This is a genomic window from Nocardiopsis synnemataformans (assembly GCF_965343085.1).
GTDB lineage: Bacteria > Actinomycetota > Actinomycetes > Streptosporangiales > Streptosporangiaceae > Nocardiopsis > Nocardiopsis alborubida.
In genome coordinates, this window is the sequence record NZ_CBDRFA010000027.1 from 1 (window position 1) to 85,917 (window position 85,917).

Consider the following 85,917-nt stretch of genomic DNA (forward strand, 5'->3'; position numbering starts at 1 on the left):
AGGCCGACCGCTACCCATCGCAGCGTGAGGGCACTCAGGCGAACGTTTCCGGCCACGGCACTAGGCGCAAGCACACGATGTGTGTAGCCGCCGACCAGTGATGAAGTTAGGAACCGGACACAAGACTACATAGGGCCTCTTGGCCGAAACCGGACACCAAGAAACACTCGGTGACCGCCCGAAACTAGGCTTCCTGAGTAAAAAAATCTGATACCTATAGAGGCATGAGTAGCGCCAGCCATCCCGAGCGGGTCAACCGTGGTGGGCGTCCGCGCATCTACACCGACGAGACTCGTCCGCGGCAGTTCACGCTGTACGTAGACCGCGATCTTGCGAACGGCCTGGAAGCGATCCTGAAGAAGCACGGGGACAAGCTTCCCAAGTTCGTCGGGGAAGTCGCCAACGGTGCCCTGCGCGAGGCCCTAGAACGCCTTGCCGGCCCTGACACTCGTCCTGCTAGCAAGACGACCCATCAAGGAGCTGCTTAGAGATACGTGTGAGGCCCGGTCGGAGACCGGGCCTCGTCGGAAGATTATTGGGGACCGCATCGCCTGCCAAAGCCAGCGATCCCTGACCTAACAACACAACTTCACATGTGTGAACGGTTTGGGACCGTTCACTAGCACAGTCCGGTTTTGCCGACCGGCACTGCACCTAGGTAGTCCGTTTGCCGCGGACCACCTCACCTGCCGAAAAGCCGTCCCTCACCGGGCGGGGCCTTCGGCATGTTCGAGCAAACCCATTACCCGATGGAGCCCATCATACATGACGGCCCCGGGTCTGGCCCAGTATGCCCAAAAACCGAGCAGAAACGCGCTGTACAGCGGCGTACGCGCGTCCCGCGGCCGACCCTGTCCCTTGATCCAGCTGTCCGCGCTCAACAGGTATGGGAGGAGTTCACCCGCTGGCACACACCGCGCGGCCGCGTACGGTGCGACGTGCTCAACGAGGATGGCACGTGGGCGCACCGTTACGACGACGAAGTACCTGTCACCGCGCACCCGCCTCAGGCCCCGTTTGCGGTCTACCTCGCCAACGAACACGGCCAGTTCCAGTTCATCGTGTTCGATCTGGACACCAAGAGAGCTGAGAACGGCGCAGAACAGGTACGTCAGGACGCGACGTACCTTGCCAAGCAGCTGGATACTGCTGGACTCGCATACTTAGTGATCGCCTCAGGCTCTCCAAATGGACTCCACCTGTGGGTACCGGTCAACGATGCGCGCGCAGCCGGGGCCCCCGCATCCCTCGTGGCACGGATCGCATACGCGGCCGCCCACAAGTGCCCAACTGTCGACAAGAGCCCGCTACTCAACCCAAGGACAGGGTGTGTACGCCCTCCCGGCGCGCCACACCGCGCCGGCGGGTATTCCCAACTACTCACGCCCCATGATCCAGTTGTGGCCTCAGCCTACGCCGACGCGACCGCCAACACCCTAAAGCGCCTGGAGAAGCTCGCAGAGTTGCTCGGCCATGGGCTTAACCACGAGCATCCGGATACCACGGTTGATACAGACCGCATCGTCGATACCACAGCGGCACGGTTGGTCGGTCGGCCCCGCCCCATGCCAACAGCCATCGCAGAGCTACTGGCTCAGCCTCCCCAATCAGACGCCTCAGCACACCTGGCCCGGATCCTCACAGGGCTGGCCTTGGCCCGGTGGTCACTGGCAGAGGTCCTTCAGGAGTTCTGCACCCGCCCACACGCACCTGGCTGGGAACACATACGCACCCAAGCCACAGACTTCGGGCGTCGGCGCCGAAGCCCCGCCACCCAACGCGCCATACTCGAGCGACAGTGGCACCGCCAAGTTGCCTACGCTGCACGTCTACCGCGAAGGAAACGACATACCCAGGACACCCCACAGGTCCGAGCACTAGTTGAAACAGTGTGGAGCATCGAGCAGGTGAGCGCCACCATCGCCCCATTCGGGCACTGGTGGCGAACCCAATCCGGTGCCAGCGATCGCAGGGCCATCCACTATGTAGCTCAGATGGCCCTGGAGGGGCTCACGGACACCGTTGAGGTCGACGGTCGACGCCTAGCCGACGCAACCGGTATGGCACACTCCACCGCAGCTCGTGCACTTGCCCGCTTGGTGCTGGATGGCCGTCTCATCCTCGTCGAGGAGGGTGAAGGCCGCCGCGCTCACACTTACCGTCTACTCCCGTCTTTCGAATGGCCAGTGCAGCAGGTACGCGAGATGCCCACCACACAGGGTGGGACACAAGCGACCCCGCGCCTTGCGGATAGGTCCCTGGTGCCGTCTAGGGAGCAGTTGCTTGCTCGCATGCGGGAACGCTCCGAGCACGCTGCACACGACGTCTGGGCGTCTCTTCGTTCCGGGGGGTCCAGCGGTCTAGGTCGGCATGTTGAAATCACTGCTTTTGCTTTGAAGCAGGGACAACAACAGAACCACCCTTACGGCGTAGATTTTTTAGTTCAGCGGACTGGTTACTCCAGGAGAACTATCGTCTGTCACCTGCACATCCTCACGTCCTTCGGCCTCGTGTCCAAAGTCCAGACCGCTCGGCCTCCACGCATACACCCCGAGCTTTACCACCGTGTTGCTCGGATCCTGGGCGTAGCTGGCACACGAGCACGCCGTATGGCTGGCTACGAGGTTGAACGGCGTGTATGGGCTTGGTGGGTGAGCGAGGTTCAGAGACTGCGAGCCCCTCGAAAGGTGGTAGGGCAGCCGCCCACCAGATGGTCCAAGAAACCCTATCCCCGGACCAGAAACGGCCGTCCTGATCATGCTGCTGCCCGTAGTCAGGCCTTAACCACAGTATGAAGCGCTGGAGCACTGCTGCCTCAGCGCTTTGGAGTCCGCTACTGGCACCTCTGAGGACGTTGCCTAGGGGGCTAGCGGATGTCCGGGCGGGGTTCCGGCGCGTGGGAGGGATCATCCCGGACGTCCTATCCGCGCCGGGTTCCCGCCCGGTACGGGGGGTCCCGGGGGCGCGAGCCCCCGGGTACCACCAGTCGCTCACCGGTCGTCAGCCAGGGGAGTGCTCAGTTTTGTGTCCGGTCTGATCCAAACTGCAGCGGCGTACCTGGTTGTGCACCATCTCCGAGTTGCCCTACATGCAGGGCTTCTCTGTGCACTGTGGTCTGTGCTGAGTGGGAGCTCGGAGGAGTGTTGTGGGAGAGCTGCTCCTTCTGTTCTAAGAGGAAACCTGGGCGATTGGGCCTCTGACCTGCGCTTATGCGAAGAGTAACGTAGTGCTGACGCTACATTACTCAGCAGTAATGTAGTGCTGACACTGCTTAGCTCCCCCTGAAGAGGTAGGTCGGCCGAACGTAGCGCCAGCACTACGTTCAACACGCCAATGTGGTGCTGATGCCACACTTGAGTGCACTACTGGTGCACTATTTGGTCTAGAGTGGTCCTCACGGCCACTTCCGCCACCTACCTGGAATGAGGTCCGTGTGGGCAGACACGCACGCCGGGCTCGTCCCCCCGAAATCCCTGACACGTCCACCACCGATCACACAGTGCAACCGCTCAAGCTCGGCAGAGGCGACAGGGTCGTTGTCGAACGCAGACAGCGTCCCGCGAACTACGACTTCGTCGGCGGAGCCTTCCAACAGGTCAGCCGGAGTCTGTTCACGATCGTTAAGCACTTCGATCTTGGGCGTCGGGAGATTTTGATCCTGTTGCTCTTGGGCTTGGAGCAGGAGCATGGCACGGGTCAGGTCCGCATGACTCAGGGCCAGATGGCCCAAAAGCTAGAGATCCACCGCACGGACGTGTCGGCCCTCCTGAGTAACTTGCGCGACATCGGGCTGGTGATGCAGGTCAAACGGGGGGTCTATCAGTTGCATCCGCGTGTTTTTTTCGCTGGGTCTAGCGACCAGCAGGCCGAGGTGTTGGCGGATCTGCCCCCGGACGTGGTCGCTTTTGAGGTACCGATGGGCAGGCAGAAGGAGGCGTGATGGATCCCACTGAGGTCCTACTCGACGACGTAGTCGTCAACACCAACGCACTGGTCTTGAGGCACATCGCCTCTCTGGACCTGTCCGGGGTGGAACTGCGCATTCTCTTGTGGCTTATGTCTTCCATGAACGCCGATGGCACCGTCCTCGCCACACGCGAAGACATCGCCAGCCTCTTCGATGTCGGTGACACCTACGTCAGCAAGGTCACCACTAAGCTCAAGAATCATGGGCTGGCCTGGCGTGAAGATCACCAGCACATCCGGGTTAACCCTCACTTTGCGGGCCGCGGCTCACACGAGGCTTGGCTGCGCACAGCCGATGCGCTGCCTGCAGATGCACCCCAGATCATGGTCAAAAGCGACCTTCTCTCTACCACTCAGCCACAGTCCAGGCCGTCCAAACCTGCTCGGCGTAAGCGCCATCTACGTGTTGTCCGGCCCACATGAGGCGGTTCCCGGACAGGCTCTGCGGCTTGTGATGAGTTCGCAGGGCCTATCCGGGGTGCTTGAGCGGCAGACCTGCCACTTCGGGGAGTTGTGTGCTCGGTAGCCCAAATCACGGTGCTCGGTTTAACGCGTTGTCCACTCCGATCGGAGCCGTCACCTGAGTCGATTCCATCGGTGGCACCCGCTCAACACCAGTTCGGCTTCGGCCAGGGCCTCCATGGCGGCGTCGCACTCGTCCAGGCCGAACACGTCCAGGGCGTTGGCGTAGTGCAGGGCCGTCCACAGCGCCTGGGCCGGGACCAGCCACGTGTGGGCGTCGGGGTCCTGGCCGTGCAGGGCGTCGGCCAGCTCTTGGAGGGCGGCCGGGAGGGACGGTGGGGTGGGGTCGGTGCGGGCGAGGGTGTCCAGCAGGGCGCTCAGGTGGCGGGGGTCGACGGCGACGGTCTCGGCGAACACGTCGATTCTCTTTCGTTCAGGGGGTGGGGTCTCAGATGCTGATCATGAGCCGGTGGCCGGTGGGGAGCACGCCTTCGGCGCGGTAGCCCGACCACCCGTGAGGAGCCGGGACGGTCATCACCGCGTGCTCGGCCAGCACCGCCTCCAGGTCCCTCTCGTGCACCCGCACCAGCGTCCACAGCCCGGCGCCGTCCTCGGTCTCCTCCATCACGTCCAGCTCCCGCACGCTGGTGTCGAGCGCGGCCGCCCAGTCGAGAAGGTCGCGCAGGAGCGCGGCGTGCGCTGCGGTGGACGCATCCGGGTGGCGCAGCACCTTCCCGTCGGCGCCGAGCCCGGGCGCGGACATCACCTCCACGCGGATCCCGTCCACGGTGCCCTTGGTGCTCCGTCCATCGGCGAGGCCGAGCCGCTGGGCCGACCACCGGTGAGCGCGGGCGATGGCGTGCACCAGGGCGTGCTGGTCCTCGGTGGGCAGGTTCGTGGTCGGGCTGAGGGTCACCGGCGGCATGAGGCCGGCGCCCGGCGTCATGGCCACGGTCAGCGGCGGGAGGTGCCCGGCGACCTCCAGAACATGGGCGGCGGCGAGCAGGCGGGGCAGCGGGTGGGGGGTCACGGGCTCTCCGTCAGTTCGGTGTGGCGGCCGCCGGACAGCTCGGGCACGTGCTTGTACAGGGTTGACCTGCTGACGCCGAGCAGGCGGGCGATGGAGGCCACGCTGTTGTCGGGGCGCTCCAGGAGGTCGCGGGCGTGGCGGATCTGTTCCGGGGTCATCGCGGGGGCCGTCCCAGGCGTTTGCCCGCGGCGCGGGCGGCGTCCAGGCCCTCGCGGGTGCCTTCCACGATGAGTTCGCGGATGAACTCGGCCAGGGCGGGGACGACGAGGGTGTCACCGGGACGCAGGTAGGCCAGGCACGCTTTCAGCTCGGGGCGCTGGGCGTTCTTGCCGGACTTCTTGTCGGCGAAGGCCTTGGCGCACCCAGCGGCCGCCAGAGCGCGGAACTGGCGGTCGAGCTTCTGCTCGCGGGTGGAGACGCGGGCGTAGCCGATGAGCGCCCCGCTACTGGAGGTCGGCGCGGGGGCGAGGGGGTCGTCGGGGGGTGCGAGGGCAGTGTCCGTCCCCCAGGTGTACGAAGAACGGTGCCTTCGGAGTAGATGAACACCGGAAGTTTCCAACGCGGCGTGCGCCCCCGGTGATGCTGGAGCGGACCCGTTCGCGTTCAGGAGGCCGATGATGTCCGAGTCCGACGATCCTGGTCCGGTCGTCCGCCAGCTCGTCCATGCCGCGCAGGATCTGGAGATGGCCGCGGGCTTCGCTCAAGCCGGAGGCGGCGAGAACAGTGCGGCCTTCGCCTTGCTGGCGACCGCCGGGCCTGGATCGCGGAGTTGGAGCGCAGCCGCGCTGAGCGAGTGCACATCAGTCAGGTCTACACCGGCCTGGGCACGCTCACCGAGCTGGTCGCCCTGGTGGCCTCGGCCCCAGCGGGTATCGACCTGGGGCCCCAGGCGTGGAATCCCACCCCCGCCGAACAGCAGGAGTGGGAAGCGATCGAGCAGACGGTGTTCGACTTCTACGAGGCATTGGAGACGCTCAAAGAGCGGGCCGAGGAGGCAGCCGAGGCGCTGCGCTCCCGCGAGCCCTGAAACGCCTGACCGGTCGGGATCACCTGCTGGTGTGACCGTCCCCGCGGAGGTAGAGGGCAAAGCACACCCGTGGCCCCTCGGGCGGCTTGCCCTGGAGGATGTGGCGGGCCGCCACGATCTCCCACTCCCGCATCCCGTTCTTCAGGTGCGGGCCGTACAGGGCCCGCAGCGGCACGTCGTCGCCCACCCCAGCGAGCAGGGCACGCATCTGCCCGGCGGTCATCGGTTCCTCGGAGGGCTCGGTGTAGTCGTCGTCGACCAGGTCGGGGAACGCCTGGGCGCTCATGGCGGCCTGGGCGTTGCCGCACGGGGTGCAGAACAGCATCCCGCTGACCACGGGGGTGGTGCGGCAACCGATGCACACCGCGCCGCCGCACCCGTGGCAGATGAAGGAGTGCGAGTCGACGTCGGAGCTGACGCCGCGGGCGTCCTTGATGGCGACGCACCCGGTGCGGCAGCGGCGCACGCCGGTTCGGGCGTCCTGCGCGGCGACCTGATCCGGGGGGTCCTCGGCGGTGGGTTCGGGCGGGGTGCCCCAGGTGCGGGTCACTGGTCGAAGTCCTCCCACTCGGCGATGCGGCGCTCCAACGGCAGCACCGGACCCTCGTGCGGGAGCCCGCCCGGGTGCCCGCACGCGTTGCGGGCGCACTCGCCCCGGCAGGCGGCGAGCTGGCCGCCGTTGTAGTGGCCGACCACCACCTGGGTCTGGGCATCGGTGGTGCGCAGGTCCGCCTCGCAGCTCACACACTCCAGGGTGAAGAGCACCTCGTCGCTGAAGCGCCGGCGCCTGGTCGGTTTGCCGGAGCTGAGCGCCTCGTCGGTGTAGTGCTGGGACATGGGTTCCTTCGCGTGTAGGGGTCCGGTCCGCCCGTCAGGCGGCCAGGTCCAGGACGGTGAAGTCGATCTCGGCCAGGGCGGCCTCGAAGGCCTCCGGTTCGATCCCGAGTTCGTCGGTGGCGTAGGCGCCGAACCGGCGGATGTGGGCGCGCAGGTAGGGGGAGAGCCCGGCCAGGTCCTCGGCGGTGATGGTCCACCCCTCGGCGACCAGGGTGCGCACCACGTCGGCGATGTCCAGGGCATTGTGGAAGATGACCAGGTTGGCCCACAGGGTGTTGAGCTTGATGAGCTTCTCCTGCTGGTCAGCACGCCCGACCGAAGGGCCCACCAGGCAGGAGATCCCGTGACGACCGCAGCTGGGGATCGTAAACCTATCGCGCACGAAGTTCTCGATAACCCCTTCTCAACAGGGCTTTCTCGTTACCGTTTCAACCGATGAAGGATTCCTTCGGTTGATGTAAGCGATGGAGAGTGAGAACGGATGAGCCGAGACGCACCCGCGCCGGAGGCGCGGGCCTACACCTGGTGGACGGGCTGTCCCTGTTGCGCCCCGAGAAGCAGGTCTTCGAGGCGATGGTGGAGGGCTGGTGCAACTAGCGGTTCGCCCGCAACCTCGCCTTCTCCACCATCGATGGCCGCCAGAAGGCGGCGAAGGCGTTCACCCGCCATGCCGATACCTTCCCCTGGACCTGGTCGGCTCAGAGGCTCGACGAATGGCTCGGCGACCTGCGGGCCCTGCGCAACCTGAACCGCTCCATCCTGCGCGGCTACTCCGAAGCCGTCCGCTCGTTCTGCGCCTACCTGACCGACCCCGCCTACGGCTGGCCCACCGAGTGCGAGATGCGGTTCGGCACCCACCCGATCCAGATCGCCCACGAGTGGAACACCGCCGTCCACCTGCAAGAAAACGAGTCCGACCCGGCCAAGCGCGCCTTCACCCACGCCGAGCTGGTGACGTTCTTCGACCACGCCGACGACCAGGTCGACCGCATCCCCGGCCACGGCCGCAAAGGGTGGCTGCCCGCCTTCCGCGACGCCACCCTGTTCAAGACCGCCTACGCCTTCGGCCTGCGCTGCAACGAGACCCGCATGCTCGACCTGGTCGACTTCTCCCGCAACCCCCACGCCCCGGCCTTCGGTGACTTCGGCGTCTGCCAGGTGCGCCACGGCAAGGCCAAGAAGGGCTCCCCGCCCAAACGCCGCAGCGTCCTGACCGTCAGCCCCCGCCATGGAACCGGCGGGATGGACCGGATCGCGGACGTCCTTCAGCAGGGGACCCATGAGGTCCGCCCGGCCTTACGCCGCCTCGCCCGCGCGCTACACCTGCGTCTCCTCCGACTTTCGCATCCGCACCCTGCTCAAGGCCCTGGACCAGACAGACCACCCGCGCCGCCCTCAACGGCATTGGGAAGATCTGCTGCGCCGGGCGGCCGAGGACGAGGAGTTGGACCTGCTGGACCAGGGTGGTCGTGGTGCTGGCGCTGCTTTTCGCCCAACCCTTCAGCCGGATCTGTCAGCTGACCCTGGACGACCTGGTCGAGGAGGATGGGCGGCTCAGCATCCGGTTCGGTGACCCGCCGACCCCGGTCCCCGAACCGTTCGCCGAGCTGCTTCGGGCCTTCGCAGCCCGACGACCGAACCTGACCACTGCGACCAACCCCGGGGCGCGCTGGCTCTTCCCCGGGCGCCGGGCCGGCCAGCCGATGGACACCAGCACGCTCGCTGGCCGGATGCGCAAGAACGGGCTGCCAACCTTCCACGGCCGCACCGCGGCCATCCGCCAACTCGTGCTCCAAGCCCCGGCACCGGTCATCGCCCGGATGCTCGGTTACTACCCCGAACACATCACCGCGCTGGCAGCCGAGGCGGGAAGCCCCTGGTCCCACTACGCCCCCGACGGCTACGCAGAGTGACTACATGGGGCGGGCAGAGACGGATACCGACTACTCGATCACCGGCCTCCACCAGAATCGGCCCCCTAGTAGTCCAGGTGGCAGGCGGGGCCCGGTCGTAGGTTGGCCTCTCAAATCACGGTGCGCAAGAACCGCAACAGCGTGCCCCGGGCGACCAGCTGCATGTGCACCACCGCGGAACGCTTCGAACGGCATAGGGCGGAGAGCGCATCCACACCGGCAAGCCGGTTGGCCGTGCCCAGGTAGGTTCCCTGCGGGGCTCCGGCCTTCTTTAGGTTCCGACACCAGTGCCTCGCCGCTGGGCCGGTGAATGGGTCACCGTCCGCGTCTCCGTCTCGAGCGTATGGGCGAGCCAGACCAAGAGGGCGACGGCGCTCGCCGAGGATGACCGTGGCGAAACGGTCTGCGAAGGGGACAAGCTCGCCGGCCAAGTCATCGGCAAGGCCAACCAGAGGATGCTGCGGTCTCCCAGCCCGTGTTTTTCCAGAGCTCGTTTCGGAGGAGCCTGCCGTGGGGCGGGGACGTAATTTTCAGAAGCCTGTGGCACGTCAGTTGTCTCCCTCGGACCGTCGCGGTGCGACCTCAGCCGCCGGGAGCTGAGAGGCGAAGGCTTCCCAGCCGGTGTAGCGGGCTAATCCCAGCGTCTGGCGACCGCGTTCGAGCAGGCTCCCGGAGGGCTCGGTGGCCTGGGTCTCAAATTCTAAGGGTCAGCCGGGGCATAGCGGGCTCCTAGCAGTTCCTGGTCAAGGGCAGCTTGCCTGGTCCACGACTTAGGCCACTATGTGATGCTGGCTGGGCCCGCTCATCTCCTCGGCGGAGGCGGTTGTCTCGCACGGGAGACACTCCGGTGTGGCTCTCCTGCGGGATACAGGGCTGTTCGTGCAGTGAGGGCCGTGTGCTGTTCAGGCGGGCATGTGCACCACCCGCTAGTTGAGATGTGGTCTTCTGGAAGGCGTGCCCGCCCCACTAGGGATGGGGCGGGCACGACGTGCGGGCTAGAGGTCGCTATCGACCTCTTCAGGGTAAATGCAGTAACCCTGTTCGTCCCAGCTGTCCTGGGGGCCGTAGTAGAGGTTGATCGTCTGCTGGTCATCAGAGGGGGGTTCGTCGGGCACACCCTCGTCCCCAACGATGTCGTCCCAGAGGTCGCCTACGTATCGGGCCAAGTACTCCTGGGCCTTTGCCTCCTTGGTCCACAGAGAGACAACATCGTCGTCGCGGTCCCAACGGCGCAGCACCCACACGGTGCACGGTGTCTCATCAATCTCTGTGGCCACAGCTTGGCCGCTCGTCGAGGTCATTCAACTCCTCCTATTTCTGATACTCCATAATATCAGAAGTACCTTAGCGCGCCTGAATCTGATACTTCGACTGCCCGGTACGATCAGGAAGCCGAACTTCTGATATCAGGGAGCCCTGGCCAGATGCCGCCACGCCAACACCTGCCCATCCGCTATGAGGCCGTCTTCAACGCCTACGTCGCCGCCCTGGACCAGGCACCACTGGACGAGCACACCCGCCGCGCCTACGCCTCCCGAGTGCGGGGTTTCCTAGCCTGGCTAGAGGACACCGCCTCGGATGGGGGTGACCCTTTCACCGAGACGCACGGGCGCGACTTCGCGGCCCGCAACTACCGAGCCCACCTCAAGACCGTGCTCAAACGTACCCCGGCCACTGCCAACGCCCACCTGGTCGCTCTGGACCACTTCTTCACCTACCTGGGGTTGGGTCCGGCCAGCGCCGACCGCGATGAGCCCGAACACACCACGCCGCGGGTGCTAGCTCCGCACGAGCAGAAACGGTTCCTGCGCGCGGTAGAAAAACGCCGCTTGGGCCGCGACCGGGCCATCGGGTGCCTGCTGTTCTACTCTGGATTGAGCGTGAGCGAGTTGGTCGCCTTGGACGTCGACGACGTGTTGCTTTCAGCATGCAAAGGCAAAGTGATTGTGCGCCCGGGCAAGAACGACGGTGCTCGCACTGTCCCGTTGATTAACGCCTCGGCGCGCGAGGCAGTGGCCGCCTGGAAACGCGAGCGGACCGACTGGCCCGGGGCCGAGTCCGGCGCGCTGTTTTTGAACCGACGGGGTGGCCGGTTGAGTGACCGGGCGGTGAACCTGCTCCTGGAAGAGATCGCCCTTGACGCTCAGGTGGTTGACGGTCACGGTCATTCGGCGATCTCAGCTCACGTGCTGCGGCACACCTTCGGCGCCAACCTGGCCCGCAGCGGCAAGGTCGACCTGGCCGTCATCAGCCAGCTGATGGGCCACAAACGGCTAGAAACCACCCGCCGCTACACCCTGCCCACGCAGACGGACCTCGAAGCCGCCGTCGCCCACTTGCCTGCCGATAAGTGAGGAGCTTTCACGTTCACTGCCGTCTTCGTGCTCGCGCTGACTGCCACGCTCGTCAGCAGCAACGGAGACAGTCAAGACGTCATCGACCCGAGGCTAAGGGCTGGACGCCGGAAGCGTCGATGTCCGCTACGCCTGCCACCCACTTGAAACCGCTTCATTGCCGTCTTCCACTCTGATGAACTGCTCGGGTGGAAAGAGCGCTCCATCCATGGCGTTTCTAGCTCCCATCGCCTTCCTTTCCGCGGTCGTCGGAATTTCGCCAGATATCTGAGACGCCTCGACCGTCTCCGTTACCGCTGACGAGCGTGGCAGTCAGCGCGAGCACGAAGACGTCAATGAACATGAATAAGGGCGGTTTCATGCGATCTTCGTACCGATCATGACCCATTGGGAGACGCCGGGTTGACGTCTAGATGGAGCACTCCGTGCAGTCTCTGTCTCTGGAGTTAGGACTCCCAAAAACCGGCAGTGCCTCGACTCCAATGCAGCGATCGCTTGGTTGAGTTTGCCCCATACCTCCGGTGCAGTCAAAAGCTACATCAACGCACCGAGTTCGATCCTTCCGAAGGTCGATGACCGGAAGGAAAAGCGCGTCGACTGAGAATTTAAGCTGCCGAGGTGCGTCGGGCCTGGAGGGGCGGGGTGTTGGCGAACCACTCCCAAAGCCGTTCGAGGAAGGCTTGCTCCTCCTCGGTGAGCGGGATCGTTGTCTGTATTTTCTGCAGGTTGCTGTTAGCTTTGACGAGTTTTGCGTCCTCCCGCTCTACGAGGGCCTCGATGGTGTCGATGCTTTGGGAGGAACATACCGCATCGTCATAGTCCACTCTCGTTTTAGCGCCACCAGAATCGTGCAGTCCATCGGTGCACAAGGAGTGCGACGTCGAGTTCTCCGCGAAACGCGGGAACAGGGCAATTCATGGGATTTTGCTCTTCTCAACCTGCGAGCTGTATCACCCGACTGACTAGCGCGCCGATGACCCGGCACTAATCAGGATCGGCGCCTCAGCAGCATCAAGTTTTTGAATGGGAACACTGGAACGGCGAACGCGGTTCCAAAACACACATGACGTAAATGAGACTCATGAACGAGAACAGTGACAGCTTTGACCTGCACAAACATCTGGTGTCTGGAGGGGAGGTAAGGATCACCTGGGTGTGGGGCGCTCCCGGCCACGTGATCAATGCAAGCTGGGACGCCGTCGTTGAAGGCGAGCCATCCGGCTACTACGCAATCGCCTACGACGCCTCCGGGGAGGAAGTTGCTTTCGGTGAATCCCTAGACCAAGAAGCGGAGGCCCCCACCCCCCGACGGGCGATGGAACGCCTTCGATGCCCCTATCGTAAGCTCGAGGAACCACTCGATCCCGACGGTCCCCCCTTCTGAATTAGACCCTTCCAGGGGGAACCCGCTGGGAGGGATACCTCACCGCCCTACCCTGGACGCCATCTCCGGAGGGTCCCGAGCCAACAGCTAGTGTGCTGATTTATTAGTTCGTTTCGGGATGCGTTGGCAGTACACCGCGATGCTCTGGAGGATCTCCTCGGCCGTTTTGGTCCACACATACGGCCGGGGAGCCTCGTTCCACGCAGCGGACCAGTCACGGATGTCCTTCTCCAAAGCCTGGATGTTGCGGCGGGTCCCCCGGCGGATCAGCTTGGTGGTGATCTCGGCGAACCACCGCTCGACCAGGTTCAACCACGAGGAACCGGTCGGGGCGAAGTGCAGGTGAAACCGGGGGTGGCGCACCAGCCACCGACGGATCTCGGCCGTCTGGTGGGTGGCGTAGTTGTCCAGGACCAAGTGCACGTCCAACTCGGCGGGCACCTGCTTGTCGATCTTGGCCAGGAACTTCTTGAACCGTGTCTGCGAAGAGGACCGGCTCCCCTGGTCCTTCCTGGCTCACACCGGGCTGGAAATCCACCCTCCGACCCCACACAACTGACGAAAAACTCAGTAAGCCCTGCCCATCGATGACACCGCGAAGGCGGAGCAGAACCCTCCACAACACAGGTACCTCAGCAGCCGCTCGTCACCGCCGCCGAGTGCATCGACGAGATCGAGCAGGCCCTGGTCGACACCCGAGTAGTCCGCGCCGACCACGGTGGACGCTGGACCCCGCGCGACTGGACTGACCATGAGCACGCTGGTTGTCCCCGACGCGGAGGTCGCCCTGCTCATCCGTCAGGGGTGACGACCCCAACACCGCACTCCCCGCGAACGACCCGGCTGCTCACCAGCGGCCGGGTCGTTCGCGTCTTCTACCCAGAACAGGACGCCCCCGTGACCAGGACGACAGCCGCAGTCCACCGCCGAGAGATCATCGGGCTACTACGTGCCAACGCCGGGCCCCGCCGCCTCCCTGTGGTCTTCGAGGACTTCGTCGAAATGGCCGCGCTGACTTTGCGCAACGCCGTCGAGATCCGCGGGCGCGGCGAGCGGGAGGCGCGGTACCTGGCCATCGCTGACTGCTACTCGAGCGAGGAGCTGGACCGCTTCGCCCACGCCCTGGCACTGACCACGCTGACGATGGAGGCCAAGCCCAGCGACGTCGTCCTCGGACGCCTCTACATGGAGCTCGAGCTCGGCAACGACCGCTTGGGCCAGGTCTACACACCGAGCGACGTCGCCCGGCTCGCGGCCGCGATGACCATCGGCGACGTCGTCGACCAGGTGGCCACCCACGGGTTCGCCGAGCTCTACGAGCCCGCCTGCGGGGCTGGAGCGTTCATCGTCGCCGTGACCGAAGAGATGGGCGCGCACGGGCTCAACCATCAGACCCAGTTGCACGTCACGGCCGAAGACCTCTCCCTGCAGGCCGTCCACATGATCTACATCCACCTGGCGTTGCTTGGCGTCCCGGCGATCATCCGCCACCAGGACACCCTCACACGCGAGGTCTTCAGTACCTGGCCGACCCCCGCCCACCTCCTCGGCGGATGGGGCCCGCGACTGCAACACCGGTCCGACCTCAATGCCAGCGCGGACACCGACCCGACATCGCCGACAGAGGAAGAGAAATGATGAAGAGCATCACTCTCACACGATCGCAGCTTGAGAAGTGGGCCGGCCGCCCGCTCAGCGGTGACGAACTCGACCGACTCGCTTCAGCGATCGTGAATTCGTCGATACCCGACGCCATCAACGAGATCGTTGCAGGGTTCGACGACAGTGAAGATTCTGATGAGCGTGGTTGAGATGTGACGGGCCCGCCTAACGGCGGGCACGGGCCAGAGTCGATGGGATCGAGGCGCAGGGCGTTCCGATCCCATCGACTCCCGTTCGAGCGCATCCCAGCGAAAAACCCGCGCCCCAGTCGCGGGATTGGCCGTTTCCTGTGGCCATCGCTGAAAGACCTGATGATCAGCCCAATGATTTTCTGAAGGGGCATCTGCCATGCCTGGACCCATCTGCCTGAACTGCCTCGACCACCCCGGGTGGGCCGCCGACGCCCCCAGAGCCCGCGAGGAGCCCACTGACCGCTGCCGGGCCTGCCTCGGCTCCGGCCGCGACCAGCGATGCCCGCCGGTGCCGGAGGGCTTCTGGGCCCAGGTCGACCATCAGCTCGCTCGCATCCGCGACCAGAGGGTATCCACCTTCGACCAGGTCCGCGCGGTGCTCCTTGACGAGTGCTACGGCGCCGTCATCGCCGAGGTCAACCGCAACTTCGTCCGCCGCTTCTCCATCGACCAGGCGTTCTTCGCCGGATCCGGGGGTGAGGAATCGTTGATAGAGGCCCTCAGTGAAGCTGGCTGGAAGATGACCGCGGTCGAGGCCTCCTACCACTACGTGATGGCCCACCCCGGCACCGGCGAAATGCTCACGTATATCGAAGGGGATCTCGAGCGCGGCGGCGCCATGCTCCGCGGTTGATCAACCCATAAAGCGCCAGGGATGCAATACATCGACACGGCGTTGTTCCACTGTCTCTTTGACCGCGCCCCGACCCTTTCGCTCACTCCACGAAGGAAGCAGCTGTGTCTCTCCACATCGAGACCGTCCAAAACCCCAACGTTTCGAAGACCACCGAAGACACGTTCGCCGAGGAGACCGGCGGCCAGTACGAAGGCGAAGGTGACGACGAGATCCTCGTCCTCCGCTACGACGAGGCCGTGACGATCGAGGGCGACCTTGAGCAGTTCGCCCGCAACGTCTGGGCCGCCGTCTTCGGCCAGCAGCCGAACCCGTCCAAGGGGCATCTGCCCCTCGATCCCGCCGAACCGCATCCCTGCCCGGTCGAGTACAGCGTGACCTGGGCCATCGAGCAGGAGGGCATGTCGCCGATCGAGGCCGCGATCGCTGTCTGGCGGGAGTTCTTTCGCGGCGGGCCGCTCCAGCCCAGCGCCAACGAGAGCTGCGTGTTCACCGTCGTCGACGGTGACCGCCGGGTCGACATCGACCTCAGCGATGAGCGCTTCGCACCCTACTTCGACTGAATCACCCCCATCGACCCCTGTTCACCCCGGCCGCTGTCCGGCTGGACGAGCACACCCAGGCCCCGTGGTGACCCCACCCGCACGCCGAAGGAAGGAGGGCCCCGTCATGGACCTGTACTTCGTGCACATCCCCGCCACCGATACCGGGCCCGACCAAGCCCATCAACTGCTCGCACTGGCCTGCGACGAACAAGGCCGCCCCGGGGCGGGGGTGGTGATGACGATGACCGCGGCGGTCGCCCGCCGGATCACCGAGAAGCAGATCGGTGCCATCCGCTGGCACCAGGTCGGGGAAGCCAGCGAGATCTACGTGACCCCACGGATGCGCCGCCAGGGGGTGGCGACCGCGCTATGGAACACAGCCCGCAACCTGCACATCATGACCACCGGGCGCCCTCTACGGATCTCGGGGCGCCGCACAGTCCTGGGGGACCTGCTGGCCCAGCGGGTGTGCGACCCGCCACCGCCCCTGGACGAACTCGTCCTACCCATGACCCCCCGCGCAGAGGCCGAGGGCGCCGAGCAGCACCAGCTGGTGCCCGACGACATCGACGCGGCCCTGGACCGGTACCGCTACCTGGGCGTACCCGTGCGCCTGCTGCGCGCCTACTGCGCACCCACCGCCGAACAGGCCTGGATCCAGCGCTCCCGCGCCCGACGCCGATAAATCGGCCGCCTCTTCCCTGCCGCCCCGCACCCCCAAGGAGGACCATGCTTTCCGAGCCTTTGCCCCACAGCCAGATGCGTATGCCCGAACCCGTGCCGTGGGTCAGGGAAGTCGTCCACCAGGCCCCCGGCGCCCCGGGGAAGGGCTTCACCGCCTTCGTCAACCGTGACAGCCAGGTGCTGTGCACCATCACCGACTACGGTGGCGGCCCGCTCCGCATCACCCACGCCCCAGCCGGGGCCGAGGTCGTGCGCGCCTACATCCGCGAGTGCCGCACCACGCATGGCCAGGCGCCCACCGAAGCCGAATGGTGCGAGGCGCTCGTGTACGAGTACGACTGCGAGGAGCACATCGAGTGCCTGGCTGGGAATGAGCACGCCGTACGCTGGTACGACGCCGACGGTGACCGCCACCTCGACAGCGTCATCGCGCCCGCGACGGCCAGCGACTACCGGATCATGCGGGCCGCCCGAACGGACCTGAGCGACGGGGTCCGCCGCGCCGAAGTGTGGCTGTGCCACAGCTGGGTGAGCGTCTACGACGCCGACCAACCCCCACCGAACGTGGACGGGGGAGTCGTCCTGCCGCACACCGGCCTCAACCTGCCCACCGACCAGGTGAGCCTGGCTGATGTGCAGCGCGTGGAACTGCGTCACACCACGGCGGCCAAGGCCGACGTGTACCTGGGCCAGACGCTGGTCGGCACCGCCGAACAGAACCCGTGCAACGAGTGCGAACACGGCGACGACGCCGGCACCGTCCTGTACCGGGCCCCCGGCTTCGCGCTGAAGGACGAATGGGACCAGGTGATCGCGCTCAGCCGGGACCGGTACGACATCCCCGTGAACGAGAACGCACTGGCGTGGCTGTTGCTGGAGGAGCACGCCTACGAGGCTGCGATCGCCCGCTGTGACGCCAACCCCGGCATGTGGTTGCACCGCCTCCACGACAGCGGCGGTCGGCGCCGCCGGTACGTGCACACCGACACCGGTCTGGCTGATGCCGAGGCGGCTCTGGAACGTGCCCCGCACCTGCGTCGCCCCGTCCAGGCGGTGCGTGCCGAACTGTGGACGGGCCCCAACCGCGGCTGGGTGACCTACTACGACGCCACCCGAGACTGACCCTTCCACCCCGCCGGGGCCGCCCGATCGGGCGGCGAACCTCTGGCCACAGACAGCACCCATCAACGAGTTGTTCGTTCTCTACCGCCGCATGGCCCATCCCACGGCCCGCACGCGCTTGGCCGCCGATTTCGACGAGACCGAGAAGCTTATCGACGAGCACGGCGACCAGGCCAACATCGACGACTCGGTCAAAACGAAGGCCGAGCAGCCCTGACCTGACCTCCTTCATAGACAAGGCTTCTTACCATGACCGCACCCTCCGACACCGTCGTCCGCGCGACGATGCTCCGACTCGCACACCTCGACAGGCACGGGATCATCAGCCAGGCGCTGGCCCGCACTGGCAGTTTCGACGCGCTGGCGAGGCTGCTGACCGTCGACGATCCGTCGACGGCCCTGGCGCACCTTTCAGATGTGGAGGGCAAGCAGGCCGTCGAGAAGCTGCGACACACGTTCGTTTCGATGGGGCGCTGGGAAGTCGGCGCTGCCGACCTCGAGACCATGACTAGGCACGACGCCCGCCTCATCGCCTCCGACTCGCCCGAGTACCCAGCACGGCTGAAGGACCTCGGCGCAGATGCGCCGATCGCGCTGTGGATGACCGGCTTTGGTCGTCTTGCCGAGGCCGTCGAGAAATCCGTTGCGGTCACCGGCTCTCGCGCCTCGACCGCATACGGTGATCACGTGGCCGAAGAGTTGGCGCACGGTCTCGTCCGCTCGGATACCGCCGTGGTCTCCTCGACCAGCTTCGGCATCGATACCGCTGCGATGCGCGGAGCGCTGATGGCCACTGACTCCGGCGGTGAGCTGCCGCGCGCCCTCGCCGTCCTGCCCCAGGGCCTCGACATCGTCTACCCTCAGGGCAACGCTTCGCTACAGCATCAGATCTCTCGCAGAGGGATGCTCGTGACCGAAGCCGCGCCCGGCACCCGCCCGACGCGCACGATGTTCCTCCGCCGCTTCCGGATCCTCGCCGCCCTGTCGGAGGCCTCGATGATCGTCGAGGCCGGTCGGCGCTCGGGTGCCTTGAACGTGGCCGCGCAGGCGCACGAACTCGGCCGTGTCGTCGGTGCTGTGCCCGGTCCCACGACCTCGGCAGCGTCAGCAGGCACGCATTTGTTGATCAAGCAGCGCACCGCCATGCTGGTAACCGATGCCGACGATGCCCTGGCGGCGATCGATCGATGATCATATATGGCCATTGAATAAAGAGACAATGGAGAGTATAGGAACCCACGATGCCTTCCTCGATCCGCCAAAGGGAGGGCGAATCCGCGGTCACCGGCCTTCCGATGAGATCCCGTTTTGCGCGGGTCAGCGTTTTATGGCGGGGCCAGGCGTAGTGCGCCGGCCCCGCCGACGTGGTTCAGGTATTGGTCCTACCGGTCTTTACCATCGCTTCCCCCTACTTATTGGACGGGTGCTGACGCGTCAGCAGAAGCCCCAGGGGTCGGATGTGGGACTCGCCGCCGCCTAGTGTGAACACGGGACGTCACCGACGGAGGGCCCGCTGCTGAACCGTCGTCTGTCGATGTAGACGGGAAATCTCCGGGAGAGGAAGGCAGCGCGGACGCCGCTACCTGGACCACACGAAGACGCTGGTCGCAGCCACGCCGACCAGGGCGCCGACGACAACTTGGGCCGGAGCGTGGTGATCGAGCCGGATCCGGGACCAAGCCACCATCGCAGCGAGTGGCTAAGCGATCCCAGCCCCAATGGCGCCATAGAGTTCATCTCATTTGGGCTCTCGACAGCCTGCTCCTGTGTCGATGGTGGAACGGCTGGTGCCGGACGAGCCGTGGGAACTGTTCCAGCGGGTGGTGCCCGAGGCGCCCACCCGCCCCCAGGGCGGTGGACGGCGCAGACACGGCGACCGTCAGGTACTGGCCGCGATCATCTTCGTGGCCACCAGCGGTTGCACCTGGCCCAAGTCCCGCCCACGTTCGTCCCCTCCGGTGCCACCGCGCACCGCCGCTTAGCCGAGTGGTCCCAGCCCGAGTTTGGGCCAAGCTCCACCGGCTCGTGTTGGACGAGCCCGGTTCCCCCGGTGAGCTGGACTGGTCGCGGTGCGCGATCGACTCGGTGAACATGCGGGCCCTCAAAGGGGGGACCTGACGGGTCCGAATCCTGTCGATCGGGGCAAGAAGGGGTCGAAGATCCACCAGGTCACCGACCGACAGGGTTTGCCCCTGTCTATGGCGATCTCGGGGGCCAATACCCATGACAGCCAGGCGCTGCAACCCCTGGTGGAGGGGATCCCGCGATCCGCTCTCGCCGTGGCCCTCGGCGGCGCAGACCGGCCAAGCTGCACGGTGACAAGGGCTACGACTACGCCCACCTGCGCCGCTGGCTCCGCTGGCGGGGGATCGTCCACCGTCTGGCCCGCCGGGCGTGGAGTCTTCGCAACGGTTGGGCAGGCACCGGTGGCAGGTCGAGCGCACCATGGCCTGGCTGGCCGGATGCCGCCGCCTGCACCGCGGCTACCGGCCGACCACTTCCTGGCCTTCGCTGGCATCGCCTGCACACTGATCTGCTACCGCCGACTTACCAAATGAGGTGAGCTCTCAGTGGGGGTGTCGGGTTTGACTCGCGGGAGCATACCGCCATGCTCACACGACCGAGCTTTCCTTGCCCACACAACTAAAGAAAAACTCAGTAGCCATCCGGTGCACAGCAGTGCGGGTCAGGCGGTGCGCAACCGGACCAGAGTCCACAGGGCTGCGGGAGTCCCCTGGGGGATGGTGGGAGATCCTTCAGTTCTAGCCGGGAGTAGACCCGGCCCGAGATGAGGATTGGGTGAGCAACTCGTACGGATAGCGTCTTTAAAACCTCACGTCCCTACGAGAACGCCTCACCTATGGCGACTACCTGGTCGCACGGGTGTCAGATGTATTAGACCCACCCCATGCGTCGGCCGCTCTCCGAAGCAGCCGATCTGCACGGGATATGTCCCCCGACTCCCCCACTGCGGTGATGCGCAGTGTGGATGCTATTGCTGAACGAGGATAATGCGCAACTTCACTCTTCACTTCCAAAATATCCAACCGTACACCATCACAGTGGCTGCCTCTACCTTTGCCGAGGCCCGCAGAAAAGCCGATGAGCAACTAGACACGGCCTGCGAGCGGTACGCCGACGATGAAGCCCGCCGCGTGCTCGCCCATCACACCTGCATGGACGACCCTAAACAGGGAGAGACCCCAGTCACTCGGTACGTCCTAGAGTTCACTGAGGAGCGATCCACTCGTATCACGATCGAAGCCGCAGACCCTGACGAAGCTGAATCTGAGGTCCGCGAGTACTGGGATTCCTATGCTGCCGAAGCCGAGCCCAGTGGGGGGTTCGTGCTGAGACTGGACAGCGTTGAGCCCGAAGCGGTGTGGAAGCAAAGGCAGCCTGACTTCGACCAGGCGCCGTTCTGATACTCCTGCGGCCGACGCATACAGCGCGTCGGCCGCAGTGATCCACTGTTACATCACGACCACCTCTGGGCCGTTTGCCTAGGTCTGCTTCAGTCATGACAACCACTGCGCAGACAGGATCGTATATGTAATGCGCCTTCCATCTAGGGGGTGAGACGTCTGTGGCCGTCGCTGGCGAGAGGTGAGCATCCAACGGTGAGCTTGGCAAAAGGGTGACCGGACGCGAGCTTGCGTGCCTTCTTCGGTCTGGACGCGACCTGACTCTGGCGGAGGCGGACTCATGTCTTTGTGCCTGGTCACCCGGCACGCGGTGATACCTCAGTCCTGTGTCCGCTCATCCATCTTTTTCTTCGCCAAAGGCATCCACGGAACAAGAAAGGTCCCTCGAGGCCAGCCTGCAACCATACTTCGACACCATCCCTTCACATCAGCAAGTACTATGCCTCCGAGGACGCCAAAGCCAAAATGACAAGAACCAGCCACCGCCGATCAGGAGGCTACCCCCGTGCCGACCACTGACCCCACAGGGCACCTGAGGGAGAACCAGATCGTTCTCATCCGGGGCAACATCGTCTTCTCCCGCATTGCCAGTCAGTTGGAGCACCGCAAGCGTGGACAGAGCCATATCAAGACTCGCCCGTATCGCATCATCAGCCTCGTCGATGCCCGCATAATTCCCGCTAACGAGAAAAATCTAACCATCGAAGAGAGGTATGTGGAAAGCAAAATATTCACTTACAAGAAGGGCAAAAACACGGGACGCCGCGGGTACTCAATCGAAGACACATCGGAGCTGCCTCCCCATGTCTTCGAGCCCAAGAAAAATAATCCTGAACGCATTCGCAAGGTTGCACTCGAAGGCGAACTAGCTAACGGGCTTGATGTAACCATCGTACTGCGCACTTACCATTCAGGCCGAACCAAAAGTAAGAGCATCGGTATCTCTCAGGTAGTGCTGCACGAGCCCGTCCGATATTGCATCGATGCTCTCAAGATAGCCGGTGTTATCCTCGGAAATAAGGACGAGCAAAACACGAAAGGAGTAGGCCCTGATCGGGAGCGTCGTGTTCAAGGGAGCCACGTAACCGGTCAGGTTTCGCCGAAAATGGGCGCGCCTTCGCACCTTTTCGACCCGGTCGCCACGTTCCCCGCGTTCTATCGTAATCCGGTGATCCAGCTGCTGGCGCCTCAGGCCCGCTGGACCGTCTCCAGCTACGACAAAACACCACTCAACATGCTGGAGCTGATGCGCACTGGTCGCCTATGGGGGGCACACGAAGTTTCCGCAGAATGCCTGGTGACCTTGGAAGAGCTGACCCGTATGTTGCCCGATGCAGCTAATGCCGCATTTCACGTCGATGCCCAGAGCGACGGCATCGTGGTCTTGGATGTGGAGAAAACTTGCCCGCCAGAACTCGCCGCAGAGATGCTGAAGTTGCCCGCGCTCTACATCGAGCGTTCCATGAGTGGTCTGGGCTACCACCTGATCCTCCCCCTGCCCCAGAGCTTCTGGGACTTCCCCGTTGCAGCCGCCAAGCGCGTACTGAAAGGTGCGGGCGGCCACTTCGAGGTGCTCCAACACCACTGGGTGACGTTTACCCGCCACGTAGAGCCCACTCACGAGCAGAACGGCGTACACACCGCCAAACAGGTCCAGGCATGGGAGGAACTCTGGGCGCAGTTAGCCCAGGCCGCAGCGGAAACGCCGATGGCCGAGTTTAACGTCGGCGCGAAAGAACCCGAAATCCCCCAGAAGGAAGCGGCACTCGCCTACATGGTCGCTCAACCTCACGCCAAGACCCTGGGTGACTTCAACCATGACGCCTCACGGTTCGAGTTTTCGGTACTCAACGCGCTGTACCGCCACATGCGCACATACTTGGCAAATGAGCGGAACGTCAACCCGTCCTCATCTTGGGATGAGAACCAGATGGTTTGGCTCCTGTATAGAGCCGCGCAGCGAGCGCTGCCGCACCGCTCCAAGCACGACACTCTGCGTAACGGGCGCCCATACTTGTTCAATCAAGCTCAGCGCTACCTGGAGCTGAGTCTGGCTCGCGAAGCGGGCGCTATGGTCTCGCACCGCGTGAGACCTCGCTGAGGTGCTCATCGCTCGAAGTCTAACGAGTTGGTGTGTGATAGCGGGTGAGGCATGGTGGGCCCGTCCGCGGTGCTGGTCAGGTGTTCGCGGTGGAGTCGCAGACCAGCCCGGCGATGGCCCGGTAGGTGGTTGGAAGGTTCTCCCGCCGATGAGTCCAACGCCCCTGTTGCTTCTCGCGCTTGTGGTCGGCCAGGGCGTGCTCGACAGTGATGCGATCTGCCGGATGGGCGTGGAGGTGGTGTTTCCACCGTTCGTGGAACTCGGGTAGGGCACTCTTGTTCGGTGTGCGTGGTGGAGTGAAGGCCTTCCCCGGGTAGTCGCGTCGCAGGCCGAGGCAGCCGTCGTCGAGCAGCACCTCCGCGTCGGGGACATGGCTGAAGCAGGGGTCGATGCCCCTGGTGCGCACCGCGGTGGCGTCGTACGTCCGCCCGGGGCGCGCCCGTGTTGGCCCACCAGGTGCGCCCGCGGTGGTCGGCCACGACGATGGCCTTCATGGTGCTCGTGCTTCTTCTTGCCCGAGACGAACGCCCACCCGCCGCCTTGGCCCGCCCGGGGCCGCCGGACGTGGATCTCGGTGGCCTCCAGCCGCACTTGCACACCCTCGGCGTGGGCGTAGGCGAAAGGTGTCTTCCACGGCGCGCAGACGCATTCCCGGGCGGGTTGGGGACCGTGTATCCGCGCTCGGCCAGCAGGGCGCGAATCTGGCCAGCGGCGTGGGTGAGGAGTGGAGCGGTCCACCCCCAACAGCAGGCCTAGGACCGTATGCCGCAGGTCATGGCGCAGGTGGATCAGAGTGGCCACTAGGCGGTCGACGAAGACCAGGCGGTGCCGGGTGCTCGCACCTGTGACCCGCCTCCCGGCCCGCCCCGGGCTCGGTGCTGGCGATTCTCCATGGTCCTCTCCCAGTGGTGGGCCAGTTCCTCGACGAGCGCGACCAGGTGGTGCCGAAAGAGGCCGGTGAGCCGGGAATGGGCCAGGACCGAACGGTGAACCTTGATCGCCAAAGCCAGCGCATGCCACGATTCTTCAGCGGCGCCACTTGCTACCATGCACCAACTCGTAAGGAGATCATGTTCGTGGACCGTGAAAACGAACCTGAGAAGCGCAGTGAGGTTCCGGGAAAGGTTCACCCATTCCCGCCCGAGGGTATAGATCTGATCGAGTATCTGAATTTGAAGGAAAGGGCAAAGTCCTACATCGAGAGGGCAATGTATCTGTATTCGCAACTAGCCTTCGAGGAGCGCGAGTCCCTGAAAAAAGACGAATTTAATGATGCAAGCAACCGATGTGCGAAACTGCTGAAGTCTATGAAGTGGATGGAGGCTGAGGTGGCGAATTCCATTGTTGCCGAATATCCGGACCTGATCCGTCAGCTCCGCGAAAAGGTGAAGTGCGAAAACCCGTGAGTTGCGCCAGTGGTCCTCGAAATTCTTGTTGGGAAAGATTTGCACAACGGTAGCTGTAGCTGTTTTGCCTCCGCAATAATGTTCCCTTTTGCTTGGGCGACGGAAGGCAACTTGCATCATTGCAGGTCAACAAGTCATGGGTGTAATAGCCCCAATCGGAAGAGTATGGGGCTGGTGGCCGAAGCCGAAATGGCACAACCGCAAGAACGATGACTCTGGTATCAACTCGTCGCGACGGGAACGGGCCAACGCCTCCGGGCCTGCGAGCCACAACTGCCACCGGATTCTGGAGTCTTCATGCTCCAGGCGCGATGTGACCCCGCCCGCGAAACGCGTGCCGGATATAAAAATGGCATGATTTACTCATGCCGCTGATCTCGTGCAGTTGAAGCCATACCCGGACCGCGCGTTTGCAGCTGACCATCTTTGAGACCATGAGAACAACCGCGGGAGACCATGCGTTTCATTGCAACTGGCGGACGTAACTACACTACAGTGACCGTGGTTGCCTATGCACTCGGTCATTTCGCCCATACCGGCCCGCACACTCTCGTGCACGGGGCCTGTAAAACATTTGAAGAGGATGGGTCACCTTACGATCTCAAGCGCCTGAGCGACGGCCGACTGGAGCCCCCGGGCGCTGATCGCCTCGCACACTATATGGCCCTATCCTTGGGATGGACCGTGGAACCCTATCCTGCCCTCTGGTCCAAGCAGGGGAAAGTTGCTGGTCCTCTACGCAACCAGCACATGGCGTCGCTCGGTGCCGACGGGGTAATCGCGTTTCCCGGCGGGCGCGGTACCCGATCCATGATCGACGCCGCGCGAGCAGTCGGAATCCCCGTATGGAAACCCCGCCTGGCGAAAGCCGCCTAAATACTGATCTCATGCTGCCGAAGGAATACACACGCCCGGCCGCATCATGTAGGCTCACCCTCACCGCTGGACTCACACCTTCTCCTAGACGGCCAGCCATTCCGGCTCCGCATGCCCTATTCTCGCACCGGATGGGTGTTCTGTATCATCCGGTAACTTTAACTTTTCCCTGAGGCACCGAAGGGCGAAACATTGTTCCCCTTGCTGCCTTTGCTTGCGCTCTGTAGGCAACCACAAAGACGTTAGGAAAAAAAGTGACTCGTGCTTCCGTGCCTACCATCATCTCTACCGGCCCCACGTTCCGTTTATTCGACCAGTCCGTGCAAACGCACGATGCTCTTCCTGCGGGCACCTACAAGGTGCAGTTTTCGCCACTGGCAGGGTTCACGCTCCACCGCACGATCGACCTGGCCACGAACACCCAAGACATCTACGGTGAGCACACCACAAAACTCGACCGCATCATGCGCGCCTACGACCGCTCCGGACGCGCCCTCGGCGTACTCTTCAGCGGTGACAAGGGCATGGGCAAAAGCCTGATGGTCAGGATGCTCGCTGAGCGCGTGCGTATCCAGCTCGGTCTGCCAGTGATCATCGTTGACTCCGACGCTGACGGCCTAGCCGATTTTCTCGATTCTCTCGGAGAGTGCCTTGTTATCTTCGATGAATTTGAGAAAGTGTTCCCTGCGCGCACGCAATCCGACCAAGACAACCGTCAGAACCAGTTCTTGGGGTTGTTTGATGGGGCTTCTACCGCCAAGCGACTCTACGTGGTGTCAGTCAATGAGCTGGATGACCTCTCCGACTACTTCGTTAACCGGCCGGGCCGCTTTCACTACCACATGCGCTTCGCTTACCCCAGTGCGGACGACGTACGTCGCTACCTGCGCAACCAAGCCCCCAAAGCCGATGATACGCAGGTCGATGAGGTCGTGGCCTTCTCCCGCAAGGTCAACCTCAACTACGACCACCTGCGAGCGATCGCCTCAGAACTGAACGCCGGAGAATTTTTCAAGGAGGTCATCGGTGACCTGAACATCAAGAAGGTCGAGAGCGTCTATTACACGGTAACGAGCATCTTCGCTGACAACACACGCGTTACCACGAGTGCTCCACTCGACCTATTCGCGAATGACTCCAAGAAGATCTTCCTCATGGTAGAGCACCCTTCGGGAACGGATGTGAGCATCACCTTCCCCCGTGCGGCTGTAACACATCGCGGCGACCTCCTGGAGGTATCCCCAAGCGCTCTGAACAGCTCGGTATACACCTACGATGACGAGGAACGGGACATCAAGGAGACTAATCCGGCGTTTAAGGTCGTGGGCGTCGAACTCGCAGTGCAGGGCCAGCGCAGCTTCGCCTATTGACAGCAGGCATCTCACTTGCCCCGAAGCTTAAGGGGAAGGGGGCACGGCCCACTAGGCTACTGAGTTTTTCGTCAGTTGTGCGCGGGTGAGGGGCTTGACAGTGTGAGCATCACGGCATGCCTCTCACCGCCCAGCCCTCCGACCCTGAAGAAATCGTTCCGCCGCTGACCCACCCGCAACTGGTCCAATCCCGGCGCATACGCGCGGCCGAGCTCTTCGACCAGGGCCACCACTCTCACACTGAAATCGCCTCGATACTCGGCGTCTGCGCGGACAGTGTGCGGCGCTAGAAACGTCTGTGGGAGCAGGATGGGACAACGGCATTGCGCCGCTGCCCGGCCACCGGACGCCCGCCCAAACTGACCGATGCCCAGGTGGAAACTGGTGCGCTCGGCCCTGAAGGAGGGCGCGTTGGCGCACAGTTTCGAGTTCCAGTTGTGGACGCTGGTACGCGTGAGCTTGGTGGTGGTAGCGGGTAAGCGGGGTGGAACAGTCCTCCTCGGCGGTGTGGCAACTGCTGACCGCGCGCGGCCGGGCTGGAGCCAGCGACGACCCCAGCGCAAGGCCGCCGAACGCGATGAGGACGAGATCGCCCGATGGGCGACCCACGAGTGGCCACTCATCAAAAAGGCCTCTGAAAAATCGGGCATGGATCGTCCTCTTCGGCGAATTGGGCATATCGCTGCTGCCGCAGGTGCGCCGCATCTACGTACCCCGCGGCCACACACTCACCCTGACGCACCGGTTGAACTGGAAGAGGGCCTCGATGGCCGCCGCGCTCGGCTACCCCGCCGACGACTACCAGCCCGCCGCTACACGCGAGGGCCGCCCCCCACGCCCACCACCACCCGCTGTACCCCTTCGACTCTCAAGGTCCGTTGCGCTACAACTCCGCGATGCCGCGCCGCCGGTCGCGGGTGATCCCCGACCCGCTCTAGGACAAGCTGTTCACCTCCATGGGCAGCAACCGCGATCGGGCGATCCTGTCGCTGGACGTTAGTACCGCAGCCCGCGCCGGGGAGCTGCTGGGCATACGCGGCGCCGATGTGGACTGGGGCGAGCAGCTGATGCGTGTGGTGCGCAAGGGCACCCGCGCCCAGCAGTGGCTGCCCGAGAGGCCGGACTCCCTCGTCTGTCTGCGCCTGTACCTGGACGATGAAGCGTTGTGGTGGTACGCCGGGCCAACGCCGCCTTGGTCACCAACTGGACGATGCACGATCTGCGCCACACCTGCGCGCTGCGCATGGGTCATCACGCCCGTGCAGAACTTCCTGAACCAGCCGCGGCCGCCCACCACGGCTACCCCGGCTCCGGCTATGATCCGGCCGATCTGGCCGTGCTGCTGAAGGAGACCCGGTGACCGCGACACACCTATCCCGAGCCGCAGACCCACGACACCGCCAAGCGCAAGGGGCGACGAGGACACCCGACTGTGGGCCATATCGGAAGGAGACTAGCGCTGCGAAGCGTTTCGCAAGTTCGAGACCCAGGCAGGCCTGTGATACCTGCTGCAATGCCGCCTGTTCCTGCCCGGATAAAGGTTCCTGTGGGCCTACTGCCCCAAATGCCTCTTCGGTCTCATTCGCCGCACCATCAGCCCAGGAGCTGTTTGGGCACGCCCAGGCCCTGACCGAGCATCCTCCGCCGGACAAACGTCACGCGGCTGACGCCCTCAAAAGGACCTGTGCGCCTAGTCGCTGGTTACCTTCGGACGCACCCTCAAGGGCATCCACACCGCGTGGAAACTGCTGGAGCCCCTGGGCTTCATCGACCCTGGCACCTTCTGGAGCTCCCTGTTCCGTAAGAGCCAGGTCAGCATGGCCGAACTGGTCGACGTCTACTATCTGCGATGCGCCCTCATCCCGTCTCGTGCCGGGACGGTCCTATAGATGTCAAGTGAGGCTGAGATCGGTTCTCAGATCGCGGAAGACTTCCCGAACGATGAAGCGCTTGAGGCAGCGCAGCACGTCCTTCTTCGACAGACCCTCGGCACGACGGCGGCGCATGTAGTCAGTGCTTCTCTGGTCGTAGCGGAGCCGGCAGACGGCAATCATGCGCAGAGCACGGTTGGCCTGTCGATCGCCGCCACGATGCAGCCTCATCCTGCGGGACTTTCCGGAACTGACGGGAATCGGTGCGACACCGCACAAGCGCGCGAGACCGGCCTCGGAGCCGAGCCTGTCGAGGTTCTGCCCGGCGCTGACCAGCAGCTGGGCCGCGTGGCCTGTCCCGATCCCGACTCGGGAGACGAGCGTGGGAGCCGTCCTGGCCACTAGCCGGTCCAGATGGGTCTGGACGGCGATGATCTCCTCGTCCAGCTCATGCACTCGTCTGGCCAGAGCTCGCAGGGCCATTTTTGCGGCCTGAACCGGATCCTGCAGCCGGGCGGTATCGGGGCAGAGCTCGGCGCATTGGGACGTTTTGCCGCGCCCGCCACGCGCGGTGATCTGTTCGCGCACCGATGCGGGAGCGGTGATCAGCGCGTTCTGCAGCTGAGTCAGCGCAGCCGAGCGGGCCTTCACCGCGGAGCTGCGCGCCAAGGAGAGCAGCCTGATCGACTCGACGGTGCCGGTAGTGCTCTTGGGCTTGGCTGTGGCTTCTCCAGACAGCACTTTGCGTGCGGCTGCCTCGGCATCGATCGCATCGTCCTTGCCCTTGCAGGCTCGGGTGTGGGGGTGGGGTGTGTTGACCTCGACCACGTCGACACCGGCGTCGAGCAGATGCCGCGTCAGCCCCGCGGCGTAGGAGCCGGTCGACTCGACACCAACCCGGTCCAGGAGACCGAAACGAGTGAGCCAGTCGAGAAGGTCTCGGTATCCGGCGGTGGAGACCGGGAACTCCTGGTCCGCGATTCGCAGTTCCTTGTCATCGAGTACGACTGCATGGTGGGTGTCTTTATGCGCGTCGATACCGGCGACGATCACAGGTTGCGTGGCGGCGGTGAGCACAGCGGTCATCGTGGGGCCCCTTCGCTTCGCGTACTGGACGACCGAACCGGTCCGGGCGGACACAACAGTGATGAGGTACGCGGAACAGGGTCCTATGAAGTCACGTCCCGTCCGGGACCGGTTGTCCGGACCCTGTGGAGAACCGCTCGAGGAGAGCCGACGGGTCCCGGCCAGGACAGCGACGTCAGGCGCGTCAGTTTATTAGGAAGTCAGACTCCCACCGAGCGGTTCCCCTCCATCCTCACTGTTTATTGGAGGCTCTGGTGTGTCCTGCGTTTTTCGGAGTCGGATTTCTGGATCCTGGGACCACGTGACCCTTGAAGGAGGGCATCGTGGGACGTCGTGGATACCCCGCCGAGTTCCGCTGCAAGGTCTTGGACCCGGTCCAGGCCGGACGCAGCGTCGCGGACGTGGCACACGATCTGGACATCTCCCGCCGAGACGGTCTACGCCTGGCGGCGCCAGGAGCGCATCGACCAAGGCCTGGCTCCGGGCCTGACCAGCACCGAGAAGACCGAGCTGGCCGCGGCCAACAAGCGCATCGCCGCGTTGGAGGCCGAACTGGCCATCCACCGCCGGGCCAGTGAGCTGTTGGGGAAGGTGGTGCCCCCAAAGGACGGTTCGAGGCGATCGCGGTGATGACCACGGAGGGAGATCCGGTCCAGGTCGCCGTCCGGGTCCTGGGGGTGTCGGAGTCGGGGTTCTACGCCTGGCGCGACCGCGGACCCTCGGCCCGCTCCATCCGGCATGTGCTGCTCACCGACGCCGTCCGCCAGATCCACGCCGCATCCAGCGGCGTGGATCTGGCGGACGGCGGGTGCACGCCGAACTCACCTTGGGCCGCGGGATGCGCGTCTGGCATGGGACGGTGGCGATGCTGATGTCCCGGGCCGGCATCAAGGGGATCGTCGGCCGCCGGAAGTGGCGGCGTGCGCGTCCGGACCTGGTTTCGGCCGACCTGGTGGATCGCCAGTTCGCCCGCCAGGGCCTGGATCAGTTGTGGGTCACCGATATCACCGAGCATCCCACCCGGGAGGGCAAGGTCTACTGCGCGGTGGTGCTGGATGTGTGCTCGCGGCGTGTGGTCGGGCGGGCGATCGATTCCTCGCCTACGGCCATCGAAGCTCACCACCCTGGCATCGACGCGTTGGAGATGCCCGCCGACGTGGTCGCGGCTTGGAGGGAGCGGCTACGCTCCTACACTGGCCGGGCCGGGGTCCGGCGCGAGCGTGGCGACCCCACCCAGGTGATGATGGCCGTGCGCATCTTTTACCTCGACCTTCAAGAATGGGCCCTGCCCCGTGAGCAAGAGTGACGCGCGAGGGCTGGAGAAGCGCAAGCGGGCCGTGGCCGCGCGCATGAACGAGCCACCCGCCAGCGGCTGCCGCACCTGCCGAAGCTGGTCGAGGACCTTGACAGCGGCGAGGTGTTCGATGCGGTCGAGTCCGAAGCCGATGCGTTCTGGGCTTGGGCGATGGCCGAGACGTTGCGCCATGCCAGTGTGCGCATCGAAGAGCTACATGCCGGACCAGTCCTTTCACCCGGGCCCCGGGCCGAAGCCAGTCGTTCCAGAACCGGCTAAGTCCGCAACATCCGCCTTGCCGACGCACTCCAACGCCAGACGTTCTCCGCGCCGCGGGCCTCGGACCAGCGCCGCCGTGACTGCGCCAGGCAGCGCGCCCGCGCGGCCGACTACAACACCGCCCTGCACCAGGTTGGCAGCTGATGATAGCCAGTGGCGGCCCGGACTGGCGAAGCGGGTGTCCCCGAAAATGGAGCTCACACCGGAGACTGATGCTCAGTGAGACAATGAAGAGCACTGCGTCCCGTTGGTCTTGCTCTAGCTCTAACGGCACACTGAGGAAAATTTCGCAAAGACCATCAGGGTTCGTTATCTGCTTGATCGGCTCGGGCCGCAGGCCTCCGTGATAGCGCTTACATCGAAAGAGAGGCGCGCCGTGCTCTACGGCACTGACATTACCGACTCACCCCTCACCGCCCTTCGGCTAGCTGCCGGGCGTAGTTTGCAGCACCCCGAGGACTTGTCCCACCCAGTCGACGTCACGCTGGTCACCGCTGAGAGGGTCGACGTTGGAACTGAGCGTGAGGCACAGGTGCAGCGCGGGCCACTCCAACTGTCGGGACCAGCAGCCATGATCACCGGCTACGCGGACGGGGCGAGATTCACGGCGTTCAGCGGGCTCGCCATCGACGCGGTTGGGATTGTCGGTTTGGCTGACGCCCTAGGGATTGGGCAGCAACCTCGAGTCGACTTCGGCAACACCTTCGAGTGGGTGGTACCAGGATGGCCGGAGGACTGGGCTAGTTCATCTCCGTCGTAGAGAAAAGGATGAGTGTGCCCTTACTCAAATGCACATGAGTAAGGGCACAAAAGCTTACCGTGAGCATGGTTTTTACCCGCGGAGGGCAGTACCGCTCCGGCGATCGTGGTGGTCTGCGGCAACGAACGCATCCACCACGCCCGCCTGGTGGGGGCCAGTTCGTGGCCGAGCATCCGGGTCTAAACCCTTCCATGTTCGTTCGTCGAGCAGCTCCTGGCCATCGCCGCGTCCCAGGACCAGTCCACAAGAACTGATCGACCGGTTCTGCAGCTAGAACGCTGGTAAACAAAGACACAAGGTCGAAAGCGGACTAGTTGTCGAGGTGCCCTAACCGAGCTCGTGTTCGTCATCGATGAATCGCGGGTGCTCTTCTGTATACACGAACTTGCTCATCGGCCGCTCCGCACGAGCATCGTTGTGTACTTTGTGATGGGCGGCTTGCATCTGTGAACCGAGTGCCTGCTGGGCTAGGTTCATGCCCGGCTCGACCGCTTCTCGGACCACGCGACCGATGCCACCACCCTGTTCGATGCGCTCTTGGGCGGCCTTCTGCATCTCACTCCAGCGTTTGCGGTCCTCTTCATTGACGAAACCGAGGAACTGCGTCAAGTCTACCTTGGCCATTATTTTCCCTTTCTGTTGCTGGTTGTCGAGAATTGCATTCAAATGTCGGGATGAAAATCGTTCCCCTGCTCTGGGGTGGATTCCGGTAGTGCGCTGCTTGCAGGCCGGGATTGTACCAGCTGTCTGCTGATGACGCTCTGACTGCCTCGCATGCTGTCTGTTCCTGGCGCGAGTACTTCCGGCGTCACCGTCGATCCACCAGCGAATTTCACCATCGGAAGTATGGTATCTTCGTGCTGCCCTGTCGCACGCGAACCGGGAACCGTGTGCTTTGTGACCGGATTCAAATCGAAATATTCACAGTCCTGCTGAAAAACTCTTCGGTGCTCGCCGCTGTATCCGCGCTTCAGCGCAGCTTCGTATTCGTGTTGGCGCCAGTTTTTTGGATCACCACCTTCCATGGCAACCAGTTCATGTACCAGCTTTTCGCAGGTGGGTTCAGTCACAGCTATTTTTTCGAGTGCTCTCACATAAGCGAGGGAGTGCAAACGATCCTGATTTGCGAGACTGAGAAACTTCATTGTGGCAGACATGCCACTCATTTCGCGCGTCCGAGCGTTGGATGCTTCATCCTGGCCCCAGGGCCTAAAAGAAGCTTCCTGGTCAACACTCGCTTGTGCCCGATCCGGGGGAAAAGGGATCGATGTTGCGGATCGATTCCGCCATACGCGCACAATGGGCCACATGTTCTGAGTCAAATTTCTGCCATTGCTTGCCTGCACTGTGTTGAGGACGTCGTTTGCCATGTGATTTGATATCGCTTCGATCAGCATGACTGTCCTTGCTTGATCATCCTCGGCGTCAGTCAAAACACTCTCATTGAAGAACCAGTCGCCTGACTTGCGAGCCGCACGTCCCAGTGAGACTCCGCGCAGCTCCATCTCGGCGAGCCGTTTCTCATCGACGTTGCCATGCTCGTCGACCAGGCCGACTCGGCGACATACCTCGCCCCTTCTGTACATGACCGCTTCATCAAGGGCAGCGAGGGGGCCGGTCGCAGCCGGTTGTGGTGTCGCTCCATGCTCGCTGCTGCTTGGTGACGAACTCCGCTCACCGTCACGTGCGTCGTCGTTGAGAGGATCCGCATCGGCAACATCGGCCTCCGCTGACTCGGAAGGAGAGTCTGGTTCGGGTTCAACCCAAACCCAGGTGCCTTCCCCTGGGCGTTCACGGGCCTCGTGCTCACCGAACCCGGCGTACTTCTCGATCAAGGTACGCAATCGCTGTTCCCACTCAGGACCCAGGCTGTCGAGGCACTGCGCTACCATCCGCGGGTGCGCGTGCAAGGATTCGAAGAGTCCCCCCATGTAAACCAGCTTTTGGTCCTGGTCACTGATCCCGTCACCACGCATGGATGAAAACATTGCACGCGCGCGGTCGAATCGCGCGCGGGCCGCGTCGTCTTCGGTCAACTCAACAGTTTCGGGGTACTCTCGAGTGATAGAACCAATAATGTACTGCTCTAGGACCTTACCGAACTCAGCTGGGCTATTGGCACTGGAGAGTTCGCCGTACACGGTCTGGGCCACCGCAACGCGGTGTTCATCGGTGCCCATCGGTTCGCGCAACGTGAAGGCACCACCGGTGATGACATCACCGTTGTAGACATCGACGTAGTCACCGGTCCAAGCTGTCAGCGACTGCGTGGTGCCTTCCACAAAGACTGGTTGAGGTTCGGTCTTGATGAACCGGCCGTGTCCCAGTTCGGAGAAAACTGCTGCCTGCTCAGGGTCGCGTTCGATGAGTTGGCCAACGATGATGCGCATGTTACGCGCTACCGCCTTACGGTCCAGGCCATCGTCATCCACATAGCCGTAAAGCGCACTGAGAGCAGTCTCAAAGTTTTTCTTGATCAATTCCCGGTCAGCGCCGGGTCTGCGCATCTCGTCGTAGGCGTTTTGTGCAATACCGACGTGCGTCAGTGCAGCACTGTGCTCGGTGAACAGGTCGCGGTTACCGCGTTCCATCCGTTCAATGCGCTCAAGCCTCCTGCGGTGACGCATCCCGGACAGGCCTCGCATGCCTTCCCGGCCCTGCCCCGTCTTGTCGAAATAGCGAGCTTCTTTCTCTCGCGACCTCTCTCCTCTGGCGATGATCTTCGCTTCACTCCGGTCCAGGCGTTTTCCGATTGCGGTGGCCACCTGCCCGGCATAGTCGCCTACCTGAATGCGGAAGTTCGGCGAGAGCAGCCACATCGCTGTTCCCATGCCGACCGAACGGAGAAGATTTTCTGCGCTGACTCCACGCTGGAGTGGTTGCAAGCACTGGAGCACCATCATTGAGGCGTACGCCTGGTGCAGATTGCTGAGCTTTTTGCGCTGTGTACGAATGGATTCACTAGCAGAAGTCATACCCGAGGTGCGCAAGTGGTGAAGGAAATCCTTCTGCGCGAGCTGTGTTTGCAGCTTGAGCCGGGCGCGCTGATCACCGTTGGGCCCAGCCGCGTCGTTCCGGGTCTGCTGTTCTCCACGAGCCCGTTTACGCTCGTACGCTTTGCGCTGCCCCTGCGGAGTGTTCGATGTGCGCTGCTTGCGATGCTGCCGCGCTTGCCGCACGCGCTCACCAGTTTGGGCACCGACCTTGCGCACTCGTTCGCTGAAGGTTTCGACCACTTCGGCGTCCACGATGTTGTCATCGGGATCTGGGTGCGTCTCAGCGTCTAACGTCCTCTTTTTGCCGGTCGCCACGCCCACTCCTGTCTCGTCTCAGTGCAGCGACGGGTCCACGTCGCTTGACTCGTCCAGTTCCTGTTCGGGCAGCGTCCCAGGCCTGGTGTGCTCGGCAGCCGCCGCGGCATCGATCACTTCTACTGCAGGGCTAGCGATGGTGTCGTCATGATTGTGCTGAGCGGTCGCTTTGTTGAGTACGGTTGGCGTTACCGTCGAGCGGTCGTCTGTCCATCTCAGAGCACCGATGCTGTGCTGCGGCATGGGGACCGCTTCACGGGAGTAGTCCACACCACTCTCGAGGACTCTTCTCGGTGGCTGGGGAACTCGCTGAGAAGCCGGACTCTCGTTGAGCCGCTGGTACTCCGGTTTGCGCTCGTAGAGCGAAGCGACGTCGACGCCCATCTGCCGACCCATCATCCCGTCGTGGTCCAGGCGCATGATCCACGCACTCGTGGCGGGAGCCAGCACTAGCGTGCGCTGATCGTGAACGTAGTTGAGGACTTGGGCCAACGCCACCCGGCCAGAGTCATAGCACTGACCGAACGTGCCTACCTCCTCAGAAAGGCGGCAATGGTGGACCCCATCCGCTTGACTGCCTTTCGACGAACCGATGTCGTTCGTCGTGTGATCCAACGGGGTGCCTGCGGGGTACAGTGCCTCACGAAAACCCCACAGTACTGCTGCTTCATCACAGATGGCTTGATTGATGTAGCGACACACTTCATTGTGTGTGAAGCCAGCTTCGTTGCGGACGAAATCTCTCACCACCGAGGCTAGGGACGAGGAGGTCACGTTTTCCCCTGCCTTAGACTCACCATCCGAACCTGTGCTGATATGCGAACTGCCGCTCCTTCGGCTACCAGACATCGCATCTCACTACTCCTACCCTACCCATGCCTCCAGGTTGCCTGATAGACCCCACCAGATCAAGGGGACTGTCTTCCCTCGTACTCTTCCGGTCGCTGCTGGGTGCGAAACTTTGCCGGTACGAACCCCTCCGGAACGTCCTGCCCAGTATGCGAATTTGACTGCCTCCCAACGTGCTGATACGGCGGCACATGCTTAGACCGCATCTGGTCGCTGCCTCGCCAGCTCTTCCGCTCTTGTGTGGTCTGAACCGCAGGCGCGCCAGTCGCTACCTGGGCTTTTTCCCCGGGTCGGAGCTGCGTGTCTTTGTTGCCCAGCGCCCGCACATCACCTGGACGATTAAAGCCTTCCTCGGCCTGCCCCACCGCCTTTTGATTTTTCGTCACTAGGTACGGGGTGAACCAACTACTACGCTCACCCGCGAACAGGTTTGAGTTGGCCTTCGCAGCCTCGACCAGGTCCTCGAACTCGCCGCCATAGGCCAAGCGGTCCAGCGTCGAGCCCCTACGTTCGCTGTTCTGTCCTTGGTCCTCAGGACTGGTCATCCGGCCTGTCGTCGGGTCGGTGAGCGCATGCGCCACCGCCTCGACGTGGGCAGGGTTGATCGCGACATTGAGGCCTTCCTTGGACGTGTACATCTGCAGGAACGTTTCCACCCACTCTTGGGTTGTGGCTTGGGCTTCGATGCCGTTCTCCTCGCGCGCCACCTCCCAGGATCCGCTGCCGTGATCACTCTGTCTCTTCTCCACCCGCAGGCCCTTCCACAAAGCGCGGACAGGTCCCATGATCATGTTGTACTTGTGTAGGGCCTCCTCTGGGTCATGCTTTGACTGGAGAATTGACTGTGTCACTGGGTAGGTCAGCTCCAACACTGCTTGGAGTTCCTCGCCGCGCAACGCCTTGACGCCGCGTTGTGAGTACATCCCAGCCACGCCAGTACCGTGCGATTTGACTGCCGTGGCGATCATGACGCCGTGGTCGTCCTCACGTGTGTGCTGGGGGCGTCCCAGGTCGGCAAACGTGTCGGGGTCAACCCCCAGATAGCGTGAGTAGTCGCGGAGCTTGGCCACCGAGCCCTTGGCCCCGGGCTCGATACACGCCTTAAGCACACTCCGCATGTGCGCTTCGGTCGAGTCGAAACGCAGTACCGCGTCGCCGTATTGGTCTTCCAGCGCCTCGCGGTAGTACTCGCTCAATCCGCGGACCAGCTCCCGGTTGCGTTTCAAAAACGACGCACGGTCGATGGTGCCCTCTGTCAGGTCGGCGTAGTTGTTGTTCGCCTCTCGCTTTAGTTCTGCGAAGACTGCCGCCAGCTCGGGCCGCATGTGTTGAGACACCTTGACGTCGAGGGCGTTTTGCATCGCCAACTGGTAAAAGCCGTCCTCATCTAGACTGCCCAGCTCCAGCAGGTTTGCCTCAACCGTGAGCCGCTCCAGGGCTTCAGCCTTGGCTGCCTTGGTCGTCAGTCGAAACACGCCCACGGAGTCGCCGTCGAAGTCGCCATCGAAACTCTTGTCCATGACAGGGTTGATTGCCACGCCAGTCAGCCGCTCGTCGATGGCTACGCGCATGTAGCGCACACCACCATCGCGAAGTACTGGGTCGCGCCAAATCATCGCATGGTCGTCCTCGGAAAGGCCGAGCGCTTCCGCCATAGCCGGGCCCATCGCGACCTGGTCAATGTCCAGTCGCGGATCGCAGGTCCACACAGCCGTCGCCGAGTTGGGTAGAGAGATCGACATCACGTTTTCGCGGAAAAAATTTCGCTTTCCTGAAAACCGTCTTCTTTTCAGGTCCTCAGTGAGAACGGCGTAGGTTCCTTGTGCGCGGCGAGGCGCCTCCTGAACCATCCTTTCCAGATGATTAGCCTTTTTCGGATCTTTTTCATCAGCCAGACGCTCCATGGCATGGCGATACCGGCACGCCTCTTTAAAGATGGCCAAATAATAGCGGGTGTAGTCGTGGGTGGTGCGCACTCCATCGCCAAGGTCTTGGCCGCTACGCAGATGCGCTGACATCACCGGAAGTCCCCATGATGTCTCACTGACCTTAGGCACCGTCGCCCCAGTGGGCATTTGCAACGGGAAAGGCAGCTCCATCTCGCCACCCTTGTTTCCGATCTGAGCACCGAAGTCCTCACGCATTTGCTTCCAATTGAGCGTGCCTTTAGCAGTGCGTATCAACTCAGGCATCGCGAACAGCCTGCGCGCGGAGCCTTCGGTCAGGTCGTCGTAGCCGATACGCAGGGTGCCGTCAGGTTCGATATCCAGTCCCACAGCCACCAGCATCTCGCGCAGGTTCGATGCCGCCGCGGTGTTAGGACCGTAAATCTCAGCCATGACGTTGCTGCACTCCTGGGCGCTGAGCGCCCAGGCCAGCTGAGCGGACGCTCTACGGCCTCGGCCTTCGGTCTGATCCTGCTGGTCGTAAACCCGAGTACCCTTGTCTGCGGTTTTTCCAGTGATGATGTAGCGCGCATGGCCCACGGCACCGGGCACCATGCCTTTGTCCAACAACCTTAGGTCCTGTGGATCTTCCATCATCTCGCGAGCGGTGCCACCGTTGAAACGGCTCACCGCGGAGAAAGGCGGCATGATCACGTGCAAAGCAGGGTTGTCGGCAAATACTCGATGAGCACGCACTAGACTGGAGTCATCTGCGTCGAAGTCGACGCCGGGAAGCGCATCGCGGTCGACCGTGAGCGAGATAACACCTTTGTTGCCGTGCAGGTCACTGATCTTGTCTCCGGGTATCAGTGGACGCATCAAACCGTCGGCACCGCGGATGCGGTACTTTTCGGCGAACTCCTTCGAGACGACCACAGGATCATCCAGGCCCCAACCGCCGAAGGTCATTAGGGCAGAGCCCTCTTTGTCAGTAATCGCCGATGCGTTGAGTAAGTTCACCAAGGTCATCTGTCGGCGGTCCCACGGGTTGTGTTGCATCGCGGTCAACTGAGCCATGGACGCTAACGGAGTCCGACCGCCCTTAGCGCCGACGGCAATCGTCCCGTCCTGCTCCACCCGCGCGTCCGCTGTAAGGTAACGAACAATGCCCTGGTTAACTGAGTTTCCTGTCATGTCCGGGTCAAAGAACCCAGACCCTTCTTCGGACAGCACTACCATGTTACGGCCAGTGCGAATCAACGGGGCGTCGAAGTTGTCGTTGCTTGGATCCCAGCCGGGGTCGTTTTTTGCGTTCCACTCGGCGTGCATGGTCGAGCCTGAGGCTAGCGAACTGGGGTAGCGCACCCGCCGGGCCTCGGTGGCCAGGATCGACTCGACCCATTGCCGGGACAGACCTTGTTCCTGGGCTCGCGTAATGAAGTCGACCTCATGGCGGGTGTCATAAAGTGCGCGGTAGACGCCGTTGAGGGAGCTAGGGTCACCGATCCGCGTGCGCATGGTCATCATGTCGCTGGCAATACGGTGCTCGATCCGCTCGGCCATGGTCTGTTCGTATCCCCGCAATACGGTGCGCTCTTCGACAGATTTTTGCTCACCAAGCTTTTGTGGCAACACGCGAGCTTCGTATCCGGGCACAAACATGTAATTGTCTCCGGAGGCGAATCGGGTCACTACTTCGCCATGTTGGCCGGGGCTGAAGATCTGTCCTATCTCGCCAACAGCAGGTCTGAGTTCCGTACCGTTCTGTCGGTACCGGTCGACCGTGTAGCGAATGATCCCGTTTCCGTCCACCTGCAACGAGGTGATTCTGCCACCCTTGCGTTCAATCGCCTCGGCAGTGACCTTCAGCATGCGACGTATGAACGGATCCTGGACCTTTTGTGCAGGTACCGCGCTGGCGGGATCGAAACTAATCAGCCGGTCCCGTACACTGCGGGTATGAAAGCTATCACCCATGAGTTCATTGCCTGGGATGCCCACCACGCGCAGCGCCGCGACAATATCGGCCTGATTGCGAAACTGCCCATATTCACTGGCCATCCGCGCGGCGACCCTGCCAGGGTTGAACCTCTCCCTGCGCATGAGTCCGCCGACGTCATTGACCTCACGGAGCTCGAAGGTACCGATAAACCCATCGGGGGCGTTCTGGGCATGATCGCGCACTTTCTGCTCAGGTGTGCCAGTGTAGGACAACTGGGCCACGAGCTTTTCGTGGGCCGCACGGGAGGCTTGGCCCTCCATGGTCAGCTCGCCGAGGATTTCGACTCTGGCTCGATACTCCTCCTCTGTGATGCCGGGTCGCAACAGTGTGCTTTGTGCTCCGCGCAGCACGTCCCAGTAAGAGCGCTGCACCGCGGCGATCTCGGGATCACCGTCGAAATCAGGGAAGTACTCCCCGTCAATGGCCGCCTCGGCGTTAGCTTTGTACTCGGTGATAAGGCCATCAGCATTCAGGGAGGCGTGCATGTTTTTCCGAGCGCTGGTCACCGCCTGGTGTAGAAATTCTGCAGCTTTTTCTGTATTTCCGAACCATGTGGAGGCGGCTGTGCGGTTAAAAGCGTCCTGGCGAATGTAGACGAACGCGCCTGGTATTTTTCGGCCCCTCACCTCTGCCTGCTTCGCCACGAACATGGCAGCGTTGTCACTTTCTGAAAAGTAACTGTTGGGGATTTCGTGCGGCTTGGTGCTTCTCCCTACATCATGTCCACCGAGTTGTCCGACCCATCCGTTATCTCCACGCCGAACGCTCTTGCCTTGTGCGAAGCGCAGGAGTTCCACGGCCTCTTCCGGTGTTGGCACATAGTGCGCCGTTGCGTTCTGGCCCATCGGCTTGTAATTGGTTGAGTAGGTCGTAGCCACTCCGTTGTCATAGACACGGCCGATGTAGTGTTCTTTCGCACGAATATCGGTGATGCGCACCTCTATCTTTGTGCTTTCGATCACGGCCTTGAGTTGGCCGCGGTAGCGGTCGGGTTCGATCCGGTACTCCACGCCTTGGTTGCGCAGCTCATCCAGAATTGCCACGGAGCGGCTCAGGGCTTGCGGACTCATGCACCGGTCAGGATCGACGTAGCCTTTCTCATTGCGAGTGCCCCGAATCACCCAATTGCGTGCCTTGCGGTATTCCGCTTCGCTCATCCTGCTCATGAGTTCACTCATGCCGGTTGCGTCGTCGTCGCTGTAAGCCCGGCCTGCCTTAGCAAGGTTCTTGCTGAGTTCGTCGTAGCGGTATAGCGAGAAATTTCTGTCCCGTACGTTGTGGAGCCGATCAACACGTCCATGCGTGAACCCGCTCATGGCATCTACCAGTTCGAGAGGAGCGTAAAGCTGCCGTGAGCCTTCTTTTTTCACTACATGCCGTGTTGACCAGCGTGGATCGTAGGGAGAAATTGGCAGCGAAGGGCCTCGCACACCCGGTTCCGGTTCAACGATGCGTCCCTGGTGCACGCGGCGCAGTCCCGTGATGTCGTGGAATTCCACGAAGGCGCGCCGATAGAGTTCGTTGGTGTGCGTGGCGTCAGAGAATAGGCCCCCGTGCCCCTGCCCGCTCAAAACCTTCTCTACCGAGGTCAACAACCTAGAGACACCAAGGTTGGGGTTGCCTATCCCACCCTCGACTCCTCCTGCAATCAGGTCTGCATCCAGCCTGCCACGTAGCATCCGGGCGGTCGAAACAAGAACGGTCTGCTTCGTCTGCCTTTGCACCTGTTGGATCGCCCGGTAGAACACGTGCTCGTAGAGGTACCGGCGTAGACCAGGGCTCTTCGGGTCCATGTAGGGCTTCCTTGCGGGACGGAGCCCGAGTTTGGGCTCAGTGTCGGTTTTATGGTGTATCGACTATAACGTCGTGGTCAAGGCTAGGGCCATAGGCCAAGCGCTCGCTCTCACCTGAATCTGCTTAAGAAAGCACCCAAGGGCGTAGGAGCAGTCGGTCCCGTGTCCGGCTATTACACGTCACTCATCAGAGTGGCCATCGCCCGGTCGAACTCACCGCGTGCCAGGCCCAGCCAGCTCTCCTGCTCGGCGAGGAACTCGTAGAAGGCTCCGTGCACGCGGAACCCGTGCAGGTCGGCGAGCTGCTCCGGGTCCTCGGCGAACACCCCCTCCGCCTCGTTCTCACTGGCCTGCTGGAGCCGTCGCATCGCCTCGGACTCGTCCTGGCGGGAGACGTAGACCCGCGAGCCGTCGGCGCTGCGCAGCGAGCCGTCCGTGCCCACCGAGAAGTGGGCGCTGTCCTGTTCGAGTGCGGGGCGCGCCGTCTTGTACGCCTCGATGATGTGTGTGTCCAGCGGGCCGTCCAGCGCGCCCGCGTGAGGTCGCACGGGATCGGAGGAGAAGTGGACCAGCATGTCGCGGCTGATCTGCCTGTCGGCGTAGCGCAGCTGACGGAACCCGTCCATCCTCGCCTGCTGGTCGTCCACGGCCTGCTGGGTCGCCACGTCGTACTCCCAGGGCATGTCCAGGTCGATGGCGCCCTCCAGGTCCTCGAGGTCGACCTCGTCGGAACCGCCCAGGTCGTGCTCCTCGGCGTAGGCCTCGCCTCGGGCGGCGTCGACCAGCTCCATGACCTCGTTGGCGTAGGTGTCGGGGTCCAGTCGCGCGACGTCCACCTCGGTGAGGTCGTGCGCCACCTTGTACTTCTCGCGGCATTCGGCGGTCAGCTCGGCCTGCTGCATGCGCTTGGCCAGCATCGCCTCGAAGTCGGGCTGGTTCATGCGCACGTCGAAGTCCATCGCGCTGGACAGCGTCGGGATGGTCTGGAGCGTGTAGTCGTGCCCCGGGTGCGCGATCGTGTCCTCGAACATGCGCCACGACATCGGCAGGATCGTCTCGTTGCGGTTCCACACCGGCGGGTCGCCCGCCCGGAAGACGATCGAGTTGCGCTCGGAGATGAAGGCCATGTCGTTGTAGGAGATGACCGGCTCCTCCTTGGTCGACATGGTGTAGGAGACCTTGCCCTCCACGCTCATGCCCTTGACCAGTTGCCCCTTGTCCTGGGTGACGGTCTTGGAGTCCATGTAGGTGGTGTGGCGCTTGCCGGACATCTTCTCCAACGTGTCGAGCATCGAGTCGTCGGTGCTCTTGAGGAAGACGATGTTGGAGGTGTTGCCCTGCACGATCTTGTCCACCGACTCGCCGTAGACGTCGCGCAGCTGCTGAAGGGTCTGGAGGATGAGCGTGAACTGCTGCTCCTGGCCCAGCCCGATCGAGAGCATCGTCTCGAAGCCGGAGATGCCGTGTCCCTCCGACTGGAGGTTGCCCAGCTCGTCGAGCATGAACCGGGTCTTGTACAGGGGTTTCTGGTTCTCCTTGGTCATGTACGACTTGTCGAAGTTCAGGTCGACCAGCTGTTTGACCAGGATGAGGATGAGCTTGGCGTACTTCATCATGTGCGGCGGAGTCACCAGGAACACCATCTTGGGCTGCTCCGAATAGCGCACCATCGTCTGCGTGATCGCGTTGGCCTGCCCCATTTCCTTCTCGGGCAAGGCTCCATTGATGTTGGTCAGCCGCATCTGCGGATAGGTGGTGTGCCCGGGCGCGAACGAGCCGTCGTCCTGTTTCCTCAGCTCCAGCAGGATGCCGTTGCGGATGATCTTCTCACCGGTCACCGGGTCGGTGACGTAGAACCGGCCGTTGAGTGAGGTCTGGTAGTCCTTGGTGAACTTGAAGTGGAAGGTGCGGATGAGCATGCCGGTCTGCGGGTTCAGCAACCGCAACCGGATGTAGGCGACGTTGCCGGAGAACTTGCCCTTGAAGTAGTAGCGGGCCCAGCCTTCTCGGGAGACGATGTCCTCGTGCTCGAAGTCCCCGCCGAGCGGCTGCTCGAACCTGTCGTCGGCGTAGGCGTCCCACTTGGCCTGGGCGCCGATCAGGTGGTCGCGCTTGAGGTAGTTCACGGCGAAGCGCACGCCCATGCGACGCGGGAAGCTCAGGCCCCCCAGGTCGGTGTTCTGGCTGGGGGTGCCCGAGGTGAGCGTGGAGATCGTCGGGTCGGTGAAGAAGCTCATCGCCGTGATCGCGATGCCGTAGACGCTCGCCAGCATCTTATCGGCAGCGCCCATCGCCCGCAGCGCGTTGTCGGCGTTGCCGACCAGGGTGCGCATCGAGTTGGTGGGCAGCGCCTTGGTGGCGTTGAAGAACAAGGTGAGCATGTCCAGCTCCTTCTTGTCCTCCCAGAGAAAAGCTTTGCTTAGGGCCTCCTCGTGTTCGGCCTCGGCCTCCTCACCGCGGAACGTGCCTTGCTCCGGATCCCCAAACTCGCCCTTTTTGACCTTTTCTTTGACTAGGTCCACCGGGTTCTTGACCTTCTTGGCCGAGAGCTGCACGAACAACTGATAGCAGTTGTACAGCGTGACCTTGCCCCACTTCTCGTCGAGCTTGGTCTCCAGGACCTTGGGGTCCATGTCCACCCGGGCGGCGTAGGCGCGCAGTTCGCGCTCCTCCTCCAGGTAGTAGTCGATGAGACCGTAGGCGGCGCGCTTGAAGGCGTTGTTGGCGGCGTTGGGCCACACGGGGTCCTCTCCGCCGTCGAGCGGGAAGAAGACGTCGGCGATGTTCTCGATGTACATCGCGCACTTGGTCGAGTCACCCTCCCGGGCGGCTTCGGCGGCCATCCCGAGCGGGTTGTAGATGTCGGTCTTCATCGCGTTGATGAGGTTGAACTGCACCACCTGGAAGCCGCGCATCGTGGCCCGCACGTAGTGCTTGACCAGTAGCTCGCCCTTGGGGTCGTTGATGACCATGTTGTTGGGCTGCTTCTCGCGCAGCCACATGTCGATCATCGGCTCGATGTAGGTCTGCCCCTTGCCGGCGCGGGTGATGGCCAGCACCATGGTGTTGACCGGGGCCGTGTCGACGATGTACGCCCCGGCCGGACGCTGCACCTCGTACTCGGGGAACTCCCAGTCGGCGTTGATCATGTCCGCGACGGTCTTGTGCCCTCCGAGCTTGGCGCGGTCCTTGCCGTCGGGGTTGTAGGGGATTCTGGTGGTGTCGAACCGCTTGCGGATGTTCTTGTCCTTCGGCAGACCGGAGGCCTCGAACAGGTCGTCGCCGAACTTCTCGTCGATGAGGGGCAGTTTCCTGGTGACCGCCCGGTCATCGTCATCGCGCAGGATCTCGCCCTTGTGGTAGTCGACGTCCCCGTCGGAGTCGAGCACGTCCTCCTCCGCGCGCTGGGCGACCTCGATCGACTTGAGGCCCTTGCGGCTCGCCATGACGTGGCTGATCATCGAGGAGGGCTGCACCGAGCTGTGCGCGCCCACGTCGGGGAACCAGTCGAACTTGCGGACGACCTCGTCCGGCAGGGCGATGTGCTGGTCGCCGTGGTACTGGTTGATGTCGCTGGTGTCGTGCAGCAGGTTCTGCGCGTCCCGGTTGCGCATGAGCAGCAGGTAGGCGATGCCGAACGCGGCCAGGCCCCCGCCGAGCGAGACGGCGAGCTTGAGCCAGGTCAGGTGGAGGAACCATCCCAGGAGCGCGTCGGGCTCGTCCTCGCTCGCGGCCTCGATCTCCGCCCGCTGTGCGGCGACGTCGTCGAGCACCCACTGCGGCGGGTTCTCCAGGGCCTCGCCCTCGGTGCCGTGGCACGGCTGGTCGGGGACCGCCTGCCCGGCCTCGTCGAGGACGCGGTAGCAGTACTGGGTCGCCGACAGCCTCTCGCGTTCGACGAAGTCGGGGACCGCGGGCCCACCGAGCGAGGTGGCCATGGCGCTCACCGTGAACTGGCCCACCGACCACAGCGCCCACACCAGCACGGCGACGAGGAGGCCTGCCGCGACCGCGAGGACGGTACGCGAGGTGCGGGTCCGTTTGCGTTCGATGCGGGAGCGGTCGAGCTGCTGGGATTCGTAGACGTCGCGATTGGCACGTGTCTCCTCGACCTTGCGCGACGAGATCTTGTCCCACGCACTCGCTCTGGGACTGGAACTTTTTCTAGCCATGAAATGTACCCTTCTAATGTCGTGTGAGCTGCTACGCGCAGAGAACTCTGGTTTATCAGGAGATATAGCTGTGTTGGCCTGCCACCGACCAGAGCAAACAGAGAACCTTCTTTATCGTGGGGATTGGCGCTCTACCCAGAGATATTCCGCAGTGCCCAACTTTCCTAGAGGGACCACGCGGGGAGGACCATCGCGCTGGTGGTGCCGGTCGACCCGTATCCGATCGTCCAGCCGATGATGATGCCAACTGCGGTGAAAAGCAGCACTGCTAATGCCGCTAGGACCAGAAGGAGCCTGTTGAAACGGCCGTTGATCCGGTTAGTCCGCTCCAGCTCTTCGGCGTGTGCTCGTTTATCGCTGTCTCGCTCCTCAAGCCTGCTGTGGTGCTGTCGTTGCATGCCATCCGTCATGCTCTGCATCTGCGCATTCATATCGGTGTACAGCCGGTTAGCTGAGTCCAGCTGCTGATGCTTGGTGTGCATCTCGCTCTGCCACTCCTCCTCCCGTTCGCGCAATCGCCTCTTGGCCCGCTCACGGTCACGCTCCAGCTCGGCCTCCAACCTGCGCACCTGGTTCTCGTGGTCAGCCTTGAGCTTCTCCACCCGACTCGTGTGCTCGGCCCGCATCTCTTCGACCCGGTTGTCCAACCGCAGCTGTTCGGCCAGTGCACTGGCGCGGGCGATGTCATGCTCGCGGTTCTCGTCGATGAAGCGCGTCACCCTGGCGTTCCACTGCTTCAGCAGCTCCATCTCCGCCTCGCGCTGCGTGGCTTCGCGCTCGGAGAGGAGCTGGAAAGTACGTGTGGTTCCCAGCTGCAGCCGTGTGTGCGCGTCCTTGCGACGCATCTCCAGCACGAGCTGGCGTTGATGGGCGTAGCGCTCCTCGTAGCGGCGCTCGACCTCGGGGGCCACGTCGGCGATCCTGCGCTCCAACTCCGGGCGGTACCGGTCCCAGAACACCTGCCTGGCACGGGCCGCCGCGACCTCGGCCCGCTCGTCGGCGTCCTTTTCGTAGCGCCGGGTGATCTCCGCGCGCTGAGCGCCGACTTCCTCGGGCGCCTTGGCTTTAAGGCCGGCGAACTCCTCCTCGGCTGCCGCGGAAAGCATGTGATAGACCGAGCCCTCGCGCCGTTCGTCGACCTCGCGCATGACCGACTCGGCGTGCAAGCTCATGGTCTTGACGAAGAGCTGGCGCAGCTCCTTACGGTGATCACCGTGTAGCTTCTCCAGTTCAGCGTTGGCCTGCTTCGCCAAGAGAGCGACCTGCTCGCCGAGCCAGTTTGTGGAACTGTTACTGAGCTTGAGCTGCACCGACGGCGCCCGGACGTCGAACGTGGCCTCAAACTCGGTGAACGGGATTTCCAGATCCAGATCGTCGGGGAGAAACCGTCGTGCGATGCTTTCCCGCACCTGCTCTTCGGTGAACACACGGTCCTGGTTCTGCTCGGCATAGTGTCGCCAAGGGGGAGGCTGTCCCTCATCGCCCCCCGTTACAAAGCCTCCTCCTCCGTCCTCTTCTTCCTCGTCATCCATCTCGTCGTCGTATAAGCCGGGCCCGTCGCCAAAGTCCTCGGAAAGCGACGGTGCCATGTCTTCGGGGCTTAGTCCCTCGTCAAACATCTGCGACGAAGGCTCGCCGTCGTCCAGAAGGTCGTCTTCTAACTCGTTGTCGTTGACGCCTCCGTCGGGAGCGGTCGCCGCGGTCACCGCGGTGGCCAATGGTTCGCTTTCGTCAGATGCGCCCAGGACTGACGGCGGTGTCGTGGCGCTAGTGCTGTTGGAGGTCAATGGGTCGACATCAGCGCTATCCGCAGTGCCGCCAGAGCCCGTAGTCGTTTCGATCACCTGAGACCAGGCCCACGCTTGTGGCAGTAGGTCAGACAGACTGCGGCTGCCGTTGGAGATGGTCACTGCCTCCGAGTAAGACGTCGCCTTGGGGATGACGGCGTTCACCAACAGGCGTTGGCGGTCCTGGCTCGGGATGAGGACCATCCAGTAGTACGTGGCACCGGTGAGCAGCGAGTACTCCCCCATCCGCTCCAGCGTCTGGGGGGTGGGGATGATGCCGAGGACTTCTTCGTCGAGAAGCTCGCGGGTGGTGACGGTCTGGATGTGGTCGTGGTTGATGAGCTCGATGAGCGAGCCCTTGGCCTCGTCCTTCTGCTGCTTCTTGCTCAGCCCGCCGATGTTCTCCACCGGCAGGGCCAGGGCCACCCAGGAGTTGCCCCCGGGCAGAACGAAGAGGTCGTTGCGGCTCAGCAGGTCGATCGCGGCGTTGACGGTGCTCTCCCGCACCACGCTCGCCAGCATCTCCTCGGGCTTGCGCCGCTTGGTGCGCTTCTTGCTGTCACCGCTCGGTGAGGCGGCCTGCTCCGGTCCGCCGGAGGACGTGCCGTCGACCGTCCCCTTCTTCCGCATGCCGTCGATGAGTCCCATCGGCACATCCTCCCGTTCTGACCATGACGTTTCGAATGAACTCGTTTATCGGTCTGCATAAAGTGCTTGTCGCTTAGTGATCTGCTGCTGCCTCCTTGTGTCGCCTCATCGTGCGGCGGCCACCTCGATGTGGGATTCGCTTTTGAGAAGGCCCTTGTCCTCGCTGCGCATCGTGCCGCGCACGTCCACCCGCAGGACCCTCTCGTGCGAGTAGGCGTTGACGAACGCGGCGATGGCGGTGGTGACCTCGTCGGTCATCTTCGCGATCGCCGCGCGCGCGCCGCCCGCGTTGGAGTCGGTGTCGGCGTGGTCGTCGATGAGGTACTGGAGGACCCGTTCGGCGATCTCGACCCTGACCCCGTGCTTGACCATGACCTCGCGCCGCATCTGGCGCAGCTTGTTCTTCACGATCTTGCGCTGGGTCTCACGCGAAAGCGGCTGGAAGGGGACGATCGCGTCGATACGACCCAACAGTTCGGGCGGAAACTTGTTGTCGCCCTGCGTGGTGGAGATGGAGCGGCGGATCTCCTTCATCTTCTCCACCAGCTGTTTGCCCGAGCCGCTGTCGTCCACGTTGTACTGGGCGATCGTCTCGTAGATCTCCGAGCCCGCGTTGGTCGTGAGCACGATGTAGGTGTTGAGGAAGGACACCTGGCGGCCGTTGTCGTCGGAGAGCCTGCCGTCGTCGAGCACCTGGAGCAGCACACGCGTGATCGCCGACGCGGCCTTCTCGATCTCGTCGAACAGCAGCACCGCGTGCCCCATGTCCCACACTCGCTTGGTCAGCTCCGAGCGGAACAGGTCCAGGGATTCCTCGCGCGCGAACTCCGACATGTCGAAGCGGATCAGGTGACGCTGGTCGTCACCGAAAAGCAGCAGGGCGAGCTGCTTGGTGAGTTCGGTCTTGCCGACCCCGGAACTGCCCGTGAAAAGAAAGGAGGACATGGGCTTCGTTTTGTCGTTCAGGTCGGCGACGCACAGTTGCAGCCTTTTCGCCACCACACTGGTGGCGAAATCCTGGGAGAACACCGCGCTGTCGAGCTGCTTCTTGATCTGCACCGCGTCGACGCGGAAGGCCACGTTGACGTTCGTCGACTCCATCAGGACGTCCGCCAGCAGGTCCCGGTCCATGGGGCGGCCGGTGTGACGGTGCCAGCCCACCATCGAGTCGAGTACCAGGATCGACTTGCGCGGCTGCGTCGAGGCCGGGATGTAGCGGTTGGTGTACTCGTAGATCAGCTCGAAGAGGTGGTCGTCGTAGAACTGCTCGGCCACCCCGTAGCGCTTGGCCATCCCCTTGAGGATCTCCACCGTGGTCCTCTGGCCGGGAGGGTTGACGTTGATGCGCTGGAGGCGTTCCATGAGCGGCTGGTTCGGTGCCACGTACTTGTGGAACTCGTCGAAGGTCGTGGCCGCGATGACGCGGATGCCGCGCGCGCCGGAGGCCGCCAGGACCGGCTTGAGCGCTTCGACCGAGGCCGCGCTGAGCTGTACCACCTGGTGGAACTCGTCGATGAACAGCACCAGTTCGACGTGTTCGTCGGCGCTGAACCTTTCGGCCTCGTCGAACAGGCCCTTGAGCAGCGCGGCCATTTCGTCGGGGGTGCTCAGCCCGGCGATCATCCGGGCCAGGTCCACTTCCATGTACACCCGTTTGGTGTCTTTGAGCATCGCCGCCTGGACCAGGGCGGTCTTTCCCGCTCCGGCCGGAGCCAGCAGGAGGGCGTTGCACAGTTCGGGCCGGGCCATGGAGGCCATGAGCTGGGAGATCTCGTGCTCGCGGCCGACGATCTCGCGCTCGGGGGCTTTGAGGGGGTCGCTGTACCGGGCCAGCTTCGGGTAGCGCTCGTTGATCCTGTCGTCCGGGGAACCGTCCGGTTTGGTGAACAACTGCTATCGCCTCCGCGGACGGGAGAAACGCGAAATCATTCCATTTCTGTCGCAAACGAGTACTTTTCTATTGCCCCAGCAAGCCAAAGATTCGCAATCGAAGCTTGGCTTTTTTGTTCCGGTGTCCATTGTGTGCAACCAACTCCAGAGATGGCACCTGTCAGCCCATCTGCGGCTCATTTTTAGCGGTCTCTGGCTGCTGCTGCACCCATCCCTGGCCAGTGGCTCCCCTGGCCTGCTGATTTTGCTTGGCTGCCTTGTTCGCGGCTTGCTTCTCGAAGATCCGACTCATAATCGTCTTACCGTCCCTGCCCGGATGCACCGACAGTCCGGAAGGGCGCACTGTTGTGATCTTAGGGATCGCCCCGCCTTCCTTCTTGCTGAAGAAAAGATCTGCCTGGTATCCAAAGGCGATGCCGACCTGCTCGCCGTTTTTGTTCAGGACCGGGGTCGTGTTACTCCCAGCCGCCTCTCTGATTGCTCTCGCCTGCTTGGGAGTGAACCGGGCCATGGTGTTGTAGCCGCTGCGAGTGCCAGCGTCCTTAGTGGTCACCAGAGCTAGCGAGGACTGGCCCGGGGCGCGTCGGTCTTCCGGGTGGAGGCGGTTGTCTAAGTAGACGGCCTCCACTGCGTTGCTTTCTGGGTCGCGGACGACAGCGGAGTTGTAGAAGATTGCCACGAGGTTGACAGCCTTAGTCGCGGCCGGACCGTAATCTGCCCTGCGCAGATTCACCATGAGGGGTCTCCTTCTCATGTCGACCCAGGTCGGGGTACCTGGGCCACACGTTGACTAACGGTCTCCTTATCGCCACCCACACGAATCCTGAGCTGCACGAGCTTGGTAGTGACCGAAGACGGTGGCGACCATAGACTGTTGCAACCGTATAATGCAGTAACAGTGCCACACAAGCACCTAGTTGCCGCCCTCATCTTTGCTGCAGCCCGACCCCCTCCCTCGGCATCGCCGCCGCGGATGGATATACCGCCTCGTCCACCCGCCGCATGATCTGCTCGGACAGGCGCTCGCTCAACATCACCGTTGGTGATCGACGTATCGGCTCACTCCTGTGCATTAGCTCCGCCATGCCGCTAGCCAGCACGGCCGCCTCGCCTCTACGCTCGATCTCGTCGATCTCGCGCACCAGCTGCCCCATTGCTTGAATATCCCTCATCGGCAGCTCGGAGATCAGCTCCGCCTGCCCCGAGCCTTCCAAGTAGGCGATGGCCTCGTCGAGTGCTTCGCTTCGGCGCTGAGCCCAGACCACAAACTCGGCTTTAGTCTTATCGCCGATTACGACGTCGCGAGGGAAGTCGTAGCGTAGATGGTGCAAGTCCAACCCCTTGACCTCCTCGAAGGGGTATTCGACACCGGCGCTTACGCGCGGCACCGTCCCGCCATTTCCGTCGCTGATCACCTCCAAGACCAGACCACGGCCTGCGAGCTCCACACGCAAGTCCATGAGGTTGCGGTCGTACTCGATGCGCATGGTGTGGATGCGCTCGTCGAACCGGGCCAGAGAAGCGTCGTTTCCCAGGGACACTAGATGACCACCTGCTTGGCTGTAGACCTCATAGCCAATCCGCTCTGCCTCGTCTGGGTCCTTAGCTCTGCGCAAAACTTGGTCGTTACGCATCGCTTCCAAAGAAAGCAACCGTTCTTTATAGACGGTCAGACGCGCCAAGGGCTCGTGCCAGACTGCCGTCGGTGGAGTAAACGGCAAGAACGATCGGTACTTGGATGTAAGTCGGGCATGATACTCCTCCTCCTCCTGCCAGAACCGATATAGCGCGCGCGAGCTCACCGAGGCCATGCCTATGGAATCGGCGGACTCCCACTCACGCGCACTCCTGTGCGCCTGTTCACGCTGGGCGGTGTGGTGGTTAAGTCGTGTGGAGTAGGAACGCAGACGAAATCCGAAGCGCACGATATCGCCATGGGAGTCTTCACTCTCGCGCACGCGAGCCGCAAGATCCTCGTAATTCATACTCATCGCGTCGAGCAAGGGGGTGCGGACGCGAAACGCTTTCTGCGGTAGCTGTCGCATTAGCGCGTAGACGGCGCTGACCCCCTGTTCGACTAGCCGCTCGCGGCCCCGCTCCTCCAGCGCCCGCCGATATCTGGCGTCCATTCCCTCACTTTGAACCTGGTGGTCGAGGTGTTTGCGAAGCTGCTCGATCGCTGCGGACATCGGCGAGCCGTCGCGGCTAAGCACCTCTTCGACCATCTCCCGGGCGATGCGATCGGGTTTGCGCATCTCGAGCCGGTCAGTGCCCAGCCGCCACAGCCTTCGGTTCTCGGGCAGGCATGCGAGTAGGAACTGAGGCAGCGCCTCGCGCAGCATCTGCTGATGCGCCCAGCGCTTGACGAATGTGACCACGTTCCGCCGCTCGTAGCTGATAGCCGAGGACAGATGCGCCACACCTCGCTTCTGATGGAGGAAGGTATCGACGCCGCGGCGCAGCAGGGCCCTAGCACGTGCGGTGATCTTGCCCTTTTGGGTGCCGTCGGCGGCCCGGGTGCCGTGGCCTGCATCGACCATGGCTAGATGGCAGTGGACGTGCTTGGTGTCGATTTGGATTACCCCGACGTAACGCAGTTCATCGTACTGTGCCTGTCCCAGCCGATGCAGTCCATGCATGATGGCCATACGCAGCTTCATCTGGTCCACCTGCCCCTGGTAGTCACCACGGCGGCCGGGCTCAAAATCCGTCGGGACCAGGCCATGCCTCCGCAGGAACTCAGGTGTGAACGAGATGACCGTTTTCATCACGGTATGACCTAAGTCGAACAGGTGCTGCACGTCACTGGCGGCGGCCTTCAGCTGGTCGTGTGACATGGAGGTCGCCCCATAACCAAAAGCGACTCCGCCCAACCCTTGAGCACGGGCTATGCGCTTCTTGAGTAGACCAGGACTGTCCACGTCAGTGCTCTCAGCCGCGTGCTCTCGTGCCATGTACCGCTCGAGAAAGTGGTCGGTGTGCCGTCTGCGGATTGGGGTCATCGTTTCAGTGGCCGCTTCACGCGCCATGTATCGCAGCACGTAGGCGCCAGGGGTGCTTCCCCTGCTCCCCCGCGGGCCGCCGCTCCTGCGAAAGGAGGGCAACGGCACGGAATACTCGTTGACTATGACGACGTCCTGCTTCAAACCCACGGCTGCTTCCCTTACTCCCCCACATGGCCCATGACCCGCGCCACGTCCTTTTCTGCGAGTTATTGCTTGTGTAAGCCCTGATGGTTATCCGATGTCTCCACCTCTTCGGGAGCGTCTCTGCACTGTCACAGATTGGTTCAAGCACCGGGTTGGTAGTCGTCGGTCTCGTCCTGCTTCTCGACCGGGGCTCGCCGGAAGACGCTCCTCGCACGGGCCGGGGCGGCACCGGCCTCGGCCGTGTCCTCGGCGTCCTCGTCCAGGTCGAGGAAGTCGACGTCGAAGGCCGCGGCCCGCGTGTGCCCGGTGCCGTCGCCGTGCTCCGGGGCCTCTCCGGTCCTGCTCGACAGCGCCTGCTCCACGCCGGGGGCGATCCGCTCGCGCAGCACCCCTTCGGGGGCGTCGGGGTCGTAGTCCACGCCGGGCCTCTTCGTGCCCTCCTCGGCCCGGCGGCGGGCCTCCACCTCGTTCATGAGCCGGTCGAACACGCCTTCGGGGGCCTGCCCGAACCGGTTCAGGGCGGTGTCGCGGTGGGCGGGCCCTGTCGGCCGGCGGTGCTCGACGTCCTCGAACTCCTCGTCCGCGAACAGGTCCCGGATCGCGCCCGAGTGCGTGGGCACCGGGTGTTCGCTCCCGGTCGGGGCCTGCTGCTCCGGACCTTGGGAGGAGTAGTGCGGGAAGTACTTGGCGAGGTTGTAGCCGCTGGTCTCCTCGGTGAGCACGGTGCTGTTCTGGTCGCGCACGTCGACGAACACCACCGGGGGCTGCGCGGTGCTCTCCGGTCCGACCACGAGGAAGTCCGCCTCGGCGGGCAGTTCCCACACGATGCCGGTCATCGACTCGGGCACACGGAAGCGGGTGCCGAAGTAACCCTTGCGGACCAGTTCGGTGAGCTGGGCGGAGTCGAACTCGTAGAAGGCGTCGATGACGGGTTCGGCCCCCTGGCGGAAGGGCAGTTCGGTGATGCCGTAGGGCAGTTCGACGTCGGGCTGGACCTGGACGAGCTGTCCCCGCAGGTGCAGGTAGGGACGGTAGTTCTGGTCGGCGTCGTGGTGGAGGATCGAGACCGTCTCCATGCGCACGGCGATGTCGCAGGGCACGGCGCGCAGGGTCTGCACGTCGGCCTTGCCGTGCCGGGCCAGGCGGTGGAACCAGGGGTCGGTGATCCGCAGGGGCGCGATCTTCATGCGGGGCGTTTCGCTTTCGTGTGGGGGTTGTGCTGACCTGTCAGCGACCGGTGCCGTCGGTGGCCGGTGCGGTGTCCGCCTCGTCGCCCAGCAGTGCGCGCCGGGCCCTCTCGCCCAGACGGCGCTGGGCCAGCCAGAGCGAGCGCACCACGACCAGCACCAGGACGAACACGAGACCGATGAGGAACAGCGACGGCGCCAGCCAGTGCACCAGTTGCAGCTCCAGGGGAGAGGACGGGCCGACTCCGGTCCCCGTCGACACCACGACGAACGTGTTGGGCACCACGGTCACCGCCGCGAACATCGCCAGCACGTAGCTGGCCAGGCCGGAGGCGACCATGAGCCCCGCGCGCACGGCCGCCAGAACCGAGCGCGCTCCCGGCTCCCCCACACGCGCGCGGATACGGGCGCCCAGCGGCGCCGCGGTGTCGCCGGTGTCGGCCTGCTTGGCCTCGGCGGCCCGCTGCGCGGCGCTCTTCCTCGTCCGGGGTTTGCGCTTGTCCTCGGCCCCGGCGGCGGTGGTCTTCATGGGCTCTCCTGTCTGGGAGTGGGGTTTCGGGTGTGCGTGCGCTAGGAGCGTTCGGGGACCCCTTCGGTCCAGTGGGCGTCGATCCCAGTGACCGCGCCCCCGGTGTCGGTCGACCACGTCACCGACAGCGACGCGACCGGCCCCGCCTCGCCGTCGGCTCCGTAGACCTCGACGAAGCCGAAGTAGGCGTAGGTGCTGCCTTCGACACCGACCAGCACCGGCTCGAACGGTCCCAGCCTCACCTCCGAGGCGCCGTCCAGACCGGGGACGCCGTCGCGGGCCAGGTCCTCGAACAGGGCCGGGAGTTCTCCGCCGCTCGGCACGGTCAGCGCCGCCGAGGCGTCCTCGCCCTCCACGACCGTCCCGAGCAGCAGAGCGCGCATGGCCTCAGCGTCGTTCTCCAGCCGTTCGACCCGGACCGCCGAAGAACGCCCCAGAGCTTCGGACCAGACGGCGTGGAACTCCTCCTCGGCCTCCTCGGCCTCGGCCAGGCGTTCCTCCACCAGGGCCGCGACCTCGGCGCGGTCGGCGTCGTGGCCCGAGGACGCCGACCACAGGGACAGACCGCCCACGGCCAGCATCAAGGCGGCCACCCCCAGCGGGGCCCAGGACAGGGCGCGCCGGATCCTCTGGCGGCGGATCCGGCGCTCACGCTCGTAGGCCTCGATCTCGGCCAGGCTCATCACTCACCGCCCTCGGGCTCGTCGCCACGCGTGTCCTCGCCGCTGTCCTCGGCGGGGCCGTCGGTGTCGTCCCCGCCGCCGTCGGCGACCGTGCCCAACACCAGGTCCTCGAACTTGTTGACCTCCGGGTCGTACTGGCCCTGAAGCCAGGCGACGGTCTGCCCTGTCTCGTCCTCGTCCAGGGTCCAGACCATGCGGATCGCCGTGTCCTCCTCGAAGACCTGCGCCTCGTGGGTGGTCCAGGTGTACCCGGCCAGCGAGGAGTCGTCGTCGAGGGTGGGTATCCACGAGTGCCACCGGCTCACGGCGTTGAAGCCTTCGGAGTCGCGGGCTCCGGCGGCGAAGTGCGGCGTCAGTTTCCTCTCCAGGCCTCCGACGGCGCTCTCGCGCAGCCCTTCGGCGCAGGCGGCGCGCTCCTCTTCGGTGTAGTCACGGCTGCTGGGCGGCGGGTCGTCGAGGTAGGGGGAGCACTCGTCGCGTTCGCCCAGTCCCGGCGTCCGCGCCGGCAGGTCGTCGACGTCGATAGGCCCGGAGTGTTCGAGGTAGGTGTTCTGCGCCGCGGCGACGTTCTCACCCGCGGTCGTGGCCTGGAGCAGCCAGCGCTGGGCCTCGTCGCCGCCGGGCATGCCCTCGACGCCCTGCTGGGCGGCGGCGATGCGGTCCTGTGCGGCGAAGCCGTCCTGGGCCTGCTCTTCGAGTTCGGCCTGGTGCTGGGCACTGACCGTGCCCGCCATGGCCATCAGCACCAGCGCGCCCAGTGCCGTCAGGACGGTGGTCGACCAGTACCCGACGCGGATCAGGACGGCTTTGGGGCCGGCGGTCGAATGGCGCGGCCGGGGGGCCTCCTCCTGCTGCTGCTCCCGCTCCTGTTGCGCGTGGGGGACCGCGACCAGGCGTCGGGCCAAAAGGTTGCCTTGGTCTGGGAAGGGAGGCTCGCCGTTTCCGTCTGATCCGTCAGTCACGTGTGTCTCCTCCCTCTAAGACGACGGTGCGATAAAGAATCTTTCCTTATACAACTGCACAAACCTACCCTTTTGATACGACGACTCTCGTGCTCAACCACTAGTTAGGCCGCTGCTCTAACCAGCCGTCGTCAAATCAGTAAGGGCCTGAAGACCGCACCCGGGACGTGGAGGCGTAACCCTCGACGTTCGAGACACCGCCGTCGCCGTCGGTGGTCAACAACACCGTTGACGTACTGAAAGCGCTGGCCTGGCCATCGTCGGATGAGGTCTCCACATTGGCTAGGACCAAGTAGCTGTACTCGGTGCCCTGTACTGACAGCACTTCGGTACGAAAACCGTCCACCCGCGAGTCGAGTCCCAGAAGGTCTATCAGCGCGTACTCGGTGCCCTCGGCGTCGACGTTCATCGGTGGCTTAGGTAGAAACGCGGTCATGAACTGCGAGTTCTCGTTCAGGCCGTAGACGTTCGTCATGGCGCTGCGCGCGTCGACGTACTCGGCGTGGCTCTCCCACGTCAGCGCGGTGTCCAGCACCTGGTCGATGAGCTCATCGTCGGCGTCCAGCCGTGCGTGGTCGGCGCCCAAAACCTCGCCGGCGACCTCGCGCTCCCTCTGGTCCTGTGCCTCCTCGAGCCCGGCCCTGCGCGCCAGGAGTTCTTCCATCCGCTGCTCCTGGTCGGTCAGGGCCGCCTCCTGCGCGCCCCGTGTGGCGGCGAAGGAACCGCCGGCCACCAGTAACAGCGCGGCCGCGGTCAACGGGAAGGCATTGCGTCGGACGAACCCCATTAGCTTTGGCCGTCCTCCCCCGTCCTTGCCCTGCCGCCGAACCGTTCGCCGATCGTTGTCTGACCGACGTAGAGGCTGTGAAAAGCCCCCATGTCAGCGTCGTAAGTGCTCCGGGCCCAGGCCAACAGGTCACCGCTTGCGTTGTCGCGGTTAAGCCACGCCACACTGACCGATCTCGAAGAGCCAACGCGGGGTGTGGCCGAGACCAGTTCCCAGGAGTTCAGTGACGCCTCGGCGTACTCGCTGCGGCCCTCGTCGGCGTAGCGGACGTACCAGGGGAAGAGCACGTCGATCTCGCCGGGGCCGTAAGGGACGTCCGCGCCGGGGCGGTAGGCCTCCTCGTCCTCGATGATCCGGGCCGACTCGTCGAAGTAGTCGACGAGTTGCCTGCGGTGTTCGCCCACGGGCGCGAACGCCTCACCCGCGTCGCCGTCCCCTGACAGCTCCACGTCGTTGAGGTCGGCGAGGATTCCCTGGTAGGCGCTCTGGAGCTCGGCGACCTCCGCGCCCTTCCGCCTGGCCTGGGCCACGGCCTCGTCCAGTCGCCCTTCGAGCGTGGCGGCGTCCCCTTCGTCCCACGAGGCGTTCTCCAGAGCTCGGATCTCGCCTTCGAGCAGAGCGATCTCCCGGTCGTTGGCCTCGCTCCGGACCCGGGTGATGTCGGTGCTGGATGCGGCCAGTGCCCCGGTTCCGATGGCGCCGACCATCAGGGCCCCGCCCAGGCTCAGGCGAGCGGCCCGGCCCGCGTTGCGTCGGAGCTCCCGCCCGCCGCCGCGCTGTTCCGCGCGCTCACGCCTGCGCTCCTGCCGCCTGGCGCGGCGCTCGCGCAGCATCTCCTGCACCTCGTCGCCGGTCACCCGCCTGCGGTTGGCGCGCTGCTTGGAGTGGTGGGCGTCGAGGCGCTCCATCACCTCCTCGCGGTTCATCTCACGCCAGGGCTTTTTCTGAGTCACCTTCTGCGGAGCGTCGTCGCCGCTGTGTGAAGCGCTTCCTTCGACCACCTTACGTTCCCCTTAATAGCAGCCTGCTGTCTAGGATCGGCTACATGAAACGGTCGGGACCTACGCTGATATGGAAATGATCGATGTGGTTCTGTGTGTTGCTCCCACGCCCACTGGCATCCCGTGTGGTCTCGTTGTTCCACGGGCCGACGGGATCTTCTTTGATGGACCAGACGCGGCCATCCCACAGAATGCCTTTGATGTTAAACTCTTCGGCTCGCGGGATGAGGTAGTTCACAATAGTCGTCCCAGAGTCGTACATCTCTTCGGTGGGGACCTTGTTGGACGGTGCCATCATGTAGTCGATTGCTTGGCCATTGTCGTGGTTGCTCCCCGGTTCGTTGCGCTGACCACCAGCCGATAGGAAGAAGCCTCCGAACTTCTCCTGCAGGTGATCGTGCAGATGGCAGGCGTCCGGGTGCATCGACCCCAAAGAATCGCAGGGGATCTGCTCACCGGCCTGAACCACCTCATCGTTACCACCGTCAACGTTGGCAGTGCGGCACTCCTGCATCACAGCGGAACGGCGATTTTCATTCGCGACGGAAACCGAGACTTGTGTTTGCTCCAAAATGGAGTTGGCCAGGTCTTCGTTAGCTTCCCAAGATCCCATCTTCGCGAACCATACGGCGGCATACTCTTGGCGTTCGCTGATCCGCGTCTGGTTAACAGGAGTATTCAGCGTCAGGCCTTCCCATTCCACCATCCAGTCCCTTGTTGACCCCTCAACCGAGCCAGGCGCATCCGCGATCAAATCCTTAACGAATTGCACACGCCGTGGGTCATCAGCAGAAAGCATAAAACCGAACTGAGTCTCGATCTCCCACCACTCCCCATCGGTCTCATCGGCGTATTCGGTGAGCATCGTGTTGCGATCATTAGTCCACTGCCCCAAACCGATACCCACCAAATCGATAGCAGGCCACATCGCGGCGTAGTCAGCATTGATCAGTTCGACTTTGAAACCGTTCTCTTCCGCCTCCCTCGTGAGAGGGCCGATGCGGTAAGGCTCGGTGTAGATCGTCTCGACGGTCGTCGGATCGAGCAACGACTCCTGTTGAAAGTTGCCCAGGACGCCCGCGATGTTCTCGTCCTGCATGCCCATACCCGCCAGGATCGAGTACACCTGCTGCGCTGTCTCCTCCATAGCTGCGGTATCGGCTGCGGACTGGGTGTTGTCGTCGATCTCGCGCACGGTCGCCTCAGTCATAGGACGACAGTCCAGCGGTAGGGCATCACGCTGCGCCGTGGCGTTGTTCTCTTGGACGGTGTACACCGACCCAGCGACTAGGCTGACCAGGGCCAGGGCGGCCGCTCCGATCGAAGCGACGGCGCCGGTGACTGCGCTGACAGCGCCGCCAAGGGCTGAGGCAACAGCTGCGCCCAGGGTAAGGGCAAAGCCTGCCATCATGTTGGTAGCTGTAACCACCGCCAGCCAGAGCGCCGCCATCAGGTTCATAGCCGCAGCAGCCATCGCGGCCATCATGCCTTTGAGCCAGTTCAGGAACATCGCGAAGACCGCGAGTTGACCGCCGACCCCGGCGGCCGGGACGGCACTGGCCGCGCCCACTCCCTTGGCCACCTTGCCCATATCGGCCTCGGGGCCGCCCTTGGCTGCCTCCGAGGTGCCTCCGGCACCCAGTTTGGGAGTTAAGGCGCCACTGACATTCCCAGAACCACCGTCTGCTGGACTGACGTCTCCGGCGCCGCCCGTGGCTTTGGCCGGCCCGTTCGGTAAGTGTGCTCCCTCTGCGTTGGGACTGCCCTGTACCCCACCGGTCTGAGCGACGTCAGGGGTAAGCATTGCCTGGTCCGACGCACCCGAACCGGAGCCCGGGGGCTGCACGCCCCCCGCCCCGCCACCACCGGTACCCGCCATGGCGTCCTCTCCTCTCGCCTCTGGACGCCTTCGTCCGCGTTGCCCGCACTGCTCCCGTACCGCTTCGCGTCAGTAGGTGAGCAGGGCCTCCTCGCCCGCGTTGATCGACCCGGACGAGTCGACCCCGCGCAGCGTCACCTCCAGATCCAGCAACTCGCTGTAGGAGTCGACCTGGTAGGAGGTCTTGAGGCGGTGGTAGTCCTGGTAGGCCTGCGTGGTGTTGTTCATGATGTCGGTCAGGGGTTCCATCGCCTGGCTCGTCTGCCCGTGCCCTTTCAGGTCGCTGCCGTCGGTGAGTAGCCACTCCATGTCGTTGGCCGAGAACCCGGCGTTCTCCTCGTCCTCGGCACGGGCCTTCTCACCGAGGAACGTCACGTAGGAGGTCTCGTCCGCGGGCATGACCGCGTCCAGGTAGCCCTCCTCGACCGAGCCCGAGCGCCAGTCGAAGTCGTAGCCGCGCGGGTCCACCCAGTCGGTCTCCAGCGCGAGCGTGGACTCGGTCTCGCCGTCGGTCGGCTCACCGGTCACGGCGTCGCCGTCGACCTGCACCGGCACCTGGGGCGGCTCGATGAACACCCCGTCAACGTTGACCCGGCTCATCTCACCGCCGTACTCGTCGATCCGGGCGAGAACGGTGCGCATCTCCATGAGCTGCTCGTCCATCGCCGCGCGGACCACCTGCTCCTGCTCGGCGACCACCAGCTCGTAGTACAGGGCGGCGGGGTCGATGCTCCCGCCCTCCAGCGAGGCCGCCTCCTCGGTGCCCGACGCTCCGGGGTTGACGAACAGCCGCCACTGGTCGAACTCGGTGAAGCTGCCGTCGTCCTGCAGGTCCTCGCGGAGCTCGCTCCCCGTGCCCTCCTTGTAGACCAGTTCGCTGTTGGCCCGCAGGGTCAGACTCGCGATCTGTTCCTCAAAAGGCGCGTCGGACTCGAGCACCACCCCCAGATAGCCGGTGGAGCCGAACACGACGATCGAGCCGGTGATGGCGGTCGCCAGGGCCTGGGTGTGGAGCTGCTCGTTGGAGCCGGTGAGGAAAGCCTGGTAGTTGGCGGCGTCGGTCGAGAACGATCCGGCGGCGGAGTCGTCGAACCGCATGAGGACCAGGGCGCGGGTGCCCTCTGCGTTGGTGTAGACCCCGTCGACGGTGCCGGACAGTTCGGTCCTGGACGTGGTGAAGGAGGCCGTGTACAGCGCCGTCTCGTCGAGGCGTGCCCTGTTGTTGGCGGTGGCCGAGACGATGGTGCCCACCAGCAGCATCGCGAACGTGGCAGCGACGACGCTGGTGATGACCCCAAACCGCTCGATGGCGTGGTGGGGCCCCAGCTTCAGCTTCGCCGCGTATGTCTTCACGGTCTCTTTCATCGGAAGTCCTTTCGGACGGGGCGGTCGATGGTAAAGCAGGAAGGCTGCGGGGCGAACATCTTGGCTCACGGTAAGGCGATCGCAACACCCTTTTGAGCAGGTGCGGAAGCCAACTCCATGTCGTGCAGGCTCTTTGCTAGCGCTGGCCCATGTTCGGCTGCGGGCGGTTTATCGCCGTTTAGACAACGGAGGCGCCCCTTGGCAGGACAAGGGAGCCGGCGGACCCGTTGGCTACAGAACCCGTGCTCGCCGCTCCGAACTCGACCAAACCGGGAATCAGCGCAAGCCCTGGAGGAGGATCATGCCGCCGCCCAGGTCCTCGATGGTCGTGCGGCCTCCTGCGGCAATGTCGGAGATGAGGCTGAATCCGCCGACCATGAGAGCGCCGCCGATGAGGATTAGGGCGATGATCTTGACCCAGCTCGTCTGATCTTGCTGCGAGGCCATCAGCTTCTTGATGAGCAAGACGCCCCCCCAGACCACGCCGATCGTGCCCATCAACGCGAGGAGGCCGCCGCCTGCCAGAGCCACGTACTCGCGGGCGTTGTCGAAGAAAGAGACGAGATCCCACCCCGCGGCGGGAAGGTTGCTGAAGTTCATGCTTGTCCTTGTCCTGTTTGGCCCCGACTCGTCGCGTGCGGCAGTAGAAAGCCCGGCAAGGTCCGGGGCCGGTGGGGATACGAGTGGGGTCCGGGTTCGGTGGGGATACGAGAGGGGCACTCGGGGGCCTAGAGCTGATCCTAACCGTCGATCACAGCCAGCAGCGACTCTTTTCATCACATTTGCGACTAAAGCTTACAAAAGACGCACAGACAGTGTCGGGCAGCCGCGAGAGCGGGACACCAAGGTTCCGCCCTCGTCCTTCATCAGTGCCTACTTCTTGTTCGATGCTCCGCTCTAGCCTGCCTGCTTGGGGTCTGGCTTATCGAGAGAAGACTTGCCAGCTTGTTCCGTATGCTGTTCGGCCTGTGATTTCTTCTCCATGGCCGAACTGCCCTTCTGAGCAGCTTTGGTCGCCGACTCGGTCGCGCCGGCAGCGTCCCCAGCCGCAGCCTGGCTGGCAGCGACCCCGGCATCGACACCCGCCTCGACACCGTCCTTTGCAGCCTCGACCCTTTTGGCATCAGCCTGCTTGTAATCGTCGGCGGACTGCTCTACGGAATCGACTGCGGTGTCCAACGGGTCGCTACCGTCGCCCTCGCGCGGCTTGTCCGAAGCGGAAGGCTCAGGGCCATCGCTGCCCGGAGGATACGACAGACCCTTCTTCTCGATCTGTCGACCAAGCTTAGCTTCCCCTTCGGCGTTTTCTCCTTGGCCGCCTGGCTCCAAGCCCGGATCGGTTTGATTGTTGTCATCACTGTCGTCTCTCCCGGGTAGTTCGGCAGGCCTGTCCCCGGGTAGTTCGGCAGGCCCGTTGAACTCGCCGTCGTTTTTTACGTCACCACCGACGTTGGTAGCCGTACTGTTTGTTGCCGAGGTACTGATCCCCTCAGGGCCACCGTTGGTGCCACCCGCGTTTGGGCTCTTGCCCCCCTTGGGGCTGCCGCCGCCCATCATCCGGTTGGCCAGTGCCGATCCAGCACCGGCGGCGCCGGCCCCGGCCAGAGCAGGCAGCATGCCACTGCCTTCACCGGGGGGCGGGACTGAGGAGTCGGTGAGCTTCTCGACCAGCTTGGTGGAGGCCTCCTCTATAGCCTTGATCAAAGTTTTGCGCAGGCGCATCGCCATGACGGTGAAGAGGATGACCACGATGATCGACACCAAGGTGATGACCATGGTGACGAACCCCCCAGAGACCATGAAGGCGATCATTGCCGCCCCGTCGCCGTATTCGTCATTGTTAAGGACCCGCGAGAACGGGACCTCGATGATGCTCGGGATGCTCAGCAAGAATTCCTGCACGAACTTGTACAGGAAAAGTGTGATCACAACTTCCATGATCAGCGCGATCGAATAGATGATCACCTTTGCGATTCCTGCGATTGCGCCCAGCGTTGCGAACGGGATCGCCGTCATCAGCTGGAAGCTTCTGCGGATGTTGCCGATGACCATCGCGGCAGCGTAACCGAAACCAATAGTCACGAATGCGCCCAGCAGCACTACGGCGTTAATCCAGTACACGAAGCTCATCGTTCCGGTGCCCACCATCGACACCGAGTTGTGAATGGACCGGGTCGCCTCGCTGGTGGTTTTTCCGGAGGAGTAGGCCGTGTAGGACGTTGGCCCGAAGTCGGTGTTAAGGTAGTTGTACATCGCTAACGGGGAGAGATTGCACGCTTTGGGAGAACCGTCACGCGAAGACACACTCACTCCGCAATCGCTGACGTCCCCCTCGCTGTAGAAGCTTATGTCGCCCCCCCGGTCCCGATAGACGCGCAAACCCACGCTTTCGGGTACAGAAATCAAAGGGTTGGCTGCGACCGGTACATCGTCATCATTGATGGCCACGACCTCATTCGGATCTCCGATGTAGTCCTCGAACCAGCTACGCGCGTTGTTGCAACGTTCATCTTCTTCAAGACATCCCTCCCTAGCCCCATCGGGCAAAGTCGACTTGGACCTGTTCTCAAACGTCGAAGCAGACACATGAGCGCCAGTCATGTATCGCCGGAGGATATCCGCGACCTGGCCGTACTGCGTCTGGGTAAACGACGATTCATCGCCCGCCAATGCGCTCTGACCCCATGAACCATCGGCGCCGGTGCCTAAGGGATCGATTTGCCCCTCCAAGCCCAATACCTGAGCATTGATGAGCATTGCCAGGTCACGCACACTCGCCTGGGAGCGGCCGGAGGGGGCATTTTGGAGGGGATCCCATTCGATGAAAACTCCGTAAGTCTGATCGGGAACGCGCAGGCGCTGATCCATCGCCCAACTCTCGAAGTCGACGAATGTGGAGAGTACCACACGCGTCGATCCCGAATTTCCGTCCTCAGTAGCAAACACCATTGCATTGAGCATGCCGGTGTACATGGAACCAAGCAGCGGCAAACCCAGGCCGATGAAGAGCAAGCGAATAATTAGCTTCTTTAGCCCCGAGCCCTTGTCGAACTTCTTGAACATGAAGATGCTCAACAGGAAAACGCCGATAAACAGGGGAACCATCACTGTCCACGACAGTTCGACCAAGAGCAAGTACCAGGAGCCGATCCATTCGGAGAGGCTGCTGAAGAACCCAGGGGGTTCCTCACCGCCGGTCATGCCGTTGGCGAACTCAGGGCTAAAAAAGTGGACGGCCCAGTAGAACAACTTGAAGGGGTTGAGCCAGACCAGTGCAGAGATGATGATCGCCCACAGGGCATCGACAGCGGCCGCAGCCGTATACAGGATCAGGATGATCCCACCCGCAAGTGCGTTGAAGAACCCGAGTGAGAGCCCCGTGCTGGTGGAGTCCAGGCCCAGCCCGTTGAGCGTGGCGCCGAACAGTGCGTATTCACTCGCACCCTGCACTCCATAGAGTCCGGCGTCCGTAGTACCGTTCAATGAGGCGTAGCCGACACTGTCTGAAGACTGCGCTACGCGCGAATTGAGCCAGCCCGCAATCGGATTGTAATCTGCATCGGCGTAGCCGAGCATCGATCCGGCGCTGGCCGGGTTGCTCAAGAGGGTGTCCCAGCCTTCGCCGTCGCTGAAGCTGACCTCGCTAGCGGGTTCTTGCGCTGTGGAGAACAGGGCCGTCATCGACGAGGAGAGCCGGTAGAACGAAAGGCTGTCGATGTCGGCGTCGTCGGCGCCGTCGGCGTGGGCGGTATTCGTCCCTAGCAGTAGGGCCAGCGGGAACGCCAGAACCAGTACCCACACGAACAAACGCGTGAGGCTGCCAGATCCGAGCCTAGACACAAGGAGAGGCAGGTCTTGTTGTGTGCGCGAGGGCACATCGTGCTTGCCCATTCGTTCCTTCCCTCTCGCGTCGGTCACTGGTCTCGTTGGGTGCGGGCGCCCGGCTTCGACGGGTCCCGCCCCTGCTTGCCGGAGCGCCAGGCCGGCTTCCTGCCCGGTTTCATGCGCTCGGCGCGCAGCCGCGCCTCGGCCCCGGTCTCGGCCACACGCTGGGCCCGCTCCTCGGCCAGTTCGCCCTTGGCGGCCATGACCGCCGAGGACTGCTGCCGCTCGCTCGGCCCGCGCCGACCGGCCCTGAGCAGTTCGGCCTTCCGCTCGGCGCGGGCCGGGTTGACGCCCAGTGCCAGGTCCAGGTGGAACACGACGTTGGTGTGCCCCCGCCGCAGGTAGGCGAGGTTCTCGCCGCGCGTGGTCACCAGGCGCTCCAGGTCGGGCGGGATGTCCTGGTGCAGTTGGCGCTGGTACTCGGTGACCGTCGCGTCGCGCATCGGCCCCAGCACCGTCCAGTCGGCGGCGTCGAAGCGGTTGAACGCCGAGTCGGCGAGCATCCTGTCGACGTCGTTGTAGAGGTAGGCGACCCGGCCGCCGCGCAGGAACAGGTGCTCGAACTGTTCGGTGAGGTAGCCCTTGACGCGGTCGTCGATGTTCTCGGCGCCGTGGATGATCACCGTGTCGCCCAGGCCCAGGTTGTCGACGGCGAAGCCGATGACGTTGACCAGCTGGGCCATCGCCACCCCCTTGCCGCGTTTGAGCAGCCGGGAGAAGTCGTAGAGCACCCGGCGGGCGTCGGCCACCCCGTCGATCTCGTCGTTGGTGTGGGTGTTGAACAGGTCGCCGTTGTTGTCGAGCAGGTCCTTGAAGACCAGGCGCAGGATGTTGTAGGCGTGCAGGGCCTCGTCGTCGCGGGCCCTGGAGTTGGCCAGCGCGCGGTACTGCGTGTCGAAATAGGTGACGATGTCCTGGAGGCGCGGCACCTGCGTGTGCGGGACGCCCACCACCCGCAGCCGGTTCCGGTTGTGCTTGGCGTTGCGCGCCCACATGCCCTTGTCGATGTAGAACTGCGTCAGCGTCTCCTTGAGCGAACCGCGGATGATGGAGCGGTCCTGGTCGGTCGTCTCGTAGGCCTGCTCGGCCATGAGGACGACCTTCTCCAGGTGCGCCGGGAAGATGCTGAGCTCGTTCTCCTGGGCTCCGAACATCTCGAACATGTTGATGTCGCCGGAGTTCATGTCCAGCCGGGCGGTGAGGGAGTCCAGGCGCGGGCCCAGGTCGTCCAGGCGGGCCCCGTCCAGGACGACGTGCACGGTGCGGGCGTTGGACAGCAGGGCCGCCTGGGAGATCTTCGATCCCCACATGTCGGGCACGTGCGCCCGGTCCAGCACCGGGTTGACGGTGTTGTCGGCGACGACCACGTGGTGGTCGTAGGCGTTGACGTCGAAGAGCACCGCGGAGTTGTTGACGTCTCCGACCATGAAGCCGACGTACTCGCCCGCGGGGTCGTTGAGCCCGTTGGTGACCAGCGAGTGGGACCCGGCGAACTCCACGCTGGTGAAGTGGAAGCCCTTGCCCCGCTTGCGTTCGTTCTTGCCGAGGATGTTGCTGAGCTCCTGGCGCTGCTCGCCGGGGTAGGCGGCGACCTTGAGGGTGCCGAACCGGTCGATGTACAGGCGGCCGATCCGCTCGACGGCGTCGTCGAGGACCTCCAGGCTGGGGGCCTTGACCAGGAGGCGGTCGTGCACGTGCAGGTAGCTGGCGCCGTCCTGGATCTCACCGGAGAGGATCTCGATGTCGTCGCTGACCTTGGCGGCCCTGCGCCGCGAGCTCATGGTGCCCGACTGGGCCTGTTCGCCCTCCTCCAGGCGGTCGAGCTTCTCCGCGGTCTTGATCCGGTCCTCGATCCACTTCTCGCCCATGCGGCGGACCTGTTCGAGCACCACGACCGTGACGTCCTCGGGCAGTCCGGCGGGGATGCGGTTGATGCCCCAGAACGCGCCGAAGTCGTCACGGGCGCCGTCGTCGTGGAAGAAGCCGAGGATGCACGCGTGGTGGTCGTCGATCTGGAAGTAGTCGCTGCGGAAGACGTAGCGCTCGCGCGGTTTGAGCGCGAGCAGGTGCGGGTGGTCGTCGAAGGTGCCGCCGAGCTGGCGCTCCCTCTTGCGCTCGGCACGGCGCTCGGCGGCGCTCATCCCCTCGGTCGGGTCGTCGTCCCGCTCGTCCTCGGCGGCGTCCCGTTCGGCGGTCTGGTCCCCGTTCTCCTTCAGCCTGGAGAACAGGGTGCCGGAGAACGGGGTGATCTCGGCGCTGTCCTCGTTCGTACCGGGGGCGGTCCCGTCCGTGCCCGCCGACGCGCGGTTGCTCTTCGAGAGCGCGCCGGGCAGGTGCCCTTGCGAGGTTCCGGTCGCGCTACCCCGATACCGTGAGTCGGTCATCCGCGCCCTCCACTTTCCTCTCGTATATCAGCTTTTACTTCGCACTCCACGGGCACGGTTCCCCCGCGGTCGCAGGGGAACCGGTGCCTTCGGGCCACCGGGACCGCTCTACCTCGCGGCGGTGTAGACGGTCCGCAGCATGTCGTAGAGGTCGTTGGCGTCGAGCATCACGGCCTGCTTGATCATGAGGCTGGAGCCCTCGGCCTCGGCCCGCACCAGGGCGTGCGCCCGGCGCAGCGCCTCCAGGTTGTCGCCCTTGATCACCAGGTACTGGTGGATGGAGGTGAACTGCCCGCCCACGTAGTCCTTGAGGATCGAGTACCGCTCGTCGAGCAGGTCGAACAGCTCGGGGTCGCGGATCTCCAGGTTGCGGTTGAGCAGTTCCAGGTTGCCGAGCTGGCGGTAGACCCGCTGGGGCTCCTTGGTCGTGATCCAGATGAACTCGGCGTTGGTGTCGACCTTGCGCCAGAAGGCGTCGACCCGGTTGAGGATCGCCTTCTTGTCCTCGTCGAAGACCAGCACCGAGGCGGATCCGACGACCAGGTAGGCCTGGCCGACGCTGCCGTCCAGCCACTCGATGTAGCCGGTCTCGTCGACGCTCTTGACGCCCAGCACGGAGTAGAAGCCGCTGGGGTTGGACCCGCGCCGGGTGATGACGCGGCGCGCGGGCCGGGGCAGGTACTCCAGGAGCGCGGGCAGGGACGCGAAGCGCATCTCCTTGGTCTTGGAGTACTGGCCGAAGAAGGCGGTGGTCGCCAGCCACCAGACGACCACCAGGAGGATGAGCCACCAGTCGGCGCTGGAGACGAACGTGGAGGTGGTGACCCAGAACAGGAGCATCAGGGAGCCGGCCCAGAACAGGATCACCTTCATCGGCAGCGGCCGCATCTGCCATCCGCCACCAGCCAGCGCGATCTCGTGGTCAAGGAACGACCGATCCAGGCTGGTGGGGATCTTGAAGACGCTCTTGGCCATCGTTCGGATACTCCGCTTCCGCTCGCCTATGTGCGTCACCTTACAGTTGGGGTCGGACGGTATCAGTCCCTCCTACGCCAGCGCGCTGTCCGCTTCACCTCGCCCGCTCCTCAAAATTCATCGGCAAACTCGGGGATGATCTTGTGCTGTCCGTCCTTAGCACGGCCGAAGCGCACAGTGGTCGAGTACGTTCGCTTCTTGCGCTTGCTAACGAAATCATCGGCGTGCACGGTGCCACCGTTTATTAAGGTCCGGAGCTCCACCGCGGTGAAGGTATGGCCGCACCACTGCTGAGGCGGCAGCGGCTTGCCGTCGGCACTCTTCTTGCCGAACCCGAGCTTTTGGAAGCCGACATAGCTGTTTTCATTGGTCTCGCTCCGTCCTAGCACACCATAAACATCGAACGGGTTACCTGCAGCTGACGTACCTGAGAACGAGATCTCCTCGCCGGCCAGCAGCTTTCGGCATTCCTCGTCGGTGAAACAGTGCCCGCCCCACTCACGGCTAAAGACCACCGTCTCACCGGTCTTGGCCCACACGCCTTCATATGTTTCCTTTTGCAGCTTGTGTTGAGCCAACCCCAACTCCTTCCTCATAGCCTCAGCGTTGCGCTGCATGGCTCCAACGTCGTGCCGGACCCACTCTGGGACCAGATCCTTGACATCGTTGAGCGTTGCTTGTACGTCCGCAAGCTTCCTCGTTAGCGCATAAAAATGTTTGGTAGCCGACAGATCACCCCCTTGTGCTACAGCCGCCATGACACCGCCGCCAGGTCTAGCAGATGCCGGGGAACCACCTGCTTGTGGCCACGCTTGTCAAGCACGACCGTGGACGCCGAGTAGACCCGCGGCACCTGGCCCTTGGTTGTGTACTGGGGCTCGTCGGTGTCGGTGTAGAACACTCCGTTCTCATCACGGAGCCGGATCTGGAACCTGGAGGTCTTGACGTAGCTTTCGCGCGATGTGAGTTGGTCGCCGGCTAGCTTGAGCATCGCGCTTTTGAGCCTACCTTGGTGAAGAACGGCATGTTGGGCGGCAGCCACGGTGGCGATGCGCGTCTGTTGGATCGTCAAGGAGTCCATGGTGCTGCGGACTTGGGCCTTACGGTAGTTAGCTTCAGTTCGCAGGGACGTGATAGGACGGCGGTTGAGGAGTGCGGAACGGACCGAGGTGGGGGGTCTCATCGGTGAACTCCTTGCGGGATAGCTTCTGCTGGTGCAGGCCAAGCTCGTCGATGATCTCCCAGGCCGGAAGGTCACCTTCGCCGGTGGGGACGATGTCGGTGGCTATCGTGACCTCCTCCACGCTCTTGAGCGTAGTGTGCAGCGTAACTAACAGGTCCGCTAATGTTGATTGGTTATTTCGTTTGTTGATGCGTTGGCAGTACGAGGCGGTGTTGTCGAGGATCTCCTCGGCGGTCTTGGTCCACGCATAGGGTCGGGGGTCCTCGTTCCACGCTGCGGCCCAGGCCCGGATGTCCTTCTCCAGGGCCTGGACGCTGCGGTGGGTGCCGCGGCGGATCCGCCGGTTGGTGATCTCGGAGAACCAGCGCTCGACCAGGTTCAGCCAGGAGGAACTGGTCGGGATGAAGTGCAGGTGGAACCGGGGGTGGCGGACCAACCACCGCTGGATCGCAGGCGTCTTGTGCGTGGAGTAGTTGTCCAGGACCAGGTGCACCTGCAGGTCGGCGGGAACCACGCGGTCGATCTTGGCCAGGAACTTCTTGAACTCGATGGCGCGGTGGCGGCGGTGCAGGGAGGTGATCACCTGTCCCGTGACGGTGTCCAGCGGGGCGAACAGGCTGGTCACCCCGGCACGCACATAGTCATGGGTGTCCCGCTCAGGAGTGTCCGGCATCGTCGGCAGCGCCGGTTGGGTCCGGTTGAGTGCCTGGATCTGAGACTTTTCGTCCACGCACAGCGCCACGGCACGCTTAGGAGGGTCGAGGTAGAGCCCGACCACGTCACGGACCTTGTCGATGAAGAACGGGTCGGTGGAGACCTTGAACGACTTCTGCCGGTGGGGCCGCAGGCCGAAAGCATTCCAGATGCGCCATACCGCGTTCTGGGTCGTACCGGTGTGCTCGGCCATGGAGCGCGTGGACCAGTCGGTATCAGGGCAGGGCTTGGTCTCCAGGGTGACGGTCACCACCGCCTCGACTTGGGCGTCGGTGATCGTGCGCGGTCGGCCGGGTCTGGGTTCATCGGTCAGACCGCCCATGCGGTGCTCGACGAAGCGTTGGCGCCATTTGGTCACTGTGGGCGCCGATACCCCTATCTCGCGGCGCACTTGGGCGTTGGACAGGCCCTCGGCGCAGGCGAGCACGATCCGGGCCCGCAGGGCCAGGTCCTGGGCGGTCTTGCCTCGTCTGACCCACCGCTGGAGCTCAGCACGTTCTTCATCGTGTAGCTCCAGCGGCGGCAGCTTCGGTCCAGGAAGACTCATCCTGCAACCATAAGCGAAATAACCAATCAGAACACTAAGGCCTTCTTGGCTGATCGCTTTCAAGGCAGATCGGAAGGATCCCACGGCAAGCTGCCCAGGGTCCAGGCCTTGTACTAACCCTGTTTAGTTGGGGGCACTGTCTCGTACGGTTCGACGAGGCTGTACAGGTGGCCGCGTGCGTGGACGATGACGTAGGCCTCACCCTGGTAGCTGCCTTTCTGAACGCCCAGCGCAGCGGCGAAGTTCCTCGCTGCGCTGGGCTTTTCAGTGAGGATTTCTACTACATCCCTGCAGTCCTATGTTAGGAAATTATGCATACCCATGGCGGCCTTATTTCCGATGAGTTGGAATGTCGGCCGCCAGAGAGGGATGGAGGGAAGGTTCAAATCGGGTCGCGGCGTTACTCGACCTTGTTGAAAGTGATCAGAGGGCACCGATGACGGCGCCAACTCTGCCGTATTCCCATGGTGTGATTGGCTCCTGTTTGCTGTTTTGGGATGAAGGTGAGAGTGCCGTGCATCGGGATGGGATCGGTCTGATGCATCGCGTGGGTTTGGGTAGCCGCAGAGACGCGGAGGCACCGCTGTGCCTGCCAAAAGGCCCGTGCTCCTCACGCCGGGTGGGGCTGAGTATTCCCTAGGCATAATCCATCTAGTCGCTTCCATGGATCCCGCAATAAACAGGTGGACTAGTGCTGGGAATTGGCGAGGATACCGTGTGCATGGCTGTGCACAAAGTGTCGTTAGTCCCTTGTGTCGCCTGCTGGTATCGTGGTTGTCCATGCAATTATTGATATGTGATTCTAGTTTGGCAGACCCTTCTTCCCCGCTTGCGCGGGGAACGGGGAAAAGTTTGGCGACCAATCCAAATTTGGCATTGTCATACTCGGCCATCATTTCGCCATCGACCAGCAAGGATTACCCATGGATTTCACCCGGCTCGCCGATGTCGGCTCCACTTTCCTGGACGATAAGGGTGGCACCTGGTATGCCACTTACCACCAGGGCGCACTTGCCCTCGTCTCTCCCGGCGCCATCACCTTTCGCTCCCGTACCGAAGTAGAAACCGAGGCGGGCCCTCTCCTGCGCTCCTCGTTCACCTCGGCGGAGCTCGACACGATTGTGGCGGCGTTGACCAGCTTCGGAACAGGATCGACCGCGCAGATACGTCCGCGGGTGCAAGCACTCGCTGACCGTGTGCGGTTGATCGAAGCTCAGGGCCAATCCCCCATGTAACATCCACCGGGAATGCTATGACTCTGAGATGGAAGATCATTTCACCGGCGAGGAGGCGCAACGGTTCCTATCGCAGGGTGTGGCTCAAGTTTCAGGGCGTGCATGCTTTCCGCGAAATCCGGGTAGGTCGGAAAGGAAAATTGTTAAGCTGGAAGGATTACTGGTACTTGCAACCCGACCCCGCCCCCGACCCACGATGCGTGCACCAGGTCGACGGGGAGAAATGCGGGGAGCCAACCGATGGAGGGCCGCTGTGTGAGGAACACCCGGCCCGCACCCCAGAGGAGTATGACGCCTACGAGCTCAGCACTGGATGATGGGATCCCCAAACGACGGAGAGAGCAATGCCGTGCACTACTGACCACATCGTTACTCCCCGGATCGCACTACAACGCATCGTTGACGGCCTTCCCCCCTGGGGCGGCTGCATCGACGTGTCTGACTTCTTCCACAATGATGACCTGGCCTTCGAACAGCGTCGCGACAGCATCGCTAGGCGCCTTAAGGCCAGCCCCTGGTACGTCAACGCCGACGTCGCCAGGTTGGACGGCGTCTATGACGTCGTCAACGACCTCGCCCACTCCGAGGACCAGGAGGAGTTCGACCGTTGGTGGGATGAGCTACACGACCTCTCCGACCACGACCGAGTGTTTATCCACACGCGCTGACTCCCGCCTAGCCGACTACGACCGAAGCACATGAAGGAGTACCCAGTGACCACCAGCGAGGCCCTCGCCGCCGCCCGCCGCATCCTCGATCAGCACGGGCTCAACGACTACCAGATCATCCCGCCTCGCACCGCTACCCGCTGGGTCCACACCGACGACCACGGCAGTACCACCGCCTACACCGAGATGCCCCACCGCACCGGGCACGCGCTCCTCACCACCGTCAACGGCCGCCCGGCAGTGGAGGTACTGGGAGAGGACGGGGTCACCGACGACGACGCTGTGCCCGTGAGTGACCTGGAGCGCCTCGGGTTCACCCGCGAGATTGCCTGAGCCCTTGCTCTCCGAAGGCCCTCATGACCATCAAAACGGACATCTGCCCAAGCACGCAAGCATGCACGACCCCTATGGCCCGACAGTGGGGCCAATCCTTGTTGCTGTAGGCGGCTAGCAGGGTCAGAGCCCGGACAATTTTGGCTGGCACATCGACGGGTCCGGAAGCACTGGGGTGGTGAACTTTCTCAACGACGACGTTAGGCGTAGCGGGCGCCGGTTCTGGTCTCCCCAGAGTAGACACTAGTGCGTCTGGGGACCTTCATCGGTTGACAACCATGGGCTGTGATCAGGGCGAAGCCCCGCGGGGACGCGGCACCCGTGGTGCCTTTGCTTCAGAGCGCCTCATCGGCGAGCACCAGGGCTCGGAGCAGGGTGTCCAGAATCGCAGGTTCGTCGCTGGGAAACTTCTGTGTCCACACACTGGCATCGGTGTTGTCGATGGCAGTGCCCCCGTGGTGAGCTTTACCTGCGTCGATGCCGAACCACATCTCGTCCCAGAGCTATACCGCTCTCTTCCCACAAAGGGTGACGTCATGCCGTCGATCGGTGGAACACCCAGTTGACTCCGTAAACAGCGACCTGAGCACCTTGGAGAGACTCCCGGTCACTCCTCGGAAGCTGATAAAGACGAAGAACTACAAGTCACACCTAGACCACGTGGCATCTTACGGAAATAATCATGACTAACACCACCCCCAGTACTGCTGCCAAATATCGTCGGCTTCGCAAGCTCCGAGACCGTGTTCGCAACCGTGCCGAACGCGAACTAGCCCCCGACCAAGTGGTGTTTCTCGTGGAAATTCTCGACCTAGATGGCCATGACGACACCAAAAAATGCACCGGCCCCTGTGGGGAAGACAAACCGTTGACCGCATTCGGAAGGGACCGAGGATACCTACGAGGTTTGTGTAAAGAATGCGACGCCGCATCCAAACGAAAGCCAGGTAACCCGCCGCGCAAAGATCGACCAGTGCCCGAATGCGGTACCCCAGCTGCGGCACGCCGCCACTACCGAAAGGGGGAGAAACTCGACCCCCGGTGTGCTGACGTGCTTGCCAGAAAGTGGCGTGAACAAAAGCGGGACGCTCGCAGAACTCAGCGCTCCATATGATCTGAGTCGCGCCTGAGGGGTGCCATTAAACATGAGTAATAGGTCATGTACACCCCCTAGCCAGACCGGGTGGTCAGTCCACATGAACTGCACTGGTGATCTGTTCGCCATTGCTTCCTGTGTCCACCGCCTGTAACTCCAGGACTATATCCCCGCCTGAAGCTCCACGCATATCCACAGCTCCCTGAAGGCACCTTATGTATTTCACTAGGGCTGCCCCGGAGTTGATCGGAGTCTGCGCACCTGCGTACCTAGGTGCCGGCGAGGCCGACTACAAGCGCGCGACTGACCGCGCCAAACCAGATCGCCACACCGCCCCATCTTGAGCAGGCGTAGCGCAAAAATCTCTGCAGGCGGTTCACGGCCGCGGTGTCACCGCAGGTGTGCTGGCCATGGTGACAGGGCTTCGCGACTTCATTGCTGCCTGACTATCGTGACGGCTTTCCAATCCAGTAGCTTGGCCATGTTCGGCTTCAAAGAGAGTGCGATGAACCTTGCCAAGCACGACACAACGTGGACGGTGCCGCCGCACGTTCTGTATGCCTTTTTCCTGTGGGCTATGTGCCTGTAACCGCTGCCATATATGACCAGCACAGGAAGCAGCACACCCATCAGACTGGCCGCCCTGCACCGTCCTTGCGGGGCGGCCTCCCTTTTTCCTAAAAGACTATTCGGGCTTCTGAGCGAGGGCTTACGAGTTGGTGTGTGACAGCGGGTGGAACTTTGCTCGAGGGCCGTGGCATGGCTCTGGTCGTGGTGATCAAAGCCGATCGTGCGGTTGTGGTGCATCCCTGCGCACCGGCATCTCCCGGTACCACCTGGTCGCGTTCGTCGAGAGCTGGCCTACCCCTGGGGAGCGGCCGTGTCGCACTACCACTGAGACTAGATTCGCAGTGGGGCGAGGTAACGGGCCGTCGGCGCCGGGTGCCCTTTGATCCATCTGTGCCATGGATCGCCTGACGCGCTCCGAGGCCTGCTGTTCGGGGTGGACAGCGCTACTCTTCTCCCGCGCCAACGGCCAGTTCCATGCCTGTGGGCCAAGCGCGGATACGCGGCCCCGAACGGTTCGTCACCAAAACCTAGTGTGGACCCATCCGAGCCAAGCCAGTCTGATTCCCCTTGAACCTACGTGCTGGAGACATCTAGTGAGCATCGTTCCTGAAGACACTCCCCACCGGGCGGTCGACTCCCGCGACCTCAGCCCGCGCGAAGCATCCGAATTCGAGGCACTTCGCAAGGACCGTGAGGACGGAGCCACTACAAGGTACGGGATCCTCCGGTCCGGAACAGTCCCTCACATCCTCATCGGGTACGTCGGACTCGGCACCCGCTGCGGGGCTACCGTTGACCTCTACCTGCCCGCCCGCGATGCCGCCAACATCTGCAAGCGCTGCACCGCAGCAGAGCGTTAAGCCAACGGCATAAGTCAGTACGAACGGCCGTCGCGCTGCCGCTGAAGTTTGTGCTGCGCTTCGGCCTGCCTGCGCAACGTCTCGCGCATCGTGAGCGCCTTAGGATGGTCGATTTCGGCAGTCGTCTCCGTCATGCCGTGCGTCCTGAAGGCGACGAACCGGTCGGCGAGAACGAAGGCATGGCCCAGCTCCACTGCTCTGATCGACTTCTCGACACTCTCCAGTCGTCCAGCCATGCCGGTTAACCCCGCGACGATCCGATCCACCTGTTCGTCGAGGCCTGTGACCCCGTCCTCGATCGCGCCAAGCCGCGGCTCCATCGCCTGAAAAGCCGCGACCGCTTTAGCGGTGTTCTCGTCCAAGCCGTCCAGATTCGTCCCCAGCTGGGCGACAACGAAAGCGGTAAGCAGTTGCGCTGCAGAGCACTCTTTGGCGAAGCTGTGGCCAGTCTGGCCCCCTAACAGTGAGCGCAAGCTCTCCACAAGCGTCTTCGGGAAGCGCTTGACGGCGGTCTCCTCAGCGCTATGTGCGAACGCCAACCCCGCTAGGAACGCCAACTCGCCCGTGCCCGAACGCGATGTCCGGTGTGTCACTGTGGTGCTGTCTGGTACTTCCACACTCTGCCGCGGGTGTTTGCGAGCCTGTTTGTCCTTCACTGGTACCGAGGGCGGCTCTGGGAAGTCTGTGTCCTCCCGCGTCCTCGGCACCGGTTTGGGCCGATCCTCGCGCTGCGACAGGCCAGGTGCAGTTGCACTCTTGGCCACATTGCTGTCCGGCTTGGATTCGCTCTCTTCCTCTTCAGCGCGGTTTACGTCGGAGTCACCATGTTGTGCGAACCGGTCGTGACCGTGCTGCTGGTCGTCCCCTCGATCCTTACGCAGGCCCGGCACAGGCCCCATGCCCTCGGCTACCTCGTCGACCGCGGGAACAGCCTGCTGCTCCTTGACCTTCGCGAGCATCTCCTCGAAAAGGCTCACGTCTGGTTCCCTCCTCCGTTGAGCTCACCGGTCTCGGCATCGAGCAGGTAGTTATCGCCACGAGTTAGACCCAAGAGAGCCTCAAAGCCGGTGATGGATACCCGCTCTAGGTTGGCCACGTTGCTTGACAAGGCGCTGACCTCGTCGAGGATCTGGGCCAGACGCCTGCTTTCCAGAGTTGGCAGGTCATAGTCCTGATTCTCCCGAGCGATCTTCTCCTCAACCGCTTCGGTGATGTATTCGTTGGCCGAGTGGAGGCCGTGCCGTTTGGCCCAGTAGTCCACCCGCTGCTTGGTGTCGGGGTGCAGCCGGATCTTGATCGCGACCCGGCTACGGTCCGTCACTTGCTTCGGGTTGGCTGGGCTCTGTGGGGCAGCCTCTTCGACATCGCGCTGTTCACCCATCGGCGCCCGCTCCCTCACTGGCTCGATCATTTTCATGTGCCTGGGAAACCCTACCAAAAATGTAAGTTTGTCCTCTTTGTCTCAGCAGAAAGTCGGCCTCGAGCCTGATAGCCGTTGTGCCCCGGTACGGACCGGGACCACAGGCGTGCCCGATGAGAAACCACGGGTCATCCTGCTCCAGCTCCGGGGTTGTTGCGATGCCTCAACGCTGCAGCAAGGACGATTCAAAAGTTCGACGCCTTCGGCCTGGGCGTAGGCGAACATGTCTTCCAAGGTGCGCAAACGTACCTCTGGACAGTTGGGGACCGCGCACCCACGTTCGGCCAGCAAAGCGCGGATCTGATCAACGGCACGTGTGATGGTGGAGCGATCCATATCGAACAGCAGGCCCAGGACCGCGTGCAGCAGGTCGTGACGCAGGTGGATCAAGGTGGCCACCAGGCGGTCGACGAAGACCAGACGGTTCCGGGCGCCCGCCCCGGCGGCTCGTTTCCTCGCCCCGAACCCGACAAGGCCACCGAAGCGATCCGCACCGCCCGAGCCGCCACCCGACACCGCGCCTGGACCCTGGCCGCAGGCCACGCACCCCCGAGCGGGGACGACCACGTCGTCATCGACATCGACGCCACCGTCGTCATAGCCCACTCCGACAAAGAGAACGCGGCCCCCACCTGGAAGAAAACCTTCGGCTTCCACCCCATCTGCGCCTTCGCCGACCACGGGAGCCAGGGTACCGGCGAGCCGCTGGCCGTGCTGCTACGCCCAGGCAACGCCGGAGCCAACACCGCCGCCGACCACATCACCACCGCAGCGGCCGCGCTGCGGCAACTACCCCGCGCCCACCGCCGCGGCCGCAAGACCCTGATCCGCACCGACACAGCCAGAGGCACCCACGACTTCCTCACCTGGCTCACCAAACGCGGGCGGTGGCTGTCCTACTCGGTCGGCATGACCATCACCGACCACATCCACACCGCCATCACCAAGGTGCCCGCCAAGGCGTGGACACCCGCCTACGACGCCGACCACCAGGTGCGCGAGGGAGCCTTCCTCGCTGAGATCACCGGCATGGTCGTCCTGTTCGGCTGGCCCGCCGGGATGCGGCTGATCGTGCGCAAGGAGCGCCCCCATCCCGGGGCGAAGCTGCGCGTCACCGACCGCGACGGCAACCGCCTCACCTGCTTTGCCACTAACACGGCGACCGGTCAGCTCGCCGACCTGGAGCTGCGTCACCGCCGCCGGGCCCGCGCCGAGGACCGCATCCGCTGCGCGAAGGACACCGGCCTGGCCAACCTGCCCCTGCACAGTTTCGCCGCCAACCGGATCTGGGCCGAGCTGGTCATGCTCGCACTGGACCTGATCGCCTGGGCGCAGATGCTCGCCCTGGCCGGGCAGGCCGCACGGTGGTGGGAACCCAAACGCCAGCGGCTGCGGCTGTTCTCGGCCCCCGCCCGGCTTGCGGCCACCGGGCGCAGACTCCTGCTGCGCTTGAACCGCTCCTGGCCATGGGTCCAGCTGCTGACCGACGCGATCATCCGTCTGCGACCGCTACCTGCTCCCGTCTGACCGTCTCTCGTCTGCACAGACGAGGGGAAGGAGAGCTTTTCTGGGGGCCGTGGATTCCGGAGCCCACCCGAGCGTGTCGGGACATCGTCATGCCCGCAACCGGGTTTTCATGGCTCGGTCAACCCCGAACGGTCCCGCAACGAGCCCACGAGGCGTCATGAAAGATCGAGGCTAACGTTCCATACCATTGACCAACGCGCCGCTGACCTGCTTCTGCCTGGTGACGAACCCAGTAGCAGGCACTGTCCCTGCAACCTCGATCAGGACCCGGCAAAACTCCTCATCGGGCAGCCCGCTACTGGGGCTGCGCTCGATCACCTGACGCATCTGCCCCCGTACCTGCTTCAGCAGCCGCCAGTACCTCGATGCCGGTCGTCTCGTCCTGGTAACTCGAATAGAGAAGCGTTCCGCAGATACTTGACGTCGTCATAGTGCGACCAACCGCGCCGGACCGCGACGTGGCTCAGTACCGCACCCGTCGGCGGAGCGGGGAACCCCAACACTGCGGCTAGCGCCGGCAGCCGTGTAGGCATCAAATCCTCGGCTAACTCCGTAACGCCTCCTGCACTGTCCCCGTCAGGCGCAAAGCCCTTACTAGGCCGCCCCGTAGCCCGCTCCCCGTGTTCCAGCCTGCCTCGTCAACTGTGCTCATAACTGCCAACCCCCTACGTACATCCACATGCGATTGGCTGGCAACCTCACCACTTGGGTGACTCTAGCCTGCGTGAGCTTCCAAGGATGGCAGCTGGTGTCCGAACTTCATCAAAGCCAAGGGTCCGGAAGGGCCCTTATTTTTTTGTCGGTGATGACCTGAACGAATCGTAAACATGAGCGCCTCTATCGCAGCAGAGCTGCGAACGGAGATGTCTTTGGCGAGAAAGAACATCGCGCCTTCCTGCTGGAAAACGTCGAATCTGAACACCTACGCTCGACTCCCGAGGAAGGGCTGCATCGACGTGCCTTAGAGGCAAAACCAGCGAGATCTCTGCTCAACAGCAATGCTGGTGCATGAAATTTCACTGCCAAGGCCGCCGCCATTATCTATTGCTTCCACTCCTACTAGGGAGCCTTGTTGGTGGAGATGGCCAACTCTTTGTCCAGCTTTTCCATTTGAAGGAGATGACGTATGTCCAGTGCGCGAAAAGCAAGCCAGCGCCTCCAGGGAAATGCCCAGCAGAGGCAGGTTCTCACTGAGATCTGGGAGACTCCTAAGCCCGAAATATGGTCGCTGGACCACACGGTATCCGGAGCTCTCGACGCGGACAAGGCCCACATCGCCGAGCTGATAGAGCGCGCTGAACGGGGACTGGCTGATCCTTTGTACATGCTCTTTCTCGAACAGCTCAGCAGCCATGTTGACAAACTGGCAGCAGACTACCACTCCCCAAAGGGCGCCCGAGAGGCATTGCAGGCCCACGTCGAAAAGTCGCTAAAACGCTTTCATGGGAAAAAATGACCACGCTGTGTGCACGATCAGCTCGTGTCGTCAGTGACGTGCGCACCAATAAAACACGGCGCCGCACCTAAAGCGGGTTGGCTCCACACAAGAAAGCTTGGTTGGAAATCAACCGTCGCGGCCTCGTGGCTATAAGGGCCCCGCGGGGCTCTTATTTTCTTCGGATGCAAGCCTGCTCTCTTTGCGAGCCATCGAGTCTCTATCGCAGCGGAGCTGCGAACGGAGATATTTTTGGTAAGAGAAGCTGCCCTCCACGCCCTCATCAAAGGTCGCGAAATCTAGTTTCGGGCATATGACCTTGGTAGGGATATCGATATGGTCCCTTTGTGGTCGGGCTCTCGTTGGTATCGCACGTTGCTGAATCTCAAAAGGAGAGCCATGTCCACAAAATTCACTACTAACGTCGCGCCTGACACTAAATGCGCAACCAAAAGCAAGGGTGAAACCTTCGCCCTAGACAAAGCGGGCCAGAGGTATGGCCCAGGCAGCCTTATCGCTGTGGCTCTACGCAACCCCCACGAGGAATCGGGGGCAAGCCTGGTCTTCGCCATCGTGCAGGAGATCCTGACGCACGACGAGGACGGCGTGCCCTACAAGCACGTCACCCGTCACGACCCGGCCTCACGGACCATCACACCACACGAGGGAGGGTTCGCCGTCTTGGCCGAACCCATCGCCGAATCCCACAACTCGGCCACCAGCCTGTTGAAGGACGCGCAATTGCAGGTGTTTGACCGCGTCAACAACATCTTGGCTCTGCCGACCCGCACCAAGGACGACCTACTCACCGACGCGCGCCTCTACGCAGACAAGTAATCACTTCTACTGCGCGCTTGAGGAAGGATGGTGTGCCTCCTGAAAGTAACAGTGCCCATTGAAGTGCTGTGAGACTTCGCTTAGCCGAGGCCACTGCCTTCGAGAAGAGCGTGGACAACACCCAACCTCTGATCCGGACCCTGAAACCACAGTCAGTCGGTCTCGGATAGTGGAAGACCGGCGTAGTCGCTGCGTACTACCCCGACTGGTCAAGGGTTGCTCCAAAGCCTGGGTCACGACGCGACCGGGTCGATGTCACCTGAGTACAGAGAAAGCGCCCTGCCCCGAGGTCGTAGTCGAGGCGAGGGCGAGGCCCCAATCACGTACAAGAGCAAGGAGAGGGCCGTGCACCACAATAGTCGTACCCAGCAGAACGTTCTCCCTGCACCACCCGGCCAGCTTCAGGACGGCCGACCCCCTGCCCACTTCCAGCAAGCCCAGGCGAGCATCACCCGACTGACGAGACTGGGTTTCCCCCCGCTTCCTACTGAACAGAGCATGGTCTACCTGGCGGCGCAGGCGGGCGTACTGCATGTGTTGGAGAGCTGTATACAGCGTGCGATGCGCATGTACGCGACGCCGCCCAACGTGTTGCCCCCCATGTTGGCCGAACGCCGCCGCTTGGAGCGCCGACGCGGGATTACCCAGGAGCAGGCACCAGGACGGTCTCCGCGACCGCCACGATCCTCGCTGGAAGTGCACACCTCGCGCGTAGCGACGACCGACCGCGGGCCTGAGGTGTCCACCGCATACGAGTTGCTCCAGGGCGGCACTCGCTTCCGCTGCCGCATTTGCGGGTTTCCATCCACCTTCTACATCGACGAGCTGCAGACCAGGAAAGCGGCGGCGGATCACATCACGGATGAGTGCCTGGGTGGTGCTCGAAGTGTCTGACGCACAGGATTACTCCGAACTCGCTGTTGACAACGTGCTTGCTTTGCTGGCTGCTCTCAGTCTGTTGCTCATTGGCTATGCGATCGGTCGGGCCGAGAACAAGCTGAGCGAGCGGAATCTCCAGCGGCGCCAGCTGCGTGATCGCCGCATCATCGCGACTTTGCGGCGGACGGTGTCCATGATGTCCAGTTCTCTGGTTGAACATGCTCCTGGTGAGGTCTTGGAGCGGCTCCTTCATGAGATTGCCGTAGCGACACAGACGCCGCTCGAGAAGCCCGAGGACTGAACCAGCTCCGGGCCGCCCCAGACGGGGCGGCCCCTTCCTTGGGAAGCAAGCGGTAGATGTTGGATGAACTCGCGGTACTCAGAAGTGATGCCGAGTTCTGCAACGGATGCGGCTCATGACTGTCGTTTTTAATCTGTTTGTGCGATTTAAACACATCGTAGCTCAGCTGGCAGAGCGGCCCTCTTATAAGGGGTAGGTCGTGGGTTCGAGCCCCACCGGTGTGACGTAGGAAATGCCATCACAGCGGAGACTCCACCGTAGGGAATGGAGACTCTTCGAGTGGATCTAATAAATTCTAAATATCTTACAATAGCAGCAAGGTAGAGAAAGCATTTCGTAAATGAAGAACGACATGATCTTAAACTCCTCCCGTATTTCTTCGAGGATCTCCGTGGCGCGTGTGATTGCGGCCGCAGTCAACTACCCTGCCTACCTGGAATCGGTGGCCCGTGCCTGCATGGTCATGGGCGTGGAGGTCACTGTTCACCATGGCGACTACAACCGATCCGGCTTCTTCTCTGGGGCGGTGGAGTTGGCGGCAGGGATCGACTTGCGCTGGACCGAAAGCTTCCTGGGTCCCAAGTGGACAGTGACCACTCCGGCGGGTGAGGTCATCGATCGCCCCTTCGGCGAGGGGATCTTTCCTCAGCCCTTGCATGTGGCTCTGAAGGCCAAGGAACTTGTCTGCCAGAAAGAGCGCAAGAGGCAGGATCTGTACCTGAAGGCCCAAGAGACCCGGCAGCGCCTAGCCACGGCGGCCAAAGCTCTTCTCCATCAGCGCTACTACAACGCCACTTTTGACGAACTACCCTGGTGCCCCAACTGCAAGTTGGACATGTGTATCGACACCGGCAAGTGTGCGTGCGACAACATGGTTTTCGGCATGCTGATCGTACCCAGCATTACCCGCTAACCCTGGGGAACCAGCGTCCACAGCACTATTGATGCTCTGGTCAAGCACATGGCTCTCATGAATAAGCACGTAGTGGCTGTTAACATCAAGCTAGGGATTCCAGCCCTGTAGTCCAACCACGGCACCCTCCGCTCAGCCCTTATTCCTTATGAGGGCCATGGCCCTGAAACCCCATAGACCTTATGAAGGTTCTTTTCAAGGCCATTAGCCACGACCAGGCCAACCGCATGGTTGCCGCTCCCTGGCTCGACGCCACACTAAGGCTGCGGATGCACATAGGTACTTAGCCCGACAACGAAGTCGCGTTCATCCAGGGTTGTGCGACCCCCGCACTGTGCAGAGCCACCATTCCAGCTACCCAAACTCATTGACCCATACCGCATGAGGAACTAACCATGGCTGAACCTGTACCGCCCCGCATGTCTGTGGTCGACTCCACTGCCATGTGCGTGCTGCGCCTTCGGGGCCATGACAATGGCAGACCCTACACCTGCGTCGCCGGAGCAGTCACCGACGATCTGCCTAGGGCGCCGAAGGTCACCGTGGAAGACGAGCAGGCCTGGACCCCGCATACCATCCTGCGTTCCACTGGCCGATTTGAAATCACACGATGTGACTTCGAAAGTTACCAGGAGTTCGCGGCCTTCGTCGTAGGATGCTTGCGCCTACTGGAGACGGCTCGAGCGCTGCGTGCCCCCTTGCCCTACCTGGCCTACGTGGTCACACGCCCCATAACCGGAGACGGATACTTCACTGGTGGCCCCCTCGGTGATCGCCAGGTCAAGCTTCGCGCTGCCACACAGGCCCTAGATGACAACGCCGACCGGCGTCGTCAGCGACTGGACCAGGCGCAAATGCAGGCGTTGGAGCCTTTGCTGCCCGGACACATCAGTTTGCGTAGGGCCGCATCCAGCGGCCTCACTCACTGGTGCAACAGCCTCACCGGTGAGACTGGGTGGGGACTCACCCCGGTCCACGCCTACGGGCAAGCCCGGTACTCCGATGCTATCCACGACGGTCCTCAAGAACGCAGGGACAACGGTCAGCCCAGCCGTTCGGCTGGGGAGATGTCGCAGTGACGCAGCTGCATACTCCCGACGGTCAGCGCGGCCGGGACATCAACCGGCTCCAGCATGTCATCGTCCAGGCGAACCAGAGGACGCAGTGATCGCCCCGAAACAGGCCAATTGGGTCATGGACAACGTCCACCGCACCTATCACCGCGGTGGAGCCAACCGAGCCACGCCCTTGTGTAACCCGATGAATCTGTCCTTCAAGACGTGCCCATGCCTGTGGGTATGCGACGACTGCTCCGCAGGACGGTGCCAGCGCAACCCGAAGGCATGCGTGGAGATCTGGAACGCTGACTTCGCCGACTGGCGGCGGTTTCGCCGCCCAGAGACACAGATCCTGCACCCGATCGGCCCGAATACCAGTCCCATCACCCGCGAGTATCTGTGGGTGCAGGGATGTTGTGGCCGCTACATCTGCAAGTGCCCGTGCCAGACCGCGGTGTCGCACTTGCCCGAGCCGGTTGACCCGATGCAGCCGACCCTGTTCGAGGGGACGGGGTGAGACGCCCGCCCAAGCCCATGCCTTCTACGGACTGGGCCAAGCTGCGCGGAACGGATTGGCTGGTACTGCATCACATGATTCTGCTCGGTATCGCTGACATGGTTGCCAACCCCTCACCTAAGCCCGAAGAGGAAGCGCTGTGGGTGCGCCAGCACGCGTTCGCCGCCCACCACCCGGCCATGGAGCGCGCCTACCCGAACGGCTTTCTTTAGCGGACGCACTGGGAAAAGCCCTCGCGGAATCATGGCTCGCTTCCTATTCCGCCCCGACAGCAACCCGTGCGTGTGGTGATGCCGCTGCTCGTGCGCTTAGACCGGCCCCGTGCCCGGGGCGCCAGCCCCGAATAAGGCCAAGCTCACGCAGCGACCCACCCTCGCCCCGGCCAAGTATGCATCAGCCCGCCCCCTGTTCCCTCTGGAGG

General features: G+C 63.2%; 75 protein-coding genes, 1 tRNA gene and 5 pseudogenes. 39 read left to right on the top strand and 42 right to left on the bottom strand.

Annotated elements, in window-relative coordinates:
- Window positions 1–224 precede the first annotated feature (224 nt).
- The 4 genes from ACSIH6_RS16940 (at window position 225) to ACSIH6_RS16955 (ending at window position 4,389) form a co-directional block, all read left to right on the top strand.
- Window positions 225–488: a hypothetical protein gene (locus ACSIH6_RS16940; protein ID WP_435109271.1), complete on the top strand. Its 264-nt coding sequence runs from the start codon at window positions 225–227 to the stop codon at window positions 486–488.
- A 261-nt stretch (window positions 489–749) separates the two neighbouring features.
- Complete coding sequence (gene ligD, locus ACSIH6_RS16945; protein ID WP_435109344.1) at window positions 750–2,795, top strand: non-homologous end-joining DNA ligase LigD; 2,046 nt, start codon at window positions 750–752, stop codon at window positions 2,793–2,795.
- Between the two features lie 704 nt (window positions 2,796–3,499).
- Window positions 3,500–3,940 (top strand): replication/maintenance protein RepL, encoded by a 441-nt coding sequence (locus tag ACSIH6_RS16950; RefSeq protein ID WP_435109272.1) that lies wholly within the window; start codon window positions 3,500–3,502, stop codon window positions 3,938–3,940.
- Entirely contained in the window at window positions 3,940–4,389 is a 450-nt protein-coding gene (locus ACSIH6_RS16955) for a hypothetical protein (RefSeq protein WP_435109273.1), read from the top strand. The genes ACSIH6_RS16950 and ACSIH6_RS16955 overlap by 1 nt, the downstream gene beginning before the upstream one ends.
- Before the next feature lie 153 nt (window positions 4,390–4,542).
- On the opposite strand, the gene ACSIH6_RS16960 is transcribed toward ACSIH6_RS16955, so the two are convergent.
- The 4 genes from ACSIH6_RS16960 to ACSIH6_RS16975 are packed head-to-tail and all read right to left on the bottom strand — an operon-like array spanning window position 4,543 to window position 6,017.
- On the bottom strand, window positions 4,543–4,845 hold the full coding sequence (locus ACSIH6_RS16960; RefSeq protein WP_435109274.1) for a hypothetical protein: 303 nt from the start codon (window positions 4,843–4,845) through the stop codon (window positions 4,543–4,545).
- 31 nt (window positions 4,846–4,876) lie between these two features.
- The gene (locus ACSIH6_RS16965; protein WP_435109275.1) at window positions 4,877–5,458 is read right to left on the bottom strand and encodes a hypothetical protein; all 582 of its coding nucleotides are present in this window, start codon (window positions 5,456–5,458) and stop codon (window positions 4,877–4,879) included.
- Window positions 5,455–5,616, bottom strand: a complete 162-nt coding sequence (locus ACSIH6_RS16970; RefSeq protein WP_435109276.1) for a helix-turn-helix domain-containing protein — start codon at window positions 5,614–5,616, stop codon at window positions 5,455–5,457. Before ACSIH6_RS16970 ends, ACSIH6_RS16965 begins: the two co-directional genes overlap by 4 nt.
- Window positions 5,613–6,017, bottom strand: coding sequence for a recombinase family protein (locus ACSIH6_RS16975; RefSeq protein ID WP_435109277.1), 405 nt, complete (start codon window positions 6,015–6,017; stop codon window positions 5,613–5,615). Before ACSIH6_RS16975 ends, ACSIH6_RS16970 begins: the two co-directional genes overlap by 4 nt.
- Before the next feature lie 234 nt (window positions 6,018–6,251).
- On the opposite strand from ACSIH6_RS16975, the gene ACSIH6_RS16980 reads away from it, so the two are divergent.
- The gene (locus ACSIH6_RS16980; RefSeq protein ID WP_435109278.1) at window positions 6,252–6,485 is read left to right on the top strand and encodes a hypothetical protein; all 234 of its coding nucleotides are present in this window, start codon (window positions 6,252–6,254) and stop codon (window positions 6,483–6,485) included.
- 19 nt (window positions 6,486–6,504) lie between these two features.
- Here ACSIH6_RS16980 and ACSIH6_RS16985 read toward each other — a convergent pair whose 3' ends face one another.
- The 3 genes and pseudogenes from ACSIH6_RS16985 to ACSIH6_RS16995 form a co-directional block, all read right to left on the bottom strand.
- Window positions 6,505–7,035: a hypothetical protein gene (locus ACSIH6_RS16985; RefSeq protein WP_435109279.1), complete on the bottom strand. Its 531-nt coding sequence runs from the start codon at window positions 7,033–7,035 to the stop codon at window positions 6,505–6,507.
- Entirely contained in the window at window positions 7,032–7,322 is a 291-nt protein-coding gene (locus ACSIH6_RS16990) for a hypothetical protein (RefSeq protein ID WP_435109280.1), read from the bottom strand. The genes ACSIH6_RS16985 and ACSIH6_RS16990 overlap by 4 nt, the downstream gene beginning before the upstream one ends.
- A gap of 34 nt (window positions 7,323–7,356) precedes the next feature.
- Window positions 7,357–7,623 (bottom strand): annotated as a pseudogene (locus ACSIH6_RS16995) (Tn3 family transposase); the annotation flags it as partial.
- A gap of 170 nt (window positions 7,624–7,793) precedes the next feature.
- On the opposite strand from ACSIH6_RS16995, the gene ACSIH6_RS17000 reads away from it, so the two are divergent.
- The 3 genes from ACSIH6_RS17000 to ACSIH6_RS17010 all read left to right on the top strand — a co-directional run bounded on the left by ACSIH6_RS17000 (window position 7,794) and on the right by ACSIH6_RS17010 (window position 9,235).
- Window positions 7,794–7,919 (top strand): hypothetical protein, encoded by a 126-nt coding sequence (locus ACSIH6_RS17000; protein ID WP_435109281.1) that lies wholly within the window; start codon window positions 7,794–7,796, stop codon window positions 7,917–7,919.
- Between the two features lie 243 nt (window positions 7,920–8,162).
- Window positions 8,163–8,843 carry a site-specific integrase gene (locus ACSIH6_RS17005; RefSeq protein ID WP_435109282.1) on the top strand — a complete coding sequence of 227 codons (681 nt, stop codon included), beginning with the start codon at window positions 8,163–8,165 and terminating at the stop codon, window positions 8,841–8,843.
- A complete protein-coding gene (locus ACSIH6_RS17010) occupies window positions 8,795–9,235 on the top strand; it encodes a site-specific integrase (protein ID WP_435109283.1) in 441 nt (146 codons plus the stop codon). The genes ACSIH6_RS17005 and ACSIH6_RS17010 overlap by 49 nt, the downstream gene beginning before the upstream one ends.
- A 995-nt stretch (window positions 9,236–10,230) precedes the next feature.
- Here ACSIH6_RS17010 and ACSIH6_RS17015 read toward each other — a convergent pair.
- The gene (locus ACSIH6_RS17015) at window positions 10,231–10,536 is read right to left on the bottom strand and encodes a hypothetical protein (RefSeq protein ID WP_435109284.1); all 306 of its coding nucleotides are present in this window, start codon (window positions 10,534–10,536) and stop codon (window positions 10,231–10,233) included.
- Window positions 10,537–10,659: 123 nt separating this feature from the next.
- Between ACSIH6_RS17015 and ACSIH6_RS17020 the strand changes: the two genes are divergently transcribed.
- Entirely contained in the window at window positions 10,660–11,589 is a 930-nt protein-coding gene (locus ACSIH6_RS17020) for a tyrosine-type recombinase/integrase (RefSeq protein WP_435109285.1), read from the top strand.
- Window positions 11,590–12,194: 605 nt separating this feature from the next.
- On the opposite strand, the gene ACSIH6_RS17025 is transcribed toward ACSIH6_RS17020, so the two are convergent.
- On the bottom strand, window positions 12,195–12,413 hold the full coding sequence (locus tag ACSIH6_RS17025; protein ID WP_435109286.1) for a hypothetical protein: 219 nt from the start codon (window positions 12,411–12,413) through the stop codon (window positions 12,195–12,197).
- 257 nt (window positions 12,414–12,670) lie between these two features.
- Here ACSIH6_RS17025 and ACSIH6_RS17030 point away from each other — a divergent pair, with 257 nt between their 5' ends.
- Window positions 12,671–12,973 (top strand): hypothetical protein, encoded by a 303-nt coding sequence (locus ACSIH6_RS17030; protein WP_435109287.1) that lies wholly within the window; start codon window positions 12,671–12,673, stop codon window positions 12,971–12,973.
- Between the two features lie 87 nt (window positions 12,974–13,060).
- Here the strand turns inward: ACSIH6_RS17030 and ACSIH6_RS17035 are convergent.
- Window positions 13,061–13,453 (bottom strand): annotated as a pseudogene (locus ACSIH6_RS17035) (transposase); the annotation flags it as partial.
- Window positions 13,454–13,540: 87 nt separating this feature from the next.
- Complete coding sequence (locus ACSIH6_RS17040; protein WP_435109288.1) at window positions 13,541–13,768, bottom strand: hypothetical protein; 228 nt, start codon at window positions 13,766–13,768, stop codon at window positions 13,541–13,543.
- 102 nt (window positions 13,769–13,870) lie between these two features.
- Between ACSIH6_RS17040 and ACSIH6_RS17045 the strand changes: the two genes are divergently transcribed.
- The 8 genes from ACSIH6_RS17045 (at window position 13,871) to ACSIH6_RS17080 (ending at window position 19,002) form a co-directional block, all read left to right on the top strand.
- On the top strand, window positions 13,871–14,611 hold the full coding sequence (locus tag ACSIH6_RS17045) for an N-6 DNA methylase (protein ID WP_435109289.1): 741 nt from the start codon (window positions 13,871–13,873) through the stop codon (window positions 14,609–14,611).
- A complete protein-coding gene (locus tag ACSIH6_RS17050) occupies window positions 14,608–14,784 on the top strand; it encodes a hypothetical protein (RefSeq protein ID WP_435109290.1) in 177 nt (58 codons plus the stop codon). The genes ACSIH6_RS17045 and ACSIH6_RS17050 overlap by 4 nt, the downstream gene beginning before the upstream one ends.
- Window positions 14,785–14,983: 199 nt before the next feature.
- Entirely contained in the window at window positions 14,984–15,460 is a 477-nt protein-coding gene (locus ACSIH6_RS17055) for a hypothetical protein (RefSeq protein ID WP_435109291.1), read from the top strand.
- A gap of 104 nt (window positions 15,461–15,564) precedes the next feature.
- Window positions 15,565–16,023 carry a hypothetical protein gene (locus ACSIH6_RS17060; RefSeq protein WP_435109292.1) on the top strand — a complete coding sequence of 153 codons (459 nt, stop codon included), beginning with the start codon at window positions 15,565–15,567 and terminating at the stop codon, window positions 16,021–16,023.
- 106 nt (window positions 16,024–16,129) lie between these two features.
- A complete protein-coding gene (locus ACSIH6_RS17065; RefSeq protein ID WP_435109293.1) occupies window positions 16,130–16,690 on the top strand; it encodes a GNAT family N-acetyltransferase in 561 nt (186 codons plus the stop codon).
- Window positions 16,691–16,770: 80 nt separating this feature from the next.
- A complete protein-coding gene (locus ACSIH6_RS17070; protein WP_435109294.1) occupies window positions 16,771–17,811 on the top strand; it encodes a hypothetical protein in 1,041 nt (346 codons plus the stop codon).
- A 70-nt stretch (window positions 17,812–17,881) separates the two neighbouring features.
- Window positions 17,882–18,028, top strand: a complete 147-nt coding sequence (locus ACSIH6_RS17075; RefSeq protein WP_435109295.1) for a hypothetical protein — start codon at window positions 17,882–17,884, stop codon at window positions 18,026–18,028.
- A gap of 32 nt (window positions 18,029–18,060) precedes the next feature.
- The gene (locus tag ACSIH6_RS17080) at window positions 18,061–19,002 is read left to right on the top strand and encodes a DNA-processing protein DprA (protein ID WP_435109296.1); all 942 of its coding nucleotides are present in this window, start codon (window positions 18,061–18,063) and stop codon (window positions 19,000–19,002) included.
- Window positions 19,003–19,390: 388 nt separating this feature from the next.
- Here the strand turns inward: ACSIH6_RS17080 and ACSIH6_RS17085 are convergent, their stop codons facing one another.
- Complete coding sequence (locus ACSIH6_RS17085; protein ID WP_435109297.1) at window positions 19,391–19,498, bottom strand: hypothetical protein; 108 nt, start codon at window positions 19,496–19,498, stop codon at window positions 19,391–19,393.
- An 85-nt stretch (window positions 19,499–19,583) separates the two neighbouring features.
- Here ACSIH6_RS17085 and ACSIH6_RS17090 point away from each other — a divergent pair.
- From ACSIH6_RS17090 to ACSIH6_RS17100, 3 genes and pseudogenes are all read left to right on the top strand, one after another.
- Window positions 19,584–20,369, top strand: a pseudogene (locus ACSIH6_RS17090) (IS5 family transposase).
- Window positions 20,370–20,822: 453 nt separating this feature from the next.
- Entirely contained in the window at window positions 20,823–21,236 is a 414-nt protein-coding gene (locus ACSIH6_RS17095; protein WP_435109298.1) for a hypothetical protein, read from the top strand.
- A 505-nt stretch (window positions 21,237–21,741) separates the two neighbouring features.
- Window positions 21,742–23,337, top strand: a complete 1,596-nt coding sequence (locus ACSIH6_RS17100; RefSeq protein ID WP_435109299.1) for a hypothetical protein — start codon at window positions 21,742–21,744, stop codon at window positions 23,335–23,337.
- A gap of 76 nt (window positions 23,338–23,413) precedes the next feature.
- Here ACSIH6_RS17100 and ACSIH6_RS17105 read toward each other — a convergent pair whose 3' ends face one another.
- Entirely contained in the window at window positions 23,414–23,743 is a 330-nt protein-coding gene (locus tag ACSIH6_RS17105; RefSeq protein WP_435109300.1) for a hypothetical protein, read from the bottom strand.
- Between the two features lie 502 nt (window positions 23,744–24,245).
- On the opposite strand from ACSIH6_RS17105, the gene ACSIH6_RS17110 reads away from it, so the two are divergent.
- The 3 genes from ACSIH6_RS17110 to ACSIH6_RS17120 all read left to right on the top strand — a co-directional run bounded on the left by ACSIH6_RS17110 (window position 24,246) and on the right by ACSIH6_RS17120 (window position 28,349).
- Window positions 24,246–24,743: a hypothetical protein gene (locus ACSIH6_RS17110; RefSeq protein ID WP_435109301.1), complete on the top strand. Its 498-nt coding sequence runs from the start codon at window positions 24,246–24,248 to the stop codon at window positions 24,741–24,743.
- Window positions 24,744–25,888: 1,145 nt separating this feature from the next.
- Window positions 25,889–26,989: an AAA family ATPase gene (locus ACSIH6_RS17115; protein ID WP_435109302.1), complete on the top strand. Its 1,101-nt coding sequence runs from the start codon at window positions 25,889–25,891 to the stop codon at window positions 26,987–26,989.
- Window positions 26,990–28,199: 1,210 nt separating this feature from the next.
- Complete coding sequence (locus tag ACSIH6_RS17120; RefSeq protein ID WP_435109303.1) at window positions 28,200–28,349, top strand: hypothetical protein; 150 nt, start codon at window positions 28,200–28,202, stop codon at window positions 28,347–28,349.
- A 532-nt stretch (window positions 28,350–28,881) separates the two neighbouring features.
- On the opposite strand, the gene ACSIH6_RS17125 is transcribed toward ACSIH6_RS17120, so the two are convergent.
- Window positions 28,882–29,946, bottom strand: coding sequence for an IS110 family RNA-guided transposase (locus ACSIH6_RS17125; RefSeq protein WP_435109304.1), 1,065 nt, complete (start codon window positions 29,944–29,946; stop codon window positions 28,882–28,884).
- A gap of 333 nt (window positions 29,947–30,279) precedes the next feature.
- Here ACSIH6_RS17125 and ACSIH6_RS17130 point away from each other — a divergent pair, with 333 nt between their 5' ends.
- From ACSIH6_RS17130 to ACSIH6_RS17140, 3 genes are read left to right on the top strand one after another with little or no spacing between them, the layout of a single operon-like run.
- On the top strand, window positions 30,280–30,576 hold the full coding sequence (locus ACSIH6_RS17130; protein WP_435109305.1) for a hypothetical protein: 297 nt from the start codon (window positions 30,280–30,282) through the stop codon (window positions 30,574–30,576).
- Entirely contained in the window at window positions 30,576–30,818 is a 243-nt protein-coding gene (locus ACSIH6_RS17135; protein ID WP_435109306.1) for a hypothetical protein, read from the top strand. Before ACSIH6_RS17130 ends, ACSIH6_RS17135 begins: the two co-directional genes overlap by 1 nt.
- Complete coding sequence (locus ACSIH6_RS17140; protein ID WP_435109345.1) at window positions 30,812–31,252, top strand: DDE-type integrase/transposase/recombinase; 441 nt, start codon at window positions 30,812–30,814, stop codon at window positions 31,250–31,252. Before ACSIH6_RS17135 ends, ACSIH6_RS17140 begins: the two co-directional genes overlap by 7 nt.
- A 1,354-nt stretch (window positions 31,253–32,606) precedes the next feature.
- Here ACSIH6_RS17140 and ACSIH6_RS17145 read toward each other — a convergent pair.
- The 24 genes and pseudogenes from ACSIH6_RS17145 to ACSIH6_RS17260 all read right to left on the bottom strand — a co-directional run.
- Window positions 32,607–32,903 carry a hypothetical protein gene (locus tag ACSIH6_RS17145; RefSeq protein WP_435109307.1) on the bottom strand — a complete coding sequence of 99 codons (297 nt, stop codon included), beginning with the start codon at window positions 32,901–32,903 and terminating at the stop codon, window positions 32,607–32,609.
- A gap of 38 nt (window positions 32,904–32,941) precedes the next feature.
- Complete coding sequence (locus ACSIH6_RS17150) at window positions 32,942–35,590, bottom strand: hypothetical protein (protein WP_435109308.1); 2,649 nt, start codon at window positions 35,588–35,590, stop codon at window positions 32,942–32,944.
- Between the two features lie 18 nt (window positions 35,591–35,608).
- The gene (locus ACSIH6_RS17155) at window positions 35,609–36,364 is read right to left on the bottom strand and encodes a hypothetical protein (RefSeq protein ID WP_435109309.1); all 756 of its coding nucleotides are present in this window, start codon (window positions 36,362–36,364) and stop codon (window positions 35,609–35,611) included.
- Window positions 36,365–36,498: 134 nt separating this feature from the next.
- Window positions 36,499–42,120 carry a hypothetical protein gene (locus tag ACSIH6_RS17160; protein WP_435109310.1) on the bottom strand — a complete coding sequence of 1,874 codons (5,622 nt, stop codon included), beginning with the start codon at window positions 42,118–42,120 and terminating at the stop codon, window positions 36,499–36,501.
- Window positions 42,121–42,293: 173 nt separating this feature from the next.
- The gene (locus tag ACSIH6_RS17165; protein WP_435109311.1) at window positions 42,294–46,292 is read right to left on the bottom strand and encodes a type IV secretory system conjugative DNA transfer family protein; all 3,999 of its coding nucleotides are present in this window, start codon (window positions 46,290–46,292) and stop codon (window positions 42,294–42,296) included.
- A 164-nt stretch (window positions 46,293–46,456) separates the two neighbouring features.
- Window positions 46,457–48,727 (bottom strand): hypothetical protein, encoded by a 2,271-nt coding sequence (locus ACSIH6_RS17170; RefSeq protein WP_435109312.1) that lies wholly within the window; start codon window positions 48,725–48,727, stop codon window positions 46,457–46,459.
- A 105-nt stretch (window positions 48,728–48,832) separates the two neighbouring features.
- Window positions 48,833–50,617, bottom strand: coding sequence for an AAA family ATPase (locus ACSIH6_RS17175; protein ID WP_435109313.1), 1,785 nt, complete (start codon window positions 50,615–50,617; stop codon window positions 48,833–48,835).
- Between the two features lie 160 nt (window positions 50,618–50,777).
- The gene (locus tag ACSIH6_RS17180; protein ID WP_435109314.1) at window positions 50,778–51,353 is read right to left on the bottom strand and encodes a hypothetical protein; all 576 of its coding nucleotides are present in this window, start codon (window positions 51,351–51,353) and stop codon (window positions 50,778–50,780) included.
- 190 nt (window positions 51,354–51,543) lie between these two features.
- Complete coding sequence (gene mobL, locus ACSIH6_RS17185) at window positions 51,544–53,769, bottom strand: relaxase MobL (RefSeq protein WP_435109315.1); 2,226 nt, start codon at window positions 53,767–53,769, stop codon at window positions 51,544–51,546.
- A gap of 137 nt (window positions 53,770–53,906) precedes the next feature.
- Window positions 53,907–54,953 (bottom strand): AAA family ATPase, encoded by a 1,047-nt coding sequence (locus tag ACSIH6_RS17190; protein WP_435109316.1) that lies wholly within the window; start codon window positions 54,951–54,953, stop codon window positions 53,907–53,909.
- A 40-nt stretch (window positions 54,954–54,993) separates the two neighbouring features.
- Entirely contained in the window at window positions 54,994–55,482 is a 489-nt protein-coding gene (locus ACSIH6_RS17195) for a hypothetical protein (protein WP_435109317.1), read from the bottom strand.
- 41 nt (window positions 55,483–55,523) lie between these two features.
- Window positions 55,524–56,165, bottom strand: coding sequence for a hypothetical protein (locus ACSIH6_RS17200; RefSeq protein ID WP_435109318.1), 642 nt, complete (start codon window positions 56,163–56,165; stop codon window positions 55,524–55,526).
- The gene (locus tag ACSIH6_RS17205; RefSeq protein WP_435109319.1) at window positions 56,165–57,127 is read right to left on the bottom strand and encodes a hypothetical protein; all 963 of its coding nucleotides are present in this window, start codon (window positions 57,125–57,127) and stop codon (window positions 56,165–56,167) included. Before ACSIH6_RS17205 ends, ACSIH6_RS17200 begins: the two co-directional genes overlap by 1 nt.
- A 136-nt stretch (window positions 57,128–57,263) precedes the next feature.
- Window positions 57,264–57,914, bottom strand: coding sequence for a hypothetical protein (locus ACSIH6_RS17210; RefSeq protein WP_435109320.1), 651 nt, complete (start codon window positions 57,912–57,914; stop codon window positions 57,264–57,266).
- Window positions 57,914–58,840: a hypothetical protein gene (locus tag ACSIH6_RS17215; RefSeq protein WP_435109321.1), complete on the bottom strand. Its 927-nt coding sequence runs from the start codon at window positions 58,838–58,840 to the stop codon at window positions 57,914–57,916. Before ACSIH6_RS17215 ends, ACSIH6_RS17210 begins: the two co-directional genes overlap by 1 nt.
- 115 nt (window positions 58,841–58,955) lie before the next feature.
- Window positions 58,956–60,506 (bottom strand): phage tail tip lysozyme, encoded by a 1,551-nt coding sequence (locus tag ACSIH6_RS17220; RefSeq protein ID WP_435109322.1) that lies wholly within the window; start codon window positions 60,504–60,506, stop codon window positions 58,956–58,958.
- A 357-nt stretch (window positions 60,507–60,863) separates the two neighbouring features.
- Window positions 60,864–62,147, bottom strand: coding sequence for a hypothetical protein (locus ACSIH6_RS17225; protein WP_435109323.1), 1,284 nt, complete (start codon window positions 62,145–62,147; stop codon window positions 60,864–60,866).
- Between the two features lie 288 nt (window positions 62,148–62,435).
- On the bottom strand, window positions 62,436–62,759 hold the full coding sequence (locus tag ACSIH6_RS17230) for a hypothetical protein (protein ID WP_435109324.1): 324 nt from the start codon (window positions 62,757–62,759) through the stop codon (window positions 62,436–62,438).
- A 297-nt stretch (window positions 62,760–63,056) separates the two neighbouring features.
- The gene (locus tag ACSIH6_RS17235; protein ID WP_435109325.1) at window positions 63,057–66,050 is read right to left on the bottom strand and encodes an ICP22 family protein; all 2,994 of its coding nucleotides are present in this window, start codon (window positions 66,048–66,050) and stop codon (window positions 63,057–63,059) included.
- 23 nt (window positions 66,051–66,073) lie between these two features.
- Window positions 66,074–68,428, bottom strand: a complete 2,355-nt coding sequence (locus ACSIH6_RS17240) for a hypothetical protein (protein WP_435109326.1) — start codon at window positions 68,426–68,428, stop codon at window positions 66,074–66,076.
- 108 nt (window positions 68,429–68,536) lie between these two features.
- Window positions 68,537–69,403, bottom strand: a complete 867-nt coding sequence (locus tag ACSIH6_RS17245) for a hypothetical protein (RefSeq protein ID WP_130395715.1) — start codon at window positions 69,401–69,403, stop codon at window positions 68,537–68,539.
- 110 nt (window positions 69,404–69,513) lie between these two features.
- Window positions 69,514–70,020, bottom strand: coding sequence for a hypothetical protein (locus tag ACSIH6_RS17250; protein WP_435109327.1), 507 nt, complete (start codon window positions 70,018–70,020; stop codon window positions 69,514–69,516).
- Between the two features lie 128 nt (window positions 70,021–70,148).
- Window positions 70,149–70,475: a hypothetical protein gene (locus ACSIH6_RS17255; RefSeq protein ID WP_435109328.1), complete on the bottom strand. Its 327-nt coding sequence runs from the start codon at window positions 70,473–70,475 to the stop codon at window positions 70,149–70,151.
- A gap of 295 nt (window positions 70,476–70,770) precedes the next feature.
- Window positions 70,771–71,847 (bottom strand): annotated as a pseudogene (locus tag ACSIH6_RS17260) (IS630 family transposase); the annotation flags it as partial.
- Between the two features lie 923 nt (window positions 71,848–72,770).
- Here ACSIH6_RS17260 and ACSIH6_RS17265 point away from each other — a divergent pair.
- From ACSIH6_RS17265 to ACSIH6_RS17275, 3 genes are all read left to right on the top strand, one after another.
- Window positions 72,771–73,082 carry a hypothetical protein gene (locus ACSIH6_RS17265; RefSeq protein ID WP_435109329.1) on the top strand — a complete coding sequence of 104 codons (312 nt, stop codon included), beginning with the start codon at window positions 72,771–72,773 and terminating at the stop codon, window positions 73,080–73,082.
- Between the two features lie 434 nt (window positions 73,083–73,516).
- Window positions 73,517–73,750: a hypothetical protein gene (locus tag ACSIH6_RS17270; protein ID WP_435109330.1), complete on the top strand. Its 234-nt coding sequence runs from the start codon at window positions 73,517–73,519 to the stop codon at window positions 73,748–73,750.
- Window positions 73,751–73,795: 45 nt separating this feature from the next.
- Window positions 73,796–74,083, top strand: a complete 288-nt coding sequence (locus tag ACSIH6_RS17275) for a hypothetical protein (RefSeq protein ID WP_435109331.1) — start codon at window positions 73,796–73,798, stop codon at window positions 74,081–74,083.
- 335 nt (window positions 74,084–74,418) lie between these two features.
- On the opposite strand, the gene ACSIH6_RS17280 is transcribed toward ACSIH6_RS17275, so the two are convergent.
- The 4 genes from ACSIH6_RS17280 to ACSIH6_RS17295 all read right to left on the bottom strand — a co-directional run bounded on the left by ACSIH6_RS17280 (window position 74,419) and on the right by ACSIH6_RS17295 (window position 78,596).
- Entirely contained in the window at window positions 74,419–74,574 is a 156-nt protein-coding gene (locus ACSIH6_RS17280) for a hypothetical protein (protein ID WP_435109332.1), read from the bottom strand.
- Between the two features lie 2,049 nt (window positions 74,575–76,623).
- On the bottom strand, window positions 76,624–77,586 hold the full coding sequence (locus ACSIH6_RS17285; RefSeq protein WP_435109333.1) for a hypothetical protein: 963 nt from the start codon (window positions 77,584–77,586) through the stop codon (window positions 76,624–76,626).
- Window positions 77,583–78,020, bottom strand: a complete 438-nt coding sequence (locus ACSIH6_RS17290) for a hypothetical protein (RefSeq protein ID WP_435109335.1) — start codon at window positions 78,018–78,020, stop codon at window positions 77,583–77,585. The genes ACSIH6_RS17285 and ACSIH6_RS17290 overlap by 4 nt, the downstream gene beginning before the upstream one ends.
- A 51-nt stretch (window positions 78,021–78,071) precedes the next feature.
- Window positions 78,072–78,596, bottom strand: coding sequence for a helix-turn-helix domain-containing protein (locus ACSIH6_RS17295; protein ID WP_435109336.1), 525 nt, complete (start codon window positions 78,594–78,596; stop codon window positions 78,072–78,074).
- Between ACSIH6_RS17295 and ACSIH6_RS17300 the strand changes: the two are divergent.
- The 9 genes and pseudogenes from ACSIH6_RS17300 to ACSIH6_RS17340 all read left to right on the top strand — a co-directional run.
- A pseudogene (locus tag ACSIH6_RS17300) lies at window positions 78,492–79,556 on the top strand (IS1380 family transposase); the annotation flags it as partial. The gene ACSIH6_RS17295 and the pseudogene ACSIH6_RS17300 sit on opposite strands and share 105 nt — an antisense overlap.
- 1,126 nt (window positions 79,557–80,682) lie before the next feature.
- A complete protein-coding gene (locus ACSIH6_RS17305) occupies window positions 80,683–81,012 on the top strand; it encodes a hypothetical protein (RefSeq protein ID WP_435109337.1) in 330 nt (109 codons plus the stop codon).
- A gap of 498 nt (window positions 81,013–81,510) precedes the next feature.
- Entirely contained in the window at window positions 81,511–81,828 is a 318-nt protein-coding gene (locus tag ACSIH6_RS17310) for a hypothetical protein (protein WP_435109338.1), read from the top strand.
- A gap of 498 nt (window positions 81,829–82,326) precedes the next feature.
- Entirely contained in the window at window positions 82,327–82,722 is a 396-nt protein-coding gene (locus tag ACSIH6_RS17315; RefSeq protein WP_435109339.1) for a hypothetical protein, read from the top strand.
- The gene (locus ACSIH6_RS17320) at window positions 82,703–83,008 is read left to right on the top strand and encodes a hypothetical protein (RefSeq protein ID WP_435109340.1); all 306 of its coding nucleotides are present in this window, start codon (window positions 82,703–82,705) and stop codon (window positions 83,006–83,008) included. Before ACSIH6_RS17315 ends, ACSIH6_RS17320 begins: the two co-directional genes overlap by 20 nt.
- Window positions 83,009–83,159: 151 nt before the next feature.
- Window positions 83,160–83,232, top strand: a tRNA-Ile gene (locus ACSIH6_RS17325).
- Window positions 83,233–83,348: 116 nt separating this feature from the next.
- Window positions 83,349–83,921 carry a hypothetical protein gene (locus tag ACSIH6_RS17330; RefSeq protein WP_435109341.1) on the top strand — a complete coding sequence of 191 codons (573 nt, stop codon included), beginning with the start codon at window positions 83,349–83,351 and terminating at the stop codon, window positions 83,919–83,921.
- Between the two features lie 1,347 nt (window positions 83,922–85,268).
- Window positions 85,269–85,496: a hypothetical protein gene (locus tag ACSIH6_RS17335; RefSeq protein ID WP_435109342.1), complete on the top strand. Its 228-nt coding sequence runs from the start codon at window positions 85,269–85,271 to the stop codon at window positions 85,494–85,496.
- 74 nt (window positions 85,497–85,570) lie between these two features.
- The gene (locus tag ACSIH6_RS17340) at window positions 85,571–85,708 is read left to right on the top strand and encodes a DUF6248 family natural product biosynthesis protein (protein WP_435109343.1); all 138 of its coding nucleotides are present in this window, start codon (window positions 85,571–85,573) and stop codon (window positions 85,706–85,708) included.
- Window positions 85,709–85,917: the final 209 nt, after the last annotated feature.

Coding starts and splice junctions, on each gene's coding strand:
- ACSIH6_RS16940 (WP_435109271.1), top strand. CDS start 225: ATGAGTAGCGCCAGCCATCCCGAGCGGGTCAACCGTGGTGGGCGTCCG.
- ligD (WP_435109344.1), top strand. CDS start 750: ATGGAGCCCATCATACATGACGGCCCCGGGTCTGGCCCAGTATGCCCA.
- ACSIH6_RS16955 (WP_435109273.1), top strand. CDS start 3,940: ATGGATCCCACTGAGGTCCTACTCGACGACGTAGTCGTCAACACCAAC.
- ACSIH6_RS16970 (WP_435109276.1), bottom strand. CDS start 5,616: ATGACCCCGGAACAGATCCGCCACGCCCGCGACCTCCTGGAGCGCCCC.
- ACSIH6_RS16990 (WP_435109280.1), bottom strand. CDS start 7,322: ATGTCCCAGCACTACACCGACGAGGCGCTCAGCTCCGGCAAACCGACC.
- ACSIH6_RS17005 (WP_435109282.1), top strand. CDS start 8,163: ATGCGGTTCGGCACCCACCCGATCCAGATCGCCCACGAGTGGAACACC.
- ACSIH6_RS17015 (WP_435109284.1), bottom strand. CDS start 10,536: ATGACCTCGACGAGCGGCCAAGCTGTGGCCACAGAGATTGATGAGACA.
- ACSIH6_RS17020 (WP_435109285.1), top strand. CDS start 10,660: ATGCCGCCACGCCAACACCTGCCCATCCGCTATGAGGCCGTCTTCAAC.
- ACSIH6_RS17030 (WP_435109287.1), top strand. CDS start 12,671: ATGAACGAGAACAGTGACAGCTTTGACCTGCACAAACATCTGGTGTCT.
- ACSIH6_RS17040 (WP_435109288.1), bottom strand. CDS start 13,768: ATGAGCAGGGCGACCTCCGCGTCGGGGACAACCAGCGTGCTCATGGTC.
- ACSIH6_RS17050 (WP_435109290.1), top strand. CDS start 14,608: ATGATGAAGAGCATCACTCTCACACGATCGCAGCTTGAGAAGTGGGCC.
- ACSIH6_RS17055 (WP_435109291.1), top strand. CDS start 14,984: ATGCCTGGACCCATCTGCCTGAACTGCCTCGACCACCCCGGGTGGGCC.
- ACSIH6_RS17065 (WP_435109293.1), top strand. CDS start 16,130: ATGGACCTGTACTTCGTGCACATCCCCGCCACCGATACCGGGCCCGAC.
- ACSIH6_RS17070 (WP_435109294.1), top strand. CDS start 16,771: ATGCCCGAACCCGTGCCGTGGGTCAGGGAAGTCGTCCACCAGGCCCCC.
- ACSIH6_RS17080 (WP_435109296.1), top strand. CDS start 18,061: ATGACCGCACCCTCCGACACCGTCGTCCGCGCGACGATGCTCCGACTC.
- ACSIH6_RS17085 (WP_435109297.1), bottom strand. CDS start 19,498: ATGGTGGCTTGGTCCCGGATCCGGCTCGATCACCACGCTCCGGCCCAA.
- ACSIH6_RS17095 (WP_435109298.1), top strand. CDS start 20,823: ATGCGCAACTTCACTCTTCACTTCCAAAATATCCAACCGTACACCATC.
- ACSIH6_RS17120 (WP_435109303.1), top strand. CDS start 28,200: ATGCACGATCTGCGCCACACCTGCGCGCTGCGCATGGGTCATCACGCC.
- ACSIH6_RS17125 (WP_435109304.1), bottom strand. CDS start 29,946: ATGACCGCTGTGCTCACCGCCGCCACGCAACCTGTGATCGTCGCCGGT.
- ACSIH6_RS17135 (WP_435109306.1), top strand. CDS start 30,576: ATGACCACGGAGGGAGATCCGGTCCAGGTCGCCGTCCGGGTCCTGGGG.
- ACSIH6_RS17140 (WP_435109345.1), top strand. CDS start 30,812: ATGCTGATGTCCCGGGCCGGCATCAAGGGGATCGTCGGCCGCCGGAAG.
- ACSIH6_RS17145 (WP_435109307.1), bottom strand. CDS start 32,903: ATGGCCAAGGTAGACTTGACGCAGTTCCTCGGTTTCGTCAATGAAGAG.
- ACSIH6_RS17160 (WP_435109310.1), bottom strand. CDS start 42,120: ATGGACCCGAAGAGCCCTGGTCTACGCCGGTACCTCTACGAGCACGTG.
- ACSIH6_RS17165 (WP_435109311.1), bottom strand. CDS start 46,292: ATGGCTAGAAAAAGTTCCAGTCCCAGAGCGAGTGCGTGGGACAAGATC.
- ACSIH6_RS17170 (WP_435109312.1), bottom strand. CDS start 48,727: ATGGGACTCATCGACGGCATGCGGAAGAAGGGGACGGTCGACGGCACG.
- ACSIH6_RS17180 (WP_435109314.1), bottom strand. CDS start 51,353: ATGGTGAATCTGCGCAGGGCAGATTACGGTCCGGCCGCGACTAAGGCT.
- ACSIH6_RS17190 (WP_435109316.1), bottom strand. CDS start 54,953: ATGAAGATCGCGCCCCTGCGGATCACCGACCCCTGGTTCCACCGCCTG.
- ACSIH6_RS17195 (WP_435109317.1), bottom strand. CDS start 55,482: ATGAAGACCACCGCCGCCGGGGCCGAGGACAAGCGCAAACCCCGGACG.
- ACSIH6_RS17200 (WP_435109318.1), bottom strand. CDS start 56,165: ATGAGCCTGGCCGAGATCGAGGCCTACGAGCGTGAGCGCCGGATCCGC.
- ACSIH6_RS17210 (WP_435109320.1), bottom strand. CDS start 57,914: ATGGGGTTCGTCCGACGCAATGCCTTCCCGTTGACCGCGGCCGCGCTG.
- ACSIH6_RS17215 (WP_435109321.1), bottom strand. CDS start 58,840: ATGAACCGCGAGGAGGTGATGGAGCGCCTCGACGCCCACCACTCCAAG.
- ACSIH6_RS17220 (WP_435109322.1), bottom strand. CDS start 60,506: ATGGGCAAGGTGGCCAAGGGAGTGGGCGCGGCCAGTGCCGTCCCGGCC.
- ACSIH6_RS17230 (WP_435109324.1), bottom strand. CDS start 62,759: ATGAACTTCAGCAACCTTCCCGCCGCGGGGTGGGATCTCGTCTCTTTC.
- ACSIH6_RS17235 (WP_435109325.1), bottom strand. CDS start 66,050: ATGGGCAAGCACGATGTGCCCTCGCGCACACAACAAGACCTGCCTCTC.
- ACSIH6_RS17240 (WP_435109326.1), bottom strand. CDS start 68,428: ATGACCGACTCACGGTATCGGGGTAGCGCGACCGGAACCTCGCAAGGG.
- ACSIH6_RS17245 (WP_130395715.1), bottom strand. CDS start 69,403: ATGGCCAAGAGCGTCTTCAAGATCCCCACCAGCCTGGATCGGTCGTTC.
- ACSIH6_RS17250 (WP_435109327.1), bottom strand. CDS start 70,020: ATGCAGCGCAACGCTGAGGCTATGAGGAAGGAGTTGGGGTTGGCTCAA.
- ACSIH6_RS17265 (WP_435109329.1), top strand. CDS start 72,771: ATGGATTTCACCCGGCTCGCCGATGTCGGCTCCACTTTCCTGGACGAT.
- ACSIH6_RS17280 (WP_435109332.1), bottom strand. CDS start 74,574: ATGTGGTTCGGCATCGACGCAGGTAAAGCTCACCACGGGGGCACTGCC.
- ACSIH6_RS17290 (WP_435109335.1), bottom strand. CDS start 78,020: ATGATCGAGCCAGTGAGGGAGCGGGCGCCGATGGGTGAACAGCGCGAT.
- ACSIH6_RS17305 (WP_435109337.1), top strand. CDS start 80,683: ATGTCCAGTGCGCGAAAAGCAAGCCAGCGCCTCCAGGGAAATGCCCAG.
- ACSIH6_RS17315 (WP_435109339.1), top strand. CDS start 82,327: ATGGTCTACCTGGCGGCGCAGGCGGGCGTACTGCATGTGTTGGAGAGC.
- ACSIH6_RS17330 (WP_435109341.1), top strand. CDS start 83,349: ATGAAGAACGACATGATCTTAAACTCCTCCCGTATTTCTTCGAGGATC.
- ACSIH6_RS17340 (WP_435109343.1), top strand. CDS start 85,571: ATGATTCTGCTCGGTATCGCTGACATGGTTGCCAACCCCTCACCTAAG.